Origin of the sequence: Pseudomonas sp. PsB (assembly GCF_043658375.1) — a bacterium.
In the GTDB taxonomy this organism is placed as follows: Bacteria; Pseudomonadota; Gammaproteobacteria; order Pseudomonadales; family Pseudomonadaceae; genus Aquipseudomonas; species Aquipseudomonas putida_Z.
In genome coordinates, this window is record NZ_JBIGLU010000007.1 from 55,666 (window position 1) to 170,375 (window position 114,710).

Below are 114,710 nucleotides of genomic sequence, written 5' to 3' on the forward strand. Positions count from 1 at the left end.
TCAGCCCATTTGGCGAGACCGGAGGCTTCTGCTTGCTTACGAAACCCTTTACCTAAAGATTTGCGATCCCCTGTTGACATCTTGTGCCAGGTAGCTTGGTCAATAACGTCATCAAGGGTGAACTCCTGATTGGCAGGAAGCTCCCTCACCTTCCCGAGCGCGAGCTTAACCACCTCTTCCGGGTCAACGGACTGCACCTCCGGCGCCGGCTGCCCTAACGCTGATGCTAGAAGCGTGTTGATGAGTTCATCAGGGTTAGAATTAGCGGCCTTGCTTCGCTCAAGCAATGCCGCCAAGAGATCGTTTCTAAGCTCCAAGGTGATCATCATGAGTTTTCTCCTTTCCTCTGGTTTCCCTAGAGTGAAGATGACACGGAAGGCGCAGGCCGTCAAACCTTTTGTCATGAGAAAAAAGGTTTAAGGCCTGCACACCCTCTCAAGCGTATTCGTGGCTGGCGATCTCTACCAAACGCATCGCTCCCTACCATGCATCAGACGATGCTCGACCATAGCGAGCACTCTGTAAGCACAGATGGGTACAGTTGAGTTTTCGATCTGGATGCATGATCAGATCTGATTGCGCCCTATCAACTCAGATCATGAGCGAAGGCCTACTGCGCATCTCGATATGTTTCTCGCTTTCCTTCGGCAATCCAACGAATCCACGCCGTGAAAGGCTGTGGGCGAGACGTGAATCAAGAGCAGTTGGCGGGAATCGCACAAGTGGTTTCTTACCGGACAGAAGCTCATAGACTCCACCCAGTGGGGCCAGGATCGAGACAATCGTTGACCAATCAGCATTCAACTCCACTGCTTGGACAAGCATCTCCATACGCTCTTCAGGAGAGCGTGAAACGTCCCTGGCCATGGTGGCAACCACCTTCAAGCAGTTTCCTGGCAGAGTCACTCCTTCTCTGTTAGCACGGACGCAGACTGCTCCGAGCGTATCGCGTACTGCCTCATCTCCCTCAAGCTCACGCTGCACCACGCCGGCCCACATCTCGCAGATGTCCTTGATCGGGACTTCAGGAGCCTTCGCCAAGGCGCCGACGATGAAGGGATCCTGCCTCATCAGATCCACTGCACCTCTAGCCTCCGGCCAATGCTTACGGAGATATGCTAGTTCCAGATCAACCCCCTGATTGCCAAAGGCCTCATTGATCTCGACATCGAAAGGTACGAAATCAGCAGTTGCCAGGTACTCCCATCGCTCTCGCGTCATTACTGCGTCGACGATGGCTTCAGCCATTATCGAAGATCGAGCGAAAATCCGCTCAAGGGTACTTTCATCAATCAACTCAGATACGATGATTAGGGTTTGCAAACAATCAAGGTCATCTCGTGTGTCATCCCAGAGCTTCTGAGCCTCGACTGCGTTCCTTATCAAGAAATCGGCGAAAATCTCATTAATCACTTGTCTTTCAGCGACATCAGGGGACTCGCTTGGTTTCTCAGTAGGCCGGACGATCATATGGTCGTAATACTGCCAAGCGGCCGAGGCAACGGAAACTACTCGGTCATGTAGGAGCGCGCACTCCCAAATATTATCCGAGAATCCTTCCAAGTTATCCAGTTTGCAAGCTGTTCTACCAAAATACTCCTGCTGCAGGGTTGCCTCATCTCGAATCTGGGAAAGCAGATATCTCAATGATTCTTCATCTTCTTGGATAACACCCTCTTGATCGAGAAGTTCTCCAATGAAAGCATGTGGATCACCCTCGATTGCGATGTTCAATCCCACAAGATTCAGAGACCTCAGTCGAGCATACGACACATCTGCCTGCGTACCATCCAGCGTATCGCACAGTAATTTAATCATCGGCAAGGAGAGCTCTAAACAGTCCCATTCCACTAGCCGCCGCAATGTATCCTGGCCGACACCCACCTCAAGAGCCTTAAATCTCACAGGCTCGCGACGTAACCATGCCCAACCCGAAAACTTGCTACTCAGTTTTGGAATCAGGGCATCTACCACAGGAAGTTCCTGAATAATTTCAAGCAGCTGAGATCGCCCATCCGATTCCATCAACTGTTTCGGCACTAGGCTATCCAACAAGGCGCAAATCAGAGCTTGGCGAGCATTAACCTCCAGAAACTTTTCAGTCTCAAACAGTCGAAGATATAGATCAGGCTGAATGACGTGCACAGCTTGGATAAATTTGGAGAGAGCCTCACCCTCCAAAATAATCATCACTGCATCGGCCATCCTGGTCAAATGCTTCTCGCCCCCCCTCAAGATTACCTCAAGCTTTTGCGTTCGGACATCTGATAAGTCAGTGGGCACTGCCGTCAAGGAGAGTTCTGCAAGCAGAGCTGCGATGATTCCGCAACCGCCATCAAGGCAGTCATGATCCAACTTACCGATCACTTGAGTGGCATTAGCTACTGGCTCAGCGACATCGAGTAAAACACGACGTCGAAGTGCTAGAAGCAGGTTCTGATCTCCGCGAGTGAGGGAGCCTTCGTAGAAAAACCCAAGGTAATCACTATAATCAGTATCCAGGTAGTTGCTACGCAGTAAATATACGACCACATCCAGACCCGGCATCTGCTCAGCAATAGCCGCACCGTAGCTCCCGCGTGCTGCCTCCCGAAATGAAATAGTTTTTAGTTTAACGACCTCCCTCTCGAGGTCTCTTATAGCCTCATTTACTATTTTCATAGGGGTCAGGATTCTGGCTAGTCGCTTTTCATATGAAGCCCGCGCCAGTGCGTCTTGGGGTTTAACGACATGACCTTGAGGGTTGTGATGTGACCAACTGGAAAACCAAACACTTTGCCATTGCGTAGCATTACAAATTTTGGTGAAGGTTTCGTCCTGCAAAAACTCAGTGAGAGTGAATTTCTGATTACTGTCGACAACAATGTAGTTTGCGCCTTCAACACCGCTCGCCTTCAAAGCCTCATACCATACCCGGAGTCGTGCATCGATCAACTGCTCTCCCCCAAGGCTCACACGTTCAGCCCGTTCCTGCTTTAATGCCTCGATTTTTTTCAGAAATTGCTCAGCCTCAGCTTCCGCCCAAGCTGAGAGGCTTGTCAGAGCCGAATATACTTTCCCTTTTCGTTTAGCCAGCTCAGCAAATTCTTCAGGATGCAAATTTCGCATAACAACGATTGCGAACAGCTTGTTCTGGTCTAGCTCAATACCGCCACGGGATAGCAAATTCGCAAAAATATCGTACTCATTGACAATATTCTTAATCAAACGCATCTCATCGATGTAGTAGCAGACCGTTTCCACAAGAACAGGATCAAGCGTTCCGCCCAACTGACTGCCATTTACTTGACGCACCCTCATGTACTCGTTGAGCTTTTCTCGCGAGTTCTCGGAGTTAACAACTGGAATCACCGGGATGATCAGGTCGAAAAACTTCGTCTTGTCAGTTACCGTGAAAAGCTCATCTCGAATGGCATAGATGAAATGAACCGGGCGTTTAATCTCCGGAGAATTTCGAATCGTGAAATTGATCTCGCGAAGCCGGAAAAATATTTCTTGGGTACCGAAGCGGTCTAGATCCTCAATGACCACGACGCGGATATCGCTACGCTGGAAGCAGTAAATAATCTCGTCAACGTTTTTATGCAGAACGGAAGCATGATTTGTTGCTTCAAGCTTGCCGCCCTTGATGGTTAGACCATCGATGCTGAGCATTGACAGTAGCTGCATACTGCCATGCAGCAGGTACCAGATCACATAACCAACTGCGCCGACTGCGAGCCAGCCTGGTATCAGCATCAGGCCGGGAACGAGCCAATCGGGATCGATTTTCGGGAGTTTATCGATTGTCGGTACGTAGAGACGAAGGCCGCCTAGAACAAGGGCAATCATCGCTACGGTACGATGGTAAATCGTACGCTTACGCGCCTGAACGATCCGCTTGAGGCGTGTCTTCGGCAGCTGAGCAGCAGGTACGGTATAAAGCAATTGCTGAACAATCGTCTCTTCGATCCTGGGGATCAGGTCGCCAGACGATGCTGATTCCTTTGCAGGGTCGTCGGTTTGCCCGTTCTCTGGCTTAGGGTCTGAAGTCTGTTCAGCCCCGAACACCGGCAGGGGTGAAGGTGCATCCTTGCTGAACGTGGCCAACGAGACATATGCCGTCTTGAACTCAGGATGTCGCTCAAAGAATGTTTTGATGACGCTCGACTTGCCTGCGCCGTACCCACCAGTCAACGCGATGTTCAGAACCTCATCGCTGTTCAACGCCGCCAGCAGCTCCCGCTCGTAATCCTGGAACAGCTCCTTCTCGAGTAACACGGGGGTAAGCGGCTCGAAGGTGCCCGAAGGCACATAGGGCTTCATCAGAGAGTGAAAGATCTGAAGGCCCACGTCCCACGCTACCGCGATAGCAATGCAGTGGTTGGTGATGCGGTCTTTGAGTCCGTTGAGCATCGAAAATCCCGTCGACCCATCCATGTACCGGATACATAGAAATGGCTATAGAAGCAGATCACGCCGACACTGCCGGCGCGAGTTCAAGTGATGGCTATATGCTACACCCAAAGGCTGAGAGCAAACTCATGGGGGCTGGTCATAGCCCTATTTGATTCTGTAAGCGAGCAACCCTGAGGGCTCGTGGAAGCTTCTCGACCGGCAGCCGCTCGAGCAATCCATCCACCAAGTGCTGCGCATGCCTGGAGTAGAGGGTTATCCCGTCGCTCGAAGACTGACGATAGGGAACCAGTCCTCCAGCAATGATCTGGGCAATTTTCAGGATATTCAGCAACTCTTCGCCTACGACCTCAGCTTTGATGTGCTCAACCGTCTTTCTCGGAGGTATGCCAGCTCCGCGCCACAATTCGACGACAACCTGATGAAGTCCTTCCGGCCCAAAGTGATCTAGGGCGATCCTCCACAGGAGCACCTCATACGAAACGTTGATGCGATTGCCGGTCATGTAATGCGAGTCACCAGCATCGAGGTCTTCCCTGTGAAATTTTTCGGTGTTCAACGGTAAACCATCGAGTTGATTGGATACCGTTAAGCTGCCTCAAATTCTACGCGGAACTGCTCTAAATCTGGATCCGTAGACCTGCGTGAAGGGGCTGAAAGGCGGGACAAAGCGCGAGTGTCGCGCCCTGTCCCCCTGATGCTTAGATCACCTACTGGGTATGGCAGACGTTGGAACACGTCCGGCAGCCATTCGACTGCGGGTAGGTGTTACGCGCCTGGCGCACAGCAGTCACACAGGTCGTGTGGTAACCGAGGTCAAGGCGGTTGTGAGGGGCAGGTAGGAAGATGCACGTACTGGTGTGCACTTCATGGTCACCATTGGCCTGCTTGTTCCGGTTCACGAAATACTGGGCCATATCAGTTGCCTCGCTCTTTGTTCGATTGAGAAAGCACCGACCCCGCAAGGGCTTTGGTGGTGGCGTTGTACTTGTCGCTTTCCAGAACCCGGCTGGCTTTGGTCTCCATCTCGGCACTGGTTTGCTTACCAGTGGATGCCTGCGACATAGCCGAGCCGGCCAATTCCTTCTGGATCGCAGAGGAACTGCCACTGCGAAGGACTTCGGAAGCCAAGGTGGCTACAGTGGAAGAGGTTTGCTTCGTATTTTTCGGCACGATGAAGTGCTCCTGTTTCTACGTCGGATTAAATAGGCAGGAGCAACCCTTGAGCGGAAAACCGGGCTGGATGGTTGACAGCCAGAGTCGGTTTTTCTCTAATGCGCGTCCCACCAATGTCCGCATTGGGTCAGGGAAGGCGGATATGCGTGCTCGGCGACCAAACTTTGCACGCATACCCGCTGCCTTTCTGAATCCGCAGCGCATCCGTCAAAAACACAATATATGGGGTTCCTGACGGGACGAGATACAAGATAATGGGGCATTTTTGACAATGCAAGACGCCCCCTTGTGGATAACTTGTGCGCAAACTGTTTGTTGGATCCATTTTTTTCCTGTATGGATGCACAGGCCTTCAAAACCGGGGCTTTCAGCCTTCCCCGCTTGTAATATTCTGAAACACTTCCACGAATAGACCCCTTCAAAGCCCCAACAGGCGGCGTGTTGGCGATCATCTATGGCGCCAAATTGACGCCAAACCTCTGCTCATCTAGCGATACTCTTCACCTATTTTTCACGAGTGCTGAGTGAGACTCTGCCATACCCCATGTGTGATAGATGCTCAATTGCCCGCCTAGCAGCGGGCTTTCTTTTGTCCGTAAATTGCCCCGTCTAGCCCCCTCCCCCGAGCTATTGCCCACCTCAATGGGCAGCCCAGCGTCCTACATGGACACCTTTCTAAGCCTCACGCTTCCACTCCAATAGCTACTCAAATGCAGTGTGGGATAGGCCCTCGAGCCATGGGATAACGCCGGCAAAGGCGCGCAGATATGTCCTCATGCCGGGCTCCTCAGCGCCACCAGATGAGAACTCCACATCCTGGCCACAGCGACTACAAAATCACTGCAACTGTAATAAATTAATCATTGACTATGTACTATTTTGCCATTAATCTCTGCCTACACCTTCTGAACAGGCGGACATGATGAGCACCTATTGGCGTAACCAGTTCGAGAAAAACTTCGTTTCACCCGAGGAGAAGATCGACCTGGACGAGATTCTCCAGGAAGCCCACGACGTCTATTGGGGGGCGCTGGGTGCCTCACTGATTAAATATCATGGAGAAATCGACCCCACCCATTTGGCGACTCTCGATCAGATTTACCAAGGTGAGATCCCTGTTCAGGCGGCAGCTAGAGACTGCTATGACTACGCAATCAATGGTCGGCTGAAACTCGCCACGAATGGTGCAGAGCAAACCCGAATGAACGACAGCTGGGGACGTTTGGCCACGCTTGTGCTGTCTGCCAGACCCGACATCGAAGTCTTCTGGCCAAGCATCCGCGACCGTCAAATGACTTTACCCAGGGGGCTCGAAAAAATTTTGTTCCACGCTCTGATTCGGGTACGCCTAGACCTCGATACCCACCCGGCATTTCAAGATGACGAGGCGCTGCCCATGTTCTTGTCGGGGGAAGATCAAAGCGGATATCTGACCCTCAAGGAAATTGCAGTGTTGGGGCAAATGACCGAGCGAGCAGTACGCAATGCGGCTCAACCCACCGCAGCTGACCAGCTTCAAACACGTAAAGAACAGAATCAGACGGTGGTCGACTCGAACGAGGCGTTGCGCTGGCTGAAAGGGCGCCGGGGCTTCATCGCCACCCGCGCTGACTAACCCGACTGCCAATCACCATAGGACACGATCATGAGCCTCGAACAATTCAGCACGCTGCTCTCCGCCACTGCCTACGACTTTACCAACAGCCTGCCGGCGGAGCTGTTGCTAACATCTGAGGGCAACCTGCAAACATTCTATGCACCATTCGACCACATCAATACCGGCGCCCGTATCGTGCTATGCGGCATCACCCCAGGGTTGCAACAAGCCAGCCGCGCCCTAAATGAGGCGTGCAAACAACTTCGTCAAGGCGCCTCCATCGAGCAGGCCAGGGAAGCTGCCAAGGCAACCGCCAGCTTTGCTGGGCCTATGCGAAACAACCTGGTCAACATGCTTGATCACGTAGGTGTGCACACGCTGCTTGGCGTCGACAGCTGCGCTCGGCTCTTCGATACGCACCGTCATCTGGTGCACTACACCTCGGCGTTGCGCTATCCAGTTTTTGTAGACGGTCAGAACTACAGCGGCAGCCCAGCCATGCTCAGTCGCTCCAGCTTGCGGCGCCAGGTTGAAACCCACTTGGCGGAAGAGATCAGAGTCTTGGGCCCGCAATGTTTGTACGTACCGCTCGGGCCGAAGGTGGCGGAGGTCTTCCAGCATTTGCAGGCCAAAGGCCTGTTGAAAGCCGAACAAATTCTTGATGGGCTCCCTCACCCATCTGGCGCTAACGCAGAGCGCATCAGCTATTTCCTCGGCAGAAAACCCCGAGATGAGCTGTCGACTCAAACCAATCCGACAGTGTTGGACAGCGCCAAATCCAAGATCTTGGACAAGCTGGCAAAGCTCCATGGGCTGGAGCGCTTTTAATAGGAAGGTTGGGTTCCACGTTCTTTAGATCTTAGTCACCGCCTGGGGTGGGGCGGCAATTCCCCCCTCTCTCTTGCTGGGCTTTCCCAGTTAGTGCTAAGCAGTACAGCGGCTCTGGTCTTCAGTAGCCGCTTTTTTCTGCCCGTTGAGCTACTGGACAAGCTGGGCATACGCTGTAGTATTACGCCTAATTCAGGGCGCCCGCCTCAGTTGCAACGACTAAATAAGGCATGTTTCACCCCTACACCTCTGCTTCCAACCTCTGAGTTGATGCGGGAAATCGTTGCCGTTGTTTCAGAAACAATCGTCCTTGCACTCAATTGCCGAGGTTTCCCATGGCTACTTTCCTTTCTACTCCGATTCATAAGGCCCATACCCAAGCTAAACGCCTTGGTCTCGATCCACTCTCCAAATCCCAGCTGCTCGAGGTTGCCGCTTCGCTATTTGGATACGAAACGTACCGTGTGCTTGCTGATCGTGCCGACTCTCTTCGAGAGACGCTCGCTCGTAACGATGTTGGTGTTTTCCTAGACGAGTATGCGGCTAAACATAGAACTGTCTCTCTCCTGCATGCGAACGGGCTTCCAACTACCTCCGCTCGGCGTTACGTGGAGTTGATGGTCGACTGTATCCGCCAGTCGATAACCGCACCGGTCTTCATGAACGAAGGCTCGTTTTTTGACGAACACCTGGATCCCTACCTTGAGCCTTTCTTCCTTGAGCAGCTTTCCGAAAATGACGAAATGCTTGCTGTGCATGCAAAGGTCAACGTCCTGTGCGAATTCGTAGAGTGCATCGAGACGTATAGCATCACTGACATCTGGAAGTCCCGCGAGAAGTGGCTTGTGGACTGCATGGTCGAAATCTTGCCGAGGGGGAAAGATGGTAAGCCGTACGGTGGCGGCGAGTACCTTCTCTCCCAGGCACAGGTTGCTTATGCCAAGATTGACCGTGCCGTTGTGTCCGTACGGCCGGATTTTGCTCCAGCGAACGCACAAGCGAAGCGTTTCCACGCAGGGATGGGTGGTGAGCATATTCGTTAACCTGATGCCGGAATACGCTTCACGCGTTGCCTCTACAAAACCACCTGGCCTATAAGCCAAATAAAAAGCCCGCTTAACAGCGGGCTTTTTACCGGTGCGGAAGCATGACCTTGAGTCGGTACCTCAACCCCGCTTCTTGATAAGATCCAGCAGCAGCTGGCCCTCTGGCATTGCCGACATTGCGCGACAGCACCACATTCTTCTGCAGGTTTTTTTTGATCTCCGACGCCGAGATCGGCTTGGGCAGAACCTCAAAGCCTTCCAGACGCTGGAAGTGACATTCATCCAGGAAGCCGCCGTGGATACGTGTTTCTGTCACGCCAGTGCCTTTGCCGTAAGCGACGATCCCCTTGCCGTTCTCGTACAAGAAGACGATGTCGCCCGCTTGGATGCAATCAATGTTGAGCTTCCAAGGATGGTAAAAAGCTGCCGCGCAGCCCTCGTTGAACATTCGCTTGTGATCCAATACAGAGTGGCGCTTGTTCGTATTCAGGATGTGGAATTTCGAAGCGGGCAGCGCATCCATCTCTGCGGTTGCCTCCGCCACATCGTCGAGCTTCATTGCGTTCTTGGCGGCTTCAACGCCTTTCTCGAGCAGCTTTAGCATCGTTTCTTGACGGCTGAGATCTAGCCGGTCGGCCAGGCCTTCGATGAACGAGTAGAGCTCTTTCGGCATACGAAGGGTGGCGGAAGCCTGATCGCCTTTGGCCTTCACAGAGCTTCGATGAGAGAGATGATGTCAGTCGAAGGGTGGTGCTCCTTTAGATTTATGCGCCCAGGTTAGGAAGCCAAATTCTGCTGCAAAAAAAATTTGCTCATCTACTCTTACAGTGTTCTGTACGCTGTAGAGATGAGACCAAAGCGAGTAGCAATGGATCAAACCTCTGGTATTTACGGATATTTAATATACCTTAAGCCGGAGAGTAGATATGGACGATCTTATTATAGGCGACAATCAGCAGATTGACCTTTCGCCAGGCATTCACAAGTTTGCAATGCTTCAATTTGGAAAAACTCTTCTATACGTTTCTCTTCAACAGTATCTATTTTAGTCAAGAAGCTAGTTTCTTCTGAAGGTTCTAGCATTGAGTATGTAACTGCATCATCGTCGCCTGACGACACAACCTTTACACTAAATGCTATTGATGCTAGTGGTGTAACTGGGCTTAGATTTATAGGTGATGGATTCTCCCAGGTTGGGTTTAAGGAAGGGGATAGAGGCCGCGACGGGAGCAAAGGTAGCGATGCCGGTGGATCGTCAACGGCATACCCTTTTGGCAGCGATTCTACAGGTGGCGGAAGCGCCCCACCCCCGGCGTCAGGGCCATCAGGGAAAAATGCGGCATCATTTCTAGTTTATCTACCATTCCTAAACCCTGGGTCAAAGTTATACTTTTCAGCACTTGGAGGTAATGGGGGGCGTGGTCAAGATGGTGGTAACGGTGGTAAGGGGGGAGAAGGAAACTCTCTAAAGGGCCCCAGTCGTGGGGGAAATGGAGCAACTGGCGGAACAGGCGGAAATGGCGGAAATGCTGGCAAAGTAAATCTATTTCTCGTAATTCCCGCTGATAAAGAAGTTGATAAGGATAGCGTGATAGCATCAGTTAACATTAAAACTGATGTAGCAGGTGGAAATCCAGGGCTAGGTGGTGAAGGTGGTTGGAAAGGAGCTCCGGGAGGCTCTAAGTGGGAAACTCTTATGCCTAGTGGTCAGCCGGGGGATAAGGGGGACAGAGGATACCCTGGCTCACCGGGCAAAGACGCCAGGACAGACCCAGGTGCGAGCTGGGTTGATATAGATGTTATGGATTTTGAAACGTATAAAGCCTTATTGGCTCAACAAACGTTTAGACTTGTTGAGCCATATAAAGAGTTGCTAGGTAACGAAGCGCTCCCAATGCAGACGTTTGAAATAGCTAGCTTTACACGCGAGCAAGTTCTGTGGAGTCAGTGTGAAAACATTGACGTGCTTGGGGCAAGCAAGAAAATCTGCGCATATCTGATAAGGCACAATCTTAGTTTGTTAGTTAGGATTGATGTAGATGGCAATACATATGACATAACTGTGGCCAATTTGAAGATGAAAATTTATGAGTTGCCGGGCGGCTTCTATGTCCAGTTAGGCATTGATAGAATCGCACTGGACTCTGAGAACAAACCCAATCAAATTTGCATGGTGCTCGAGGTTTGCTCCGATCTAAACTGTATGAAAGTCATGGATGAATGTATTAACTTTTAACTCATAAGGGAGCTTCGGCTCCCTTATTTCAACGCAGAAGTTATTTACAGTAGACTGTCCAGAGCTCGTCGACGCGCGTTGTGAAGCTCTGGCTCATCATCTCTCGTCGCATGCCCCACGACGGATCAATCGGGACGCTGGCCAGCCGCATCGTCCCCCTGCCCCACCTGCCGTTCACCGCATCGAGCACCCCCATGAGCTTCTCACTCGCCACCGGCTGAGCAGCCGCGAACAGGTCACCCGTGATTTCGCTCGGCTGGCAGAGGTCAAGCAGCAGCACCTCCGCCTTGCTGTAGCGGAAACCCTCCCGGAACACCCGCTCAACGCCCTCCTGCGCTGCCTTTGTCAGCAAACGCGTATCGTCGGTTGGATATGGCAGCTCGACGAGGATTCCGTTGGCATACATCGCCTCATTTGGATTGAACTGGCCCGTGCGGATACTCACTCGTAGGCTTTTGCAAAGCGACTGCTGAGCGCGAAGTTTCTCCGCAGCCCTGGACGTATAGGTGGCCACCGCCTCCTTGATAGGAGCCAGTTCAGTCAGCCGGGTACCGAACATACGGCTGCTGCAAATTTCCTGCTTGGGTGGATCAGGCTCGTCCAGCTCGAGGCATGTGGTACCGCCAAGCTCGCGCACAGTCTTCTCTAGTACCACGCTGAACTGCTTCCGGAGCGACCAGGCATCTGCATGGGCCAGCTCCCACGCGGTGCGGATATTCATTGCCGCCAGGTGGGCAGAAAGGCGGCGGCCAATGCCCCAAACGTCGCCGGCATCGCATTTCTTGAGCACCCAGTTGCGCTTCACTTCATCGCGCAGATCTACAACGCCACCGGTATGGCTCTGCCATTTTTTGGCAGCATGATTGGCTAGCTTTGCCAAGGTCTTCGTCGAGGCAATACCGACGCCGACTGGGATGCCCGTGCGCCGGTATACCTCGGCTCGAATCTGCCGGCCCAAACGCTCGAGATCTCCTGGCACCCCCGTGAGCTCTGCAAAGGCCTCGTCGATACTGTAAACCTCCGCTGCCGGCACCATGGACTCGATTACAGTCATGACGCGCTCACTCATGTCGCCGTAAAGCTGATAGTTCGACGAGCACGCGACGATGCCATGCTTACGGAGCTTGTCCTTGATCTGGAAGTACGGCTCACCCATCTTCACGAAAGGCTTGGCATCCGCTGAGCGAGCGATTACACAGCCATCGTTGTTGCTCAAAACGACGACGGGCTTGCTGCGGATATCCAGGCGAAAAACGCGCTCACAGCTGGCGTAGAAGGAATTGCAGTCGATGAGGGCGAAGACTCGCTCAGGCTTTGTCATGACTGCGCACGCTAAAGGTGACAACACCCCATACCTGAAGCTCTTCACCCTCCAGTAAATACCTTGATGGGTAGCGCGGATTCTCCGATTTAAGCACCACTTGACTACCGTCACGGGCAAGGCGTTTGCAGAGCGGTTCGCAGTTCACTGCGGCGATGACAATGTGGCCTGGCTCAGCCTCGATGGAGCGATCCACGATCACGAGGTCGCCCGGGTAGATGCCGGCACCGATCATCGAGTCGCCCTCAACACGCACCAGGTAAATGTGCGGGGCGCGGACGTCGAGCAGCTCATCCAAGGAAATGCGTTTCTCCAGATGATCCGCTGCTGGCGAGGGGAAGCCCGCAGGGACATGAAATAAGAATAGCGGGAGCTTCACTCCGCTTGGTTCAAGGGGGCCGAGGATGGTGACCATGCCGAAAACACCTATACTGTATATTCGTACAGTAAAGCGTTTTCACCGGATTTGGTCAATCTAGAGCAGAGCAGATTAGATGGCCGGCACCTCAATCTCCTTTGGCAAGGGAGGGCCGTCGCCCATAGCGAACGCTTGGTTTAGTATCAAGTCAGTCGCGTTGCGCCCACTGCCCACGCGCTACGCTTAGTCAGGCTCAACGAAAAAGATACGCAATTAGGACGGAGGGCGGGCTGTATGCGGTTGTCGACATTCATCACTCAGCACATGGACACCATCCTCCAGGCCTGGGAGGACTTTGCTCGTACCGTTGAGTTACCTCGCGAACCGCTCAGTGACAAAGGCTTGAGAAATCATGCTGCCTTTATCCTGCAAGCCGTCGCTCGCGATATGGATACGCCGCAAAGCTTGCAGCAGGAGATCGACAAATCTCAGGGCTTAGGCCCATCTGTTGTGGAAGAAAGCGCTGCTGAGACACATGCTGCACTTCGCTTTCTGGATGGATTCACCCTCGATCAGATGGTGTCCGAATACAGAGCCCTCAGATCTAGCGTGCTAAGACTTTGGCTTTCACAGGGAGCCTCACTCGATCAAGCGGATCGAGTACCCGAAATCATCCGTTTCAACGAAGCTATCGACCAGGCGCTCGTCGAGTCCATCGCATCCTATGGCAAGGCTGTCGATACCACACGCAAAATGGTGCTGGGGGTACTGGGTCACGATCTTCGATCACCACTAACGGCCATTAAAATGGGAGCGGCCCTGCTTACCAAAGCGAAGCAGTGGGGAGAGCGTGAACAGAGCTTGGCGGTGCAGATCGACACCAGTGCCGAGCGCGCCAATCAGTTGGTAAATGATCTGCTGGATCTCGCCAGATGTAACCTAGGCCTAGGCATCACGGTACAACGTCAGGATATCGATCTGACTTCGTTGTGTGCCAGGGTGATACAAGAGGTCTGCTTCGCCCATCCACAGGTTAACGTCGTTTTCGAACGTACCGATGCACTGGCGGCGAGCGTCGATCCGCTACGCATGAGTCAGGTGATATCCAATCTGATGGTAAATGCCATACGACACGGGGATGTTGAGCGACCAATCCGAGTAGGTGCAACCTGCGTTGAGAACATGGCCGTAATTGAGGTACATAACTGGGGAAAACCAATCTCTGCCGAGCAGATCACTTACCTGTTTGATCCTGAAGCACGCCTGACACGCGCAAGTCGTGCTGGCGGTGAGCAGAGCCAAGGTTTAGGGCTAGGTTTGTTCATAGCCAAGGAAATCACAGCCAGCCATGCCGGCACCATTCATGTTGTATCTAGTCCTGAGCAAGGCACGACTTTTAGGGTGAGTTTTCCGAGACAGCCAACGACATAAGCCCTCCCACTTTAACAAGCGAAAGCTTGCTCTTTGACTTTGGAGAGAAACCTTAAGGTTAGCTGGGTCGAAAGCCGTCGCTTGCCTGCGCTGCCGGGAGACTGGCCCAGAAAAACTATTTTGGTGACTAACGAAAAAAAGCCCGCGCTTTGGGCACGGGCCGCTCAGAGAGCAAGACCCGCCCTGATCAGTTATCCAGTTCGTCTTTGATAATCTTGCCGTCGTGCGGATCAACCTGGAATTCGTATTGCTTGCCATCACCCTTGATCCCCTCGCCTTCCCAATGACCATCGTCGGCTTCGATCTTGGTAATCTGGGTGTAGCCTGCGCCTTTCAAGGTGGCCTCAGCCTGATCCTTGTTCACCTTCCAATCAGCACCGGGCGTATCAGCCCATGCCGAAGTAGCCCCCATAGCACCAACTAATGCCAGGCCAGTGAACACTCGAGTCATCGCTTTCATCGCTAACATCCTTTTTTATGACAGTTAACGATCTGACCCGAACGCTGATCTTGACGTTCAGTTTGTGTTGAAAGCCGACACTGATTGCGGGCGCCCATCATGGTGAACGAGCTCTTGGAGGTCTCGTGAAAGCAAAGCAGCGGCTGTGGGCTTCAGCATGGTTGAGCTCAAGTCCTCCCAACAAGCCCACTTACAGGCGACGATGCCTCTGCCAAGCACGACGCTGCAACTGTCAGGTAGATCAGTCGCAAAAATGTGGTGAAGAACGTTGCCCACCTCGACGGTGCCCACAGCTTTTAAGCCTGAGCAATGAAGCGCGAGAGCCTTCCAAAGCTCGCGAGCAGCGGCAACGATTGGCGCCTCACCGGGCGCAAGCACGCCGCTTGGAAACTTCCATTTAGCACCCTTCCTGCGGACAAGTAGAACCTTGTCGTTTCGTGAGCAGATGATCGTGGCCTTAGCTCTGGGCGGGTGATGCTTGGCGACGCTCATGAGGGATCGCACCTGAAGAATGCGCGACATCCTGAACGCAGGGGCGGGCTTCCGTATGCTGATGACACCAACGTTCGGAAACGAGTTCAGGTCATCCGTCGGCGCTCGGAAATGGGGGTTAGAGATCATAGTGCTCGGTGTCACTACGAATCTTCAGCCATGGCCTACACACCTAGATCCAGCTCCTTCAAAGCCCAACTCGCGCCCGATATAGCTTGAGTCACCTTCTGTACAGGTTGATCCGCTCGCGCCGAATTGGTTGTTGCGACGGGCACATTCGTAATCCGCCTCGGCACGAGTAGGGAAATTCAAAACCAACCTGGTTTTGCTGTGGTTATCGTAGAGGTCGAAGCCTGCCCCAGAAGCATTGGGAACTCCGATGCGGCGAGGAAAAATCTCCTTTTCCGTGGGTACAGCGGGAACCACGACAAAGCGCATCTGCATGATCATCCCTCATCTAGCATGACCTAAGTATTAGTCTCCTTGTGCAGAAACCTCAAGACTACTCATGCTGCATGGCTGAGTTCACCGGCAAGCATCCACTGGAGCCGCCGCGCTTGTGGAATTAGGACAGGCACGGCTCATGGGCAATGATCATGCGTATGAAAGCTATTGGGGCAGTTCCAGCCTGGATGGCACCTGAAAATCACGAGAGTCATGTTTGAGCATGCACTGGAATGTCCTGAAATGATTGAGAACACCGACCTAGACGAAACGGACTAAGCTCGCTTGAAGGAGAGGTAATCAGGAGGCAAGGATGCGACATCCAGGAACAGTATTTTGGGCAGGGGCTGATCCAGCCCTGCAGCACCATTCCCACGAGGAAGAGCTAGATGACGGAGCCAAACTCGATATTCAGGTTCGGCTCTCCCGCGCTGGGAACACTCAGTTGTTTATAGGGATCTATGAACGCTCGGGCTTGGCAAGGATTGAGGAAGCCTATGCAAAACGCCCCGGTGAATCGATGACTCGAGCCATGGCGTGGGGTGCTCGCCGGGGTCGTGCGCTGGCTCCATCCATCTTGGAGCCAAAGCAGCACATGGGTTAGGAGGACAAGGCATTGGTTGATCAGCTGGCCCACTTGGACGCTAAGATCGCGTTCCTAGATCAGGTAGCTGCCGAGCTGGAGCGCCAGGTTGGGCCCAGCCCTGTGACTCGCACTCTGGTCATCGCCTGGCTCACCGAGTGGGTGAAGAAGTCGGGCGGATTGAAACCCGATTTGCCTCACCTACCTCAGTCTCTCAAAGCGGAATATGCCGCCTGGACTCATCAAGCCGTGGATCGCTGAGAAAATTGCGCCCCACGGCTTCCAGCAGTGTGTTCAAGCAAGCCGTTGCGAAGGCTGGTTTCGCTCGGTAGCAAGGCACCTCGCACGGCCAACACCCCAGGCCAGAGCCCTGGTCATTGACTCTCCTGGGCGTGTGTCGAAGGCCTCCTCATGCAGCGCCATACCGCTAAAGGCATACACGCCTATGAACATTTGCGTGCTGCCCGTTCGCGATAACCGCACTTGGATATCCATCGTCGTACCGTCGTCCAGCGTCTCATCGTGAGTTCGGTGATGAAGCGTCGGATCTGACCATTTCCAGAAAATGTCACCGCGTATGCGCATGCCGCCCTCCTACGACTTTAGTCTTATGCCAGGGTGTCTGTACCATAGCGCAACTGAGCGGCAACGCATCCCCGCCGAGCGGAAAAGTCGTAGCAAGATGTCGAGATGTGACGTATGCGATGTCAATGCCTTCAGCAAAACTCGGTATGACCAAGAATCTTAAAAGCTTTCCGAAGATTGCTCCTCAACGCCGACCGGCACCATTACCCCATAGCCAAGAGCGTGGCATGAGATTGGAGACGAGCTCGATCTAACACCACCTGCCTTCCGCGTTTCCTCATCAAAAATTTCGCTGGTTGCTCTTTGACGACGCTTCCGTCCTGGGCACGGGGCAGCTTGACTTCCCGCCCCCGACCTGCGCATGGACGGAGATCCGCCTGGCACAGAGTGTGTCAAAGGCACAATGTAACAATTCACGGACGACACGGCGTTCTTTGGCTGAGCCTTCGTCAGCCGCTGCCGCCAGGCAGGCCGCTACGAGTACCTCTGCCACCAATTGCTCGGCTTGTTCAACATTCTGACGCTGCATAACAAATCCTTGCCCTGAAACACGGCTAGTCCTTACGCCGCTTCACGCTTTCATGCCGCTACGTTGCATCACCACAGCGGCTCATGAGCCCCTCGATTGGAGTTCTCTGGCGGAAGCTGGTTCACCTTGAGTGTGCCTACGAAGCGAACTGAATTTTCTGAGTAACCGCGATGTCGTAGTGATGGCGTGCTGCTACGTCTCGCTGAAATTCAGCAGATAGACCTGGATGTCTCTCCCTTCCAGCAGCCGCTCTCCCGAGTATGAGTAATGACAGAGCTGCACCCCGTCGCAAAAAAAGACCATCATGCCGTCCTCATCGTTGAGGACGAACCCTTGATTCGAGAGCTTTTGACCCTCTATCTGGAAGATTGGGGTGCCGTTGTCACAGCGGTGGCTACCGCTGATGCCGGTAAGTTGGAGTTAATGAAACAAGACTGGGCGTTGCTGCTCACGGACGTGCAAACGCCGGGCTTGCTGAATGGAGTCGACCTCGCCTGGATCGCTAGCCAGCTAAATCCTGAGATTCGCCTCATCGTAATGAGTGGCTACTACGACTTCGTAGCTCGCGCTCTCCCTGACAATGCGCTGTTCTTGCCTAAGCCCTGGCCGGTGACCAAGCTCCAGGAAGTAATTTTTGACCAGCTATCAAAACTAGCAACGGCTGAGCCGGGGGACGTATTCAATCGCCTGGTTTCTAAAGTTTGAAGCGGACATGGATACAGCTTTTACGATCTGACCGATCCACCTCAACCGCCGCGCTGCCGTAGCCGGAATAGCTTTTGACCAAGCGCATGCCGAGGCCCGTGCCCGTCGGCTTAGGGTAATTATCAGGGAATCCATCGCCCTCATCCCTGACGGTGAGTAAGGCATGGTCGCCGGCATGCTTGACGATCACCTCGATGGCGCCCTTGCCGTACTTGAGGGCATTGGTGATCAGTTCAGAAATGACCAATCCCAAGGGCGCCATTCTTTCTGGGGGTAAGACGAAATCGTCAGCCTCCAGCACAATTTTCCGGTCGGCCAAGGCTCTGCCCAGATCCCCCAGAAGCGCATTGAGGTAATCACGAGCACGTAGATCCTGGTCTTCAGCAGCTTGATACAGCCGCTCGTGAACCGTTGCAATGGTCACCACTCGGCCTGCGGCGGTTTCAAGTTGCAATTTGACCGCTGCATCAGGTGTGAGATTGGCCTGTAGCAACAGCAGCGTGTTTACCAGGTGAAGACTGTTCTTGACGCGATGGTGGATCTCTTCGAGATAGAGGTCGCTTCGGTTTTGCTTGCTATTCTGGGCCTCGATGAGCGACAGCAATTGAGCTTCATATTGATGACGCTCGGTGATATCTCGCGATACGGCAATCATTCGCTCGACCTTGCCGTCCGCTCCGAGGATCGGCGCCACCGTCACGTCCCACCATTTTGGATCATCTGCAGAGATAGGGTGATATGCCTCGAATCGAGCGGTTTCCCCGCCGCTTACCTTTCCCATAGCCTCGCAGACGAATGAGCGAGACTCCTCGGGCCACAAGTCTTGCCACCTCCGGCCTTTTACATCCGCCAGCTGGGTAGCCAGGAAGAGTAGCCCGGTTTCGTTCATGAACTCGATCTCGCCGCTTGAAGTCAGGATCTCGACCCAGTCTGGACTCGCGTTCAGAAGTGTTTCCGAATACGGATCGGGAAGAGGGATATCTGCTCCCGCAGATATTCGCTCAAGGGCCATGGAAATGACGTTCGAGATACCCTCCAAAAATACGAGATCGCTCTCTACAAAATCCTCCCCGTCACTGCTATCGGCTTCGAGAACGCCAAAGGGGCTAAGTACGCCCCGGATCGGGACGTTGATAGCCCTTTCGATTCCGTATTTCTTCAGCAGCTCAGGTGTTCGGAACCGGTGCTCCATGCCCAGATGGTTCGAGAGCACTGGCCTGTAGGTTGCCAATGCATAGCCTGCCGGGCTTGCTTCATCGGCACCCACGGTAGCCTGACCGATGTCAGAAGCGTCCCAGCCCACACCGTGTGACAAGATGAAGCCTTCCCCCTCCTCAGCCGGCTGCAGCACCTTGGCGAAGCGAGTGCTCATCCCTTCAGCGACGACTTCACAGGCATGGGTCAACAACACATCCAGGTCAGTCACTTTCAAGGACATCACGCCGAACTCCACCACCAGTTCATGTTGGCGGTGCAGGCGAATGTGGGTCTTCTTCAAGGCCGCTCGTATGGTTTCGTCAGCTGGCAGCTGCTGCATAGTCTTCCCTTCAGATTGACGGTATACGCCCCGAAAACCGGGCAGAGCGTGAAGGCGGTTCGCTTGACGCCCTCCTACGATAGCCGCTAATGCCATGCGACGCTTGGCGCACCACTCATCGCTTCGGAGCAACGTCGTATGGCCGAGACGCCCTAACGCATACCAGAGGCGAGCTAACGACGCATGACCAAAACCATTTTGATCGTAGAAGACGACGAACTACTCAGAGACCTCACCGCAGAGAGTCTCTCGTCACTTTACGCGGTAACCATTACGTCCACGGCAAATGCTGACGAGGCGCTTCACCACCTTTCGCATGAAGAAACCCCTGCATTGGTAATGAGCGATATCCACATGCCTGGCAGCATGGACGGATTAGGTCTGGCGCACGTTATTTGGCGCAGGTGGCCTACCCTACCCGTGATTTTGACGTCAGGACACGCAATCATCGATACCCATTTACTTCCGGTGAGGGCGGCATTCCTGCCCAAACCGTGGGGGATTACTGATCTGGCCTCGCTGATTAACAAGCTGGTAACCCTGCCCGCCATCGAGGCTTAAGCAAACCATTGGGGGCGCAGATGCCTAATCACTCACTCGCCTGTATCTACGGAAGCAACGCTGAGTGCCTTACATATTGCGTCTGCTAGCTGATCAATCGACCATGGCTTGAACAGGTAGATCACAGGCGGGGTCACCTGCGACGCGTCCAGTTGATAGCCCGAGGTCAGAATCGCTGGCAGCCCAGGCCACCTCTCATGGGCCATGGAGATGAATTCCATTCCCTGAATGCTTCCAGGTACGCCGTGATCCACAACGATCAGCGAGCATTCATCTTTAAGGCTCAACATGCTGATCAAGGCATCTTCGGCGTTATCGAATGCAGCGCAGGCGGCGCCCAATTCGCTAAGAATTTCCACCAGCAAGGTTCGAAGCGTCGGATCGTCTTCTATGACGATCACTGTCTTCCCTGACAGCGACAAACCCTTGATGTCGAGCCTCATCAGCTACTCCAGTCCATAGTCCAATCACCGAGTGTTTCACTCATGTGTCCGCACGTCGATGGGGGCTATAGGCCACCCTCTGCTCAGCGGCCTACCAACGTCGTCAAATGGGCCCGACCTTCGCGCAGGAATATCTCCACCGTCTTAGGGCCTATACCTTCAAACTCCATTAGCCAGCGTTTAAAACCCTCAATGCCTGTGGCTCCCGGCAGTGCCTCAAGTTGGGCAGCCAATTCCACCTCAACCTTGTTGGCAAGGGCGTGCAACCGTCGGGCGGTGGATTCGTCGTATCGTGTATACCCGGCCTGACCGAGTAACCTGACAAGTACCGAATGAGAGATTTGGACAAGCTTCTGCGGCGTATCCAGGCTTTGCTCATGGACGAGGATTCGGTATGCCTTTACAGCCACGGTTGAGCGGATGGGCTTGCCCATGAGAAAACTGGCCAGCAACCATCTGAACAGGCCAAGGTCATCCGCGACCTCTATGCCGAGGTCACGGGCAGTTATGTCCTTCAACCTTTGCTACGACGCGGGTCATCTGAGCGGGGGTAGGTACGCTCCTCCTCGATGGTGCCGTCGGCCTTGTGGATTTTCACCGAGGCGGTTTTGCCCTCGAAGAACTCAGACAATGAGCTCACCAGTTCCTGCTTGGTGGTACTGCGTTTCGAAGCCCGTTCAGCTCCAGCCTTCTTGAGCTCCCAACCTTCTGCAGTCGGGCTTACGTGGTAGTTGTCCATCGTTCTACTCCTTCTGTTTCATGCCGATCCGCTGTCTCATCTCTGACGTGATGAGCTGCTTCGTACTGGCCAGTTCCGCCCAAGGATCATCACCGCCGAGCTCATCCAGACGCTCCTGGAGGTTGGTGATGTTCCACCTCGCTGCGGACTTGAGCTCGGCGACCTCCTCTCGGTAAATCGGGACAGATACAGGTAGCCCTTCACGAGCCCTGGCCGCATAGACATTGACCGTCGTAGCGCCTTTAGCGTTTCGCAAATAGTCGATGAAGATTTTGCCGATGCGATTTTTCGGGCCGAGCACAGCCGAAAACCGATCTGGAATGAGCTTGGCGATGTATTTCACCACCGCCTGGCTGAACGACTTCACCTCTTCCCATGAAGCCTTCGGAGTAAGCGGCACCATGATGTGGATACCCTTCCCTCCGCTGGTCTTCAGGAAGGACTGCAGGCCTAGTTCATCCAGCACCACCAGGGTGAGTTGTGTGGCCTCGACCATCGCCTTCCAAGGCAAGGCAGGATCTGGGTCGAGATCGAGGACGAAGCGATCAGGCTGATCAATGCGAGCGGTTGTGCCGTTCCAGGAGTGCAGCTCAATGGTGCTCATCTGCACCGCCCCGACCAGAGCTTCGACGCTGTTGATCACCATGCCGGCTTTGCCTGCCTCAGCCTTCGGCACGGTCGTGATGTTGGGTATCGCTAGGCGATCAGCATTCTTCTGGAAGAACAGCTCACCTGTGATGCCTTCAGGCGCTCGCACGAGCGCAATGGGACGATCTTTCAGGTGCGGCAAGAGCCAAGGTGAGACCTGGGCATAGTATTCGGCCAGCTCACGCTTTGTGAGGCCGCTGCTGGGATCGATGACGCGCTCGGGGTGCGTGATCTTAACCTTACTGCTTGTTGGTTTGGTCGCCTCCGCTTTGGCGGATGTCGCTTTTTTCGGCGCGGGCGCCGGCTTCTCTTCCGTGATGTCCTTAGCGGGCTTGTCAGTGCGGATGCCATGGAAGACGGCATGTCGCACCACACCATCCGAGGTGATCTCAGCAAACATGACCTCAGCCAGGAGCTCAGGCTTCAACCAATGGATGCCCTTGGCGTCGACACCCTTTGGCGGATTCGCCACCGGCACCTTTTTCTGCTCCAAAGGCAGCAGCTTCTTCAAGATGGTGGCGAGGGTCGACTCGGTGAATCCAGTGCCGACCTTGCCGGCGTACCGAAGCTCTCCGCTGTCCTTATTAGTCAGGGCCAGCACCAATGCTCCAAAGCCACTGCGAGCACCTTTCGGATCGGTGAAGCCAACGATCACGAATTCCTGGCGATGTTTGCACTTGAGCTTAATCCACGAATCGCTGCGCCTTGATACATAGGGGCTACCCGAGCGTTTCCCAATCAGTCCCTCCATCTTCATCTGGCAGGCGCTGTTCATGAGCGCATCGACGTCCTCGGTAAAGTCGTCCGAGAATCGAAGCAAGGGATGTTCATTGCTTTCCATCACCTGTTTGAGAGCGGCTCGCCGCTGCTCCACAGGCACCAGGCGCAGGTCGGCGCCGTTGAGATACGGAAGGTCGAACAGGTAGTAGATGATGCCCTGGCTCTTGCCCGCGTCGAACGCGTTCTGCAGCAGCTGGAAATCGGGTACGCCATCAGCGTTCGGGACGACAATCTCACCATCGAGCCAGGCGCTTTCCAAACCGAGCTGCTTGATTGCTGCGGCCTGCTTCGGCAGCTTGTCAGTCCAGTCATGTCCATTTCGAGTGAACAGGCGCACTTCGTCACCCTCGACTCGGCAGAGCATGCGATAGCCATCGAACTTGATTTCGAAGCGCCACTCACTGCCCTGCGGACTCGACTCGACGAGCGTGGCCAACTGCGGTGCCAGCTTCTCAGGGAGGTCTGCCGGTACTGCATGAGCCGTTCGGAGCGGCTCGGCTTTATCTGGTGACTCACTCGGAGTTGAGGATTTAGGCTTGCCTCGTTTCTTGGGAATGACGGTTCGGTCGCTGAGCACGCTGTTCGGCTGCTCCGACACGACATCGTAATCAGCGATCGGTCTGGCCGACTCGTCTTGGTGTTTGATGAGAAACCACTGCTCCTGCTTGCCTTCGATATTGGTTCGAACCAGATTCCACAGGCCTGATAGCTTCTCGCCCTGCAGTTCGAACTTGAGTCGGCCTTTGCGGTAGGCCTCGTCCGGATCACCTTGAGGGATCCAGATCCCACGATCCCACACGATTACCTCCCCGGCGCCGTAATGCCCTTTAGGGATGGTGCCTTCGAAGCTTGCATAATCGAGCGGGTGGTCTTCAACGTGAACCGAAAGACGCTTCACCTTCGGATCGAAGCAGGGCCCTTTCGGTATGGCCCAGCTCTTGAGCGTGCCGTTGAGCTCAAGTCGGAAATCGTAGTGGAGCCTGGTGGCGTCGTGCTTTTGTACGCAAAACTGCAGGGCCTGGGGTTCGGTGCGTTTGCCTCGCCTTGCTGGCTTCGATGAGCCTGACGGCTCCGGCGAAGCGGCGAAGTCGCGCATTTGATTGTACTTCTCTAAGCCCTGAACCTTGTCCGAACCACCTGCGACTTGGCTCGCTTGGCCGCTAAGCTTTTCCACCAGCGCCTCGAGCGAAATACCACGCTGCTTAGCCTCAGCCTCCAGCGTCTGCAAAACCAAAGTATCTCGCAGCTCCTGCAAGGACTCACCGGCCTCCAGAGCATTCGCCTCTGACAACATTTGTAGCTGCTCAACCGCTTCCGGATGGTCGACGCTAAAAGCTAGGAAAGCCAAGGTGATGTCATCCATGGAACGATCCTCCAAGTAGCAGCACCTTGAGTCTAGTAGCTGAATTCCCCTTTGATTTATCAGCTATCTTGGCGGTTCAGCGGCTGAAGAAACTTCTCTAGGGGAGGGTGACGGTTATCAATTGCCTTTGGTAGATGGTGATCTTGCTTCACCTGTTGTCGATCACAAAAATGGCAAATCAGCCAAAATCTCGCCATCTATGTCGAGGGGAGGAACGATTTGATAGCACTTCGATTCAGATAGGTAGCTAACAATAACCATCGTGGATTATCTGCATGAAGCATTTATTTTTCGGCACCCTTCTCACTATGGCCGCCTTTGCTACCTCCGCCGCTGAGCTATCAGGCTCCTTGGGCGCAACCAGTCAAGGTGGTCTCACCGCCAGAGTCGGGTTGGGAGTCGAGTGGGAGAAAAGCTGGCTTCGATCTGATACCGGCAGGCTGACAGGATACTGGGATGCCGGATACACCTATTGGGAAGCTGGCGATGCGGCAGGCAGCGCCCACTCGCTGTCCTTCTCTCCAGTGTTCGTTTACGAGTTCGCCGGAGGGGAAATCAAACCCTTCATCGAGGCAGGCATTGGGCTCGCGTTTTTCTCCAATACAAAGGTCGGCGATCAGAACCTTGGCTCAGCCTTCAACTTTGAAGACCGGATCGGGGTAGGTTTGAAAATTGGTGATAAGCAGCGAGTAGGGATAAGGGCGGTTCATTACTCCAACGCAGGCATCAAGCAGCCGAACGATGGCATCGAGTCATTCGCCTTGTTCTACAGCCATCAGATTTGATGTCGCAGGGCTGGTACTCCTGGCTAAATAGCGCATCATGGGATGCCTAGTCGTCGAGGCGAGATAGTGAATAAGCACAGCTAAATGAGCCTACGTTGTTCATGCCCACGGGGCGAAGCGAAAAAAATGCCCCGGCAGTACCTCACCGGGGCCAAGTTCCATATGCAACCTTTAATGGCTCCGTGCCGTTTCCAGCTCGGCTCGCAGCGAATCCACTGCCGCGACGATCACTCGCGCTGTGGATAGCACTTTCGCGCCTGCAGGACTGAGCAGCGTTCGCCGTGATGCACTAACGAACAACTCGACGCCCAGTTCTGCCTCCAGCGCGTTCAGATGCTTGGTGACAGCCGGCTGACCAATGCCGAGCTGTGCCGCAGCGGCGCTCACTGTTCCCAGGTCAACAGTCGCCAGAAAGCTTTCCAGCTTGGTGACGTTCATGTGTTTCACCAGGCCTACAGGTCGAGCACGAGAAGCTTGGACTTCGCACGCGAAACGCACGCCGTCAGACAGCTACCTTTTTCGGAGTCGTCGAGGATGTAGTCCTGATGGTCGACTTCTCCTTCCAGATAACGAATCTTGCAGGTGCCACACAGCCCCGACTGGCATGAAGTCTCGACTGGGTAACCCGCATCCTGGAGCACCTGCGCGAGATTCTCGTGGGCCTGGACGACGATCTCTTCGCCAGTGCTGGCTATGCGAGCGACGAACGAACCATTGCTCTGCTCCGCGCTTGCCGGCTCAGGTGCTTTCACGGGTGCCTTGAAGTGCTCAAAGTGAACTGTGCCAGCAGGCCAATGAGCAGCGGCTTCCTTGCACGCGTTCATGAAGCCTGCAGGCCCGCAGTAATACACGTGGCAACCTTCGGGGGCGTCTTTCAGGAATGACTGTAGGTCGAAGCTCTTGGAGGGATCCCCGCCATCGAAATGAAGGACGACCTTTCCTTCCCCGATCAGCTCTTCCATCTCCTCTGAAAACGCAGCGAATTCGGGGCCTTTGCAACAGTAGTGGAGCTCATACTCCTGCTTCGCCGACTCCAGTGCATGCATCATCGATTTCATGGGCGTGACGCCGATGCCACCGGCCAAGAGGATGGACTTGCGAGCTTCCTTGCTCAGCATGAAGTTGTTACGCGGCACACTGACCCTCACCGTTTCGCCGACATGCAGCTGATGAACCGCGATGGAGCCGCCAGTCCCTCGCTCATCACGCAGTACACCAATGACGTAGCGATGAGGCTCGGCGGGCGAATTGCTCAGCGAATATTGCCTGACCATTCCGTTGGGCAGATGGATGTCGATGTGTGAGCCGGCTGTAAATGGTGGCAGCGCACCACCATTCGGATCAACGAGCTCGTATGAGTTGATCCCCTGGGCTTCGCGGGTAACGCGACGGATCAACAGTTCCAGCAACGCTGGGTTGGGATTTGCTAAAGATGTCATCGTCATCACCTCTCACCAAGGCACGGGAGCCCCAGGTAGCCCAGGGCCCGCGCTTTTTTCTTATTGTTCTTTGAAGCTCTGTTCCAACTGCTCGAACCGTGCCGTGACGAAATCCGCACGCTCCTTGCCCTTGAGCTTGTCAGCTTCGGTGAGGATGGCCACTGCCTCCCTGGCAAGCTTGCGGCGGTTGATAACCTCTTGCTCCGGAGTCGCGGCTCTGGGCATGTTGAACACGTTGCCGGTGCAGTAGCTATTCGGCTCTCCGCCCATATCACGCAGCCACTGGGCGAAACCAGCTGCCGCAGCTTGCGGGTTGGTGCCACGGATGCCATCGCGCAGCATTTTGCGGAAGGCATACAGGCCGGCGTCGAACTTGGTCGGGTTCTCCAGCGAGTGCACCGCGATTGGACGTTGGCTGATGATGGCCTCGTAGTCTCCTGGAGCGTACTGAGCTTCCTTGTAGTTGTGACGTTCACGGTGGTTGGACGGAATCGGTGGAATGTCTTCGAGCTTGTATTTGCCGAAGCGCTCTGGACGACGCATGGCCACTTGGCCTTCCAAGAAATCGATGGTCTCGTACCCGACCATGCTCTTGTCACCGACGCCACGGGTGTCGATGCCTGGGCCCATGACGCGCCAACCAATCATCTTGGAGTTTTCGTCATCCACAGGAACAGTCCAGCGGACGATGTGGAAGCGGCTGAACAGCTTCTTCGCCGAACCGTCTTCCGACGTGTAGGCATGCAGGCTGAGGTTCGGCAATACCTGATGCTGAATCCGCAGGAACATGCGGTCGTCGTTCACGCGACGAGCGCCCGCACAGGCCAGACTACGACCCTGGTGAACCGGGATGAATTGCATGTCCGGAGCGACTTCCATCGAGGCGGCGCCGACTTCGTCGAAAGTGGTGCCCTGGAACTGACCGCCCACCACGTTTTTCGCAGAGTGCAGGGCCGTGGGGTGGAAGTTGTCAGCCGCGTTGTCCTGCACCTGCAGCCAGTTGCAGTGCTGGAAGTTGCTGTATGGAACCAGCTCGTCGCCTTCCATCACAGTGAAATTCTGCTCCCATTCTGGGAACGGTGGCTCTTCATCAGGCGGGCCCATGTAGGCGAACACCAACCCGTGACGCTCGAACGCCTTATAGGCACCCTGGCGGATAGAGCAGGCATATTTCTCGCCTTCCTTTTCCTCGCCGGCAGGGAACGGGACATGGAGGCAGGCACCATCCACATCGAAGACCATACCGTGATAGCAGCACTTGATGCCCTTCTCCTGAATAGCACCGTACTCCAGCGAAGCACCACGGTGGCAGCAGTGGGCATGCAGCACACCTACTTGGCCGCTACCGTCGCGAAATGCCACCAACTCTTCGCCCATGATCTTCAGGAAGCGAGGCGTATCGGTGAGCTCCAACGACATGCAGACCGGGTGCCAGAAGCGACGCAGGTACTCGCCAGCTGGCGTGCCGGGGCCGGTTTCGGTCAGCTCTGGGTCATGGTTTGGAGTGTTGTTGGTGTAGTAGCCACCGTAAGCGATCAGCTTCTTGGGAACGGCAGCGCCGTTGCCGCCTGCACCACGTTGATCATCATGCTTATCGAATTTCTCAGTCATTTTCATTGCCTCAGGCTTATTGTTAGATACGGGATACGGTATTCGTACTCTGTATACATATTGTTCGAACGCAATGTTGCTACGGGTACTGCTTGTGTTCCTTGGGGTATCAGTTGATGGATTTGTCGACCAGAGCGCCTGCCTGGATCCACGGCATCATGCCGCGCAGGCGCTCACCGACCACTTCGATCTGGTGACGTTGCAGCAGGCTACGCCGGGCAGTGAGCGTGGGATTGCCTGCCTTGTTTTCCAGGATGAAGTCCTTGGCGTATTCGCCATTTTGAATACTGGTGAGCAGCTCACGCATTCTGTCCTTGGTCTCAGCCGGCACGATCCTCGGCCCGCTGATGTACTCGCCGAATTCGGCGTTGTTGGAGATGCTGTAGTTCATGTTGCCGATGCCGCCTTCATAGATCAGGTCGACGATCAGCTTGAGTTCGTGCAGGCATTCGAAGTAGGCGAGCTCAGGCGAATAGCCGCCTTCCACCAATGTTTCGAAACCGAGCTTGATCAACTCGACGGTGCCACCGCAGAGCACGGCTTGCTCACCAAAGAGGTCAGTCTCGGTCTCCTCGCGGAAGTTGGTTTCGATGATGCCGGCCTTGCCGCAACCAATGGCAGAGGCGTAGGCCAGGGCCAGTTCGACTGCATGGCCGGAGGTGTTCTGCTCCACGGCGATCAGTGCCGGGACACCATGGCCTGCTTGATAAGTCGAACGCACGGTGTGACCGGGCGCTTTAGGCGCGATCATGATCACATCAAGGTCGGCGCGAGGCTTTACCTGACCGTAGTGAATGTTGAAACCGTGGGCGAAGGCCAGGGTGGCGTTGCGGCGCAGATGCGGCTCGACGTCGCTGCGGTAGACATCCGCGATCAGCTCATCAGGAATCAGCATCATGACCAGGTCTGCCTGGGCAACGGCCTCAGCAACAGTGCTCACCGCGAGACCGGCATTCAGCGCCTTCTTCGACGACGCCGAACCCTGACGCAAACCGACGATGACATCAATGCCACTGTCACGGAGGTTCTGGGCGTGAGCATGCCCCTGAGCGCCATAGCCGATGATCGCCACGCAGAGCCCCTGCAGCAGGCTCAAATCAGCATCTTTATCGTAGAACAGCTTCATGTCAGTCAGACCTTCTTGTTTTTGTGTTCGGGATTTCGTGCTCTGTACTCTGTATACAGAGTTCACAGTCTTGACCTACACTGAACGGGAGTCAAGGAAAATTTGAATGACACGGGAGAAAGTGGACAATGCAGCTTTCAGTGGGGGAAGCCGATCTTCGGCGAGGTCAATCAATGACAAGCACGCTCAAGCGTATCCAGTCGCGCACGGACTACGTGGATGAGGTTTACAAGGCTCTGCTCGATGCCATCAGCGACGGCTCGCTGGCACCCGGCGCACGCCTGACGCAGGAAGAAATCGCCGAGCAGATGAACATCTCCCGGTCACCTGTGCTGCAGGCGCTGAGGTTGCTCAAGAAGGATGGCCTTGTTCAGGATGCGCCGGGGCGAGGCCTGCTGGTGACCCCGTTGACGACGGACTCGATTCGTAACCTCTACCTGATTCGAGGAGCCCTGGATAACCTCGCGGCAAAAATGGCCGCAGAGCAGAAATTCCAGATGGATCCTGCGTTGATCAAAAGAGGCCGCAAAGCCTCGCAGGGCAAAGATATCAAGGCAATGATTGATGCTGACATGGCATTTCATACGGCAATTTACGAAGCCTCTGGCAATCCGCTGATAGCTCAAAGCGCCCAGGTCTACTGGGTACACTTGCGCCGCGCAATGGGGGCTGTGCTGCAGTCATCAGAGCAGCGTGAGGCGATCTGGAACGAGCATGAAGCGATAGCGAAAGCAATTGCTGCCGGAGATGTGGTAGCCGCAGGCGAACTAACCGACGTGCACACAACCCATGCTAGAAAAAACCTGCTTGAGCGCCTCAGCCATCTACTAATGACATGACTGCAAAGGTGCCCGAGCTCTCGGGCACCAAAGTAGGTTTTCTACTGAGGTGTCTATAGGGGTTCGGTTACTGAGCGGTAGCTCAATACTCGGCCCTTGTCGGCTTCAGCCATTCCTACCTGCTTTACTCGATAGCAATCGCTCCGTCTGCATAAGCTGTGCCCACACACCGGATCCGTTGTGGAATGGTCTCCCATCAATGGGGAATCCAACGCCTGCTTATTTACAAAATGAGTCCCTAAAACTGATGATCTTGGCCTTCCATCTTTAATGGCACTGGGCTATCGTCTATGGCAACCTAAATCCATGAGTTGCAAAGGGATTGACCATGCGTTTGAGTAAGGTACGAGTTCAGAATTATCGAAGTATTATCGATACCGGCGAATTTGAGATCGAACGGTTAAAAACGATTTTGGTTGGCCCAAACGAAGCAGGTAAAACTGCAATTCTACAAGCGATCCAGCAAATCAACGCACCAGAGGGTGTTAAAGGATTTAATCCACTTCGCGACTATCCAAGAGCAAACTACACACAGATCAGTCGAGGCGAGCTAAGCGCCGAAGATATCGAAGTAGTAAAAGCGACCTTTGTACTGGAAAAGGCCGAGCTAGATCACGCCCCCGAAAAAATCAAAGGACAGCCACTCAGCTACACTTTCACAAGGTATTTGGACAATAGCTGGCGGCACAGTTTAATTGGAGTCGCCACCCCCTATTTGAAAGACATCAAGAATGACCTGCTCCGACTCGCTGCTCATCTGGATCGGGATATTGCAGAGGGCTCGTCTAAGGCCCGAACAGAAGCACTCAACAAATTGATCAATAACGTGTCTCAGTTCAGATACTTATGGTCTGTGGCTGAGACCTTGAAGCCGTGGCTTGACGAAATGCTACCCTACGTAGATGAGGAGAACGAAAAAGAGGTTGCCCGTTGGGAAAGCATCGTCACCGCCTTGGATGATGATGTAGAGATCAACAAATTCCGCTTACACCTCCACAAAAACCGCCCAGTTTTTGTGCTTTACAGCAACTACTTCCGCGTTAAACCGATCATCCACCTGGGAAACCTAGCTAAACGGTTGGAAACCAATAACCTAGATGACGAAGCCTATGACTACGGTAATGTCTGCTTGCTAAAGCTACTTGGATTCACAGCCCAAGAGCTCTCTGACCTCGGCAAAGCATCTGACCCCAGCCATACCACTACTGACCTTGAAAATTACCGGGCAAAACTTGATCAGCGGGGGTATGAACTGAATGCCGCGAGCGTAGAACTGACCCAGCAAATCGTTAAGGTGTGGAATCCTGATGACACAAAAGCCGAGGCCAGTAGACTTAAGCTGAGTGCAGATGGCCAGTACCTGAAGGTTGTAGTAGAGGACAATATCGGAGTAGAGGTGGAGCTCGACCAACGTTCCGAGGGCTTCCAATGGCTGGTCTCGTTCTTCATCGTATTCTTTGCGGAAGCGAAGGGTAAACACAAGAACACCGTCCTACTCCTGGACGAGCCTGGGGTGAGCCTTCATGCGCTGAAACAGAGAGAATTTAGAAAAACCATTTCGTTGCTCGCCGATGAAAACCAGACGATATACTCAACTCACTCCCCGTTCCTGGTTGGCCCGGACGAACTCGACTTAGTAAGAGTGGTAGAGCTGACAGATAGAACTGTAGGTACCCAGGTTCACACAACTGTTTCCTCCAGCGACCCTGCAGCCTTGCTGCCGCTCCAAGAAGCGCTAGGTTATGACTTAGCTCAAAGTCTTTTTGCTAGCCAAAGGAACCTAATTCTTGAAGGGCTCACAGATTACTGGTACGTCGAAGCGATTGCCAATCTGCTCAAGGAGGGAGGAAAAGCGGCTCTGCACGACAAAATTTCGCTAGTGCCAGCTAATACCGCGAGCAAGATTGTATACTTCGCAACCATCCTTACCTCACATAACCTTAAGGTGGCGGCGCTGCTCGATTCGGACAATGCGGGGGATCAGGCTGCCCGTCAGGAAACGTTGGTGCATCGCCTTGGCAGTAAAAGAATTCTCCGAACGTCAGACTACACAGTACCCAAGATCGAACATGCAGAGATCGAGGACTTATTGCGAGAGACATTGGCAGCGGTCGCTAAAACCGATCTCAATTGGGACATCGACAGTGCCTTGGCTAAAGCCTCCGACAAACCCATCATTGACGTTTTCCAGAGAACAATCGGCAAGGACTTTTCCAAATACAAGCTGGCAAAAGCCTTCCTCAAATGGTCGCGCGACCACTCTGTATCTGATCTGGCACCACATGAGATCGAAGGCTGTACAAACCTCATAAACGCTATCAACGCTGCGCTCAAATAACCACGGCAAACGAAGGGCGCCCGTCGACCGGGTGCCCTTGGCAAGTAGTTATCGATTGACGATGGACTTCGGCATGATGAGGCAGATGAACGCCGCGAAGATCAACGAGCCTGCGATGCAGTACAGCGCCAGGTCAGTGGATGAGGTGACATCTTTCACCCAACCAATCATGTAGGGGCTGATGAAGCCTGCTAGGTTACCGACCGAGTTGATCATGGCGATACCCGCCGCAGCCGCAGCCCCACCCAAAAATGCGGGAGGCAGGCACCAGAACTGGCAAAGTCCGGTCATGATTCCCATGGTAGCCAACGACAGGAAGACAAGCGAAACCGTAGGGTTGCCCGACGTCAGGGTGCTGAGCACCAGTCCTGTCGCACCGAGCACTGCCGGCACGGCGGCATGCCAACGACGCTCCTTGCTGCGGTCAGCGCTACGACCGGTGAAGATCATCGCTGCGGTAGCGAACGCATAAGGGATGGTGGTGAGCAGCGACACCGTGGAGGCTTCCTGGATGCCCGAGCTTTTGATCAGCGATGGCAGCCAGAAGCTGACACCGTACAGCCCCATCATGAAGCCGAAGTAGCCTGAGCTCAGTACCCATACTCGCTTGTTGCGGAATGCGCCGAACACCGAGTGAACTTCCTTCGTCCCACCCTCTTTCTCCAAGTTACGCTTCAGCGTTTCTTTCTCGCTCGCAGACAGCCACTTGGCATCGTCGATCTTGTCCTGCAGATAGAACAGCACGACGACACCTGCAATGATCGATGGCAACGCCTCCAGGAAGAACAACCATTGCCAGGCGGAGTGGCCCATCCAACCATGCGTGGAAGCCATGATCCATCCAGACAGAGGGCCGCCAATGACGCCTGCCATCGGTATGCCGGTCATGAACATTGCGGTGATCTTGCCCCTGCGGGAAGGCGGGAACCAGTAGGTCAGGTACAAAATGATGCCGGGGAAGAAGCCAGCTTCTGCTAGCCCGAGCAGGAAGCGCAACACGTAAAACTGCGTCGGCGTTTGAACGAAGATCATGCTGGCCGAAAGGATGCCCCAGCTGATCATGATCCGGGCGATCCAGCGTCTCGCACCTACCCGGTGCAGAATGATGTTGCTCGGAACTTCAAAGATGAAATAACCAAGAAAGAATATCCCGGCACCCAGACCATAAATTGTTTCACTGAACTTCAACTCATCTAACATTTGAAGTTTAGCGAAGCCAATATTCACTCGATCAAGGTAGGCAAACACATAGCAGATAAAGAGAAACGGAATAAGTCGCAAGGCCACACGGGTATACAATTGGGATTCAGCTGCTGAATCCTGGACGGCATAGGGTGCCTCTAGAGTATTAGACATGATGCCAATCTCCGAATGATTTTGTAGTTGTAGGCGTCGAATCGTGCAGCAGCGCCTTTCCAGGTTCGGCGCTGCTGCAGAGAGGGTCAGGAGAACATGTCCGGCTGTTCTGCCACGAGTTGGTCGTAGATGGGTTGGAAATGGAGCCAGCCAATGAAAGGGCTGCCCACGTTTTCACGGCTGTAACGGCAGCGCTCAGGCGATACCAGCTTCGGCGTGATGCCGCTGGCTTCGATCAGCAGTTGCTGCTGGCAGCACCGCTCCAGCGCAATGAACCAGAATGCGGCTTCGTCGATGCTATGCCGGCTGGCGGTGAGCAGGCCGTGGTTCTGGTGAATGGCCGCACGCACATCCTTGAAGTATTCGCTGACCGACTTGCCGGCCTTGGCCTCGACTGCAACGGCGCCGGCCTCTGCAGTGATGACGACGTGGTCTTCAAAGAAAACTGCCGCATCCTGGGTGATAGGCGGGAGTGGTCGCCCGGTTGCGGCCCACGCCCCACCATAGATCGTATGGGCATGGCACATGGCGACGATGTCGGGATGCGCTTCGTGAACGGCGGCGTGCAGAACGAAGCCGGCCCGGTTGATCGCGTAGGTGCCCTGTACCACTTTACCCTCGTGATCCGCGAGGATCAGATTGGACAGCTTGACCTGGGAGAAGTGGACGGCCATCGGGTTCGTCCAGTACAGCTCCGGGAATTCCGGGTCGCGTACTGTCAGGTGACCAGCGAAACCGTAATCGAGACTGTGTTTCGCGAATGCACGGCAGGCTGCAACGAGATGTTTCTTACGATACTGCCGCTCTTCTTCGTAACTTTTAAAGTCAGGAATTTCCGGAAAGATCAGACCCTGCTGTTCAGGTTGATAAACCGAAATGCGGCGCTTTCCGTTAGATGCTGGTTCAATCCGCAGCAAGGGATCCATAGTGCCAACCTCATCTTTTATTGTTTTTGGAGACCCATAGTTGACTTTAGGCGTATGGATTGACAAACGAAGGCTTTTCACCCAAGGTTGAATTAAATTTAGCCTAACCTAATAATAATGAGAAAGATTCCTAACTTCGCCGCAATCAAAGCATTTGAAGCTGCTGCGCGCCTGGAAAGCTTCGTTGCCGCCGCCGATGAGCTCCATCTATCCGCCTCGGCAGTTAGCCACCAGGTCAGAAAGCTGGAGGCCACTCTGGGCATGGAGCTGTTCAAACGTCAGCCTCGCTCGGTGGAGTTGACGATCCAGGGGCGGGCGCTTGCCCAGCGCTTGACCGTCGCGCTCGACGGCCTGGAGTCTGCACTTTCTATGTGGATGCCGAGCGCCGAGCAACTGCACCTGGCCGTTCATTGCTCGCCAAGCTTTGCTTCCAAATGGCTTTCACCACGCCTCGCTCGCCTCGTCAGTGAACCCAATCCGCTTCATATCCGCCTCACTTCCAGCGCCACGCCGCCTGAGCTCACCCGACACGAGGAGATCGACATTGCGATCACCTACGGGGCGCCGATCCAGCGGGTGGGCGTGATTGCCGAACCTCTGGGGTTGGAGACTATCGCCCCCATGAGCTCGAAGCAGTTCTTCGACGCTTCCCAGACGCTCGAACCGCACCTGCTTAAGCCTGGCTCACTTATCGACTCCCAACTGAGCCCAGTGCGCTGGAGCGACTGGTTCCGCCATGAAGGGATTGCCGAACGCGCAGACTTGGGCGGTTTGTCGTTCGACCGTGCCGCGCTCGTCCTCTCCGCCGCAGCGGATGGGCTGGGTATTGCCCTGGAGTCCACCCGTCTGGCAGAGACAGAGTTGCGCCAAGGCTCTCTGGTCGTACTGAATGGACATCAGCCTCCCTTGCAGCGGGAGATGCATTTCCTCTGCTACCGTGGCTCGATGAAAGGGAGCCGCAAGATTGAGCGGTTCAAGGAATGGATCATGAACCAGATCCATGAAGCTTGATGCTCGCCCTTCACCGCTCCACTGTCAGCAGCAACGGCTAACCCTAGGCCCCTGCAATACCCGTATTCATCCAGATCATCAGCCCGGTTAGGGTAGCCAGGGAACCCAAGGTGGAGATCAGGATGGTGCGGGAGATAAGCCCTGCCTCCCGACGATAGAATTCAGCCAGCATGAAGGGCCCAGTACCGGTGGGCAAGGCGCTGAGCAACAGCGCGGAATTGGCCCACATCGACTGCAGCGCGAAGACTTTGAACGCCAGGAACCAGGTCAGTAGCGGCTGTCCCACGAGCTTGATGGTGACCAGCGGCCAAGGGTTGCTCTTCCCTCCAGTCGACTTGACCGTTTTCTGGCCCAAGAACAGGCCAAGCGAAACGAGAGCACAAGGCGTGGTAGCCGTAGCGAGCATGTCGAGGAAGCTCGTGACTGGGTGAGCCAGCGGAATACCTGTCATTGCCCAGACAGCCCCAGCGATGGGCGCAATCACCAGAGGGTTCTTGGACAGCGCCTTCACTACGACCCCTACTGCTCTGCCGAGATGCCGCTCTTCCTGCAAGCCGATTTCGATGCAGATCACCGCAATGGCGAAGAGCAGGCACACAACGATGATAGTCGAAATGAGCGCCGGTTGAAGACCTGGATGGCCGAAGACAATCGCACACAGCGGAATGCCGATGTAGCCAGTGTTCGCATAGCCAGCGCTCAAGCCGTCGATGCTTGAAGTGGCAAGGCTGTGGCCGGTACTCAACCGCCAAATCAAAGTAGCGACGAAAATGGCCAGCGTGCCGGCTCCGAAGGAAATGATGAAGCCAGGCTGCCAGATTTCAGCCCACGACGCGGTCGCGGTCACCTTGAATAGCAGCGCGGGTAGGCAGAGCCATACCACCATCTTGTTGATCTCGGAGGCGGCCTGGTCTCCGAGTCGGTTGGTCTTGCGGCAGATGAAGCCTGCGAGGATGAGGGCAAAGATCGGCAAAACGATTGCAAGGACGGTGTACATGACTTCCACGTTTGGAGGGGATTTTAGGCCTGCATAGATTAAAATCGCCGACCAATGCAGTCCAATGACTATGAAGTATCAGATCGATACCTCTGGAGCATCAATGATCGAACATCGCCACTTACGCTACTTTCTTGCCTTGGCCGACCACCTGCACTACGGCAAAGCATCAGCGCAGGTAAACGTAGCGCAGCCCTCGCTGAGTCGGCAGATTGCTGATCTTGAATCTCAGCTAGGCTGCCGGCTGTTCGCTCGCACCTCCCGGTCGGTGGAGCTCACCGCAGCAGGTTCCGAGTTTCAACGAAGCGCGCAACTGGTCATACAGGCTATGGACTCGGCGATTCGCTCCACTCAAGCTGTCGCTCGGGGCGAGAAGGGGGAGTTGCGTATCGCATTTACGTCCATGATCGCCTGGTCTGGCCTACCCAAGATGATCAAGTCCTACGCTGTTAACGCTCCCGGTGTGAACCTTGAACTGAGCGAGCTGATACCTGGCGCCTTGATGAAAGCTGTCGAGACCGGAGAGTGCGATATTGGCCTGACCTTCAAAGCCACGGTTCAGCCACCGTATCAATATCGGGAATTGCAGCGTGAGTCCCTGAGTATCGCGGTGCCGGGAGATCATCCGCTGGCACGCAAAAAGTCGGTAACAGTCCAAGACCTCATTGATGAGCCCTTCATCTTGAGCCCTCGCGACACCGCCTCCGCCCTGCACGACACAATCTTCAAACTATGTCGAGACAGTGGATTCGAACCTCGCGTGCGGATGTACACCCAGCTGCAAGGGACGATAGTCAATCTGGTTGGTGAAGGTCTCGGCGTCTCGATCATTCCGACGTCCATGTCGAAATCGAATCCAGACTCGGTTCGGTTCATTCCAATTACCAACGCACCCGAGATCACTTTGGGGATGGTCTGGAACATGGAGAACTCCAACCCATGCCTCTCCGCCTTCATTCAATCGGTCGGCACCCGCCTCGATCCGCCATGATCGCTCGGCGGGTATCGACATTTGTTTGCTAGCGATTCACCACCGATTTGGGCATCGCCAGGCAGACCACCGCAGCACACACCAGCGCAGCCGCGATGCAGTAGAGCGCGATGCTGGTAGAACCAGTGGTGTCTTTCACCCAGCCGATCAAGTAGGGGCTGATGAACCCCGCCAGGTTGCCAATGGAGTTGATCATCGCGATTCCTGCCGCCGCCGCTACACCGCCTAGGAATGCAGGCGGATAGCACCAGAACTGGCTCATAGCAGTCATCACACCCATGGCACCCACCGAGAGAAATGCCACCGTCAACATGGGGTTTTGCTCTGTAGTGGTGGCGAGCACCAACCCCAAGCCGCCGATCACCGCAGGCACCGCCGCATGCCAGCGACGCTCTAGTACATTATCCGAATGCCGCCCGGTCATGACCATGGCAATCGTCGCCAGGGCATACGGGATAGTGGTTAGCAGTGAGACTTCCGCCGCACTCTGAATACCCGAGTTCTTGATCAGCGACGGTAGCCAGAAGGTGATGCCGTTCAGGCCCATCATCACGCCGAAGTAACCTGCACTCAGCAGCCACACCTTGGGGTTGGTGAAGGCGCTGAAAGCAGAGTGTCCATGGTGCGACTGGTCTTCTCCCTGAAGATTACGCTTTAGGACGGCTTTCTCTTCCGTGGTGAGCCACTTGGCATCGTCCGGATTGTCACGCAGGTAGAAGAGGACGACGAAGCCGGCAATGATCGAAGGTATTGCTTCGAGGGCGAACAGCCACTGCCAGGCTGAATAGCCATGCCACCCGTGAGTGGTCGACATGATCCACCCCGAGAGTGGCCCGCCAAGGACACCCGCCATGGGGATGCCAGTGAGGAACATCGCAGTGATTTTCCCGCGCCGGGAAGACGGGAACCAGTAGGTCAGGTAAAGGATGATACCGGGGAAGAATCCGGCCTCAGCAACCCCCAGCAGGAATCTCAGCATGTAGAACATGGCGGGCGTTTGTACGAACACCATACAGGCTGACAGTACACCCCAGCTGACCATGATGCGGGCGATCCAACGACGAGCGCCGATCTTGTGCAGCATCATGTTGCTCGGCACTTCAAAGATGAAGTAACCGAAGAAGAAGATCCCGGCCCCAAGGCCGTACACAGTCTCGCTGAACTTGAGTTCGTCAAGCATCTGCAACTTGGCAAAGCCGACGTTCACCCGATCCAGGTAAGCGAACACGTAGCAAAGAAAGAGGAAGGGGATCAGTCGAAGGGTTAAGCGCGCGTACAGCTTTGACTCGTCCGGAATGGAACTCGAATCGGGGACGCAGGCAGCATCAAGAGCATTAGGCATCTGCCTATCTCCAGTCATTGTTATTGTGCGGTAAGGAATAGGCGCCGCCCGGACGGACAGCGCCAGAGGGCGTTACGAGAACATGTCAGGCTGCTCAGCCGCAATCTTGTCGTACAGCGCCTGGAAGTGCAGCCAGCCAATGAAGGGGCTGCCCACGTTTTCACGGCTGTAGCGGCAACGCTCTGGCGAGACCAGTTTCGGTGTGATGCCAGAGGCTTCGATCAGCAACTGCTGCTGGCAGCAACGCTCCAGGGCAATGAACCAGAATGCGGCTTCATCGATGCTGTGACGGCTCGCGGTCAGCAGGCCGTGGTTTTGGTGAATAGCAGCGCGCACGTCCTTGAAGTAATCGCAGACGGCGTTACCGGCCTTGGTCTCCACCGCAACGGCACCAGCCTCTGCTGTGATGACGACGTGGTCTTCAAAGAACACGGCAGCATCTTGGGTGATCGGCAGCAGCGGACGCCCGGTGGATGCCCATGCGCCACCATAGATGGTGTGAGCGTGGCACATCGCAACGATGTCCGGGTGCGCTTCGTGAACGGCAGCGTGCAACACGAAACCGGCACGGTTGATGGCGTAGTCACCCTGAACTACTTTGCCCTTGTGGTCGGCCAGGATCAGGTTGGACATCTTGACCTGTGAGAAGTGAACGGCCATCGGGTTCGTCCAGTACAGCTCAGGAAACTCTGGATCACGGACGGTCAGGTGACCGGCAAAGCCGTAATCGAGGCTGTGCTCAGCGAATGCGCGGCACGCTGCCACCAAGTGCTTCTTGCGGTACTGACGCTCTTCTTCGAAGTTCTTGAACTCAGGGATCTCGGGGAAGATGAGCCCTTCCTGTTCAGGCTGATAAATCGAAATGCGCTTCTTACCGCCTGCGGTTGGGTCAAGTTTGAGTACCGATTCCACGATTACCACCTCTGGTTATTGTTTGGGGTGACGTCATGGTCTCGATCTGGCGTGGGGGTGACAAACGATCCGTTTTCAAGCAAGGCTCAATAAAATTCAGTCTTGGCTGTTTGGCATCTACGGCATGAAGCTGGCGTTACGAAAGCTCTCGAGGGCCTGATCGCAATTCAGCCCTTGAAACGCAAAATGCCCTGGAGCGAGTAAACGCCAGGGCACATTGCACTGATGTTGCGATGCAGCGTCGGAAGGGTGTCAGGCGTTTTGCATAGATCTGACTTTGTCAGTGGTAATGAGCTCACCACCGATGCCCCACTCACCGCTCTTCACTTCTTCAAAGATGACCCAGGTCACACCACGCATTTTCTCGCCTTCAACCGAGACCATGGCGTCGGTGATCTTGCTGATGATCTCTGCCTTCTGCTCTGCAGAGAAAACACCTTCGATGCCTTTCACAGTTACCAATGGCATAACCGTACTCCTTCAGTTATTGGGTTATTGCGATGATCAACACGCCTGATTAAGCCTGGTAAGGCGCGTAGTCCGTGTAGCCTCTTGCCCCGATCACACCGTAGAACGTGGAATGATCGCTGGGGGCCAGAGGCCAGCCGTTTTGCATCCGCTCCACCAGATCGGGGTTGGCGATGTAGGAGGTGCCGAAGGCGATCAGATCGTGATTGCCGTTCTGCAGCTCCGCTTCTGCCAGCTCAGCGGTGAAGCCACCTGCGCCAATGACCGTGCCCTTATAGAGCGAGCGGAACTGCTTGTAGAAACCATCCGGGAATGGAACCGCGTCCAGTGTTGGCTGGTAGTTCAGATGGACGAAGGCCAATTCGCGCTCGTTCAATTCGGCAGCAACACTGTTCCAGGTTGCTTCCTCTTCCGGGTACGGGCGAAGGTCATACAGGCGCCCAAACGGCGAGATACGAACACCGACACGGAAGCTGCCAATGGCATCAGCAATCGCGTCGACCGTTTCCAGCAAGAAGCGCTGTCGGTTTTGAATCGAGCCGCCGTACTCATCGGTACGCGTGTTGATTTGGCTGCTCAGGAACTGGTCGAACAGGAATGCGTTAGCCGCCATCAGCTCCACACCATCGAAGCCCGCATCCACCGCTCGCAGTGCGGCGGCAACGAAGTCTTCGGTCACGCGGTGGATCTCATCCACAGTTAAAGCACGCGGGACACTCGGTGCGACCGGGCCAGCCACACCGGGTGCAGTCCAGGCGTAAACCGTAGTACCCACAGCAGGCTCGGCACTTGCCGAAACAGGCGCTGCGTTGCCAGGCTGCAGCGATTCGTGAGACATCCGGCCTACATGCCACAGCTGGGCGAAGATCTTGCCGCCTTTAGCATGAACGGCATCAGTTACCTCGCGCCAAGCGCGGGTCTGCTCGTCGGTGTAAATGCCGGGGGTGTACAGGTAACCGCGCCCCTCGTCGGAGATCGGCAGGCCTTCAGTGATAATTAGGCCCGCCGAGGCCCGCTGCGCGTAATACAGAGCGGTCAGCTCGGACGGCACATTGTCTTCCGTCCGGGTACGGGTCATTGGGGCCATCACAACGCGGTTGGCGAGTTTGAGGCCTTCCAGGTCGTAAGGAGTAAACAGCTTTTTCATGATCTACCTCTGCAAACGACTTCGTGAATCAGGCGGCTGGTTGGCCGGCGATAACTTCCAGCTTGGGCACCATGCGGATGGCCTTCGAGAAGTTGGCGAGGTTCACGGAAGTCTTGGTGACAATGCGGTGTAGCTCTTCCACTTTTTCTGCAGGTGCATCGGTGTGGATGCGCACCACGTAGCTCATCTCGTCGAAGCCTGGGTTGACGCTCTCGTCCAGGCCCAGGAAGCCACGCAGATCCAGCTCACCACTGGTTTCGATTTCCAGACTGTGGATAGTGATGCCCATGGCCGATGCGTTCACCACATAGCCAACTGAGAGGCAGGCGTTCAGGCCAGAGATGAGTAGCTCCTGCGGGTTGGGGGCAGAGTTGGTACCCAGCAGTTCCAGTGGCTCATCAGCCGCGATCTGGACGTTTCGTGGGTAGTCGGTGCCGCTCAGGTGGAAGCGGTCAATGGTCGCCACGGTGCGGGTCTGATGTTCCCACTTGGTGTTGATTTTGAAGCGTGCGTGACGCTTGGCTGGATCTTCAGCGACGCCCTGTGCAAAGGCTTGCAGAGCAGCGACATCGATACCGTTGAGATGCTTGTCCATTTTCAGTTCCTCTCAAAATCGTGGATAAAAAATTAGAATTAAAAAACAGGTGAAGGCGATGGCCTGGTCAGCTCTCGCAACCAGAAATCGAGCAACTTGCTCCACTCACGCTTTCTCCATCGTTCGAAAGATCCTCAACAGCTGATTTCAGCACCTTAGAAAACACCTCAACCTCTTGGGCCCCTGAGAGATAGCGGTTGCCATTGACAACGAACAATGGGATGCCAGTGCCAAGCCCCTTAACGGTTGCTTCATCGCTGAGAATCGCTGCTTCCGAAGAATCGATTCCAAAGAGGTCAGCAGCACCAACTTCAGCTGCAAGATCTTTAAGTGTTCGCTCATCGAAAATGTCGCGCCCCTCTGTAGTTCCAGCTGCGTAGAGTCGCTCTACATATTTCGCCTGTAGCGTCGGACTCGAAATGGCTTTCACGTACTGATGCGCCGCACTGGTGTCCCCGAAACGCATCACATCGAAGCGGTAGTCCAAGCCCTCAAGAGAGGCGACTTCCTGAATAGCTTCCATGAAGACCTGTGCACGAGCCTGGCTACCTGTCTTCAGCACCAGTGCCTTCTCGAATGCGATGGGCTGCATGCCTTTGGCCAAGCGGAAGGCCCTGGGTACAACTTCAACCTCTACGTCGCTCGGAAGAGCGCCGATTGCCTGCTCCAACCGCTTCTTTGCTATCCAGCACCAGGGACAGACAAAGTCGGAATAGACTTCAACCGTGATCTTTTTCATAACTTTCCTCTGCACCTCTGCTGTCACAAAGAACGGCCTGGGCTATCAGCTACGATCCATGGCATCCAGCACGTGGGTGCTGTAAACAACCGCCGCGCCGGCATTCAGATTCACCGCTACTCCAAGTGCCTCAGCCACTTCCTCGGTCGTGATGCCAAGCTTCTTGGCTTCCGCTGCATGGAACGCGATGCAGCCGTCACAGCGAGTCGTTACTGCCACCGCCAGTGCGATCAGCTCGCGAGTCTTCGCGTCCAGGTGATTGGTTTTGTTACCGGCGTTACCGAGCATTGCCACACCCCGCAGGGTGTCAGGCGAATGTGCGCCGAACTCCTTCAGGCGGGCGCTGACGTCGGTGATGGTTTGTTCCCAATTTGGCATGCTAGACATAGTTACCACCCTACTGGTTGATAGGTAAGACATTTCAAAAAAAGGCCGACACGTGACCCGTTTCGGCCCTGTTCTCAAGCAGAGATCAATACTCTGCAACCATCCGAATGACTGACTTATTCACGTGATCATCCTCGTTGGTAGCCCAATTAATGAAGCTTGAGCCTTCAAGGATGCTCAGCAGCAAATACGACTTTTCTCTGGCGCCACGACCTTTGCTAACCTCTCCCGAGGTAATTCCTTGATCCATGACCTTGGTCAACCAGGACAATTGCACGTCGAAGAAACGGCGCGTTTGTCGTTGAAGCCCATCAGGCAAAGCCGCCATTTCTGCAGCCAATGCGCCACACAGAGGCAGCAGCCCACCTTCGGTGCTTGCATGGAACAACACAAAGAACGCATGAAGCCTGTCCAATGCAGTGGGGTGATTGATTTCGATGCGTTCGAACTCAGCCTCCACCCGCGATACGTACTCTTCGACGATTGCAATCCCCAGGTCTTCCTTGGTGGGGAAGTGGTAGTGGATGCTCGCCTTTCGAATACCAACCGCATCGGCAAGATCCGCATAGCTAAATGCCGCGTAACCTTTGGTACGCATCAGCCCTTCAGCGGTTTGAATTAACGCGTCCCGTGTTGCCAGTGCCATAAAATCTCCTGCCAAAATCGCTCGACCAGAAAAGCGATTCCGGCCACTGCACGCTATGTTACTTGCCTTGCTTACGACCGGCCATGACCCCGCCGTCAACATCCCAGACCGCGCCGGTTACCCAAGACGCCTTGTCCGACAGCAGGAAGACGATTGAGTCAGCCACATCACGTGGTGTGCCATTGCGACCCAGCGGGTGGAAATTGTTGAAATCCTTCAGGGCACCGTCCAGCTGATCACCAGGGATGAAGCGTTCGAAGATCTTGGTTTCCACGATACCGGGGCTTACCGAGTTGACGCGGATACCATGCTCTGCCAACTCTGCACCCGCGTGGCGAGTGAGAGTGTCCAGGCCGATCTTGGCCATCGAGTAAGCCGATGCGGGTACGCCTTCAACAGCCTGCCGAGCAGCCGCAGCCGTTACGTTAACGATAGAGCCTGGCTTCTTCTGCGCGACCAACTCCGCAGCCACATGACGGGTCAGGAAGAAAATGGCGCGGTTGAGGTTGAGGAAGTTGTCGTAGTCCTCCAACGAGTGCTCAACGAAGGCCTTGGGGTAATAGATGCCGGCGGAGTTGACCATCAGATCAATATCCTTGTGCTCGGCAGCCAACTTCTCGATCAACCCCTTCACGCTGGCGAAGTCGGTGAGGTCAGCCGAATAGGCAACGACCTTACTCTCACCTACCAGGGCTGCCAGCTCTTTACGGGCCGCTTCGGCCTTCTCGGCACGGTTACCCACGATCACGACTGAGCCGCCTTGTTCCGCCACCATACGTGCGGTTTCAAGTCCGATGCCGCTCGTACCACCTACAACCAGAAGCTTGCGACCTTTGAACTGCATGAGTAATACCTCCTCGGTTTGTCTATCTACTGGTAGGTAGATTAGGCCTGTGTGATTTGAGTGTCAAGCTACCGCCTGTCGTGATCGGCCAGAGGGAGTGGATGACACCGCGAGGGGGCGCTAGCCCGGGCGGATCAGAAACCGGTACAACTCAAGGAAGCTAGACCAGCCAATGACCAGCACGAAGACACCGTTCATTTGATCGTTCTTGGATTGCCCAAGCCAGGTCGAGACGGAAACAAAAAAACCGCCAACAGGCGGTTTTTTAAATGGTGTAGCTCGGGGTCTCCGACTCCCCGCGACGGGGTTTGATTTGTCGCTGAAGAGGTCTTTTCCTCAGAGAGGCTTTGGTGTCGGACACATACATGATGAGGCTACCTATCGTGTACTCATTGCGTCAAGGCGCAATGTTTACTGACGCCAGGACTCGACGGTTTCAGCGCCATGCTCGGTTTTCCATGCCTTCAGAATTGCATGATTACCACCCTTGGTCTGAACCACTTCACCACTGTGCGGGTTTTTATAGATCTTCAGCTCGCGGGGCTTACGGCTGCTCTTTTCCTGGACGGCTGGGGCCGGAGTACGTGCAGAGGCCTTGGGATCAAGAATGCTGATCACGTCGCGCAAGCTGAAGCCATACTCCCCGAGAAGAGCACGCAGCTTCTCCTCAAACTCCATCTCGGCTTTGATGGCGTCATCACCCTTCATAGCTTCGAGTTCAGCCAGTTGCTGAGCGAGTTTTTGCTCTAGACGACGAAATTCAGCGAGACGGGACATGGGGCGTTTTCCGTAGGAGGCTAATGATCTAGCAAGGTTACAGAATCGGCTGAAGAAAGTCATAGCAATCTCAAGTCGCCTAAGCCCTATGATCCGATGGAGCGGCCCGCCCTTCAGTGACTAGGGTTGTAACGCTAATTCTGGAATGTAACAGCGCCAACGTTACATTCCCAAAACCACGTTACAAGCCCTATAACCATTGGGTTTTCGACCAAATTGCAAGCGGAGCGCGCCGGCCAGGGATGGCCGAAAGGCGGGAGGATCAACGCCCGGAGGGCTAAGCCCGGCAGTAGCAGGGCTTGGTTCACGAGAGCCGTCCGCGACAGCGGCCCGCCCAAGGATCAGCGGTGCAATTTGCTGAAACGCTCTACAAGCAACGAGGGTGCAATTGACTTCCACGTATCAAGCACTGAAGTCTTGTGAAATAGGTAAATACCGCAACCCACGAAGAACCCTCCTGTCAAAATTCCTATGACTGAGGCTCCGCCATTTATAAAATCCCATTGCTGCGGAGTCGAGCGACCGCTAATCAAAAAATCCGATCCGAAAACCAGGGCAATCCAACTTAAAACAAACGCCACAGCAGCCCAGATCGCAGCAATTACCCAGAAGTGCAGCTGCACTTTATATCTCATGCTGGCCACACGGAGGAGCCGTCCGCTCGTGGTCTTCGCTGCAAGGACGATTGCAGTATTTTTGACCTTATTTTTTGAGTTCTGCACGAGAGCATAGAACTCAACATGTGACCCTTTTTCCAGATCTTCATAGATCTGAATCGGGACTTTAACATTGGGAATTAATATCCCATCAATTTTCATGATGACCTGCACGAAACCCGTGAGATGCTCGAAAACTCGTATGTCCTCTAGGCAGCCAGCAAATTTCAGATATTCAAACTTTATAAACACTTGCAGCTCCTTGCTCAATTGCTGAATGACAGGCAGGGGAAAGCCTTGAGCACAAGTCAACGTGCTCAGACTCGATCTAAATCAGTGCAGCTGTGTATTGGGGAAGTGGTCTCCGACCAAGCGGCAGAAATCCCTCAGGCTCCGGCTCCCACCATCACGGCGAAAAGTTGCCACGACGTATTTCGAGTTCATGGTCGTGATCACCCAAAACTTACCTTCCTTCTTGATAGCCACGATGTCGGAGGTCTGGATCAAGTGCCCATCGGCGAATCGGCCATGAGGCCCTTGCCGCACATGCCCGAAGACGACGCCAACGGCACTGAGTCGATGAATGTGGACATTCACCAGAAACGCAGTGATCTCGCCGTCATACCCCTGGCCCACAGCCCGAGCGATCCGCAGCAGATCGAAATCGCTGTAGCGCTTAACGTGGAAGTCGACCTCTACCGTGTTGTCCTCTGTCATGCCTACGCCCTCCGGGGCTCCGCTGCAGCACTGGCCTGAGCCATACCACGTCGATACAGCTCTTTGACGCCGTTCAGGGAGTCCGCACCGAGACCAGGCTCATGCGTATCGACGTACACAGCACCACCCTCCACTTCCAGAACACAGACGACCACACCAGCCTGGTTGTGTCCCATCGAGAGCGACGTGAGCTTCTCCATCTTCCAACCGGCATCCTTGTTCATCCAGCTCGGGGTAACGGCTTGGACTTCCCGCACAACTAGGCTCTCATCTTGAGCCAACAGCAACTCAACGAGCCGGGCCTCATCGTTGAGCATCTCCTCATAATTCCTGAATTGGCCTTCATGGAGACGCTGAACGCTCACGTGGTACCAGTGGGTAGCGAGAGCTCGGGAAACGCCATGCCAATGAATCAGCCCGTCGCCGAACATGCCTGGAATGCCGGCCATGTCAGCTAGGTGTGAACGGAACATATCTTGATCTCTGAAACAGTCGAGTCGTCACGAGCAGGGCTCGTGACACCTAGAAGATTGAGAAGATGCCTTGCAGGGTGGACGACTTACGATACCCCGGCCCCTTCAGAACGTAGATCGTGTTCCTTGTCCCGAAGAGATAGCCATCCTTGAAGGTCTGAGCAATTGTTGACCTAACCCAGTCTCCCGGCTCGAAACGCCGCTGTTCATCGTGAACAACCTTGTGGGCAAACAGGAACATGGGCTGGCAGCCAGCCGCAGCTACCTTGGCCAGCTCATCCTCCGTGAGGATCGCATCCAAGATCACCCACTTCTCGACAACGCAAAGAGGCATCCACTTGTAGTGTTCTCGAGCAGCAAGGAGCGCGCCCTCCAGAGTTAGCTCGGAACCGATTAGATCGATTCCCCCCTCACCCAGCAGCCCATCGTTGAGTGGGCTTTCCATCAAGCACAACCTCGCATTTCATTTCCCATAAATTGCAGGCCAGAGGCCTTACCGCCAAAATGATGAATATATTCCTTTGTCTGGCGGTAAGCAAACGCGGCATACCTCTTAGCTTTTGGGGATTTGTAATGTCGCTCCGCCAATCTTTTGCGGCAGTGCTCCAAATGCTGCGTCAGCGTAAGGGCGTCACGCAGCACTCCATGGCTACCCAACTGGATCAAACGACCGTCAGCAAGGTGGAGAGTGGGAAGCACTCAGTGACCTTGGATGTAAGCCACAAATTGGCTGCAGCGCTTGATCTTGAACTTACCGCCCTGGTTGCTCTGACGGTTTCTCGCGACAGTAATCGCACGCCTCGGGAAGTCCTTCTCGCCTCACTGGCCGAGATCGAAGCCCTCGAATTGGCTGATGCTCACCATCCCTCGGAGCCTGACAACAAGGTTCCGCTCAACGTTCTGTCAGCCCGAGAGAAATGGCAGGCGGTACAGGAGCTTAAGGCAAAAGGGTTTACCCAAGGTGAGGCTGCGAGACAGCTCGGGATGCCTGAGTCGACGTTGCGTCGGTTATGGCATCAGAAGCAGGAGAGTTGAAAGCGGTCAGATGGATGGAGCAGTAACCGGTGCCGCCAGGGTGGCTAGCCGGCCTGTGTAGTGGTCAACTCATCCCGGACACGGTTTTGAGTTTTTCTTCAGCTTTCGCTGGAGCCAGTGCATCGTTGAACTGATGCGGCCGGATCCAGTTGTAGTGGCCCATCAGGTATTGGCCAATGTCTCGTTGAGCTTGCTGCCCGGTCAGGTAGGCCGTGGTCGGTATCCACTCTGATTTCAAGCTGCGAAATACTCGCTCCATCGGTGCATTATCCAACAGTTGCCTCGGCGGCTCATGCTCTGGCGCATGCGGTAGCGCCACAGTCTCTGGCGGAACTGACGGCTGCCATATTGCGATCCCTGGTCAGAGTGGAACAGGAGTCCTAGAGGCTTTCCATGTTGTTCGTAGGCGACGTCCAGCGCTTTGACCACCAAGTCTCCATCCGGCTTTTCTGATAAGGCCCAGCCAACCACTCTGCGTGCATAGAGATCCAGGACAACTGCAAGATAGTGCCATTTGCCCTGTGCCCAGACGTAAGTGATGTCTCCACACCAGACCTGATTTGGAGCTTCGACATCAAACGCTCTACCGCCCGAAGGCCCCTAAAACGGAATGTCCTTATCGAACCCCAGTTGGTCGCTTTCAGGCATGGGAGCAATCGGCACACGTGCTGGGGCCGTAACGGCACTGCTGGCCGGTAGCGGGGCAGGCTCGAGAACGACTAAGGGCAGGTCAGCAGCAACTGCAGTAATAGCGATAGTGGCCCCATTTTCCCCAGCCTTTGTCTGCGCCTGCTGCTCTTCCGGCTCTTCCGGCTCTTCCGGCTCTTCCGGCTCTTCCGGATCCAGATCGACATAAGCATCGCCCATCATCATTTTGTAGTGCGCGTCATGCTTAGCAGCCTTAAATATTTTGAAGAAAATCTTCAGGTAGCTTTCCGCCATAGAGTCGCTGATAGCCACATACAGCTCATCCGGAGCGTAATGCGACCCGTCATTCACCCAGCTCATTAGAGACTGGCACTGCGTTTTTTCGATACCTTCAAACTCGTCAACCAAATGGTACGTATCGACACCACCCAAGATTTTGAAGTAATTCTCCAAAATCCGGCGCATGGTGTTCTGCAGCGTAAGCACTGGCAAAGGCGTTCTCTTCAGCTCCGCCCAGAGCAACTGGTAAGAGGTTCTGATGGGATTACTCGGGTGAAATTCAATCACTGAGTGCTCGTTGGGCTTGCGCACGATCCAGAACGTCTCGTCACCGAGGGACTGATCGGGCTTACGACGCTGATCGTAAGTAACCTCTTTATGGAAATGTATATTATGGGTAAGTACCAAAACCTGCTTAATATGACTACCACGCTTTCTGACTTCAACGAATAGCTCTTTTATCAGGCTACTCACGATAAACAGCACATCACTATCAAGGCTAGAAACAGGGTCATCAATGACCACGACTCGATCACTGGTGATACCCGAGGTCGTAACGCTCCCTCTCAGCAGGTGGTAGAAGTAGAGGAATGTCACGAAGGTCTTCTCACCCTCGCTCAGGGTTTGCTTTGCATCTTTCCCATCTGCTCGAATCAGCCTATACGAATTACCTACGCAGGCAGGATCGAGTGAAAATCCTCGGAAGCCGAAATTCCTAAGAATTTTGTTGATGGCAGTCACTGTCGGCTTCACGCTTGTGAGATCGGTCTCAATCTTATCGATTTCGACATCTACAGCATCAATGCTAGCCGAAGCCCTATCCCGACTCGATGCAATCCCGGCGATAGCCTTCTGCAATGTGTCTTTCCCAGAGAAATAATCAGACAAAGTATTCTTGAGCTCAACGCCTAAAATATACTTCCATACTTCGCCAGTGAGTTTGCTCTGCTCAGCAGTGAAGCTAGCAACGAGGCGATTGTGCTCAGCGATCTTCGCATTCGCAGCGCTAATAAGCCCGGATATACCAGCTTGAATATCCACTACCCCCTCAAGAACAACCTCAGCGCTTGGACTGTCCAGCTTACTGTCCATTCGCCCTTTATTAACGAGAACGACAGCTTCCAGCGCCTGAATCTCAGGGCCAAGCTTGTCCTTATCCAGTTCAGCGCAATCCAAAGCCAGCAGAGCACGCGCTTGGCTTAATAGATCCTCTGAAATCTGGTAATAATTTTCGCGCATAGCAGACACTGCCTTTGAATCTGCCTCAAAGGTTTCATCAAAGTATTCGGCAAGCTCCTTCTCGAAGTCATGGGGCAGATCCTGCTGACAGAACGGACACTGGTCGTCCGTATGCCCCAGAAATTTCACACCCTGTCTGACCCAGTCGCTATTACCCAACCGCTGAATGATGCCTGATATACTTACGTCATCTTTACCTATCACCTTCTTAGAGAGAACTGGGTTTGCCTCGAATGCGGTCAGTCTCGATAAATCCAAAATGGGAACAGGCGCTATTCTCGAAGGCTCATCACCGTATAGAACTGCCGCTCTAGCTTGGAGATCCGCCAAGTCCACCAGGGCGGATTTGTTACTCGCATGCTCATGAAGAACCTTTGCCTTGAACGCCTCCTTGTTATTTCTAAGACCAATGAATGCCCCTTTGAAATGCTCATCATGCTTTACCTTCTGCTCCCAGCATCGGCCTACCAACTTTGTTTCCAAAGAGGCTAGTTCAGCATTTTTACCGGGTTTTCCATTTTCACCATCAAGAGAAATAATTGACTTAGTCTTCAACTGCTCGTGACGCTTTCTTTCATCTTTGAGGTCTTTGAGTCGATCAAGCTGATCCTTCTCTGCCTTGCCTAGCGTAAATACTCCCTGAAACTCTTTGGAATCTGTGAAGTTGGCGGCAATGAAGTCGTTATTGTAGATCATTGCTGGCACCGGCGTATTTCTGAGCCAAGTGATGCTGGAATCTGCTGAGATGCCAGGCTTATCAATGAGCCGGCTGATTGTAGTCTTGCCAGCCCCATTCGCCCCATAAATGAAGTTGACCGGCTTGAGGTTGATTACTTCGGGCTTCACGGCGCTATAGGTGGCGATGTTGGACAGGCTAATCGACTCGATCATGACAGGGCATCCCAGCACGCAGGGCGCTGAGGCGGCCCCTGCTCAGTGAAAATCTAGAGGGTATAGGCGATGCAATACCTGCCTAACCGTTGGCTGATCGCGTAATGGCGATTGGCCGCATAAGCGTAGACGGCATGCCAATTTATGCAAAAGCAGGCATCCCAGGACGTCGCTTCGGGGATGGGGGCGTCGGGGCTGGGTGGCTTTGAGGGGATTTTGGGCGGGGGATGGGGGGGACAGAGAAGAATGTAAACCATGGACTCTGAATTTGGGCCACGGTTTACAAGATTTCTTGACGCGCGGTTTCGTAACGAATGAGGCGGCTTTGCAGCTCAGTAATGCCGGGGCCGAAGGGCATTGAGGGTTACGTTTACACACCTCCACCAAAAGTGGAGCAGGATGACGAACCGTTTATCTTGCTGCTGCTCCACGCGGGGCGCTCCAACTTGCATCAGTTACAAAGGCCGGAATTGTACCCCAGCTCAACGCTTGGCGCGCACCTCATCGACCCCACGGTTGGCCAACTGGTCGGCGCGTTCGTTGCCGGGGTGGCCGATATGCCCGCGTACCCACTTCCAGGTCACCTTGTGACGGTTGACCTGCTCATCCAGCTGCTGCCACAGGTCGGCGTTCTTCACCGGCTCCTTGGCCGCGGTTTTCCAGCCGCGCTTCTTCCAGTTGGTCATCCATTCGTTGATGCCCTTCATCACGTACTGCGAGTCGGTGGTCAGCACCACTTCGCATTCGCGCTTCAGCGCCATCAAGCCCTGGATCGCGGCCATCAGCTCCATGCGGTTGTTGGTGGTTTCGCGTTCGCCGCCCCACAGTTCCTTCTCGACGCCCTTGTAGATCATAAGGACGCCCCAGCCGCCAGGGCCAGGGTTGCCCTTGCAGGCACCATCGGTAAACATCTCGACGCTTTCGCTCATGTACCACTCATGTTCAGTGCTTTTCAGTATCCGGGTTGGCCGCCGCGCGGTTGACCTTGGCCAGTGGCAGCGGCAGCAGCTTGCCCATCGGCTCGCGACGCTCCTGGCGCAACGGCCGCAGGCCCACCACCATCTTGCGCGCTACCAGCAGGTACACCCCGCCACCGGAGCCCTGCCAGCCGCCGGCCACCCGTTCCCAGCCCGCCAGGCGCTGCTGCCAGGCCGGTGAGGCAAGCGGCGGACGATAGCACCCGAAGCGGCGTTTCTCCAGCGCGAAGCCCAGCAGGTTGAGCCAGTCGCCCACCCGTGACGGCGAGATGCAACGGGCCTTGCGCAAGGCGCCGTGGCTGAAGAAATGGCGCATGCCCCAGCTGCTCCAGGGGTTGATCCCGACGATCAGCAGGTGCCCGCCAGGGCGCACCGCGCTGGCCGCCTCGCGCAGCAGACCGTGGGGCGAAAGGCAGAAATCCAGGCCATGCTGCAGCACCACCACGTCGGCGGCGTGCTCGCTCAGCGGCCAGGCCTGCTCCTCGCAGACAATCTCCACCCCCGGCAGCGGTGCACCGAGGCGCACGTTGCGCTGCACCTGGGGCGCGCTGGGCGGTGGCTCGGCGCAGGGCCCGTAGTGCACAAGGTAACCCCCGAAGAAGCGCCCGAGCTCTTCTTCCAGCAGTTTTTCCTCCTCCTTGAGCATCAGTTGGCCGAGTGGGCCGTTGAACCACTCACGGGCCAGGCTGATCAGCTTGACCCAGTCCGGGTCGGCCTGGGCAAAGGCTTGGTCGGTCATTGCGCTCTCCCTCGAAGGTTCTCGCACCGCGCCATCGCGGATAAGATGCCTTCATGTGCCACGCTAGGCGAATCGGATCCGCACCATGATACAGATCGATGCTCTCCCCGCTTTCTCCGACAACTACATCTGGTTGTTACAGGATACTGCCAAATGCCGCTGCGCGGTGGTCGATCCGGGTGACGCCGGCCCAGTGGAACGCTGGCTGTCGGCCAACCCCGGCTGGGTACTGAGCGACATCCTGGTCACCCACCACCACAACGACCACGTCGGCGGCGTGGAACGGCTCAAGCAACTGACCGGCGCGCGGGTCTGCGGCCCGGCCCACGAGCGCATCCCCTGCCGTGACCTGGCGCTGGACGAAGGTGACCAGGTGACCGTGCTTGGCGTGACCTTCCAGGTGCTGGCCGTGCCCGGCCATACCCTGGGGCATATCGCCCTGTTCAGCGACCAGCCGGCAACACCGGTGCTGTTCAGTGGCGACACGCTGTTCGCCGCCGGTTGCGGGCGCATGTTCGAAGGCACCCCCGAACAGATGCAGCCAGCCCTCGCCCGCCTGGCAGCCCTGCCAGAGCAGACCGAGGTGTACTGTGCCCACGAATACACCCTGAGCAACCTGCGTTTCGCCAAGGCGGTGGAACCCGAGAACCCGCACGTTCAGCAGCGGTTCGAGGACGTTACCCGTTTGCGTGCCGAAAATCGCATCACATTGCCATCAACGATCGGTCTGGAGCGCCTGACCAACCCCTTCCTGCGCACCTCTGAAACATTAGTTAAACAAAAAGCAGACGAATGGAAGGGACATTCAAACCCCTCGCATGTCGCTGTTTTTGCTGCCTTGAGGTCTTGGAAGGACACCTTCTGATAACCTCAAGATATATCGCAAGCGATGGTCAAAGGTTGACCAGGCCCGGAGCGGTTTCTAGAATCGCCGAAATTTTTCGCCCGGAAACCTGTGTCAGCCGATGTCTTCCAGTAGCCGCAGAACCTCTCATTCCGTCACCCTGACGCGCCTGGCCCAAATCAGTGCGCTGGCCCTGGCCGCCACTTTGGTGGGCTGCCAGAGCACCCGTCAGCTCGACGAATCCGATAGCGTTCGCGCGCACAACTACCAGGCGCGGATCAAGCACAAGCCTTCACCGCTGCTGGTCAAGCCGGCCGAGCAGGCGCCGCAGGACGTATGGGAACGCATGCGCCAGGGCTTTGCCCTGCAGGACAACATCGACGTCAACCCGCGCATCGAGCAGCAGCGCCTGTGGTTCGCCAGCAACCCAAGCTACATCGAAAGCGCCGGCGAGCGTGGCAGCCTCTACCTGCACTACATCGTCGAGCGCCTCGAAGAACGTGATATGCCACTGGAGCTGGCCCTGCTGCCAGCCATCGAGAGCGCCTACAACCCGATGGCCTATTCGCGCGCCCATGCCGCGGGCATGTGGCAGTTCATTCCTTCCACCGGCCGCCACTTCAACCTGCGCCAGACCAACTTCTACGATGGCCGTCGCGACGTGACCGCCTCGACCAACGCCGCGCTCGACTACCTCAGCCGCCTGCACGACATGTTCAACGGCGACTGGCTGCTGGCCCTGGCTGCCTACAATGCCGGCGAAGGCACGGTCAGCCGCGCCATCGAGCGCAACGAACGGCTCGGCCTGCCCACCGACTACTGGAACCTGCCGCTGCCGCAGGAAACCCGCGACTACGTGCCCAAGCTGCTGGCCCTGTCGCAGGTGGTACTCACGCCGGAAGCCTATGGCGTGAACCTGAACCCGATCGCCAACGAACCCTACTTCGAGGCGGTGGCCATCAACGACCGCCTCGACCTGTCGCGGGTAGCGGCCTTCGCCAACATCGACGAAGACGAGCTGATCCAGCTCAACCCGGCATTCAAGAAGCGCATGACCGTGGATGGCCCGCAGCAGCTGCTGGTACCCACCGCCAAGGCGCAGCTGCTGAGCGACAGCCTGTCCAACCTCAAGCCCGAGCAACTGGTCAGCCTGCAGCCGAACAAGGCGGTGTTCGCCCGCGCCGTGGCCGAAGCCAAGGCCCCGGTGGCGGCGCGCAGCTACCGTGTCAAGCGCGGCGACAACCTGGGCGCCATCGCCAAGGCCAACCGTGTTTCGGTCAAGGACATCAAGCGCTGGAACCGTCTCTCCGGCAACAGCGTGCGCGCTGGCCAGGTCCTGGCCCTGCGCGGTGGCAGCGCGCCAAGCGCTGCTGGCAATCGGGTAGCCGCCTCCGGGCAGCGCTCCACGCAGTACAAGGTACGCAAGGGCGATTCGCTGTACCTGGTGGCCAAGCGCTTCAACGTGGAAATGAAGCACCTCAAACGCTGGAACCCGCGCAGCGGCCATGCCCTGAAGCCAGGCCAGACCCTCACCGTCTACCTCTCGCATTGATCCCCGCCTGCCGCATTGACGCGGTGGCTGTAGGAGCGGCCTTGTGTCGCGATCGGGCTGCGCAGCAGCCCCAGATTATTGAAGGTGATGCCGATATCGCTGGGGCTGCTACGCAGCCCGATCGCGACACAAGGCCGCTCCTACAGCTACCGCGTCATTCCCATTGGACAGAAGCAGGCACGCCCGCCAACCCCACCTTCAAAACCTCTCTTTTTCCAACCCCACCAAGCTGTTACTGTACCCCGATCAAAGCCCAACGCCTCTGGATCGGATGCCGACTTGATACGTCCCCTCCTGCTGTCACTCAGCCTGGCCTTGAGCTTTCCCGCAGCCGCGACGGTGAGCGAAAGCCACGGATACGCGCAGTTCGGCACGCTCAAGTACCCAGCCACATTCACCCATTTCGACTGGGTCAACCCGCAAGCGCCCAAGGGCGGCACCTTGCGGGCCATGGCTTTCGGTACCTTCGACACCCTCAACCCCTACACCTTCAAGGGGTCGAGCCCGATTACCACGCCCAATTTCCAGCAATACGGCATCAGCGAGCTGAACGAGCCGCTGATGGTCGGCACCGGCCAGTACGACCCCTCCGGCGACGAGCCGACCTCCAGCTACGGCCTGATCGCCCGCTCGGTGGAGTACAGCGAGGACCGCAGCTGGGTAGTGTTCAACCTGCGCCCGGAAGCCCACTGGCATGACGGCAAGCCGATCACCTCGGCAGACGTGGCCTTCTCCTTCCGCACGCTGCTCAAGGATGGCCACCCGATCTACCGCACCAACCTGCAGGAAGTGCAGCGGGTTGACATCCTCGGCCCGCTGCGCATCCGCTTCGTGTTCAAGCGCGCCGGCAACCCGCTGCTGATCCTGCGCCTGGGCGAAATGCCGGTGCTGCCCAAGCACTACTGGCAAAAGCGCGACTTCAAGGCCACCACCTTCGAGCCCCCGCTGGGCAGCGGCCCCTACCGCATCACCCAGGTCCAGCCTGGGCGCCGGCTGGTGTTCGAACGGGTGAAGAACTACTGGGGCAAGGACCTGGCGGTAAACCGTGGCAAATACAACTTCAACCGCGTGGAATACGAGTTCTACCGTGACGCCACGGTCGCGTTCGAAGCGTTCAAGGCCGGCGAGTTCGACATCTATATCGAGCACCAGGCGAAGAACTGGGCCAACGGCTACAACTTCCCGGCCGTGCGCCGGGGCGAGGTGATCAAGGCGCAGATCCCGCACCGCATCCCCACGCAAACCCAGGGCCTGTTCATGAACAGCCGCCGGGCCACCTTCAGTGACCCACGGGTACGCCAGGCGCTGGGGCTGATGCTCGACTTCGAGTGGACCAACCGCGCCCTGTTCAGCGGCGCCTACCGCCGCTCGACCAGCTACTACCCCAACAGCGAGTTCGCCGCCACCGGCCTGCCTACCGGCAAGGAATGGCTGCTGCTGGCGCCGTTCCGTGACCAGTTGCCGGCCGCCTTGTTCAGCGAACCCTACAAGGTCAGCCAGACCGATGGCCGCGGCATCAGCCGCCAGACCCTGCGCCAGGCCCTCGGCCTGCTCGCCGAGGCCGGCTGGAAGCTGAACGGCCAGCGCCTGGTCGATAGCAAGGGCCAGCAGCTGCGCATGGAGCTGCTGCTGGTAAACCCCAACCTTGAACGCATCCTGCAACCGTATGTCGAAAACCTGGCCAGCATCGGCATCGATGCGCGCTTGCGTACCGTGGACCGCGCCCAGTACAAACAACGCCTGGACCAGTTCGATTTCGACATGATTCTGATGACCCTGAACCAGACCCTGAGCCCGGGCCTCGAACAGTGGCTGTACTTCCACTCCAGCCAGGCAACCACCAAGGGCAGCAAGAACTATGCTGGGGTCAAGGACCCGGTGGTCGACCATCTGCTCGACACCCTGCTCGCCGCCCGTACCCGCGATGACCAGGTCGCCGCCGCCCGCGCCCTGGACCGCGTGCTCTCATGGCAGTACTACATGATCCCCAACTGGTACCTCGACAATCATCGCCTGGCCTACCGCAACCGGTTCGCCTTCGTCACCACGCCGCCCTACACCCTTGGGCTGAACAGCTGGTGGATCAAGACTTCGGAGAAAGCCCAATGACGCCAACGCACCGACTGCGCCGGCTGGCCGGCAGCCTGTTGCTTGCCTGCCTGAGCCTTCCCGCCCTGGCCGCACCGCAACATGCGCTCACCCTGTACGACGAGCCACCCAAGTACCCCGCCGACTTCAAGCACTTCGCCTACGTCAACCCTGACGCACCCAAGGGTGGCACCTTCCGCCAGTCCAGCTTCGGCGGTTTCGACAGCCTCAACCCGTTCATCAACAAGGGCGTGCCGGCCGAGAACATCGGCAGCATCTACGACACCCTGATGCGCCAGAGCCAGGACGAGCCGTTCACCGAGTACGGCCTGGTGGCCGGCAAGATCGAGAAGGCCCCGGACAACAGCTGGGTGCGCTTCTACCTGCGCCCCGAGGCTCGCTTCCACGACGGCCACCCGATGCGCGCCGACGACGTCGTGTTCACCTTCAATGCCCTGATCAAGGACGGCGCGCCGCTGTACCGCCAGTACTATGCCGACGTCGCCGAAGTGGTCGCCGAAGACCCGTTGACGGTGCTGTTCACCTTCAAGCACAAGAACAACCGCGAGCTGCCGCTGATTCTCGGCCAGCTGCCGGTACTGCCCAAGCACTGGTACGAAAGCCGCGAGTTCAACCGCGGCAACCTGGAAATCCCGCTGGGCAGCGGCCCGTACAAGGTCGCCGAGGTCAAGGCCGGGCGCTCGGTGCGCTACGAGCGGGTCAAGGACTACTGGGCCAAGGACCTGCCGATCAACCGCGGCTTCTACAACTTCGACGTCATGACCTTCGACTCCTACCGCGACACCACCGTCGCCCTGGAAGCACTCAAGGCTGGTGCGTTCGACTATGCGCTGGAAGTCAGCGCGAAGAACTGGGCCACCGCCTACAACGTACCCGCCGTGCGCGATGGCCGCCTGATCAAGGAAGAATTGCCCAACGGCAACCCCACCGGCATGCAGGGCTTCATCTTCAACATCCGCCGCCCGGTGTTCCAGGACGTGCGCGTGCGCCAGGCGCTGAGCCTGCTGCTGGACTACGAGTGGACCAACAAGCAGCTGTTCAACGGCGCCTACACCCGCACCGGCAGCTACTTCGAAAACTCGGAAATGGCCGCCCGCGGCCTGCCCGGCCCCAACGAGCTGAAAATCCTCGAACCATTGCGTGGCAAGGTCCCCGAGCAGGTATTCAGCGAAGCCTTCCGCAACCCGGTCAGTGACGGCAGCGGCATGATCCGCGAACAGCAGCGCCAGGCCTACAAGCTGCTGCAGGAAGCCGGCTGGAAAATCGTCGACGACAAGATGGTCGACGCCCAGGGCAAGCCGGTGAGCATCGAGTTCCTGCTGGCACAGACCGAGTTCGAACGCATCCTGCTGCCGTTCAAGCGCAACCTCGCCGACCTCGGCATCGACCTGAACATCCGCCGGGTCGACGTGTCCCAGTACATCACCCGCCTGCGCTCGCGCGACTACGACATGATCGTCGGTGGCTACCCGCAGTCCAACTCGCCGGGCAACGAGCAGCGCGAGTTCTGGTCCAGTGCCGCCGCCGACAACCCCGGCAGCCGCAACTTCATCGGCCTGCGCGACCCGGCCATCGACCAGCTGGTGGAACAGCTGATCAATGCCGATTCGCGGCAGAGCCTGATCGACCACTGCCGGGCCCTCGACCGCGTACTGCTGTGGGGCTACTACGTGATCCCCAACTGGCACATCAAGACCTGGCGCGTGGCCTACTGGAACCACATCGGCCACCCGGACGTCTCGCCCAAGTACGACATCGGCATCGACACCTGGTGGATCAAGCCCGGCGTAACCCCGGCCGTCAGCGAAACCACTGCGGACGAGGCCGAATAACATGCTGGCCTACATCCTGCGCCGCCTGCTGCTGATCATCCCGACCCTGTTCGGCATCCTGATCATCAACTTCATCATCGTCCAGGCCGCCCCCGGCGGCCCGGTCGAGCAGATGATCGCCAAGCTCGAAGGTTTCGAAGGCGCCACCAGCCGCATTGCCGGTGGCGGTGCCGAAGTGTCCGTGGCCGGCTCCAACTACCGGGGCGCCCAGGGCCTGGACCCGGCACTGATCGCCGAGATCGAACGCATGTACGGCTTCGACAAGTCGCCGCCCGAGCGCCTGTGGATCATGATCAAGAACTACGCCCGGCTGGACTTCGGCGACAGCTTCTTCCGCGATGCCAAAGTCATCGACCTGATCATCGAGAAGATGCCGGTGTCGATTTCGCTGGGGCTGTGGAGCACGCTGATCATGTACCTGGTGTCGATCCCGCTGGGCATTGCCAAGGCCGTGCGCCACGGCAGCCATTTCGACGTGTGGACCAGTTCGGCGATCATCGTCGGCTACGCCATCCCGGCGTTCCTGTTCGCCATCCTGCTGATCGTGCTGTTCGCCGGCGGCAGCTACTTCGACTGGTTCCCACTGCGCGGCCTTACCTCCAACAACTTCGACGAGCTGAGCACCACCGGCAAGGTGCTGGACTACTTCTGGCACCTGGTGCTGCCGATCACCGCGCTGGTCATCGGCAACTTCGCCACCATGACCTTGCTGACCAAGAACAGCTTCCTCGACGAGATCAACAAGCAATACGTGGTCACCGCCAAGGCCAAGGGCCTGAGCCGGCCACGGGTGCTGTACGGCCATGTGTTCCGCAACGCCATGCTGCTGGTGATTGCCGGTTTCCCTTCGGCGTTCATCGGCATCTTCTTCACCGGTTCCTTGCTGATCGAGGTGATCTTCAGCCTCGACGGCCTCGGCCTGATGAGTTTCGAGGCAGCCATCAACCGCGACTACCCGGTGGTCTTCGGCACCCTGTTCATCTTCACCCTGCTGGGGCTGGTGGTGAAACTGATCGGCGACCTGACCTACACCCTGGTCGATCCACGCATCGACTTCGCCAGCCGGGAGCACTGACATGGCCTTGTCCCCCCTCAACCGCCGGCGCTTCGAGCGCTTCAAGGCCAACCGCCGTGGCTGGTGGTCGCTGTGGCTGTTCCTGATCCTGTTCGGCCTGAGCCTGGGCGCCGAGCTGATCGCCAACGACAAGCCGATTGCCGTGCGCTACGACGGCGCATGGTACTTCCCGGCGTTCAAGCGCTACCCGGAAACCACCTTTGGCGGCGAATTCCCGCTGGAAGCCAACTACAAGAGCCCGTACATCCGCGAACTGCTAGAGAAGAAAGACAGCTTCGTGCTGTGGGCACCGATCCCGTTCAGCTACCAGAGCATCAACTACGACCTGCGCGTACCCGCCCCGGCCCCACCGTCGGCGGACAACTGGCTGGGTACCGACGACCAGGGCCGCGATGTGCTGGCACGGGTGATCTACGGCTTCCGCATTTCCGTGCTGTTCGCCCTGACCCTGACCCTGCTCAGTTCCATCGTCGGTGTGATCGCCGGCGCCTTGCAGGGCTTCTATGGCGGCTGGGTCGACCTGGCCGGGCAACGCTTCCTGGAAGTCTGGTCGGGCTTGCCGGTGCTGTACCTGCTGATCATCCTCGCCAGCTTCGTGCAGCCCAACTTCTGGTGGTTGCTGGGCATCATGCTGCTGTTCTCGTGGATGAGCCTGGTGGACGTGGTGCGCGCCGAGTTCCTGCGCGGGCGCAACCTGGAATACGTGCGCGCTGCTCGCGCGTTGGGGATGCGCAACGGCGCGATCATGTACCGGCACATCCTGCCGAACGCCATGATCTCGACCATGACCTTCATGCCGTTCATTCTCACCGGCGCCATCGGCACCCTCACCGCCCTGGACTTCCTCGGCTTCGGCTTGCCGCCGGGCGCACCATCGCTGGGCGAACTGGTGGCCCAGGGCAAGTCCAACCTGCAGGCCCCATGGCTGGGCATCAGCGCCTTCGCCGTGCTGGCGCTGATGCTGAGCCTGCTGGTGTTCATCGGCGAATCCGCCCGCGATGCCTTCGACCCGAGGAAGTGACATGAGTGAACAGAACCTGATCGAAGTGCGCGACCTGGCGGTGGAGTTCGTCACCGGTGACCAGGCCCACCGCGTTGTGAACGGCATCAGCTTCGACATCCGCAAGGGTGAGACGCTGGCACTGGTGGGCGAGAGTGGCTCGGGCAAATCGGTTACCGCGCACTCGCTCCTGCGCCTGCTGCCCTACCCCCTGGCCCACCACCCCAGCGGCAGCATCCGCTACGAGGGCAAGGACCTGCTGCAGCAGAACGAGAAGACCATGCAGCGCATTCGCGGCAACCGCATTGCAATGATCTTCCAGGAGCCGATGACCTCGCTGAACCCGTTGCACTGCATCGAGAAGCAGATCAACGAAATCCTCCTGCTGCACAAGGGCCTGACCGGCAAGGAAGCAACCGCGCGCACCCTGGAACTGCTGGAGATGGTCGGCATTCCCGAGCCACGCAAGCGCCTGAAGGCCCTGCCCCATGAGCTGTCGGGCGGGCAGCGCCAGCGGGTGATGATCGCCATGGCCCTGGCCAACGAGCCGGAACTGCTGATTGCGGACGAGCCGACCACGGCGCTGGACGTGACCGTGCAGTTGAAGATTCTCGAACTGCTCAAGGAACTGCAGGCGCGTCTGGGCATGGCCCTGCTGCTGATCAGCCATGACCTGAACCTGGTGCGGCGCATCGCCCACCGTGTGTGCGTGATGCAGCACGGGCAGATTGTCGAGCAGGCCGAATGCGCCAGGTTGTTCAGCGCCCCGCAGCACCACTACACGCAGATGCTGATCAATGCCGAGCCCAGCGGGCTGCCGGCGCACAACCCGGTGGGCGCGCCATTGCTGGAGGTGGATGACCTCAAGGTGTGGTTCCCGATCAAGAAGGGGCTGCTGCGGCGCACGGTCGACCATGTGAAGGCGGTTGACGGGGTCAACTTCAGCTTGCCGCAAGGGCAGACGCTGGGGATTGTCGGCGAGTCCGGGTCGGGCAAGTCGACTTTGGGTTTGGCGATCTTGCGGCTGATCTCCAGCCAGGGCGGCATTCGCTTTCATGGGCAGGACCTGGAAGGGCTGAACCAGAAGGCCGTGCGCCCGTTGCGCCGGGAAATGCAGGTGGTGTTCCAGGACCCGTTCGGCAGCCTGAGCCCGCGCATGTGCGTGGAGGACATTGTCGGCGAAGGGTTGCGCATCCACCGCATCGGCACGGCGCAGGAACAGGAAGCGGCGATTATTGCGGCCCTGGAGGAAGTGGGGCTGGACCCACGCACGCGGCATCGCTATCCGCATGAGTTTTCCGGTGGGCAGCGCCAGCGCATTGCCATTGCCCGGGCGTTGGTATTGAAGCCGGCGCTGATCCTGCTGGATGAACCTACGTCGGCGCTGGACCGCACGGTGCAGCGGCAAGTGGTGGAATTGCTGCGCAATCTGCAGCAGAAATACAACCTGACCTACCTGTTCATCAGCCATGACCTGGCGGTGGTCAAGGCGTTGAGCCACCAGTTGATGGTGATCAAGCATGGGCATGTGGTGGAACAAGGGGATGCACAGGCGATCTTCCATGCGCCGCAGCATCCATATACCCGGCAGTTGCTGGAGGCGGCGTTCTTGGAAGTGGATGCGGCTAGTTAACTTTTAGGGGCTGCTGCGCAGCCCATCGCCGGCAAGCCAGCTCCCACCCCGACCGCGCCGGCTTCAAGCCATGCGCTATCCCTGGACTGCCACCGAAAAGTTGGACAGTTTTAGCCAGGGCCGGCCCTTTCGCGGGCACGCCCGCTCCCACAGGGCCACCACAGGCTTCAAGACTTGCGCAGTACCTGTGGGAGCGGGCGTGCCCGCGAAGAGGCCGGTCCAGGTAGTCGAGAATTTTCAGGGGATTCAAAATGACCACGGAATACACCCAATTCACTGTCGAGAAGCCGATGATGATCTGGGCTGCCCACTACCTGAGTGCGATAGCCAAGGCGCTGATGGATCCGACGCCAGCAGGCCTAGGCTGATGCAGCTCAGAGCCGGCCCAACAACTCCTGCCGCTCGCGCCAGATCTCCTGTACAAAGGGGTCGGTCACCCCATACAGCCCATGCCCCCGACGCATGATCAGGTTAGCGGCCAGCAGTTCGTTGGCAACCGGCTGTATCTCTTCGACACGCACTTCACGCCCCACAGACTTCGAATACTCGGCCGCCGCTTCGTTGGAGAACACCCCACGCGCATCGCCTTCGACCGATGCGATCCGGGCAAAAATCGCCTCAGCCAGGACGCCCAGCTCCTCTACTTTCATCAGTTCCAGGTCAGCAGCCGCCGACCGCAGCGTTGATGCGATTACCGGCAGCACCTCATCCGGCCCCATCCCGGACGCAGGTGAGTGAACCAACTGCCGAAGTGCACGAATGAACTCCTCGGGCCTGCTGCCCAGCGTTTTGAATGCCTGTGCCGCGACATCCAGCGACGGCAAGTTGCCCAGGCCATCTTTTGCGAGCCGCTTGAGCCAGAATTCGACATAGTCCCTGTCCAGCACCGGATACGGCACGTTTGTGGCACCGGCAAAAGCCTGGTTACGCCGCGCGGTCAACTCGTTGACCATCGCCCGGTGAGAGCCGGTACCGATGAACAGGAAGTGCCCCGGCGTGTTCGGGCGCGGATTGATGGCATCGCGCGCAGCCTTGAGCGCCAGCATCATCTGCTGGCCGTCCTCGGTTGTGATTGCCTGCTGCACCTCGTCGACGACCAGCACAACGTCAGTCCTGGCCTGGTCCACAACCTCGGTCAGCGCTTCCGCAAGTGTGACACCGCCCTCTGTGCCCAAGGTTTCCAGGTTAAAGCCAAACTTCAGCCCAGCCACTTCGACCTCCGCGCCACGCAGGGCCTTGAGTTTCTGCAAGAAAGCCGAGGTAGGTTTCTGAAGATCAGCAAGGGCTTTACGCACTGCGGCGAGGACCAGCACGACCGGGCTGGTCTGGGTATCACTCCAGAGGTCGACATAGATCACCAATGCACCCATTTCCTCCAGGGCAGGGATCAAGTCGTTCTTTAAAAAGGTGGTTTTGCCAGTCCTGCGCAGCCCGGAGAAAAACAGCCCTGATCTCAAGCCGATATCCAGGGCGGACGGTTTCAACAGCTGCCTGGCCATGTCGGCAGCCAGTTCACGGCGCGGGAAGATGTCGATCATGGCTTTATCCGAAATTATTGAATACCAATAATTATTGGCAGAGAATAATTTAATGTAAAGGCGTACAGGCAGGTCGGTTCGAAAGCCATCATCAAATTTTCTGACAACAATCGTCTTCCATCATCAGCCAGATCGGGCATAAATTCTCCACCGTCAACCCCAGCAGCAACGGTAGAGCCCCATGTCCAGCCCACAACACCAGCCCGCCTCCCCTGCCCTGACCACGCTGATCCAGCGCTCCGGCCTGCCCAGCCCTGCACTCGGCGAAGCCCAGGCACATGCCGTGCTGCAAACGCACTACGGCATTGCCGGCAACCTGACGGCACTGGGTAGCCAACAGGACCTGAACTTCCGTGTAGACGCACCACAAGGCCGTTTCGTGCTCAAGGCCTGCCACGGCAGCTACGCCCAGGTGGAGCTCGAGGCCCAGCACGCGGCCCTGGCCTACCTGCGCGAACAGGGCTTGCCTGTGCCCGCCGTGCGCCCGGCCAACGATGGCCAGATGCTGCTGGCGCTGGAAATAGATGGGCAACCGCTGCGCATGCGCCTGCTCGACTACATCGACGGCCAGCCACTGACCCGCCTCAAGCACATGGAACCACGCCTGATGGCCGAACTCGGCGGGCTCTGCGCGCGGCTGGACAAGGCCTTGGCCACTTTCGACCACCCGGGCCTGGCGCGCACCCTGCAATGGGACCCGCAACATGCCCAGGCACTGATCCAGCACCTGCTGCCCGTGCTGGGCAACGCCGAGCAACGCGCCCGCATCGAGCAGGCCACCCAGCTGGCCGCCGAGCACCTGGCGCCGCTGGTCGACCAGCTGCCAAGCCAGGCCGTGCACCTGGACATCACCGACGACAACGCCGTCTGGGCCCGCGATGGCGAGCGCCAGTGGCAGCTGCAAGGGGTGATCGATTTCGGTGACCTGTTGCGCACCTGGCGCATCGCCGACCTGTCGGTGACCTGCGCGGCGCTGCTGCACCATGCCGAGGGCGACCCGCTGCGCATCCTGCCGGCCGTGCGTGCCTACCAGGCGCTCAACCCTCTGAGCGAAGCCGAACTGCGGGCCCTGTGGCCACTGGTGCTCAACCGCGCCGCCGTGCTGGTGCTGAGCAGCGAGCAACAGCTCGCCGTCGACCCCGGCAACCAGTACACCCGCGACAACATCGCCCATGAATGGGAAATCTTCGACACTGCCACCGCCGTACCCTTCGCATTGATGGAAGCGGCCATCCTGCAGGCTGCGGAGCTGCACCCAGCCACGCCGGACCTGAGCGGCTGCGTACCCCTGCTCCCGGAACTGGATGGGCAGGTTGTGACGCGCATCGACCTGGGCGTGCTCAGCGAGCATTGCGAGGCGGGCAACTGGGAGCAACCAGGCTTCGACCAGCACCTGCTGACCACGCAACCGGCCCCGGCCTGCAGTCTGCATGGGCAATATCGCCTGTCGCAAACCCATATCGACCGCCCCGAAGAGCCCGCCACCTGTGCCCTGGGCGTCGAGCTGCATGTACCCAACGGCAGCCTGGTGCAAGCGCCAGATGCCGGCACCTGGCAGCGCCATGGCGACGGCCGTGGCTGTCTGCGCAGCGCGCACTGGGCGTTGTGGCTGCAAGGCCTGGAAGACGCGCCTGCAGATGGCCAGGCCGTGGAAAAAGGCCAGCCGCTGGGCAGCAGTTGTGGCTTCCTCAGCGTGCAGCTGTGCCTGGATAGCGGCCTCCAGCCGCCGTTCTTCGCCACCCCATCCCAGGCGGCCGCCTGGCTGGCCCTGTGCCCGTCACCAGCTGCGTTGCTGGGCTTCGACTGCAATGCCGAGCCGCTGCCCGACCCACAGGCCCTGTTGGCCCGCCGCGATGCCAGCTTTGCCCGCTCGCAGAAGCACTACTACGCGCAACCGCCTCACATCGAACGCGGCTGGCGCAACTACCTGATCGACATGCAGGGCCGCTCGTACCTGGACATGCTCAACAACGTCGCAGTGCTGGGCCACGGCCACCCACGCATGGTCGCCGAGTCGGCACGGCAGTGGTCGCTGCTGAATACCAACTCGCGCTTCCACTACGCGGCCATCACCGAGTTCTCCGAACGCCTGCTGGAGTTGGCACCCGAAGGCTTCGACCGGGTGTTCATGGTCAACAGCGGCACCGAAGCCAACGACCTCGCGATTCGCCTGGCCTGGGCCTACAGCGGCGGGCGCGACCTGCTCAGCGTGCTGGAGGCCTACCACGGCTGGTCGGTGGCCACCGATGCCATTTCCACTTCCATCGCCGACAACCCGCAGGCCCTGGAAACCCGCCCGGACTGGGTGCACCCGGTCGAGGCGCCGAACACCTTCCGCGGCCGCTTCCGTGGCGCCGACAGCGCCACCGACTACCTGCGCGACGTCGACGCCAAGCTGGCCGACCTCGACGCCCGTGGCCGCCAGTTGGCGGGCATCATCTGCGAGCCGGTGTACGGCAATGCCGGTGGTATTTCGTTGCCGGCCGGTTACCTGCGCGAAGCCTATGCCAAGGTCCGCGCCCGGGGCGGCGTGTGCATCGCCGACGAAGTGCAGGTCGGCTATGGCCGCCTGGGCGAGTACTTCTGGGGCTTCGAGGAACAGGGCGTGGTGCCCGACATCATCACCATGGCCAAGGGCATGGGCAACGGCCAGCCACTGGGCGTAGTCATCACCCGCCGCGAGATCGCCGAAGCGCTGGAGGCCGAGGGCTACTTCTTCTCCTCGGCCGGCGGCAGCCCGGTCAGTTGCCGCATCGGCATGGCGGTGCTGGATGTGATGCAGGAAGAAGGCCTGTGGGACAACGCCCGCGACACCGGGCGCTATTTCAAGGCGCGCCTGCAGGCACTGGTGGACAAGCATCCGCTGGCTGGCGCGGCACATGGTTCGGGCTTCTACCTGGGGCTGGAACTGGTGCGCGACCGCGCAACGCTGGAACCGGCAACCGAGGAAACCATGGCCCTGTGCAACCGCCTGCGTGACCTGGGCATCTTCATGCAGCCGACCGGTGATTACCTGAACATCCTCAAGATCAAGCCGCCGATGTGCACCACCCGGGCGAGCGTGGACTACTTTGTCGACAGCATTGATCGGGTGCTGGGTGAAGGGCTGTAGGTGCTTGGCTTTGGTTTTTCAGCGCCTGTGAGATCGAGCGCCGCCCGCGCGGCGCTTCGCAGCACAAGGCTGCTCCTACATTTGTTTCGGGCCAATAAATCCTGAGGCGAGGGCGCGCGGCCCCTTGGTGTCCACCTCGATATCGTGTCGGGCAAACAAGGCGGTCGCGTGCACTGGTACAAGCATTACTGGCCCGAAACAAATGTAGGAGCAGCCTTGTGCTGCGAAGCGCCGCGCGGGCGGCGCTCGATCTCACAGGCGCTGACAATCCCCCGCCGAACCGCTCGGCACCCTGGTGCATTCTCAAACAAAAGCCCCATAATTTTCTTCCACAACGCTTCCTCGTCATCAGGTTTACTGACAATGGCCTTTACCAGCGACTCCCTGGCAATCTTCCTCGCGGTGCTGGAGGCAGGCTCATTCTCTGCCGCCGCGCGCAAGCTGGGGCGTGTGCCTTCGGCCGTGAGCATGGCCATCGCCCAACTGGAGGCGGAGCTGGACCTGGTGCTGTTCGACCGGGCCACGCGCAAAGCCTTGCCCACCAGCGCCGCCCTGGCCCTGGAACCCCAGGCCAGGCAGGTAATCTGCCAGCTCAACCTGCTCGACGCCCAGGCCCTGCAACTGCACAAGGGCCTGGAAAAGCGCCTGACCATCGCCATGGCCCCCGAACTGCAGACCGGCCGCTGGAGCCAGCCGCTGGGAACCCTCGCCCAGGAATTTCCCAGCCTGGAAATCGAAGTGCGCTCAGCCACCCAGGCAGAAGCCATCCGCCTGCTGCATGACGGCAGCGTGCAACTGGCACTGGTCTTCGAACGGCCTGGCATCGACGAGCGCGAGTCATTCCTGGAGGCCGGCAGCCAATTGCTGGTGGCTGTCGCCTCCCCCCGCCATCCAGCCGGGCAGAACAACGGCATGCCGTTGCCGGAAGAGGCGTTCGCCGAACAGCGGCAAATCATCGTGGCTTCGGGCAAGGCCACCGGGTCGGACCCGCGCATGGTGCTGTCCCGGCGCATCTGGCTGACCGACAGCTACCTGGCCACGCTGGACCTGGTGCAATCGGGGCTCGGTTGGGCCTACCTGCCGCAGCCGTTGGTCGAGCCATTGATTGCTTCGGGCGCGCTGGCGGAGGTGCGCTTCGACAACATGGCCAGCCGGTTGCGCTTGTGGGTGGACATCATCTGGGTCAAGTCGCGCCCGTTGGGCCTGGGCGCCCGGCGTTACCTTGACGTGATGCGCCAATGCTTTGAAACAGAATCCCCGAGGTCCTGAGCGATACGACTGCCTCGTCCGAAAGCGAAAAATCCTACAACTGGTTAGGAAGCCAATAACTACCTGCGGCATTGATTCCCCGTTAGGTTTCTGCTCGCCATCAAGAAGAAAAGGAACTTCTCATGTCGAGCCAGTCCGCGCAGGGCTACGTGCAGTCGGTCGAGCACTTCGCCAACCAGCAGCGCCAACCAGAAGAGACCCTCTACCTTTTACTGGACCCATTCGCCGGCTGCCCGCCTGAGCACCCGCTGGCCATCGCTGCTCTCAGCGAAGCGCTGGGTAGTGATGCCGTAACGCGCGTCGACTGCAGCGGGCTGGTGCAGGATCCTGAGTGCTGGCCAGCTCTGGTGCGGCTCGCCAAACCCGGCGATGCGCCCACAGCCCTTGCCCCATTAAGCGCGACCTGCGCCGCTCGTGAATCGGCAGCTACCTGGCACTACGTGTGTGGCTGGCTGACCAGCGATCAACCCGTCGACCTCATCGCCCAGCACATCAGCCAGCAGTGTCAGGTGCTGCACCAACCAGAACCGCACGGTATCACCGCCTGGTTCGAACCCGTGCGGCTGGCGCTGCTGCGCGCAACCCTGAAAAACGCAGGCGAAGTCCTCGGGCCCATTCGCAGCTGGCTACATCCCGATGGTTGAGGCAGTTGCGAGGTATTCGAGCGCGAACCCATGGCTGGCGAACTGGCCGTCTCCGAGGCCGTAAGGGCGACCCAGCACGTCGCACCACAGATCATTCAACTGCTCGGCGCCTGGCATCGCCTGAGTGCCGTGCAGCATCCCCATGGACTATGGCACTTCGCAGGTTCCTCAGGCTTGCCGGAAAACGCCCCCACCCATGCCATGAACCTGATCCTCAAGGCGTTCAAGCAGGGCCTGCGCGACCGCGCCGATATCCAGTGCATGAGCCTGCACATGCTCATGATCCACCCACTGCTCCTTCAGCACCCGACCATCCAGCACGAGGTAGAAAAGGCAGCGGCCGGCGAGCAGCGCCTGGCGGACCGCTTCGCCAGCTACGACGACTGCACCTGGTCGCACATCGTCGCCGGCCTGCCGAAGGCAAGGAGTTACTCATGAGCATCAGCAAAGCCATCCACATCGCCATGCAGGAAGAGATCCCCAACACCTACGGCACCTGTAATGCCTGCGAACGCTCCGGCCTGCCAATTCTGCTGCTGCGCGAGGCCTACGCCCCGCGCCCGGATACAGGGCGCCCCTATCGCCTGGCAGACGATAGCGAAATCATCTTCCACCCGATGCACACCGACCAGTTGCGCCTCCTGCGACAGGGTTATGTCTACGTATTGCTCGACCAGGAAATCTGGCAGGCCTACGAGGTAGCGGCGGAAGGTACCTTGCAGCGCTTTCCGGTATCGCAGATGCCCTTCGGGCCACCTAGGTCGTTACCCAAGGTATGCGCCACCGAAGGCCACGATGTGATCGCCTCGTTCATCAACATCGATACCCTGCTCTACCGCAAGGCCTGGATCGCCTTCGCCAACGACCCCTGGCCCCGTGCGGTGCTCGACCGCTATCGGCAAGGCATCGCCGACAGTGACCCGGGCGCCCTCGCCCGCTTCGTCGAAGTGGACCTGAACACCGCACGCAACGACCCTGCCAGCCTCGGCATCGCCATGACCGACAGCTTCCGCTTCGGCCTGGAACAGGTGCTGGAGTTCTCTACCTTTTCTTCTGCCAGGTTTACCAGCGCTCATGGCTTTTACAGCCGCCTGGGCCGCTGGCATGAAACCCGCACGCATGTGCGCAATGTCATCCAGCAGGAACAACTGCCCAATGGCCTGCTGGCGCTGACGCTGCCCGACCCGGTCGGCATGGTCATGGAGCTCAACGCGCAACGCACTGGCTGGGTGCAAGCCCTGCAGGAATGGCGGGCGCAGCCGCAGCGGCACTTCGAATACTTCACTTCGCAAGCACTACTGGGCATCCGCGAATTGCACGCTGCCATGGCGGCCGTGCAGGGTGCCGAGGACGCGCAGCGGGAAGCCCGGCAGGTCGAGCAATGGAACGACAGCCCGATCGCGGCCAAGGCATATCTGCCACCGGTGGACATCGACGCGCAGGCCGAACGCAACACCGCGCGCAAGCAGCAGGACGCCCGCGAGCGGCTGGAAGAGCGTTACGACGAACGCGCCCGCGCGGCGTTCCAGGCCGATTACGACCGCGAACTGAAAAACTGGCAGTCGATGATCGACCAGGTTGGCGATCTGTATGCGCGGCACTATGCCAAGCGGGCGTTTCAGCAGATCGGCTACTACGACTATGACGCGACCTCCCCTGTTTCGGTGGAGTACTTCATCCAGATGATGGCCGCCTGCCTGGCCGGCGGGCCCACTGAAACCCTGCCGCAGGAGGGTCAGCCGCTCGGGATCACCCAGCATATCTGGCAGCAGCTGCTGGAAGACGACCGCAGCCTGCTTTACCAGGCACTGCTGGCCAAGAACCAGAAGCTGATGCAGCAGGTGGCCAGCGCGCTGTCCGGGGACGACTTCGGCAAGGTGTACGACATCATCAAGGGCATCGCCGGTACCGCCGACGGCCAGCTGTTGATGATCAAGCCGATACAGGATGCCGTTGGCCAGTTGCTGGCCGCAACCAACAGCGCAGGGAATGCGCTCAGCCAGCACCTGAGTGAACGGACCAAGACCCTGATCGGCCATGTGCATCGCTCGGCGTTTGCCCTGTTTGCGGGGCAGCAGGTAACGCCGCTGCGGGTGTCGCTGACAGTGGGCGAATACATCAGCCTGCTCAATGAAGCCCTGGAGGCGCGGACCGATGCGTTTCTGCAGCAGGTAGACAAGCAGTTCCGTGACCCACTGGGCCGCAAGGTGCGGGCCATGGTGCTGAGTGGCGCGATCAATATTGCGGCAGCGGGTAACCGTAGCCAGATGATCGAAGTGATGCTCTGGACGCTCGAAAGCGCCGAGAGCCTGCAGGCGCGGTTGGTGCAGTTGCGCGAGGGTGCAGCCGGCGGCGTCGGGGCGCTGGTACGCAATGTCGTGATTGGTGCGGGTACGCTGCGTGCGCAGGTTACGGGTGGTTTGAAGATCAGCTCTACGGCCGCGCAAAGCGTGGCAAGCGATGCGATGCGCAGCCTGCGGGATGCTGCAGCGAGTAGCGGAAGCGTCGGGCTGCTATTTGCCTTGGGCAGCATGTGGTTCCATCAGGACAGCCTGGGCAAGAACTATCGAGCGTTGCAAGAGACGCATCAGGACAACCCGGAGGCGCTTGCGGCGATCTGGTCTTCCTCCCTGGGTTTGTTGGGGGCGAGTGTGGAGGCGGCAGGACTGGCTGTTGCAGTCATACGCCCGAAGATACCGTGGCCCGGAACAGTGACGACAACGTCTTTGGGAACCGGTATTGCTCGATACGGCGCCGGCATTGCGGGAATAGCTGGAATGATGGATGGGGCACAGTACCTGTTCGCCAGCCTGCGTACTCATAAGCGCGGAGATTTAACGTCCGCAGATGGATACAGGACTGCGGGCATAATGGCTGGCGCTTCCGCCATTGCAGGTGTACTTGGAGCTTTCGGCCCCGCCACATTATTTGGCCCAATCGGTATAGCTATCATTCTAGGACTGGCCGCCTATGCAATAGCTTCCGAGGCAAAGCAAAACGAATCCTCTCCAACAGAGCTTTGGGCTCGTCAAAGCAGATGGGGATTATCTGAAGACAACCGTCTCTGGACCGAAGCGAAGCATCTTGACACTGCAATTGGTGCTTTGAATGCGGCAGCAATTGGCGTTCAAGCCGAGATTTCCATAAGAACCCAACTCACCAATCATACGAACATGCAGACTTCCGAACCAAAAGGGATGATCATCGGCAACGAACCTGCAATACCCGCAGAATACACACTTAATTATTACTTCCTCTTGCCTAAATACGCCGAGGGTACATCTCGCCATGAGTGGCATTTAAGCATTCATCGTACTGGCGCTCAAAGAGAAATCATTACCGTATCGGGTGACAGTACTCCGACTAACCAATTGCAGATCAGCCTACCAAAGGGGAAAGGAATATTCGGCCACATTGACAACCCACAGCCTTTGGTGCGTTTCAACAACAAGAACAGTACGTTGACCATACAGGGAGCTCTGCCTTTACTGATAGATCATCACATCAACGCCATTGAACTTAGCCTGCGTTACTGGCCAGACAAGCAGGACGAACTTGGGCATGCCCATGTAACAATAACAGAAAACTACATGCACAGCTTGGAGCCCCTGACAAAATGGCCCGACCCATATTAAATCCTGCCTGCCCGGGCTGGAAGGAAGACCTCCCCGACCCTTACACAGTCAACTCAACAGAAAAATATATGGGCAATCAAATACCTAACCATCAGTGCATGACTTACTTAGAGATTCCGCGACAAAGTGTATCCTCACGAGGGGTGATTTCAGCCTTTGCCTTCCTCTTGTGCATATTTTTCGCCTTTAGCCTTTACATGATGACACTTACGCTCGATCCCCGAAATTTTAAATCGCTGCTGCTCTCAATATCTGAAGTCTTCCTGGTTAGCTGGCTGGTTACTATAGGCCTTCGCATGGATATTTCTCCACCTCGCGACGAACCCATCAGGTTCAACCGTGCGCGCCAGAAAATCTACGCCTACAACTTCAAACGCCAATGGTGGAACCCCTTCGACAAAGGCAAGGTCGTGCCGGTCAGTTACGACTGGTCCCAAGTCCGCGCCGAGCGCTGGTCACAAACCGGCGCCCTGCCAAACGGTGGGGTCATTTTCAAATGGGGTGTCATGCTGTCCATCGTCGCGCCGGGCACGAACAATGTCATCGACCGTTTTCACCTGAGTACGATGGGTGCCGACCAGCATGCCTGGGCCTACATCTGCACCTACATGCAGGAAGGCCCCTCAGCCCTGCCACCACCCGGCCCACCCAAGGATCACAACGATGTGCTCTGGTGTGAGTTCGCCCTGCGCCTGGCACCCAGAGTAGAGTGGCCAGCGGAAATGGATCTGGAGTCGAGAACCGCCTCCTGAGCTTGCTGTCTTGCGCTGCTTGCTCTGGCCCCATCGCCGGCATGCCAGCTCTCATAGAACTGCACATGACTCATTGAATTAGCAGGGACTCTGTGGGAGCGGCTTCAGCCGCGAACACCGGCGCAGCCGGTGCCATGCACCGCGTTGGATTCTTCGCGGCTAAAGCCGCTCCCACAGGGTACGCGGGCCGCTTGCGAATTCAGTTTTCTACGCGACAACGCAGCCCAAAGGGCTGGGCAATCTCTCTTGGACTGCACATGACTCATTGAATTAGCAGGGACCCTGTGGGAGCGGGGTTACATGGTCGGCGCCACCAACCTGTATCCCACCCCTGGCTCGGTGATGATGAACCGCGGCGCCGTGGGGTCATCGCCCAGCTTCTGCCGCAGATGCCCGACCACGATCCGCAGGTAATGGGTGTCATCCACATGGGTAGGCCCCCAGATATCCTTGAGCAGTTGCTGCTGGGTAATCACCCGCCCCGGGTGCCCGGCCAGTTGCGCCAGCAGCGCATACTCCTTGCGGGTCAGCGCCACTTCCACGCCATCCAGGGTCACCCGGCGAAAGGCAAAGTCCACCATCAGCGGCCCAAAACTGGCCGCCACTTCCGAGCCACCGGCCTGCGGCACCTGGCGCAGCAAGGCGCGCACCCGCGCCAGAAACTCCTGGATGCCGAACGGCTTGGTCACATAGTCGTTGGCGCCGCCATCCAGCGCATCGACCTTCTGCACTTCGCTGGCGCGCACCGACAACACCAGCACCGGCACCGCGCTCCATTCGCGCAGGTCACGCAGCACCTGCTGGCCGTCCATGTCCGGAAGGCCCAGGTCAAGCACCACCAGGTCCGGCTTGCCCAAGGCCGCCTGGGCCAGCCCTTCCGCGCCGGTGGCGGCCTCGAGCACCTTGTAGCCTTGCGAGGCCAGGCTTATGCGCAGGAACTTGCGGATCTGCGGTTCATCGTCGATGACCAGAAGGGTGGCGGACTGACTCATGGGGTTTCGCTTTCGGTTTCAGGTTGAGGGGGCAGCGGCAAGCATAAAGTGATGCTGGTGCCCTGGCCATCGATGCCTTCGCCCACCAGGATATGGCCGCCATGGGCGCCGATCATGCCCTGGCAGATCGCCAGGCCCAGGCCGGTGCCCTGCCCGCCGCGGTCACCGCGAGCGGCGGTGTAGAACATGTCGAAGATCTTCTCGCGATCATCCACGGGAATGCCGGGGCCCTGGTCGCTGACGGCAAAGCACAACAGGGCATCCTGCACCGACACCTGCAGCTCCAGCCGGCCATTGGCTGGCGAGAAGCGCGCGGCATTTTCCAGCACGTTGACCAGCGCCTGCTCGATCAACGCCGCATGCACGAACAGCAACGGCAGCTCGGCCGGCACATCGGTGTGTACCCGCAGCGGCGCCAGCACCGCGCGCAGGCGGTTGAGCGCGCTGCCGACGATGTCGGCCGGGGCCACCCAATCGCGGGCCAGCTTGAGGCCGCCGTGGCCCAGGCGGGTCATGTCGAGCAGGTTCTGGATGTAGCGGTCGAGGCGTTCGGCCTCGTTGCGGGTGCCCTCCAGCAGTTCGCGGCGGTCGGCGGTGGGGATCGCCTCGCCCAGCGCCAGCAGGCTGTCGATGCTGCCGCGCATGGCGGTCAGCGGGGTGCGCAAGTCATGGGAAACGGACGCGAGCAAGGCGCTGCGCAGTTGCTCGGTTTCACCATGCAGGCGCGCGGCCTCCAGCTGTTCGGCCAGGCGCGCGCGGGTCAGGGCCTGGGCCAGTGGCTGACCAAGGGCAGTGAGCAGGCGCCGGCGCGGGTCGCTGAGCGGCTGGCCGGAACGTGGGCGCACCCCGAGCAATGCCAGGGGCTGTTCATCCACCGCCAGCGGCCACCACCACCAGCGGCCATTGGGCAGGGTGTCGCTGCCATGACCGGCGGCCTGGCCGTGCTGCCAGGCCCATTCTGCGGCGGCGCGTTCGTTATCGCTGAAGGCATGGGCTTCGCCGCTGGCCACCTGTAAATGGCCTTCGACATTGCGCTCCAGCAGGCACACCTGCATGTCCTGCCAGCCATCCAGGTGCTGGCCGGCGGCGTTGAACACCGCCTGGCGGTCGGTGGCCACGGTCAGCCGGCGCGACAGGTCGAGCAACTGGCTGGTCTGCGCCTGGGTCTCGCGCAGCGCCTGCAACTGGCGGCGCTGACGGGCAGCCAGGTTGCCGGTGAGTGCAGCCATCAACAGGAAGAACACCAGGGTCAGCACGTCTTCTTCGCGCTGGATCCTGAACGACAGGTTGGGCGGGATGAACAGGAAGTCGTAGGTCAGGAACGACAGCACCGCGCAGGCCAGCGCAGGCCCCAGGCTGCTGCGCACCGCCACCAGCAACACCGCGGCCAAAAACACCAGCGAGATGTTGGGCAGGGCCAGCACACTCGACACCGCCCAGGCCAGGCCCGCGGCCATGACCGTTGCCAGCAGCGCCAGCAGGTAATGGCGCCAGACCCACACCCGCCGCACCGCCGAACGCGGCGCTTGCGGCTGCGCGTCGCGGTCCAGCACGTTGATTTCCAGGCCGTGGCTTTCGCGCAGCAGCCGCGCGGCCACACCGGCACCGAACAGGCGCCGGCGCAGGCGGTCGCGGGACTGCCCGACCAGCACCAGGCTGGCCCGCCGTTCGGCGGCATGCTGGATCAGCGTGCGCACCACTTCGCCGGCACGCAGCAGTACCACCTCCCCGCCCAGGCGTTCGGCCAGTTGCTGGGCAGCTTGCAGGCGCTGGCGCGCGGTTTCGTCGCGCAGGCGGCCGTTGTCCACGTGCACCAGGCTCCAGGGCAGGTGACGGCGTTGCGCCACGCGGCTGGCATGGCGCACCAAACGTTCCGCCTGGTCGTCGCCATCCACGCCCACCAGCAAGCGCCCACGCAAGGCCGGGGCTTCCTGGCCGCGTTGGCGATAACCGTGGGCCAGGTCGGCATCCACCTGGGCAGCGGCGGTCTGCATGGCCAGTTCGCGCAGGGCGGTAAGGTTGGTTTGCGAGAAGAACGCATCGATGGCGGCCCGCGCCTGCTCGGGCACGTACACCTTGCCTTCGCGCAAGCGTTCGAGCAGCTCCCGGGGTGGCAGGTCGATCAGCACCAGCTCGAAGGCTTCCTGCAGTACCCAGTCCGGCAGGGTTTCGCGCACTTGCACGCCGGTAATGTCGCGGACCTTGTCGTTGAGGCTTTCCAGGTGCTGGACGTTGACCGTGGTGTACACATCGATGCCGGCGGCCAGCAGTTCCTGTACGTCCTGCCAGCGTTTGGCGTGGCGGCTGCCGGGCGCATTGGTGTGGGCCAGTTCGTCGACCAGCACCAGGGCCGGCGCGGTCTTGAGCAGGCCGTCCAGGTCCATTTCCTCGAGGGTGACGCCGCGGTACTGGCTGCGCAGCAGGGGTTGCTGCTGAAGGCCTGCGAGCAATACCTCGGTTTCTGCACGGCCATGGGTTTCGACCACACCGGCCAGCACTTGCACGCCCTGGCGTTGCTGGGCGTGGGCGGCCTGGAGCATGGCGAAGGTCTTGCCGACGCCGGGGGCGGCGCCAAGGAACACCTTCAACCGCCCCCGGCCGCTTCGCGGGAGGGTAGCCAACAGCGCGTCTGCGCGGGCGGAGTCACTCATCTTTCATCCTTTGCTATTTCCAGCAAGCAGCAAATCCAGGGACCAACACCGTACCTGTGGGAGCGGGTTCACCCGCGAATGCAGTAGTAGCGCCACCGACGCATTCGCGGGTGAACCCGCTCCCACAGGGTCCCTGCTAGCCCCTCAAGTCATCTATCAATGGCTGAGGTTTTCCAAGGCCTGGTTCAAGGCCAGCACATTGACCACCGGCGGGCCGATCAATGGGTGGAGGGTGGCCTCTTCCAGCAAGCCTTGCAAGCGCTCCACCGGCAACTGCCGTGCCGCCGCCAGCCGCGGGATCTGGTAGGCCACGGCCTCCGGTGGCAGGTGCGGGTCGAGGCCGCTGCCCGAGGTGGTGAGCAGCGCCTGGGGCACCGGCCCCTGCTGCGCCTGGTACAACGCAGCCGCATCGCCCTTGACCCGCTCGGCCAGCGCCGGGTTGCTCGGCGACAGGTTGCTGGCGCTGCTGGCCACGGTGGCGTAGGCGCCTGCCGATGGCCGCGCGTGGAACCAGCCATCGCCCTGGAAGTCCTGGGCAATCAGCGCCGAACCGCGCACCTGGCCCCGGTCATCGCGCACCAGGCTGCCATTGGCCTGGCTGGGGAAAAACACCTGGGCAATACCGGTCACCGCCAGCGGATACAGCGCGCCGGTCACCAGGGTCATCAACAGGGCCAGGCTCAATGCCGGGCGTACATAAGCATTCATGGTGGCCTCCTCAGACCAGGTGCAGGGCATTGAGCAGCAGGTCGATCAGCTTGATCCCGGCAAACGGCACGACAATGCCGCCCAGCCCATAGATCAGCAGGTTGCGCCGCAGCAGGTGCGCCGCACTGGCCGCCTGCACCCGCACGCCGCGCAGCGCCAGCGGGATCAGCACGATGATGATCAGCGCGTTGAACACGATGGCCGACAGAATCGCACTCTGCGGGCTGGCCAGGTGCATCAGGTTGAGCACGCCCAGTTGCGGGTAGATGGCGGCGAACAGCGCCGGCAGGATGGCGAAGTACTTGGCCACATCGTTGGCGATGGAGAAGGTGGTCAACGCGCCGCGGGTCACCAGCAGCTCCTTGCCGACCTGCACCACATCCAGCAACTTGGTCGGGTCGCTGTCCAGGTCGACCATGTTGGCCGCCTCGCGCGCGGCCTGGGTGCCGTCGTTCATGGCCATGCCCACGTCTGCCTGGGCCAGTGCCGGGGCGTCGTTGGCGCCGTCGCCGCACATGGCCACCAGGCGGCCGTCGTTCTGCTCCTGGCGGATGCGCGCCAGCTTCTTCTCTGGCGTGGCCTCGGCCAGCACGTCATCCACGCCGGCCTCGGCAGCGATGGCAGCAGCGGTCAGCGGGTTGTCGCCGGTCACCATCACCGTGCGGATGCCCAGCTTGCGCAGCTCGGCAAAGCGCTCGCGGATGCCGGGCTTGACCACGTCCTTGAGGTGGATCACGCCGAGCAGGCGCTTGTCGATGCACACCAGCAACGGTGTGCCGCCGCTCTGGGCAATGCGCTCCACTTCACGGGCCAGCGCCAGGGGCATTTCCAGGCGTTGCATGCCAACGAATGCCAGCACGGCGTCGACGGCGCCCTTGCGGTAGCGGTGCTGCTGCAAGTCGATACCCGACAGGCGCGTCTCGGCGCTGAACGCCACCGCCTCGAACTGCCCGGCGGCCGGTTCGACGAAGTCATGCAACTGGCGCAGGTACTCGACGATCGACTTGCCCTCGGCGGTGTCGTCCGCCAGCGAGGCCAGCAAGGCGCCCTCCCCCAGCTCGCGGGCGGTGATGCCCGGTGCCGCGTGCAGCGCACTGCAGCGGCGGTTGCCGAAGGTAATGGTGCCAGTCTTGTCGAGCATCAGCGTATGCACGTCACCGGCCGCCTCCACCGCCCGGCCCGAGCGGGCGATGACGTTCAGCCGCACCAGCCGGTCCATGCCGGCAATGCCGATGGCCGACAGCAGGCCGCCAATGGTGGTGGGGATCAGCGTTACCAGCAATGCGGCGAGAAAGATCAGCGGCAGGCTGCCACCGACAAAGTGGGCGAACGGCTGCAGGGTCACCACCACGATCAGGAAGATCAGGGTCAGGCCGATCAGCAGGATGTCGAGGGCGATCTCGTTCGGGGTCTTCTGCCGCTTGGCGCCTTCGACCAGGGCAATCATGCGGTCGAGGGTCGATTCGCCCGGGTTGCTGGTGATGCGGATCAACAACCAGTCGGAGACCAGCCGGGTATTGCCGGTCACCGCCGAGCGGTCGCCGCCGGACTCGCGGATCACCGGCGCGGACTCGCCGGTAATGGCGGCCTCGTTGACCGCAGCGATACCTTCGAGCACCTCGCCGTCACCGGGGATCATTTCGCCGGCCACCACGCGCACCACATCGTCCTTGCGCAGCGCGCTGGCCGCGACGGTCTCGTAGCTGCCATCGCGCTTGCGACGCTGGGCGGTCAGGCCCTGGCTACCGGCCTTGAGGCTGTCGGCGCGGGCCTTGCCACGGCCTTCGGCAAGGGCCTCGGCGAAGTTGGCGAACAGCACGGTGAACCACAGCCACAGGGCGATCTGCACGGCAACGCCGGTGCTCACGCCACTGCCGGGGGCGAAGCACAAGACGGTGGTCAGCACAGCGGTCAGGGCGACTACCAGCATCACCGGCGAGCGCTTGAGCTGGCGCGGGTCGAGCTTGACGAATGCCTGCACCAGCGCCGGGCGCCACAACGCGGCGAAGCGGGTCTGGTCCTTGGCACTGTGCCGAGCTTGTACTTCAGGAATGGGCATGTTCATGGTCGGTCCTCAAAAACCCAGGCTCAAGTGTTCGGCGATCGGCCCAAGGGCCAGGGTCGGCAGGAAGGTCAGGCCACCGACCAGCAGGATGGTGACCAGCAGCAGGCCGGTGAACAGCGGGCCATGGGTGGGGAAGCTGTTCAGCCCCTGGGGCGCGCTTTTCTTCGCCGCCAGGCAGCCGGCCAGCGCCAGCACCGGCAGGATGTAGCCGAAGCGGCCGACAAGCATGGCCAGGCCGATCATCAGGTTGTGGAACACCGTGTTGGCACCGAAGCCGGCAAAGGCCGAGCCGTTGTTGGCCGTGCCCGAGGTGTAGGCATACAGCAGCTGGCTGAAGCCATGCGCGCCCGGGTTGCTGACCGCACCCGCCGGGCCTGGCAGGCTGGCGGCGATGGCGCCGAGCACCAGCACGCCGACCGGCATCACCAGCAGGGTCGCCACCAGCAACTGCACCTCGCGGGCCTGCAGCTTCTTGCCCAGGTATTCCGGGGTGCGGCCGATCATCAGCCCGGCCAGGAACACCGCGATCAGCACGAACAGCAGCATGCCGTACAGCCCTGCACCAACGCCGCCAAAGATCACCTCACCGACCATCATGTTGACCATCGCCACCATGCCGGTCAGCGGGTTGAGGCTGTCGTGCATGGCATTGACCGAACCGTTGGAGGCAGAGGTGGTAGTCACTGTCCACAGCACCGAACCGGTGGTGCCGAAGCGGCTTTCCTTGCCCTCCATGGGGGCGCTTTGCTGTACCTGCGCGCCCTCGAGGGCCGGGTTGGGCTGGTACTCGGACCACAACGCCGTGCTGCCCCCGATCAGGAACAAGGCAAGCATGCAGGCGAGGATGGCGCGGCTCTGGCGCAGGTCCTTCACGTAGTGGCCAAAGGTGAACACCAGCGCCACCGGAATGAGGATGATCGAAGCCACCTCGAACAGGTTGCTCCAGGCCGTGGGGTTTTCGAACGGGTGCGCCGAGTTGACCCCGAAGAAGCCACCGCCATTGGTGCCCAGCTGCTTGATGGCGATCTGGCTGGCGGCCGGGCCCAGCGGGATGGTCTGCTCGGTGCCTTGCAGGGTGACCGCGTGGGCGTAGTCGGCCAAGGTTTGCGGTACGCCCTGCCATACCAGCAGCAACGCCAGCAGCAGGCACAGCGGCAGCAGGCCGTAGAGGGTGGCGCGGGTCATGTCGACCCAGAAGTTGCCCAGCGTCGTGGCGCTGCGCCGGGCGATGCCGCGGCACAGGGCGACCAGCACGGCCAGGCCGGTGGCGGCGCTGACGAAGTTCTGCACGGTCAGGCCGAGCATCTGGCTCAGGTAGCTGACCGACGCCTCACCACTGTAGGCCTGCCAGTTGGTGTTGGTGACGAAGCTGACCGCGGTGTTGAACGCCAGCGACCATTCCTGGCCTGGCAGATGCTGCGGGTTGAATGGCAGGTAGCCCTGCAACAGCAGCACGGCGAACAACAGCAGGAACCCGGCCAGGTTGAAGGCCAGCAGGGCCAGGGTGTACTGCTGCCAGTTCTGTTCCTGGCTGGCGCGCACGCCTGCCAGCCGGTAGCAGGCTTGCTCGACCGGGCCCAGCAGGGGCGACAGCCAGGTGCGCTGGCCTTCCATGACCTTGAAGTAGAACCGCCCGAGCCAGGGTGCCGGCAGCAGCACGATGGCGAAAAATGCCAACAGCAAGGCGAAGTCGTAACTGTGCATGGCCGCTCCCTAGCTGCGATCGGCGCGCAGCAGCGCCACCAGCAGATAAAACGCCAATGCCACTGCCAGCAGCAGTGACAGCCCGTCGAGCATGTTCATGTGTGGTTCTCCCCGTTGTGCGGCTTGGGCCGCTTTGGGGAAATTGTCCGAGCGAGGGGCGTAAAGGGGCGAGATTGGGGGGTGGGGATGGGAATAAAGAAGGTGTAAAGATCGGGGGTTGAGGTTGCCTGAACCGGCCTCTTCGCGGGTAAACCCGCTCCCACAGGGGCCGCACTACTCTCCCGGGCTGCGGAGATCCTTGTGGGAGCGGGTTCACCCGCGAAGAGGCCAGTACAGGTTTACTGCTGAGGCGGCTGCGGGACGGCGTTGCGGCTCCAGTCCAGCAGCAGGCTGTAGCCGACCGCCAGCAAGGTCGGCCCGATGAACAGGCCAATGAAGCCAAAGGCGATCAAACCGCCGAATACCCCCAGCAGCACGATCACCAGCGGCAGGTTGCCGCCACGGCTGATCAGGTACGGTTTGAGCACGTTGTCCACGCCACTGATGATGAAGGTACCCCAAACCCCGAGGAACACCGCCATGCCGTATTCGCCCTTCCATACCAGCCAGCCCGTGGCCGGGATCCAGGCCAGTGGCGGGCCCATGGGGATCAGGCTGAGCATGAAGGTCACCAGCCCCAGCACGATGGCCCCGGGCACACCGGCAATCAGGAAGCCGATCAACGCCAGCACGCCCTGCGCGGCGGCCGTACCGATCACCCCGTTGACCACCCGCTGCACCGTACCGGCCACCAGCTCCAGGTAGTACTCGGCACGGTCGCCCATCAGGCGGTGCAGCAAGCGCAGGACGAACGCCGCCAAGCGCGGGCCGTCGCGATAGAAGAAGAACACGAATACCAGGCTGAGGGTCAGCTCCAGCACGCCGCTGCCGATCTGCGCGCTGCGCGCCAGCAACCAGTTGCCCACCTGCCCCAGGTGCGGCTTGACCGAGGCCAGCAAGGCCGCGCCCTGCTGGTCCAGCGATTGCCACCAGCTGACCAGGCGCTCGCCAACCAACGGGATGCCACCCAGCCACGCCGGAGCATCGGGCAGGCCGTCCACCTGCACGTCACGCACGAACGCCGTCGCATCGCGAATGTGGTCGGCCAGGTTGAACCCCAGCCACACCAGCGGCAGCGCCACGATCAGGATCCAGGCAGTGGTCAGCAGGCTGGCCGCCAGGGTTTCGCGCCCGCCCAGCGCACGCGTCAGCAAGCGCATCAACGGCCAGCTGGCAAAGGCCAGGATGGCCCCCCACAACAGCGCTGAAATGAAAGGTGCCATTACCCACAGGCCGGCACCCAGCAGCGCCAGCAGCAGAATCTGGACCAGCAAGCGGTCATTGTTAGCCATGGTGGTGCCCGTTCAACGGATCAGTTCAAGGTGCAGGCCGTCGGTAGGCGCGCTACCGACTTCGAGGCGGCCATTGCGCACCCCCGCCTTGACCAAGGCCTCGCGCCAGGCTTCAGCCTGGGCGCCACTGAGGCTGGCACGCAGGGTGCTGTCGAGGTTCAGGCTGCGGGCCAACAGGTTCGCCCAGGCGTCTTGCGGTGCGGCCAGGTCAGGGTAGTCGAGCTTGCCGGTGTCGCGCATTTCGCGCAGCACCGTGGCGGCGGTCGGCAGCAGTTCGCCCAGCGGGCTGCCGGCGACGAACTCTTCCACGTGCAGGTAGGCGCGGCGGTTGCCGCGGGTGACGCTGTACAGCGCGACCAGGGTATCGGCCTGCTCCGCCGAGCGGCGCAGCAGGATGAACGCCTGCTGCTCGTCGCCGCCGTTGAGGCGGGCATTGGCGAACACATCATTGGCCCACAGGCTGGCCTCGCCGCAATCGCGGCCCTGGCACCAGAACAGCGGGTAGCCGCCGTCGCGCTGCAGTGCTTCGCGAGCGCTGGTGAAGGCTTCGCGGGCGGTACGCTCGACCGGCAGTTCGTAGGTTACCGAGCTGACCTGGCCACGGCTTTCGACCTTGTCCTCGACCCGCAGGCGGCCGCTGATCTTGCGCAGCGGGCCCATGGGGTAGACACGCTCCTGCTCCACGGCCGGGCGCTGGTCGACCACCTTGGCGTCCACCGGTACCGGCAGGCTGCCGGCCCACAAAACGGGGCTGGCGAACACCAGGCAGGCAGCGATGGCATTACGGATGGCAACAGGCGCGCTCATTGGCGAGCCAGGCGGCGCTCAGCGCCGAGGTGAAGCTCCAGGATGTCTGGCAGTTGCATGGTTGTCTCCCTGTTCAACCCGCCAAGCCTCGACACTTGTCCGGTGCAAGTCAAGCAAAGCCAAAGAAGCGATTGAAACAGTCTGCGACAAGGGCCGCGCCCTGCTCATCGTTCAGGTGCAGGTGATGGCCACCGGGCAGCATCACCTGCTCGAAGGGTAGCTGCTCCAGCAACCCTGTGTGGCGCGCCAGCATGCCGTCGGCAGCCACCACAAGGCGCGCCGGGCAACTCACCCGGTGCACGTAGGCCATGGCCTGGGCCTCGCTCAGGCGCACTGGCGAAGGCAGGGTCAGGCGGCTGTCGCTGCGCCAGCTGTAACCGCCGGGCACCGGCATCAGGCCACGCTGGGCCAGCAGCTCGGCTGCCTCGCGGCTGACCGCGACCATGCCTTTCATGCGCGCCTGCACGCCCTGCTCCAGTGTGGTGTACACCGACTTGCGCTTGCCATCCAGGCGCAACTGGGCCTGCAGTGCCATGCCCAACCGCTCGCCGGCGTCCTGCTCGGCGCCGGTCGGCGGGATGACGCCGTCAATCAGGGCCAGATGGCTGACCCGCTCCGGCAGCGCGCCAGCCAGTTGCACGGAAATGATTGCCCCCAGCGAATGGCCCAGCAGGGCGAAACGTTGCCAACCCAGCTGCTCGGCCACCCGCAGCACGTCATGGGCGTAGTCGGCCAGGGCATAGCCGGCGCCGAGCGGCCGGTGCTCGGAGTAACCATGCCCGGCCAGGTCCAGGGCGACGATGCGCAGGCCTTTCAGCTGCGGCGCCAGGCGGGCGAAGCTGTTGGCGTTGTCCAGCCAGCCATGCAGGGCGATTACCGGCAGCCCGTCCTCGGGGCCGAACAGGTGCGCCGCCAGTTCGATATGGCCCAGGCTCAGGCGGATTTCCTCGACCTGCGCGCTCATGCCTGGCTCCAGCGGTCGAACAGGCCCTTGATCAGGCTGGCGGTGTCGGTTGGTCGCTCCAGCGGGAACATGTGCCCACCCGGCACGCTGTGGTATTCGCCCCTGGGCATGCCGCGCACAGCCAGTGTGTGGTGGCGGCGAATGACGTTGCTGCGCTCGCCGCGGACCATGGCCAGCGGCACCTGCAATTGCCGCGCGGGCGCAGGGCTGGTATGCGGGATGCTGCGGTAGATGCTGATTTCCGTGGCCGGGTCGAAGCGCAACTGCAGCCCCTGCTCCATCGCCTGCAGGCCGTGCTCTATGTAGGCATCGAGGCATTCGGGATCGAAATGGCGGAACAGTGACTTGCCGGCGAAATAGTCCCGGGCACTGTCGCGGTCATTGAAGGTTTCGCGGCGCCCCAGGGTGCGGCCAGCCGGGGTGATACGGTCAATGAAGCCGAAGCGCTTGGCGGTGCGCAGCAGCCACTGGTCGGCGCGGGTGAGCACCGGCGAGTCGAGCATCACCACGCCGCGGTAGTACTCGGGGCAGCGCAAGGCTGCGTGCAGGTGCAACACCCCGCCCAGCGAATGGCCGACGCCCCATACCGGCTGGCCCTGCCGGGCCAGGTGGTGCAGCAGTTCATCGACCAGGCTCTGCCAGTTGTCGTCCACCGGAAAGCGCGGATCGTGCCCGTGCTGGGCCAGGTGCTGCACCTGGTAGTCCGGTGCCAGGGCGGCGAACAGCTTGCCGTAGGTGGCCGAGGGGAAACCGTTGGCATGGGCGAAGAAGATCTGCTGCGACATGGCGCCGGGTCCGGATGGGGGATGATGGCCCATTGTCGGTATCGCGGGGCAGTTCGGCAACGTCCGGAAAGGTCATCGGCGAGGGCTATCAGGTCAGGCTTGCGGGCGCCGGCACCGCCTTCAAGCCATGCATAGGGCCTGTAGGAGCAGCCTTGCGCTGCGAAGAGGCCATTACTGCCGGAGAAGAGCTTTTGCCCTGCCGGCCTCTTCGCAGCACAAGGCTGCTCCTACAAGAGACTGAGGTAGCCTGAGCAATGTTGTGCTCAGGCCGGCGAGTTGATCGCCTGAAGGGTCATCAACCCAGCCAGCGGCCAGTCCCCTTCCAGCTCCGCCAGGCTTGCAGTGCTCATGCCTGCCGGTTGCTGCTGGTGGCCATGCTGCAACGCCCCGACCAGGGTACCCACCAGCGGCTGGTGGCTGACCAGCAGCACATGCTCCAGGCCCAGGCGCTCGATTTCGCCGATAACCTGCTGCACATCACTGTCAGGCGTCAGCCAGGGCACGGTGCGCACCGGCTCGGCGAAGCCCAGGGTGTCATGCACCAGGGCGGCCGTTTGCTGGGCGCGTACGTAAGGGCTGGCGATGATCGCCTGCAGCGGCTGGCCCAGCAGGCGGGCGGCGCTGTGCAGCACCTGCTCGCGACCATGGGCGGTCAGCCGGCGCTCGGCATCGCTGTTGGCCCGCGGCTCCGCTTCACCGTGGCGCAGCACCCACAGCTTCACAGCTTGGGCTCCTCGTCACGCACCGGGTGCGGGGCCGGGGCCACCGCGTGCGGCGCCTCGCCTTCCGGGGCACGCGGTGCAGGCCAGTCGGCGAATGGCCAGGGCTTCTGGTCGCTGTGGAAGCTGCCGAAGCGGCCGATCTGCGCCAGGTACTGGCTCAGGCTGTCGCCGAAGTTCATCAGGCTGGCGCTGGGGGCGCCGTACACCAGGCGGTAGATCAGTTGTACCAGCACCAGGCCACCGAGCAGCAGCTCGGCCAGCTGCCAGACCACCAGGAACACCACCATCCACAAGACCCGCAGGATGATCGACTCGCGCTGGGCGCGTTCGGGCGTATCGTTCATGTGTTGCTCCTTGCTGTTGTCAGAGCCGCTGAAGGCTCAGTTGAAACCGCTGATGGAAATGAAATCGACATCGGTCTTCGGCTCGGCACGCATCAGGTGCTCGATCACCTGGTTCAGCGTGCGGCCTTCGAACAGGATGGCATGCAGGCCAGCCACCAGCGGCATGTACACCTGCACTTCCTGCGCCTTGGCCTTGAGCACCTTGAGGGTGTTGACGCCTTCGGCCACTTCGCCCAGACGGTTGACCGCCTGCTCCAGGCTCAGGCCCTGGCCCAGCGCGTGGCCGACCTGGTAGTTGCGGCTCTTGGGCGAGGAGCAGGTGACGATCAGGTCACCGACACCGGCCAGGCCGAGGAAGGTCATGGGGTTGGCGCCCTGGCTGACAGCGAAGCGGGTCATCTCGGCCAGGGCGCGGGTAATCAGCATGCTCTTGGTGTTCTCGCCCATGCCCAGGGCCACCGCCATGCCGGCGATGATGGCGTAGACGTTCTTCAGCGCCCCGCCCAGCTCGACGCCAAAGCGGTCGGCACTGGCGTAGACGCGGAAGGTACGCCCATGCAGCACGGCCTGCACCTGCTGGCACAGTTTTTCGTCCTCGCTGGCAACCACCGTGGCGGTCAGCGCATGTTCGGCGATTTCCCGAGCCAGGTTGGGGCCGGACAGCACGCCGATGCGCGCCTCGGGGGCGATTTCTTCGAGGATCTGGCTCATCAGCTTGAAGCTTTGCGCTTCGATGCCCTTGGTCAGGCTGACCAGGCCCTTGCCGCGCAGCAGCTCGGCATGCGGGGCCAGCACGCTGCGCAAGGCGCTCGATGGCAGGGCGACGAAAATCAGCTCGCTGGCCTGCAGGGTGGCCAGCAGGTCGCTGACCGGCTCGACGCCGTCGTGCAGGCGGATGCCCTTGAGGTAGCGCGGATTCTCGCGATTGACGCGCATGGCCTCGGCCTGTTCCGGGTCGCGCATCCATTGGCGCACCGGCACACCGTTTTCTGCCAGCAGGTTCGCCACGGCGGTGCCGAAGCTGCCGCCTCCCAGAACTGCAACAGGTTGCTGTTCAGTCATATCCAATCCGTTAAAGCCAAAAGTTAAGTGGCGACCCGGCCATTATACGGCTCGCCTGCTACAGAACCAGTGTCAGTACCGGCCCTTTCGCGGGCACGCCCGCTCCCACAGGGATAGCGCAGTCCTTCAGAGCGGCTGTGGCAGCGGGCGTGCCCGCGAAAGGGCCCGACAGGTAGAGCAGATCACTGGCAAAACCCCCACGGTCGGTTACCATGCCTGTTTCAATCCTGAAACAAGGCCGCTTTGTGTTCCCTGGCACGCCCCCGTACCCGCGCCTGCTCATACTGACTGCCCTGCTCGGTGGCCCGGCCGTGGCCGATGACCTGTTCATCGACAACACGGACCTGCCGCAGGTTCTGACCGCCACGCGCCTGAAACAATCCCCCGCCGCAGTCCCGGGCAGCATGACCGTGCTCGACAGCGAGCTGATCCGCGCCAGCGGTGCCCGCGACATTCCCGAGCTGCTGCGCCTGGTGCCGGGCATGATGGTGGGCTACAACGCCGGCAACCAACCCACGGTCAACTACCACGGCAGCAACGTCAACGATGCCCGGCGCATGCAGGTGCTGATCGATGGCCGTTCGGTGTACCGCGCCGGCCTGGCCACGGTGGACTGGAGCGACATCCCCCTGGCCATGGAGGATATCGAGCGCATCGAGGTGTTCCGCGGCCCCAACACGGTCAGCTACGGCGCCAATGCGCTGATGGCGGTGGTCAACATCCTTACCCGCAACCCTGCCGACAGCCATGGCACGCGGCTGAAGATGACCCGCGGCCAGGACGGCATCAACGATTTCTACGCCAGCCACGGCTTCGGCTGGGATGGCGGCGACCTGCGCCTGTCGCTGTCCGGCCAGCAGGACGATGGCTTCGACGAGAACCAGTTCGGCCAGGACTACCGCGACAGCCGCCGGCTGACCCGCTTCAATATCAACGCCAGCCACAGCCTGGCACACGACCAGACCCTGGAATGGCAACTGGCGGCGAAGGAAGGCAGCAACCAGCGGCCTTATACCTATCAGCCGGTGTTCGCCAAATACGAAGCCGGTAACAACGCTGACGTCAATGCCAAGGACTACGCCGGCTCATTGCGCTGGACCAAGGACTTCAGCTCCGAGCACAGCCTGTATATCCAGGGCTCTGCCCAGCATTTCGACCGCCAGCAGGTGTGGCGTGCCTGTGACGCCTTGCAGTCGTTCAGCCCGGAATTGACCCAGCTCTGGCAAATGAACCCTGACTTCGCCGAAAAAGTGGCGCGCGGCATTGCTACCGGCGCACCACTTTCGACCAACGATCCCGTCATGAAAGCGCTTCTGGAGAAGGTCCAGCAGCAATGGGCGAACGGTGGCAAGCAGCAGGTTTGCGGCGACGTCGACCAGAGCACCCGCGAAACCCGCTACGACCTGGAAATCCAGGACACCCTGAGCCTGACCGACAGCCTGCGCCTGCTCAGCGGCATGAACTACCGCTATGATCGTGCCGACTCGCAGACCTACTTCAACGGCAGCATCGACGACCAGACCTGGCGCCTGTTCGGCCAGCTGGAGTGGCGCGCCGACGAGCACTGGATCCTGCAGGGCGGTGCCATGTTCGAGGACTCGCGCCTGTCCGGCAGCTCGCTGACCCCACGCGTGGCGGTCAATTACCTGATCACCCCGCGCCATGGCCTGCGTGCGGTGTATTCCGAGGCAGTGCGCTCGCCAGACATGTTCGAGAACAACATCAACTGGAGCTACACGGTCAAGAACCTGACCCCCAACGCTTTCGGACTGCAAAACGGCGAATACTTCGTCAAGACCCGTGGCCCGGGCGACCTCGACCAGGAACGCATGCGCTCGCGCGAGCTGGGCTACAACGGCTACTTCAGCGACATCGACCTGAACATGGATGTGAAGCTGTTCTACGACGAGATCACCGGAATGATCAGCGAGCCCCTGAAGAACAACCAGTACATCGCCAGCAACGCCAACAAGGCCCGTTTCAGCGGCAGCGAGGCGCAACTGGACTGGCGCCCGACCCTGCGCGACCGCCTGCGCCTTACCTACGCCTACGTGGATGCCTGGGCCAGCAACCCCGCCGACCGCCGCCTCAGCGCGCGCAACAGCGGCTCGGCCGGGTGGATGCGCGAGTGGGGCGACGGCTGGTCCAGTGCGCTGTTCTACTACGGCGACGATGCGCTCAACCAGTACCGCTACGAGCGCCTGGACCTGCGCCTGGCCAAGCGCTTCCGGGTGCATGGCAGCAACCTGGAGCTGGCGGCGCTGTGGCAACAGCGCCTGGACGATGAGCCGACCACGGCAATCCAGAACCGCTACGACAGCCGCCACCGCCTGAGCGTCAGCGCGGAGCTGGAGTTCTGATGGCCCTGCTGCTGCGCCTGTTGCTGTTGTGCCTGTGGCCGATGGGGCCGCTGTCCGCCAGCGAAATCGTGTTGGTAGGCGCGGAAGACCAGCCCGGCATTCGCAGTTTCGTCGCTGCGCTGGAAAGCCGCCGGCCGCACGATCACGTGCATTTCCAGACCACCGCTGACCTGCCACGCCCGGGCAAGCTCAAGGCTGACCAGCGCCTGATCTTGCTGGACAACGCCGCACTGGAATGGCGCCTTGGGGAAACCGCCGGCCCGCCGGCCCTGGCCATGAGGGTCAGCCGGGTACAGGCTGAACAGCGCCTGGGAAAGTCGCGGCCCGCGTTCCTCACGTTGCTGTGGAGCGACCCGCCGCTGGGCCGGCAGCTGCGCCTGGCGCGCTACCTGCTGCCGCAGGCCCAGCGCATTGGTGTGCTGTACGGTGAGCACAGCAGCTTTCTGCTCGAAGAGCTGCGCCATGCCGCCCGCGCGCTGGGCCTGGAGATTATTGCCCAGGACTGGCCCGACCCGCGCGACAGCCGCCCTCTGCAACATTTGTTGGCCAACAGTGACGTGCTGCTGGGCCTGGACGACGCCGACCTGTTCAACTCCAAGACTGCGAAGAACCTGCTGTTGAGCAGCTATGGCCGGCAGATGGCGCTGATCGGCCCGAACGCCGGGTTCGTCCGCGCCGGCGCCCTGGCCAGCACCTTCAGTGACCAGGACGATTGGCTGGCGGTACTCGACCAGTTGCTCGACCAGCCACCGGCGCGCTGGCCGCGCAGCCTGTACCCGGTACGCTTCGGCGTCAGCGGCAACCAGCAGGTGGCGCGCGCCCTGGGCCTTGAACCGATCGATCCGAACGCCGCCGCCAAGGCCCTGGCCGAAGGAGAACCCACCCCATGAGCAAGCGCCTGAGCTGGGACATCCACACCCGCACCCAGATCATCAGCCTCGGCCCTGCCCTGCTGCTGACCTTGCTGCTGATCAGCTTCTTCACCTTCGTGCGTATCCAGGACCTGCGCCAGGAACTGAACCACACCGGGCAACTGATCGCCAACCAGCTGGCGCCAGCCTCGGAATACGGGGTGATCTCGGGCAACAACGAAGTGCTCGAGGGCCTGATGCGCGCCACGCTCAGCATCCCCCACGTGCGCTTCCTCGAGGTGCAGGACAGCCGCAACCACATCCTGGTGTACGTGGAGCAGTCCGACGAAAGCGCCAACCGCGCGCAACGTGTCGAAGTGTTCCAGGCGCCCATCCGCCTGCAGCAGATCCGCCTGGACAGCGACTTCCTGCAACAGGGCAAGGCCACCACCCCGGCCATCGGCGACGATTACCTGGGCCGGGTCATCGTCGGCATGTCCGATGACGCCTTCAGCCAGCGCCAGCAGGAAATCGTGATCAAGGCCGGTATCCTCGCGCTGTTCGCCCTGCTGTTCACCTTCCTGCTGGCGCGCCGCCTGGCCCTGAGCCTGGCCAAGCCGATCAGCGACATGGGCCATGCGGTCAAGGCCATCCAGCAGGGCGAGTACCACACCCTGTTGCCGGTGGTCGATGACAGCGAACTGGGCCACCTGGCGCACCACATCAACAACCTGGCCCACGCCCTGGAGCAGGCCAGCAATGAACAGAAGCAGGCCATTGCCGAACTGATCCAGGCCCGCGAGGAGGCCGAACAGGCCAACCGCGCCAAATCGGACTTCCTGGCGATGATGAGCCACGAGCTGCGCACACCGATGAATGGCGTGCTGGGCATGCTGCAGTTGCTGGAAACCACCCAGCTGAACAGCGAACAGGCCGAGTACACCGCGGTGGCAAGCGAATCCACCGGGCACCTGCTCAAGGTCATCAACGACATCCTCGACTTCTCGCGCATCGAACGCGCCGCGCTGCAACTGGAACACATCGACTTCAACCTGGGCGAGCTGATCACCAGCAGCGTCCAGTCGTTCCAGCACAGCGCCCAGCAGCGCGGCCTTGCCCTGCACCTGCAACTGCCGGCGGGTATCGAGCAGCTGCAGGTGAACGGTGACCCCACGCGCATCCGCCAGATCCTGCTGAACCTGGTCGGCAATGCGCTGAAATTCACCGAACGCGGCCAGGTACAGGTCGAGGCGCACTGGCAGGTGCTCGACCGCCAGCTGATCTGGCTGACCTGCAGCGTGCGCGACACCGGTATCGGCATCGACAACGAGCGCCTGGAAATGATGTTCGTCGCCTTCCAGCAGGCCGACAGCTCGATTTCCCGCCGCTATGGCGGCACCGGGCTGGGGCTGTCGATTGCCCGCACCCTGGCCGAACGCATGGGCGGCAAGCTCCGCGGCGAAAGCCGTGAAGGCCTGGGCTCGACCTTTACCCTGGAGATGCCACTGGCCCTGGCCAGCCCTGCCCCGGTATCGCTGACGCTGCCAAGCGCTGCGCCGCCGGCGGTGGCCGACAATGATCAGGTGCTGCTGGTAGAGGACAATCCGGTCAACCAAAGTGTCATCGAGGCCATGCTGCGTAGCCTGGGGCTGGCGGTATGCACGGCCGAGGACGGCCTGGAGGCGGTCGAACGGGTCAGCCGGCAGCGTTTTGCCGCCGTGCTGATGGACTGCCGCCTGCCGCACCTGGACGGCTATGAAGCCACCCGGCGTATCCGCCAACTGCCCAACGGCGCCAGGCTACCGATCATCGCCCTGACCGCCAACGCCTTGCAGGGCGACCGCGAGCGTTGCATGGCAGCCGGCATGGACGACTACCTGAGCAAACCCTTGCGCCGCACCGAACTGCAGCGTGTGCTGCAGCGCTGGCTACCTGGTCAGACAACCGCGACTGGCGATAAATGCTAAAGTGCGGCAGTCTTAAACACTGGACAGGACCTTCATCGGACCTGAAAATAGACGTTTCAGTGCACACCTGTACTTCTTTCACCGGGTGCACTGTGACTTTCACCACAACGCAATAGTCTACCTGTAGGCTGCCGTCTCGGACGCGATGCGTATCGGGCCGGCCGGGAAGATTCATCCCCTGCCGCAGGGGGTTATTGAGGAGCTCGCATGACCAAACAACACGCCTTTACTCGGGAAGACCTGCTGCGCTGCAGTCGCGGTGAGCTGTTCGGCCCAGGTAATGCGCAACTGCCCGCGCCGAACATGCTGATGGTCGATCGCATCACCCATATCAGCGAAGAAGGCGGCAAGTACGGCAAAGGTGAATTGGTCGCCGAGCTGGATATCAATCCGGACCTGTGGTTCTTCGCCTGCCACTTCGAAGGCGACCCGGTAATGCCGGGCTGCCTGGGCCTCGACGCCATGTGGCAGCTGGTAGGTTTCTTCCTCGGCTGGCAGGGCCTGCCGGGCCGCGGTCGCGCCCTGGGTTCGGGCGAGGTGAAGTTCTTTGGCCAGGTACTGCCGGAAGCCAAGAAAGTCACTTACAACATTCACATCAAGCGCGTCCTGAAGGGCAAGCTGAACATGGCCATCGCCGATGGCTCGGTCAGCGTCGACGGCCGCGAGATCTACACTGCCGAAGGCCTGCGGGTCGGCGTGTTCACCTCCACTGACAATTTCTAAGGGTTATTCGCATGCGCCGCGTCGTTATCACTGGTCTGGGCATCGTATCGTGCCTGGGCAATGACAAAGCTACCGTCACCGAAAACCTGCGCAACAGCCGTCCGGGTATCCGTTACAACCCGGAATACAAGGAAATGGGGCTGCGTAGCCAGGTTTCCGGGTCCATCGACCTCAACCTCGAAGAACTGATCGACCGCAAGGTCTACCGCTTCGTCGGCCACGCTGCTGCCTACGCCTACCTGGCGATGCAGGACGCGATCAAGGACGCCGGCCTGACCGAAGAGCAGGTTTCCAACCCGCGTACCGGCCTGGTGGCTGGCTCCGGCGGCGCCTCGACCCTGAACCAGATGGAAGCACTGGACACCCTGCGCGAGAAAGGCGTCAAGCGCGTCGGCCCGTACCGCGTTACCCGCACCATGGGCAGCACCGTTTCGGCGTGCCTGGCCACCCCGTTCAAGATCAAGGGCATCAACTACTCGATCTCGTCGGCCTGCGCCACTTCGGCACACTGCATCGGCACCGCCCTGGAGCAGATCCAGTGGGGCAAGCAGGACATCGTCTTCGCCGGTGGCGGTGAAGAAGAGCACTGGAGCCAGTCGTTCCTGTTCGATGCCATGGGCGCCCTGTCGACCAAGCGCAACGAAACCCCGGAGCAGGCCTCGCGCGCCTACGACGCCGACCGTGATGGCTTCGTCATCGCTGGCGGTGGCGGCATGGTGGTGGTCGAGGAGCTGGAACACGCCCTGGCCCGTGGCGCCAAGATCTACGCGGAAATCGTCGGCTACGGCGCCACTTCCGACGGCTACGACATGGTTGCCCCGAGCGGCGAAGGTGCCATCCGCTGCATGCAGCAGGCGCTGTCGACCGTCGACACCCCGATCGACTACCTGAACACCCACGGCACCTCGACCCCGGTCGGTGACGTTGCCGAGATCAAGGGCGTTCGCGCCGTGTTCGGCGACAAGGCACCGAAGATCAGCTCGACCAAGAGCCTGTCGGGCCACTCGCTGGGCGCTGCCGGCGTACACGAGGCGATCTACTGCCTGCTGATGATGGAAAACAACTTCATCGCCGGCTCCGCCAACATCGACGTGCTGGACCCGGAGGTCGCCGACCTGCCGATCCTGCGCAAGACCGAAGAAAACGCCAAGATCGACACGGTCATGAGCAACAGCTTCGGCTTCGGCGGCACCAACGCCACCCTGGTGCTCAAGCGCTGGGAAGGCAAGTAAGACGCTGCTGCGGTAAACGAAAACGCCCCGACTGGTTCGGGGCGTTTTCATTTGTATCGTCTGTACCGGCCCTTTCGCGGGTAAACCCGCTCCCACAGGGACCGCGCTGCTCTTGAAACTGGCGCTGTACCTGTGGGAGCGGGTTTACCCGCGAAAGGGCCGGCACAGGCGAGATACTATTGCTTAGGCAACACAGCCAGAAAATTCTCCCTGGCCACCTTGTTGGCAACTTGTTCCGGCAATGCATCCAGAAACGGCCTGAACCCATGCATCTGCTCCCCAAGGCTACCAAACTGCCCCACCACATCCGAACCCAGCATGAACCGCTCCGGGAACCTTTCGACCAGTGCCAACCACTCCTTGCGCGGCACACCCCGGTCATCCAGCAGATAAGGCTCCAGCACGCTCCACGACAAATCGACATACAGATTCGGGTAATCCTCCAGTAACCGCGTCAGCACCGGCAGCAGAAAGTCCATCTGCGTCTGGTGCCGGTGAATCTCCATGCTGCTGCCGGCGTGCGCCCAGATAAACCGCGTGTGCGGGTGATTGCGCAGCGGCTCTTCGATCTCCGCCAGGTACAGCGGGTTGCGCTCGCGCTTGGAGGTGATGTTGGAATGCAGCAGCACCGGCAGGTCGCGCTCGGCCGCCAGGTGGTAGATACGCGTCATGGCTTCGTTGTTGGCGCGCGGCGTGTCACCGCTGGTCAGTGCCGTCAGGTCATCGTGGCGGGTGAACACCTCGCCAATGCCCTGCCACAGCCCCGGATACAGATCGAGCATGCGCTCGATATGGCTGGCGGCGTTCTTGTCCACCGGATTGAAGCCGGCCAGGAACGGATGAAAGCGCTTGCGCTGTTCGTCGGGCAATTGCTGCAACGCCGCGGCCACGTAGGTGTCGGTGGCGCTGTACCAGTAGGCTTCGGCGTCATCCCCAGCGTAATAGCGCGGGCGCTTGGGCTCGTCTTCGTGCCACTTCTTGGCCACCGGCACGCCGGAAATCATCGACTGCTCGATACCGGCGGCATCCATGGCCTTGATCAGCGCGGGCATGCCTTCGCTTTCCTGGAAGAAGTCGACGTAGTGCAGGTGGGCATCACTGTAGCGGTAGTCGCGCGCCTGCGCCGCTTGGCACAGCCAGGTGGATAACAGCACGCAGGCCAGCGCTCTGACGATCATGATGAAGCTTCCTTTTCCGGGTACCACACCTCTAGACCGGCCAGCCAACGAGACGGTTCAGCCGCAGCGGGCAAACCGCTATGCTTGGGGCATTTCCACCTTGCCTGGAGCCTTCCCATGAGCAGCCCCCTGGTCATCCGCCCACGTGCCGAATCGGTCGAGGGCCAGCCGATCCTGCGCCCGCTGCCGTCGGCCCAGTGCCGCAGCGTCGGCCCGTTCGTGTTTTTCGACCACATGCTCGAAACAGACTATGCCCCGGGGCATGGCATGGACATCCGCCAGCACCCGCATATCGGCCTGTCGACCCTTACCTACCTGTTCGAAGGGGCAATCCTGCACAAGGACAGCCTCGGTTCGGCACAGCGGGTGCTGCCGGGCGACGTCAGCTGGATGACCGCAGGCAGCGGCGTGGCCCATGTCGAGCGCACGCCTGAAGATGCCCTGGCCCATGGCTCACGCCTGCACGGGCTGCAGGTATGGCTGGCGTCGCCACGCGAACATGAACAAGGCCCGGCAAGCTACAGCCACCACCCGGCGGCAAGCCTGCCGGTCAGCGACAGCCTGGGGGTGCGCATCTGCATGATTGCCGGCAGCGGGTTCTGCCTGGAGTCGCCGGTGCCGGTGCTCTCCCCTACCCTTTACGCGCATGTGCAGATGCAGCCGGCGACTACCCTGCAGGTGCCGAATGAGCATGCGCAACGGGCGCTATACGTACTGGATGGCGAATTGCTGATGAACGATGAGGAGGTGGAGGCGTGCAGCCTGGTGGTGCTGCCGGAGAGCGAAGAGGTGACACTGTATGCGGAAGGTGAGTGCCAGCTGGTGCTGATTGGTGGCGCGCCTCTGGATGGGCCGCGGCGGATGAACTGGAACTTTGTCGCCAGTGATGTGGAACTGATCGAACAGGCCCGGGCCAAGTGGGCTGCGGGGGATTGGCCGGTGGTGCCGGGGGAAACCTCGAGGATCGAATTGCCTAGGTGATTTTGGGGCCGCTCTGCGGCCCATTCGCGGCACAAGGCCGCTCCTACAGGGAATCGCGTAACTCATGGCTTGCGCGACCTTTGTAGGAGCGGCCTTGTGCCGCGAATGGGCTGCAAAGCAGCCCCGTGCAATCTCAGCGCTGGAACACTTCGGTCAGCAGGTTATGCATCGAGCGGAACGCCCGCTCCGAGGTACGCCGGTCATACTGCATCTTGCCCGGCACATTGGCACTCGGGTCGGTAAACGAGTGCACCGCGCCGCCATAGCTGAGCAATTGCCAGTCAACCTTGGCCGCGTTCATCTCCTCCTCGAACGCCGGCAACTGCTCCTTCGGCACCAGTGGGTCGGAAGCGCCGTGCAGCACCAGCACCGAACCCTTGATGCGCTTGGCATCTTCCGGGTTCGGCGTGTCCAACGTGCCATGGAACGACACCGCCGCACGCAAATCGGCGCCAGTACGGGCCAGCTCCAGTGCACAGCAGCCACCAAAGCAGAAACCAAACGTGCCGACCTTGCCCGGCTCCAGCAGCGCCTTCGACTGCCCCACCAGTTGCGCCAGGGCTTCCTGCATGCGCTTGCGCAGCTCGCCACGGTCGTTCTTCAACGGCATCATCGCCGCGCCGGCCTCGTCGGCGTTGGACGGACGCACCGATTGCCCGTACAGGTCGGCAATCAGCACCACATAGCCCTTCTCGGCCACCTCCTTGGCGATGCGCTCGGCACCTTCGCCGATACCCATCCAGTTCGGCGCCATCACCAGGCCTGGCCGCCCCAGCGCGCCCGGCTCGTAGACCAGGCGGCTTTCATACGCCTTGCCGGACAGGTGATAGACCAGCGATTCGACGATTACTTTGCTCATCAAGCACTCCTTTGGCACTCGTCATCAATATGCTCGCCATGAAAAAAGCCCGCCGAAGCGGGCTTTCCTATGCATCAACTCAAGCAGACAGCTCGACCAGCAGCTTGTTCAGGCGACGAACGTAAGCCGCCGGGTCCTTCAAGCTGTCACCGGCCGCCAGGGCCGCCTGATCGAACAAGATGTGCGACAGCTCGGCGAAGCGGTCTTCGCTCTGCTCGTTGTCCAGTTTCTCGATCAGCGGGTGGGTCGGGTTGAACTCGAAGATCGGCTTGGACTCCGGCACCTTCTGCCCGCTGGCTTCGAGGATCTGGCGCATCTGCAGGCCCAGGTCCTGTTCACCGATGGCCAGGATCGCCGGCGAGTCGGTCAGGCGGTGCGACACGCGCACTTCGGCCACGCTGTCACCCAGCGCGCCCTTCAGGCGCTCGACCAGGCCTTCCTTGTCCTTGGCGACTTCTTCCTGGGCCTTCTTGTCTTCTTCCGAATCCAGCTTGCCCAGGTCCAGGTCGCCACGGGCGACGTCGACGAAGGCCTTGCCGTCGAACTCGTTGAGGTAGCTCATCAGCCACTCGTCGATACGGTCGGTCAGCAGCAGCACTTCGATGCCTTTCTTGCGGAAGACTTCCAGGTGCGGGCTGTTCTTGACCTGCGCGTACGACTCGCCGGTGAGGTAGTAGATCTTGTCCTGGCCTTCCTTGGCGCGTGCCAGGTAGTCGGCCAGGGCGACGCTCTGCTCGCCGCTGTCGTCCTGGGTGGAAGCGAAGCGCAGCAGGCCGGCGATCTTTTCCTTGTTGGCGAAGTCTTCGGCCGGGCCTTCCTTCAGCACCTGGCCGAAGTTCTTCCAGAAGCCCTTGTACTGCTCGGGCTCGTTCTTCGCCAGCTTCTCCAGCATGTCCAGCACGCGCTTGGTCAGCGCGGTCTTCATCGAGTCGATGATCGGGTCTTTCTGCAGGATTTCACGCGACACGTTCAGCGACAGGTCGTTGGAATCGACCACACCCTTGATGAAGCGCAGGTACAGCGGCAGGAACGACTCCGCCTGGTCCATGATGAACACGCGCTGCACGTACAGCTTCAGGCCGCGTGGCGCTTCGCGCTGGTACAGGTCGAACGGCGCGCGGGCCGGCACGTACAGCAGCGAGTTGTATTCGAGCTTGCCTTCGACCTTGTTGTGGCTCCAGGCCAGCGGGTTTTCGAAGTCATGGCCGATGTGCTTGTAGAACTCCTGGTACTCCTCGTCCTTGATCTCGGTACGCGGACGGGTCCACAGGGCGCTGGCACGGTTGACGGTTTCCCACTCTTCGGCCGGCTGTTCTTCACCTTCGGCGGCAGCTTGCTCTTTCGGCAGCTGGATCGGCATGGCGATGTGGTCGGAGTACTTCTTCACCACGTTGCGCAGGCGCCAGCCATCGGCGAACTCCTGTTCGTCCTTCTTCAGGTGCAGGACGATGCGGGTACCGCGCTGTGGCTTGTCGATGGTGGCGACTTCGAACTCGCCCTCGCCTTTCGACGACCAGTGCACGCCTTCGGCGGCCGGCTGGCCGGCACGGCGGCTGTACACATCGACCTTGTCGGCAACGATGAACGCGGAGTAGAAGCCCACACCGAACTGACCGATCAGGTGCGAGTCCTTCTTCTGGTCACCGGTGAGGTTCTTCATGAAGTCGGCGGTGCCGGACTTGGCGATGGTACCCAGGTGGGCGATGACGTCTTCGCGGCTCATGCCGATGCCGTTGTCCTCGAGGGTCACGGTACCGGCGTCCTTGTCGAAGCTCAGGCGAATCTTCAGGTCGGCGTCGCCTTCGAACAGCTCTGGCTTGGCCAGGGCCTCGAAACGCAGCTTGTCGGCGGCGTCGGAGGCGTTGGAGATCAATTCACGCAGGAAGATCTCCTTGTTCGAATACAAGGAATGGATCATGAGGTGCAGCAGCTGCTTTACCTCGGTCTGGAAGCCCAGCGTTTCTTTTTGAGTCTCCACACTCATGGTCTTCAAAACTCCGATCTGATGGCAGTTGACGCCTCGCGGCCAGGTTGGCCTGCGTTAGCGGCGGATGTCATGCAGATGGGGGCTGCCCGGATGATTTCAAGGGCTTTTCCGGTTCGATCTTGAAATGCGCGCGAGCCGTAGCGATCGGCGACTGCCTGTCACCCTGCCAGGCGGTGATGGCCACATTGGTCACCCGCCGGCCCTGGCGCCACAGTTGGCACTGGGCGTAGGTATCGCGAAAGTGCCCGGCGCGCAGGTAATCGATGGAAAAGTCGATGATCTTCGGAATGCTCGCGCTCTCGCTGAAGATCAGCAGGTACAGCGCTGCCGACAGCTCCATGAAGCCCGCGATCACCCCGCCGTGGATGGCCGGCAGCAGCGGGTTGCCGATGTTGTCCTGGCTGGCCGGCAGGCGGAACAGCAGGTCATCGCCCTCGCGCTCGCATTCGATGCCGATCAGGCCGGCATAGGGGATCAGTGCCAGCAAAGGCCGATAGTCTCCCACTGCGTGGGCGGCGTTGAGCTGTTGACGAACCTCGTGCGGAATCATGCCCCGCCCTCCTTCAGGCTGTTGCCGAAACGGATGCCACCCTTGATCTCCTGGCCCAGGCGCATGAACGTGCCCACCACCTGGCAGATCGGCTGGGCGGGGTCGTCCTGGTAGGCCGTGCCACGGGTGAAGATCACATCGCGGGTGACCCGGTAGCACTGGGCATGGCCGTAGATGTCCTTGCCGGCCTCTGCCGGGTGCATGTAGTCGATGCGCAGGTCCAGTGTCGGACACACCTCGAAGCGCGGCAGCACGCACAATGTGGCCATGCCGCAGGTGGTGTCCATCAGCGTGGTCAGCGCGCCGCCATGCACGGCGCCGGTCTGCGGGTTGCCGACGATCGCCGGTGACCAGGGCAGCACCAGGGTCATGCCATCGGCATTGGTTTGCGCCACGCGCATTTGCAACAACTGACAATGTTTCAGGGCCGAGAGAAAACGCTCGGCCATGGCCATCAAGGTTGAATCGCTCATTGGCTGTTTCCCTGCGCATTGCCGCAGCGGCATAAAATCGTTAAAAAGTCTATATAGAACGGGGCGTTATATATGTGTAATCTTCGCGGAACTTATTCCGCGTAGTTGCACTCGAAGGAACAAGTCACTTATTCCACCAAGGAGAAACACCCCCATGCGTAAACCTTTTGCTTTTGCTCTGATGCTGGCCGCTGCCATGGGCCTGGCCGCTTGCGATAAAGCGAGCGAAGACAAAGCCCAGGACGCACAGCAACACGCCGAGCAAGCCCAGGAAAAAGCGGGCGAAGCTCAGGATAAAATGAACGAGGCTGCCAAGGAAAACGCCGAAGCCGCCAAAGATCAGGCCGAAGCCGAGCAGAAGGCCGCCGAAGAAGCCGCTCCGGCTACTCCGGCTCCGGAAGCCGCTCCAGCTACCCCAGCTGCTCCAGCCGAACCTGCCAAGCAGTAATCGGCTAAAACAAGAAAACCCGACATTGTCGGGTTTTTTTGTGCCTGAAACTTATGGATTAAACGTTTCAGGTTCCAGAAACGGTGTTTTCCTTGGGGGGTTCGATCGAAACACTTTCGGTAGGTGTGAACACCATCACATCCAACACATCCGAATGGAACTCGCGGCGGTACAGAATCAGCACTACCCCGACACTCATGACCATGAACAACCATGGGCTGATGAACCAGCTCAACATGGCCATGCCGAAGTAATAGGAACGCAGGCCCAGGTTGAACTGGTTGGCGGCAAGCGACAGCACCCGCGCCGCCCGCGAGGCGAATGCCTTGCGTTCAAGTTCATTGACCAGCCGTTCACCAATCATCGGCGCCGAACCCACCAGCACTGCGGCGAAGTTGTATTGGCGCATGCACCAGCTGAAGGTGAAAAAGGCATAGACGAAGACCATGGCCAGGCACAGCAGCTTGATCTCCGACATGCCCTGGGACGTCTGCTGCACCAGCGGCAGGTCGGCCAGCAGCGACAGCGCCCGGTCGGAGGCCCCAAGCACGGTGAGGATACCGGCAAGGATGATCAGGGTGCTGGAGGCGAAGAACGAGGCGTTGCGCTCGAGATTGCCGATCACGCTGGCATCGGCAATGCGGTTGTCGCGCAGCAGCATGCGGCGCATCCAGTCTTCGCGGTACAGGTGCAGCACGCTGGCCAGGCACGCGGTGTCGCGGCCCTTCCAGATGGCATAACGGGTGTAACCGCCCCAGCACAGGGCGAACCAGGCGATGGCCAACAGGTTGTTGAAGTTGCTTTGGATGAAGTTCATGCAGGGTTCCCGGGAGGGCCAGATACCTGAAGGATAGGGACCGGATTTCGACGCTGGCAAGCGGCAAAAGGCACACCTGAACAGTGAAACCAGACGCGATCGGTTGTAGGAGCGGCCTTGTGTCGCGATGGGCTGCGAAGCAGCCCCGGCAATACATGCTGCGAAGCTGAAATCATGGGGGCGCTTCGCACCCCATCGCGACACAAGGCCGCTCCTACAACTGATCGCGTCAGCCGAGAAACTTGTGCCAGGTGGCCGAACATGCAAACAAAAAGCCCCGCATCCTTTCGGATGCGGGGCTTTTGAGTTTCCACCCTTGGCGAGCACCCTTTGGCTTGTGGCCGGTGCCGCCCTCAGGCTTCGACTATCAGGCCAGCGCTTCGCGCGGCTTGCCGAGCATGCGGTCGCAGGCCACGGCGCCAACCAGGGTCACCACCGAAGGCACCAGCCAGGCCAGGCCCTGGTCGCTCAACGGCAGGTGGGCCATGAAGTCCGGCAGCACGTGGGCAATGCCGCTGCCTTTGATCGCATCGACCATGCCGAACAGCAGCGACACCAGCATCACTGGCGCCAGGATGCGGGTTGGCGAGTTCCACAGGTCCTTCACGAAGCTGAGCCCGACCACCACGATGCACGGTGGGTAGATCGCGGTGAGCACCGGGATCGAGAACATGATCAGCTTGGTCAGGCCGAGGTTGGAGATCAGCAGCGAGAAGCCCGCCAGGATCACCACCAGGGCGCGGTACGACAGCGGCAGCATCTGGCTGAAGTACTCGGCGCAGGCGCAGGTCAGGCCAACCGCGGTCACCAGGCAAGCCAGCGCGATCAGCACAGCGAGGAAGCCGCTGCCCAGCGAACCGAAGGTGTGCTGCACATAGGCATGCAGTACCGCCGCGCCGTTGGTGGCGTCAGCTGCGATATCGTGGCTGGTTGCACCCAGGCGGAACAGGCTGATGTACACCAGGGCCAGGCCGACACCGGCGATCAGGCCGGCGATGATGGCATAGCGGGTGATCAGCTTCGGCGACTCGACACCGCGCGAGCGGATGGCGTTGACGATGACGATACCGAACACCAGGGCACCCAGGGTGTCCATGGTCAGGTAACCATCGGAGAAGCCCTTGGAGAACGCTGCGGCGGCATAGGCCGGCTGCGCGTCACCAATGGTGCCGGCAGGCAGCGCGAAGGCGGCGATGCCCAGCACCGCCAGGGCGATGATCTTCAACGGCGCCAGGAAGCGGCCCACGGTGTCGAGCAGCTTGCCTGGGTACATGGACACGGCCAGTACCACGAGGAAGTACACCAGGCTGTAGATGAACAGCGCCAACGGGCTTTCACCGGTCAGCGGCGCAACACCCACTTCGAACGATACGGTCGCGGTGCGCGGGGTGGCGAACAGCGGGCCAACCGACAGATAGCACACGGCCGCCAGCAGGCCACCGAAGAACTTGCCGATCGGGCTGCTCAGGGCATCCATGCCGCCGCCGACCTTGGCCAGGGCGACCACGGTGATGACCGGCAGGCCCACGGCGGTAACCAGGAAGCCCAAGGCCGCCATCCATACGTGCGGGCCAGACTGCAGACCGACGATAGGCGGGAAGATGATGTTGCCAGCGCCCACGAAAAGCGCAAACGTCATAAAGCCAAGCGCCAGGATATCCTGGCCTTTGAGAACTTTCATTTAAGGTAGTACCACACTGCTGAAATCGGGATTCGAGAGGGGATTTCCCTTTGGATGAGGGGAAATGCTGCCCGGCTTGATAGGCCAGACCCGTTTAGCGTGTCGTTCCCTTTTGGGGTACGGGCACAGAGTGAACGCGTAATGTAACTGTTTTGTCAGTCAAACGCACTGGCACAGTGCTGCTTGTCCGATGTGCGTACATGTTTGTCGTCTGTGCGACCGAGGACAGCGAGAATTATCCTCGGATTGAAACATTCGTCTGCGTGAAAATTCCTATCAAACTCATCGAAAAATCCATGTTGCCTGTACCGGCCTCTTCGCGGGCTTGCCCGCTCCCACAGGGGATCACCACAGGCCCGGAATGTGGAGATCTCCTGTGGGAGCGGGCAAGCCCGCGAAGAGGCCGGCACAGGAATACCCACCCCCCAGAAACGACAAAGGCCACCCGAAGGTGGCCTCTGTGCGCGTGGGGGGTGTAGCAGTATTACTTTTTGACTTCCCAGCCAGTCAGCTCGGCCAGGGCCTTGCCGATGTCAGCCAGGGAACGCACGGTCTTCACACCAGCGTCCTGCAGGGCGGCGAACTTCTCGTCCGCAGTGCCCTTGCCGCCGGAGATGATGGCGCCAGCGTGGCCCATGCGCTTGCCCGCAGGTGCGGTAACACCAGCGATGTAGGAAACGACAGGCTTGGTGACGTTGGCCTTGATGTAGGCCGCAGCTTCTTCTTCAGCCGAACCGCCGATCTCGCCGATCATGACGATCGCTTCGGTCTTCGGGTCTTCCTGGAACAGCTTCAGGATGTCGATGAAGTTGGAGCCCGGGATCGGGTCACCGCCGATGCCGACGCAGGTCGACTGGCCGAAGCCGGCGTCGGTGGTCTGCTTCACAGCTTCGTAGGTCAGGGTGCCGGAACGCGAAACGATACCGACCTTGCCTGGCAGGTGGATGTGGCCTGGCATGATGCCGATCTTGCACTCGCCCGGGGTGATGACACCTGGGCAGTTAGGGCCGATCAGGGTCACGCCCAGCTCGTCGCACTTGACCTTGGCATCCAGCATGTCCAGGGTAGGAATGCCTTCGGTGATGCACACGATCAGCTTGATGCCGCCGAAGGCAGCTTCCAGGATCGAGTCCTTGCAGAAAGGAGCCGGAACGTAGATGACCGAAGCGTCAGCGCCGGTAGCTTCCACAGCTTCTTTCACAGTGTTGAACACTGGCAGGCCCAGGTGGGTGGTGCCACCCTTGCCTGGGGTTACGCCGCCGACCATCTTGGTGCCGTAAGCGATGGCCTGTTCGGAGTGGAAAGTACCCTGCGAGCCGGTGAAGCCCTGGCAGATGACTTTGGTGTCTTTATTGATCAGGACGCTCATTACTTGCCCTCCGCAGCTTTGACAACTTGTTGAGCAGCGTCGGTCAGGCTGGTTGCCGCAATGATGTTCAAACCGCTTTCTGCCAGTACTTTAGCGCCCAGTTCGGCGTTGTTGCCTTCAAGGCGAACGACAACCGGAACTTTCACGCCGACTTCTTTCACTGCACCGATGATGCCTTCGGCAATCATGTCGCAGCGAACGATGCCGCCGAAGATGTTGACCAGAACGGCCGCGACATTGCTGTCGGACAGAATGATCTTGAACGCTTCGGTAACGCGCTCTTTGGTAGCACCACCGCCAACGTCGAGGAAGTTGGCCGGCTTGCCGCCGTGCAGGTTGACGATGTCCATGGTACCCATGGCCAGGCCGGCACCGTTGACCATGCAGCCGATGTTGCCTTCGAGGGCAACGTAGTTCAGTTCGAACTTGGCAGCGTGGGCTTCACGGGCGTCGTCCTGCGACGGGTCGTGGAAGGTTTTCAGCTTAGGCTGACGGTACATGGCGTTGGCGTCGATGTTGATCTTGGCATCGAGGCAGTGCAGGTCGCCGTCGGCCTTGATCACCAGCGGGTTCACTTCCAGCAGGGCCAGGTCGTGATCCTTGAACAGCTTGGCCAGACCAACGAAGATCTTGGCGAACTGTTGAACTTGCTTGCCTTCCAGACCCAGCTGGAATGCCAGCTCGCGCCCCTGGAACGGCTGAGCGCCGACCAGCGGGTCGATGGTGGCCTTGAGGATCTTCTCAGGCGTTTCGTGAGCGACTTTCTCGATGTCCACGCCACCTTCGGTGGAAGCCATGAACACGATACGGCGGCTCGAACGATCGACTACAGCGCCCAGATACAGCTCTTTGGCGATGTCAGTGCAGGATTCGACCAGAATCTTGGAGACGGGTTGACCGTTGGCATCGGTCTGGTAGGTAACCAGATTCTTGCCCAACCACTGTGCAGCGAACGCCTTGGCGTCTTCTTTGCTGCGAACCAGCTTGACGCCGCCCGCTTTACCGCGACCACCCGCGTGAACCTGGGCTTTTACCACCCACTCGTTCCCGCCGATCTTGTCGCAGGCTTCTGCAGCTTGCTCAGGGGTATCGACAGCGAAACCCTTGGAAACTGGCAGGCCGTATTCAGCGAACAGCTGCTTACCCTGATACTCGTGAAGATTCATGCTTTTTACCGTCTTCGTTAGGTACTGCGCTTCGGCGCTGCGCCATCACTGGCGCCGCACCACCTGTGACCGTTGACCCCGGGTTTTCCCGTGTGATCCGGTCCGGCGGACTTTCCGCGGTGAGTCATGCACGCAAGACTCACGACGGGCAGCCCGCCGTGGTTTCTTATAATTAACGCTTCTTACGGTTGGCCACGTGAATGGCGCCGCCATTCACTGCCAGCGCTGCTTCATGCAACGCTTCGGACAGGGTCGGATGGCTGAAGACCATCATGCCCAGATCCTCGGCACTGGTGCCGAATTCCATTGCGATTGCGCCCTGCTGCACCAGTTCGGCAGCCGATGGGCCAATCACGTGTACACCCAGGACGCGGTCGGTCTTGGCATCGGCGATGACCTTGACGAAACCACCGGTGTCGTTGGCAGCCATCGCACGGCCGCTGGCCGCGAACGGGAAGGTGCCCACGTTAACCTCAACGCCCTCGGCCTTCAAGGCCTGTTCGGTCTTGCCGACCCACGCGATTTCCGGGTGGGTGTAGATGACCGACGGGATCAGGTCGTAGTTCATCTGGGCCTTGTGGCCCTTGATGCGCTCAACCACCATGATGCCCTCTTCCGAGGCCTTGTGGGCCAGCATCATGCCGCGTACCACGTCACCGATGGCATACACGCCCGGCACGCTGGTAGCGCAGTAGTCGTCGACGAAGATGTAGCCACGCTCGTCGATGGTCACGCCGCTGTCGGCGGCCAGCAGATCAGTGGTCACCGGGCGACGGCCGACCGCGACGATCAGCTTGTCGAAGGTGATCTTCTGCTCGCCGTTGGCGTCGGTGTAGGTCACTTCGACTTCGTTGCCGTTGACTTTCGAGCCGGTGACGCGCGCGCCCAGCTTGATGTCCAGGCCTTGCTTGGTCAGGGTCTTCTGGGCTTCTTTCGACACGGCGGTGTCGGCAGCCATCAGGAAGGTGTCCAGGGCTTCCAGGACGGTGACTTCAGCACCCAGGCGCGCCCATACCGAGCCCAGCTCCAGGCCGATCACGCCAGCACCGATAACGCCCAGGCGCTTCGGCACGGCCTGGAATTCCAGGGCGCCGGTGGAGTCGACGATGACGTTCTGGTCGACCGGAGCCGGCGGAATGTCGATCGGGCGCGAGCCGGAAGCCAGGATCACGTTCTCGGCTTCGATGACTTCGGTGGTGCCGTCAGCCTTGGTGACTTCGACTTTCTTGCCGGCCAGCAGCTTGCCGTGGCCCTGGATCGAAGTAACGCCGTTGGCCTTGAACAGGGTGGCAACGCCACCGGTCAGGTTCTTGACGATGCCAGCCTTGCGGCCAACCATCGCGGCGACGTCCATCTTCACTTCACCAGTGGAGATACCGTGGACGTTGAAGCTCTCTTTGGCTTCCTTGTACTTCCAGGAGCTGTCCAGCAGCGCCTTGGAAGGAATGCAACCTACGTTCAGGCAGGTGCCGCCCAGGGCCAGCTTGCCCTCGGCGTCGGTGTACTTCTCGATACAGGCAGTCTTCAGACCAAGTTGTGCGGCCTTGATGGCAGCCACATAGCCGCCAGGACCTGCACCAATCACCACTACGTCGAATTTCTGGGTCATAAAAGATTCCTTATCAGCTACAAGCTACAAGCCGCGGACCGCGCGGCATGGCTTCCTGCGAAGCCAGGGCCGGCACGGTACGCAGCCAGAGGGTTAGATGTCCAGCAGCAGGCGAGACGGATCTTCCAGCAGGTTCTTGATGGTGACCAGGAAGGTTACCGCTTCCTTGCCGTCGATCAGGCGGTGATCGTACGACAGCGCCAGGTACATCATCGGGCGAATCACCACCTGGCCATTGATGGCCATAGGGCGCTGGATGATGTTGTGCATACCGAGAATGGCGGCCTGCGGCGGGTTGACGATCGGGGTCGACATCATCGAACCGAAGGTACCACCGTTGGTGATGGTGAAGGTGCCGCCGGTCATCTCTTCGATGGCCAGCTTGCCGTCACGGGCCTTCTTGCCGAAGGTGGCGATGCCGTTCTCGATTTCCGCCAGGCTCATCGACTCGGCGTTACGCAGTACCGGTACCACCAGGCCACGGTCGCTGGACACGGCAACGCCGACGTCGGCGTAGCCGTGGTAGACGATGTCGTTGCCGTCGATCGAGGCGTTGACAGCCGGGAAGCGCTTCAGGGCTTCGGTGGCGGCCTTGACGAAGAACGACATGAAGCCCAGGCGTACGCCATTGTGGGTCTTCTCGAACAGGTCCTTGTACTTCGAACGCAGGGCCATGACTTCGGTCATGTCGACTTCGTTGAAGGTGGTCAGCATGGCCATGCTCGACTGGGCTTCGACCAGACGCTCGGCGATCTTGGCGCGCAGGCGGGTCATCGGCACGCGCTTCTCGGTGCGGTCGCCAGCGGCAACGACAACCGGGGCAGCAGCGGCAGCGGCGGCAGGCTTGGCAGCAGCAGCAGGCGCCGACTTCTTGTTGGCGACGGCAGCGACGACGTCTTCCTTGGTGATGCGACCACCTTTGCCGGTGCCGGCAACGGTAGCCAGGTCGATGCCGTTCTCTTCAGCCAGCTTGCGCGCGGCCGGGGCGGCAACCGGGTCTTCTTCGCCAGCGTCGGCAGCAGCGGCAGCCGGGGCAGCAGCGGCCGGGGCAGCAGCTGGTGCAGCAGCGGCAGCACCGCCTTCAACGATCGAACCCAGTACTTCGTCGGACAGGACGGTGTCGCCCTCGCCCTTGACGATGGCGCCCAGCACGCCGTCGGCGGTGGCCAGTACTTCCAGGACGACCTTGTCGGTCTCGATGTCGACGATCAGCTCGTCACGCTTGACGGCATCGCCCGGCTGCTTGTGCCAGGTGGCAACGGTGCCATCGGCAACCGATTCCGGGAAGGTTGGGGCTTTGATCTCGATAGCCATTATCTGTGTTTCCTTAAATTCGGTTTCAGGTGCGCGAAGGCATTAAACAGTGAAGGCGTCTTGCAGCAGTTTTTCCTGCTGTTCGGCGTGCTTCGATGCGTAACCACAGGCTGGCGCGGCGGAAGCGTCGCGGCCGGCGTATTCCAGGACCAGTGCCTTGTTGTGGCGGCCCAGGATACGGCGCATGTGGTGCTGGCTGCTGTACCAGGCGCCCTGGTTCATCGGCTCTTCCTGACACCAGACCGCATGCTTGAGGTTGGTGTAAGGCGCCAGGATTTCGACCAGGTCGTCCTCAGGGAACGGATACAGCTGCTCGATACGCACGATGGCGATGTCTTCGCGGCCTTCGGCACGGCGTTTTTCCAGCAGGTCGTAGTAAACCTTGCCGCCGCACAGGACCAGGCGTTCGACCTTGGCCGGATCGAGGCTGTCGATTTCCGGGATCACGGTCTGGAACGAGCCTTCTGCCAGGTCTTCCAGGGTCGAGATGGCCAGCTTGTGGCGCAGCAGCGACTTCGGCGTCAGCACGATCAGCGGCTTGCGCAGCGGACGGATGACCTGGCGACGCAGCAGGTGGTAGATCTGGGCCGGGGTGGTCGGTACGCAGACCTGGATGTTGTGTTCGGCGCACAGCTGCAGGTAACGCTCCAGGCGCGCGGAGGAGTGCTCCGGGCCCTGCCCTTCATAACCGTGTGGCAGCAGCATGGTCAGACCGCACAGACGGCCCCACTTGTGCTCGCCGCTGGTGATGAACTGGTCGATCACCACTTGCGCACCGTTGGCGAAGTCACCGAACTGGGCTTCCCAGATCACCAGCGCGTTCGGCGTGGTGGTCGAGTAGCCGTATTCGAAGGCCAGTACCGCTTCTTCCGACAGGAAGGAGTCGTACAGTTCGAACTGAGGCTGGCCCGGGAACAGGTTCTTCAGCGGTACGTAGGTGCTGGCGTCCTTCTGGTTGTGCAGCACCGCGTGACGGTGCGAGAAGGTGCCACGGCCGATGTCCTGGCCGGTCATGCGGATCGGGTGACCTTCGAACTGCAGGGTGGCGTAGGCCATGGTCTCTGCATAACCCCAGTTGATCGGCAAGCCACCGGCCTGCATCTTCTGACGGTCTTCGTAGATCTTGGCGACCTGGCGCTGGACGACGAAACCTTCCGGGATCTCCAGCAGCTTGGCCGACAGTTCCTGCAGGGTCTTGAGGTCGAAGCGGGTGTCGTGACGCGCGGTCCAGGCATGGCCCAGGTACGGACGCCAGTCGACGAACAGCTCGCGGTTCGGCTCCTTGACCAGGCTCTTCACCACGTGCAGGCCGTTGTCCAGCGCGTTGCGGTACTCGTCGATCTTGGCCTGGGCGCGCTCGGAGTCGATGCGGCCGGCCTGGATCAGCGCCTCAGCGTACAGTTCACGCGTGGTGCGCTGCTTGCTGATCTGCTGGTACATCAAAGGCTGGGTGCCGTTCGGCTCGTCGGCCTCGTTGTGGCCGCGGCGGCGGTAGCAGACCAGGTCGATGACCACGTCACGCTTGAACTGCATGCGGTAGTCGATGGCCAGCTGGGTCACGAACAGCACGGCTTCCGGGTCGTCCCCGTTCACGTGCAGGATCGGCGCCTGGATCATCTTGGCAACGTCGGTGGCGTACTCGGTGGAGCGCGCGTCCAGCGGGTTGCTGATGGTGAAACCAACCTGGTTGTTGATCACGATGTGCACGGTACCGCCGGTCTTGAAACCGCGGGTCTGCGACATCTGGAAGGTTTCCATGACCACGCCCTGGCCGGCGAATGCTGCGTCGCCGTGGATCGAGATCGGCAGTACCTTGTCGCCAACGGTGTCGTTGCGGCGGTCCTGACGGGCGCGCACCGAACCCTCGACCACTGGCGAGACGATTTCCAGGTGGGACGGGTTAAACGCCATGGCCAGGTGCACTTCGCCACCCGGGGTCATCACGTTCGAGGAGAAGCCCTGGTGATACTTCACGTCACCGGAGCCCAGCTCGTTCATCTTCTTGCCTTCGAACTCGTCGAACAGCTCGCGCGGGTTCTTGCCGAAGGTGTTGACCAGAACGTTCAGGCGGCCACGGTGGGCCATGCCGATCACGACTTCCTTGGTGCCGTAGGAACCGGAACGCTGGATCATCTCGTCCAGCATCGGGATCAGGCTTTCGCCGCCCTCGAGGCCGAAACGCTTGGTGCCCGGGTACTTGGTGCCCAGGTATTTCTCAAGGCCTTCACCGGCGGTCACGCGCTCGAGCAGGTGGGCCTGCACGTCAGCGGAAAACTCCGGACGGCCGCGCACGCTTTCCAGGCGCTGCTGGAACCAGCTGCGCTGCTCGGAATCGACGATGTGGGTGAACTCGGCGCCAATGGTGCGACAATATGTCTTCTGGAGCGCCTCGAAGATCTCGCGTAGGCTCGCCTCCTCTTTGCCGATGAACAGGTCGCCGGCACGGAAGGTCGTATCAAGATCGGCATTGGTCAAGCCGTAGTGATTGATCGACAGGTCTACGGGCGCAGGACGCTGCCACAACCCCAACGGGTCGAGCTTGGCAGCCTGATGGCCGCGCATACGATAGGCCTGGATCAGTCGCAGAACTTCAACCTGCTTCTTCTCGTGTTCACTGCTCACGCTCCCGGCGGATACCGGTTGGGCGCGGCGCTGGTTCTTTGCCAGCAGTACGAAATGGTCGCGGATTGTCGAGTGCGATACATCGGTAGCGGTGCTGCCGTCGGCGGGCAACTTCTGGAAGTAGGTGCGCCACTCTTCTGGCACAGCGTTAGGGTCGTGCAGGTAGAGCTCATAAAGCTCTTCCACATATGCAGCGTTACCACCTGAAAGGTGGGCGCTTTCCCACATGCGCTGCATCACGCTTTCTTGCATGCTTGGTCACCCTCGGTTAGGGGACTGATCGGCGAGAGCCACAGCAAACCTGGAAAAGTCCGAATACAGCGACTGAACCACGCCACTTGGATCCTGCTGATTTTCCGGGTACCAGCCCGGAAAGCCCCTGCTGGTCTCATATCTTCATAGGTAATGAACGCGGGCTTTGTGGGCCCTTGTTCGGGTTTTACCTCAGTGCGGGCTCACCACCCGCACCTCGGCTTACTGCAGGTACAACTCTTTGTATCAGGTGCCGCTTTGCAGCAGCATGTTACGTACGTGGCCGATTGCCTTGGTCGGGTTCAGACCTTTCGGGCAAACGTTGACGCAGTTCATGATCCCGCGGCAGCGGAACACGCTGAACGGGTCATCCAGGGACGCCAGGCGCTCCTGGGTCTTGGTGTCACGGCTGTCGGCCAGGAAGCGATAGGCCTGCAGCAGTGCGGCCGGGCCCAGGAACTTGTCCGGGTTCCACCAGAACGACGGGCAGGAAGTCGAGCAGCAAGCGCACAGGATGCACTCGTACAGGCCGTCCAGCTTGTCGCGGTCTTCCGGCGACTGCAGGCGCTCGATGGCCGGCGCAGGAGTGTCGTTCTGCAGGAACGGCTTCACCTTCTCGTACTGCTTGTAGAAGATGCTCATGTCGACGACCAGGTCACGAATGACCGGCAGGCCCGGCAGCGGGCGCAGAACCAGCTTGTTGCCCTTCACCACCGCCGACAGCGGGGTGATGCAGGCCAGGCCGTTCTTGCCGTTCATGTTCATGCCGTCGGAACCGCAAACGCCTTCACGGCAGGAGCGACGGTACGAGAAACCTTCGTCCTTTTCCTTGATCAGCGCCAATACATCGAGAACCATCAGGTCCTTGCCGCCGGTATCGACGTCGAACGACTCCATTTTGGGCGCCGAGTCGGTGTCCGGGTTGTAACGATAAACTTCGACTTTCAACATAGCAGCCACCCTTAGTAAGTCCGGACTTTTGGTTCGAAGGCTGGAACAGTCTTCGGCGCAAAGTTGACGCCGCGCTTGGCAACGCGCTTCTCACCCGGGTAGTACAGGGTGTGGCACAGCCAGTTTTCGTCGTCACGGTCTTCGAAGTCTTCACGGGCGTGGGCGCCGCGGGACTCTTTACGGGCTTCGGCCGCGATGGCGGTAGCTTCGGCGACTTCCAGCAGGTTCTGCAGCTCCAGCGCTTCGATACGCGCGGTGTTGAAGGCCTGGGACTTGTCGTTGATCTTGACGTTGGCAATACGGTCACGCAGGCCGGCCAGCTGCTCGATACCCTTCTGCATGTATTCGCCAGTACGGAATACACCGAAGTAGTTCTGCATGCAGCTCTGCAGCTCGCGCTTGAGGCTGGCAACGTCTTCGCCAGCGGTACGCTCGTTGAGCTTGTTCAGGCGGTTCAGGGCAACATCGATATCGGTGTCGCTGGCGTCGCGGTATTCCACGCCGTCGGACAGCGATTTTTCCAGGTGCAGGCCAGCGGCACGACCGAATACCACCAGGTCGAGCAGCGAGTTGCCGCCCAGGCGGTTGGCACCGTGGACCGATACGCACGCCACTTCACCCACTGCGAACAGACCCGGGATGATTTGGTCCTTGCCTTCGGCGTCCATGGTGATGGCCTGGCCATGAATATTGGTGGCAACGCCGCCCATCATGTAGTGGCAGGTCGGTACGACCGGAACCGGCGCGACGACTGGGTCGACGTGGGCGAAGGTCTTGGACAGCTCGCAGATACCTGGCAGGCGGCTGTGCAGCACTTCCTCGCCCAGGTGGTCCAGCTTCAGCAGCACGTGGTCCTTGTTCGGGCCCACGCCGTTGCCGGCGATGATTTCCTTGACCATGGAACGGGCAACCACGTCGCGGCCGGCCAGGTCTTTCGCGTTCG

General features: G+C 59.5%; 102 protein-coding genes and 2 pseudogenes (2 of these 104 only partly in view). 34 read left to right on the forward strand and 70 right to left on the reverse strand.

The features are described from left to right. The 4 genes from ACGLHT_RS11750 to ACGLHT_RS11765 form a co-directional block, all read right to left on the reverse strand. On the reverse strand, positions 1-329 hold the 5' portion of the coding sequence (locus ACGLHT_RS11750) for a DUF1413 domain-containing protein (RefSeq protein ID WP_274079475.1). It extends 43 nt beyond the left edge of the window; the window shows 329 of its 372 coding nt (coding positions 1-329); the start codon lies at positions 327-329; its stop codon lies off the left edge, out of view. A gap of 262 nt (positions 330-591) precedes the next feature. Next, on the reverse strand, positions 592-4,395 hold the full coding sequence (locus tag ACGLHT_RS11755; RefSeq protein ID WP_274079476.1) for a hypothetical protein: 3,804 nt from the start codon (positions 4,393-4,395) through the stop codon (positions 592-594). A gap of 139 nt (positions 4,396-4,534) precedes the next feature. Beyond that, positions 4,535-4,954 (reverse strand): hypothetical protein, encoded by a 420-nt coding sequence (locus ACGLHT_RS11760; protein WP_087535216.1) that lies wholly within the window; start codon positions 4,952-4,954, stop codon positions 4,535-4,537. Positions 4,955-5,313: 359 nt separating this feature from the next. Next, positions 5,314-5,568 carry a hypothetical protein gene (locus ACGLHT_RS11765; RefSeq protein WP_023128610.1) on the reverse strand — a complete coding sequence of 85 codons (255 nt, stop codon included), beginning with the start codon at positions 5,566-5,568 and terminating at the stop codon, positions 5,314-5,316. A 925-nt stretch (positions 5,569-6,493) separates the two neighbouring features. Here ACGLHT_RS11765 and ACGLHT_RS11770 point away from each other — a divergent pair. From ACGLHT_RS11770 to ACGLHT_RS11780, 3 genes are all read left to right on the forward strand, one after another. Continuing rightward, positions 6,494-7,186, forward strand: a complete 693-nt coding sequence (locus ACGLHT_RS11770; RefSeq protein WP_087535214.1) for a hypothetical protein — start codon at positions 6,494-6,496, stop codon at positions 7,184-7,186. 30 nt (positions 7,187-7,216) lie between these two features. Beyond that, positions 7,217-7,996 carry a hypothetical protein gene (locus tag ACGLHT_RS11775; RefSeq protein WP_087535213.1) on the forward strand — a complete coding sequence of 260 codons (780 nt, stop codon included), beginning with the start codon at positions 7,217-7,219 and terminating at the stop codon, positions 7,994-7,996. Between the two features lie 335 nt (positions 7,997-8,331). Continuing rightward, positions 8,332-9,039: a hypothetical protein gene (locus ACGLHT_RS11780; protein ID WP_087535212.1), complete on the forward strand. Its 708-nt coding sequence runs from the start codon at positions 8,332-8,334 to the stop codon at positions 9,037-9,039. Between the two features lie 88 nt (positions 9,040-9,127). Here ACGLHT_RS11780 and ACGLHT_RS11785 read toward each other — a convergent pair whose 3' ends face one another. Beyond that, on the reverse strand, positions 9,128-9,754 hold the full coding sequence (locus ACGLHT_RS11785) for a hypothetical protein (RefSeq protein WP_254913469.1): 627 nt from the start codon (positions 9,752-9,754) through the stop codon (positions 9,128-9,130). Between the two features lie 571 nt (positions 9,755-10,325). Continuing rightward, complete coding sequence (locus ACGLHT_RS11790; RefSeq protein ID WP_087535211.1) at positions 10,326-10,640, reverse strand: hypothetical protein; 315 nt, start codon at positions 10,638-10,640, stop codon at positions 10,326-10,328. On the opposite strand from ACGLHT_RS11790, the gene ACGLHT_RS11795 reads away from it, so the two are divergent. Beyond that, a complete protein-coding gene (locus ACGLHT_RS11795; protein ID WP_274079477.1) occupies positions 10,631-11,278 on the forward strand; it encodes a collagen-like protein in 648 nt (215 codons plus the stop codon). The genes ACGLHT_RS11790 and ACGLHT_RS11795 overlap by 10 nt on opposite strands. A gap of 40 nt (positions 11,279-11,318) precedes the next feature. Here the strand turns inward: ACGLHT_RS11795 and umuC are convergent, their stop codons facing one another. Both umuC and ACGLHT_RS11805 read right to left on the reverse strand, forming a co-directional pair. Next, positions 11,319-12,599 (reverse strand): translesion error-prone DNA polymerase V subunit UmuC, encoded by a 1,281-nt coding sequence (gene umuC, locus ACGLHT_RS11800; RefSeq protein ID WP_274079478.1) that lies wholly within the window; start codon positions 12,597-12,599, stop codon positions 11,319-11,321. Then, entirely contained in the window at positions 12,586-13,014 is a 429-nt protein-coding gene (locus tag ACGLHT_RS11805) for a LexA family transcriptional regulator (protein ID WP_087534946.1), read from the reverse strand. The genes umuC and ACGLHT_RS11805 overlap by 14 nt, the downstream gene beginning before the upstream one ends. 267 nt (positions 13,015-13,281) lie before the next feature. Between ACGLHT_RS11805 and ACGLHT_RS11810 the strand changes: the two genes are divergently transcribed. Next, positions 13,282-14,388, forward strand: a complete 1,107-nt coding sequence (locus ACGLHT_RS11810; protein ID WP_337993871.1) for a HAMP domain-containing sensor histidine kinase — start codon at positions 13,282-13,284, stop codon at positions 14,386-14,388. A 187-nt stretch (positions 14,389-14,575) separates the two neighbouring features. Here ACGLHT_RS11810 and ACGLHT_RS11815 read toward each other — a convergent pair whose 3' ends face one another. The 3 genes and pseudogenes from ACGLHT_RS11815 to ACGLHT_RS11825 form a co-directional block, all read right to left on the reverse strand. Next, complete coding sequence (locus tag ACGLHT_RS11815; protein WP_087534944.1) at positions 14,576-14,848, reverse strand: PepSY domain-containing protein; 273 nt, start codon at positions 14,846-14,848, stop codon at positions 14,576-14,578. A gap of 57 nt (positions 14,849-14,905) precedes the next feature. After that, positions 14,906-15,340 carry an NUDIX domain-containing protein gene (locus tag ACGLHT_RS11820; protein WP_087534949.1) on the reverse strand — a complete coding sequence of 145 codons (435 nt, stop codon included), beginning with the start codon at positions 15,338-15,340 and terminating at the stop codon, positions 14,906-14,908. A 234-nt stretch (positions 15,341-15,574) separates the two neighbouring features. After that, positions 15,575-15,790 (reverse strand): annotated as a pseudogene (locus tag ACGLHT_RS11825) (hypothetical protein); the annotation flags it as partial. Positions 15,791-16,097: 307 nt separating this feature from the next. Here ACGLHT_RS11825 and ACGLHT_RS11830 point away from each other — a divergent pair. Further along, positions 16,098-16,388 carry a hypothetical protein gene (locus ACGLHT_RS11830; RefSeq protein WP_274079480.1) on the forward strand — a complete coding sequence of 97 codons (291 nt, stop codon included), beginning with the start codon at positions 16,098-16,100 and terminating at the stop codon, positions 16,386-16,388. Between the two features lie 273 nt (positions 16,389-16,661). Here ACGLHT_RS11830 and ACGLHT_RS11835 read toward each other — a convergent pair whose 3' ends face one another. After that, positions 16,662-16,952 carry a hypothetical protein gene (locus tag ACGLHT_RS11835; protein ID WP_087534941.1) on the reverse strand — a complete coding sequence of 97 codons (291 nt, stop codon included), beginning with the start codon at positions 16,950-16,952 and terminating at the stop codon, positions 16,662-16,664. Between the two features lie 796 nt (positions 16,953-17,748). On the opposite strand from ACGLHT_RS11835, the gene ACGLHT_RS11840 reads away from it, so the two are divergent. After that, complete coding sequence (locus ACGLHT_RS11840; protein WP_087534939.1) at positions 17,749-18,186, forward strand: response regulator; 438 nt, start codon at positions 17,749-17,751, stop codon at positions 18,184-18,186. On the opposite strand, the gene ACGLHT_RS11845 is transcribed toward ACGLHT_RS11840, so the two are convergent. Next, positions 18,176-19,723, reverse strand: coding sequence for a sensor histidine kinase (locus tag ACGLHT_RS11845; protein WP_087534938.1), 1,548 nt, complete (start codon positions 19,721-19,723; stop codon positions 18,176-18,178). The two genes, ACGLHT_RS11840 and ACGLHT_RS11845, sit on opposite strands and share 11 nt — an antisense overlap. A gap of 183 nt (positions 19,724-19,906) precedes the next feature. Between ACGLHT_RS11845 and ACGLHT_RS11850 the strand changes: the two genes are divergently transcribed. Then, entirely contained in the window at positions 19,907-20,284 is a 378-nt protein-coding gene (locus ACGLHT_RS11850) for a response regulator (protein WP_024652013.1), read from the forward strand. Between the two features lie 32 nt (positions 20,285-20,316). Here ACGLHT_RS11850 and ACGLHT_RS11855 read toward each other — a convergent pair whose 3' ends face one another. The 4 genes from ACGLHT_RS11855 to ligD all read right to left on the reverse strand — a co-directional run bounded on the left by ACGLHT_RS11855 (position 20,317) and on the right by ligD (position 24,257). Then, the gene (locus tag ACGLHT_RS11855; RefSeq protein ID WP_024652014.1) at positions 20,317-20,727 is read right to left on the reverse strand and encodes a response regulator; all 411 of its coding nucleotides are present in this window, start codon (positions 20,725-20,727) and stop codon (positions 20,317-20,319) included. Between the two features lie 83 nt (positions 20,728-20,810). Then, positions 20,811-21,245, reverse strand: a complete 435-nt coding sequence (locus tag ACGLHT_RS11860) for a DNA methylase (RefSeq protein ID WP_087534937.1) — start codon at positions 21,243-21,245, stop codon at positions 20,811-20,813. Further along, complete coding sequence (locus ACGLHT_RS11865) at positions 21,242-21,466, reverse strand: DUF2188 domain-containing protein (protein ID WP_009681432.1); 225 nt, start codon at positions 21,464-21,466, stop codon at positions 21,242-21,244. Before ACGLHT_RS11865 ends, ACGLHT_RS11860 begins: the two co-directional genes overlap by 4 nt. A 4-nt stretch (positions 21,467-21,470) precedes the next feature. Further along, positions 21,471-24,257 carry a DNA ligase D gene (ligD, locus tag ACGLHT_RS11870; RefSeq protein ID WP_087534936.1) on the reverse strand — a complete coding sequence of 929 codons (2,787 nt, stop codon included), beginning with the start codon at positions 24,255-24,257 and terminating at the stop codon, positions 21,471-21,473. A 275-nt stretch (positions 24,258-24,532) separates the two neighbouring features. On the opposite strand from ligD, the gene ACGLHT_RS11875 reads away from it, so the two are divergent. Further along, positions 24,533-25,042 (forward strand): acyloxyacyl hydrolase, encoded by a 510-nt coding sequence (locus tag ACGLHT_RS11875; protein WP_009681434.1) that lies wholly within the window; start codon positions 24,533-24,535, stop codon positions 25,040-25,042. A 171-nt stretch (positions 25,043-25,213) separates the two neighbouring features. On the opposite strand, the gene ACGLHT_RS11880 is transcribed toward ACGLHT_RS11875, so the two are convergent. From ACGLHT_RS11880 to ilvC, 4 genes are all read right to left on the reverse strand, one after another. Further along, the gene (locus tag ACGLHT_RS11880) at positions 25,214-25,480 is read right to left on the reverse strand and encodes a LysR family transcriptional regulator (protein WP_021783614.1); all 267 of its coding nucleotides are present in this window, start codon (positions 25,478-25,480) and stop codon (positions 25,214-25,216) included. 14 nt (positions 25,481-25,494) lie between these two features. Then, positions 25,495-26,487, reverse strand: a complete 993-nt coding sequence (locus ACGLHT_RS11885) for a PDR/VanB family oxidoreductase (protein WP_009681436.1) — start codon at positions 26,485-26,487, stop codon at positions 25,495-25,497. Positions 26,488-26,541: 54 nt separating this feature from the next. Continuing rightward, positions 26,542-28,092, reverse strand: a complete 1,551-nt coding sequence (locus tag ACGLHT_RS11890; protein ID WP_009681437.1) for a Rieske 2Fe-2S domain-containing protein — start codon at positions 28,090-28,092, stop codon at positions 26,542-26,544. 109 nt (positions 28,093-28,201) lie between these two features. Then, complete coding sequence (gene ilvC, locus ACGLHT_RS11895) at positions 28,202-29,218, reverse strand: ketol-acid reductoisomerase (RefSeq protein WP_274079481.1); 1,017 nt, start codon at positions 29,216-29,218, stop codon at positions 28,202-28,204. Between the two features lie 173 nt (positions 29,219-29,391). Between ilvC and ACGLHT_RS11900 the strand changes: the two genes are divergently transcribed. Together ACGLHT_RS11900 and ACGLHT_RS11905 are read left to right on the forward strand one after the other, a co-directional pair. Further along, positions 29,392-30,057, forward strand: a complete 666-nt coding sequence (locus ACGLHT_RS11900) for a GntR family transcriptional regulator (protein WP_031322396.1) — start codon at positions 29,392-29,394, stop codon at positions 30,055-30,057. 328 nt (positions 30,058-30,385) lie between these two features. After that, on the forward strand, positions 30,386-32,395 hold the full coding sequence (locus ACGLHT_RS11905; protein WP_046784303.1) for an AAA family ATPase: 2,010 nt from the start codon (positions 30,386-30,388) through the stop codon (positions 32,393-32,395). A gap of 48 nt (positions 32,396-32,443) precedes the next feature. On the opposite strand, the gene ACGLHT_RS11910 is transcribed toward ACGLHT_RS11905, so the two are convergent. Next, a complete protein-coding gene (locus ACGLHT_RS11910) occupies positions 32,444-33,751 on the reverse strand; it encodes an MFS transporter (protein WP_031322394.1) in 1,308 nt (435 codons plus the stop codon). Positions 33,752-33,837: 86 nt separating this feature from the next. Further along, positions 33,838-34,677: a class II aldolase/adducin family protein gene (locus tag ACGLHT_RS11915; RefSeq protein ID WP_046784304.1), complete on the reverse strand. Its 840-nt coding sequence runs from the start codon at positions 34,675-34,677 to the stop codon at positions 33,838-33,840. Positions 34,678-34,794: 117 nt separating this feature from the next. Here ACGLHT_RS11915 and ACGLHT_RS11920 point away from each other — a divergent pair, with 117 nt between their 5' ends. Continuing rightward, the gene (locus ACGLHT_RS11920; protein WP_021783607.1) at positions 34,795-35,688 is read left to right on the forward strand and encodes a LysR substrate-binding domain-containing protein; all 894 of its coding nucleotides are present in this window, start codon (positions 34,795-34,797) and stop codon (positions 35,686-35,688) included. Between the two features lie 43 nt (positions 35,689-35,731). On the opposite strand, the gene ACGLHT_RS11925 is transcribed toward ACGLHT_RS11920, so the two are convergent. Further along, a complete protein-coding gene (locus ACGLHT_RS11925; protein ID WP_236197601.1) occupies positions 35,732-36,685 on the reverse strand; it encodes an AEC family transporter in 954 nt (317 codons plus the stop codon). Between the two features lie 103 nt (positions 36,686-36,788). Here ACGLHT_RS11925 and ACGLHT_RS11930 point away from each other — a divergent pair, with 103 nt between their 5' ends. Next, the gene (locus ACGLHT_RS11930; RefSeq protein WP_087534931.1) at positions 36,789-37,676 is read left to right on the forward strand and encodes a LysR substrate-binding domain-containing protein; all 888 of its coding nucleotides are present in this window, start codon (positions 36,789-36,791) and stop codon (positions 37,674-37,676) included. 28 nt (positions 37,677-37,704) lie between these two features. On the opposite strand, the gene ACGLHT_RS11935 is transcribed toward ACGLHT_RS11930, so the two are convergent. The 14 genes from ACGLHT_RS11935 to ACGLHT_RS12000 form a co-directional block, all read right to left on the reverse strand. Next, positions 37,705-39,018 carry an MFS transporter gene (locus ACGLHT_RS11935; RefSeq protein WP_087534930.1) on the reverse strand — a complete coding sequence of 438 codons (1,314 nt, stop codon included), beginning with the start codon at positions 39,016-39,018 and terminating at the stop codon, positions 37,705-37,707. Positions 39,019-39,090: 72 nt separating this feature from the next. After that, entirely contained in the window at positions 39,091-39,930 is an 840-nt protein-coding gene (locus tag ACGLHT_RS11940) for a class II aldolase/adducin family protein (RefSeq protein WP_009681448.1), read from the reverse strand. Positions 39,931-40,182: 252 nt separating this feature from the next. Beyond that, positions 40,183-40,398 carry a 4-oxalocrotonate tautomerase family protein gene (locus ACGLHT_RS11945; protein ID WP_046784309.1) on the reverse strand — a complete coding sequence of 72 codons (216 nt, stop codon included), beginning with the start codon at positions 40,396-40,398 and terminating at the stop codon, positions 40,183-40,185. 49 nt (positions 40,399-40,447) lie between these two features. Next, positions 40,448-41,545: an alkene reductase gene (locus ACGLHT_RS11950; protein WP_080952048.1), complete on the reverse strand. Its 1,098-nt coding sequence runs from the start codon at positions 41,543-41,545 to the stop codon at positions 40,448-40,450. Positions 41,546-41,573: 28 nt separating this feature from the next. Next, a complete protein-coding gene (locus ACGLHT_RS11955; RefSeq protein ID WP_046784311.1) occupies positions 41,574-42,140 on the reverse strand; it encodes an OsmC family protein in 567 nt (188 codons plus the stop codon). Positions 42,141-42,207: 67 nt separating this feature from the next. Beyond that, entirely contained in the window at positions 42,208-42,879 is a 672-nt protein-coding gene (locus tag ACGLHT_RS11960) for a DsbA family oxidoreductase (protein ID WP_274079482.1), read from the reverse strand. Between the two features lie 45 nt (positions 42,880-42,924). Further along, positions 42,925-43,257: a carboxymuconolactone decarboxylase family protein gene (locus tag ACGLHT_RS11965; protein ID WP_009681453.1), complete on the reverse strand. Its 333-nt coding sequence runs from the start codon at positions 43,255-43,257 to the stop codon at positions 42,925-42,927. 94 nt (positions 43,258-43,351) lie between these two features. Next, positions 43,352-43,912, reverse strand: a complete 561-nt coding sequence (locus ACGLHT_RS11970) for a TetR/AcrR family transcriptional regulator (RefSeq protein ID WP_046784313.1) — start codon at positions 43,910-43,912, stop codon at positions 43,352-43,354. 58 nt (positions 43,913-43,970) lie between these two features. Further along, the gene (locus ACGLHT_RS11975) at positions 43,971-44,756 is read right to left on the reverse strand and encodes an SDR family NAD(P)-dependent oxidoreductase (protein ID WP_046784314.1); all 786 of its coding nucleotides are present in this window, start codon (positions 44,754-44,756) and stop codon (positions 43,971-43,973) included. 411 nt (positions 44,757-45,167) lie between these two features. Then, complete coding sequence (locus ACGLHT_RS11980) at positions 45,168-45,533, reverse strand: histone-like nucleoid-structuring protein, MvaT/MvaU family (protein ID WP_087534928.1); 366 nt, start codon at positions 45,531-45,533, stop codon at positions 45,168-45,170. Positions 45,534-45,874: 341 nt separating this feature from the next. Further along, positions 45,875-46,441 (reverse strand): hypothetical protein, encoded by a 567-nt coding sequence (locus tag ACGLHT_RS11985; protein WP_223255076.1) that lies wholly within the window; start codon positions 46,439-46,441, stop codon positions 45,875-45,877. A gap of 81 nt (positions 46,442-46,522) precedes the next feature. After that, positions 46,523-46,906 (reverse strand): hypothetical protein, encoded by a 384-nt coding sequence (locus ACGLHT_RS11990; protein WP_087534926.1) that lies wholly within the window; start codon positions 46,904-46,906, stop codon positions 46,523-46,525. Between the two features lie 2 nt (positions 46,907-46,908). Beyond that, positions 46,909-47,379: a hypothetical protein gene (locus ACGLHT_RS11995; RefSeq protein WP_087534925.1), complete on the reverse strand. Its 471-nt coding sequence runs from the start codon at positions 47,377-47,379 to the stop codon at positions 46,909-46,911. Positions 47,380-47,428: 49 nt separating this feature from the next. Further along, positions 47,429-47,824: a DUF6957 family protein gene (locus tag ACGLHT_RS12000; RefSeq protein ID WP_087534924.1), complete on the reverse strand. Its 396-nt coding sequence runs from the start codon at positions 47,822-47,824 to the stop codon at positions 47,429-47,431. Between the two features lie 128 nt (positions 47,825-47,952). Between ACGLHT_RS12000 and ACGLHT_RS12005 the strand changes: the two genes are divergently transcribed. Further along, the gene (locus ACGLHT_RS12005) at positions 47,953-48,414 is read left to right on the forward strand and encodes a helix-turn-helix domain-containing protein (RefSeq protein ID WP_274079483.1); all 462 of its coding nucleotides are present in this window, start codon (positions 47,953-47,955) and stop codon (positions 48,412-48,414) included. 64 nt (positions 48,415-48,478) lie between these two features. Here the strand turns inward: ACGLHT_RS12005 and ACGLHT_RS12010 are convergent. From ACGLHT_RS12010 to ACGLHT_RS12025, 4 genes and pseudogenes are all read right to left on the reverse strand, one after another. Beyond that, a pseudogene (locus ACGLHT_RS12010) lies at positions 48,479-48,999 on the reverse strand (IS3 family transposase); the annotation flags it as partial. A gap of 15 nt (positions 49,000-49,014) precedes the next feature. Further along, positions 49,015-51,471 (reverse strand): AAA family ATPase, encoded by a 2,457-nt coding sequence (locus tag ACGLHT_RS12015; RefSeq protein WP_274079484.1) that lies wholly within the window; start codon positions 51,469-51,471, stop codon positions 49,015-49,017. 482 nt (positions 51,472-51,953) lie between these two features. After that, on the reverse strand, positions 51,954-52,400 hold the full coding sequence (gene rnhA / locus ACGLHT_RS12020) for a ribonuclease HI (protein WP_003261021.1): 447 nt from the start codon (positions 52,398-52,400) through the stop codon (positions 51,954-51,956). A 13-nt stretch (positions 52,401-52,413) separates the two neighbouring features. Next, entirely contained in the window at positions 52,414-53,187 is a 774-nt protein-coding gene (locus ACGLHT_RS12025; protein WP_085664609.1) for a class I SAM-dependent methyltransferase, read from the reverse strand. A gap of 85 nt (positions 53,188-53,272) precedes the next feature. Between ACGLHT_RS12025 and gloB the strand changes: the two genes are divergently transcribed. The 7 genes from gloB to ACGLHT_RS12060 all read left to right on the forward strand — a co-directional run bounded on the left by gloB (position 53,273) and on the right by ACGLHT_RS12060 (position 63,232). Beyond that, the gene (gene gloB, locus ACGLHT_RS12030) at positions 53,273-54,052 is read left to right on the forward strand and encodes a hydroxyacylglutathione hydrolase (RefSeq protein ID WP_274120723.1); all 780 of its coding nucleotides are present in this window, start codon (positions 53,273-53,275) and stop codon (positions 54,050-54,052) included. A gap of 100 nt (positions 54,053-54,152) precedes the next feature. Beyond that, positions 54,153-55,583 (forward strand): lytic transglycosylase domain-containing protein, encoded by a 1,431-nt coding sequence (locus ACGLHT_RS12035; protein ID WP_274120722.1) that lies wholly within the window; start codon positions 54,153-54,155, stop codon positions 55,581-55,583. A 279-nt stretch (positions 55,584-55,862) separates the two neighbouring features. Continuing rightward, positions 55,863-57,692: an extracellular solute-binding protein gene (locus ACGLHT_RS12040; protein WP_274120721.1), complete on the forward strand. Its 1,830-nt coding sequence runs from the start codon at positions 55,863-55,865 to the stop codon at positions 57,690-57,692. Next, entirely contained in the window at positions 57,689-59,524 is a 1,836-nt protein-coding gene (locus ACGLHT_RS12045) for an extracellular solute-binding protein (RefSeq protein WP_274120720.1), read from the forward strand. The genes ACGLHT_RS12040 and ACGLHT_RS12045 overlap by 4 nt, the downstream gene beginning before the upstream one ends. Position 59,525: 1 nt before the next feature. Continuing rightward, positions 59,526-60,599 carry a microcin C ABC transporter permease YejB gene (locus tag ACGLHT_RS12050; RefSeq protein WP_009686399.1) on the forward strand — a complete coding sequence of 358 codons (1,074 nt, stop codon included), beginning with the start codon at positions 59,526-59,528 and terminating at the stop codon, positions 60,597-60,599. Position 60,600: 1 nt separating this feature from the next. After that, positions 60,601-61,620: an ABC transporter permease gene (locus tag ACGLHT_RS12055; protein ID WP_063912689.1), complete on the forward strand. Its 1,020-nt coding sequence runs from the start codon at positions 60,601-60,603 to the stop codon at positions 61,618-61,620. 1 nt (position 61,621) lies between these two features. Continuing rightward, positions 61,622-63,232, forward strand: a complete 1,611-nt coding sequence (locus ACGLHT_RS12060) for an ABC transporter ATP-binding protein (protein WP_137164445.1) — start codon at positions 61,622-61,624, stop codon at positions 63,230-63,232. Between the two features lie 374 nt (positions 63,233-63,606). Here ACGLHT_RS12060 and ACGLHT_RS12065 read toward each other — a convergent pair whose 3' ends face one another. Further along, a complete protein-coding gene (locus ACGLHT_RS12065; protein WP_023661223.1) occupies positions 63,607-64,770 on the reverse strand; it encodes an ATP-binding protein in 1,164 nt (387 codons plus the stop codon). Positions 64,771-64,951: 181 nt separating this feature from the next. On the opposite strand from ACGLHT_RS12065, the gene ACGLHT_RS12070 reads away from it, so the two are divergent. From ACGLHT_RS12070 to ACGLHT_RS12095, 6 genes are all read left to right on the forward strand, one after another. Beyond that, the gene (locus ACGLHT_RS12070; RefSeq protein ID WP_137164446.1) at positions 64,952-67,882 is read left to right on the forward strand and encodes an aminotransferase; all 2,931 of its coding nucleotides are present in this window, start codon (positions 64,952-64,954) and stop codon (positions 67,880-67,882) included. A gap of 363 nt (positions 67,883-68,245) precedes the next feature. Further along, positions 68,246-69,151, forward strand: a complete 906-nt coding sequence (locus ACGLHT_RS12075) for a LysR family transcriptional regulator (RefSeq protein ID WP_137164447.1) — start codon at positions 68,246-68,248, stop codon at positions 69,149-69,151. Positions 69,152-69,273: 122 nt separating this feature from the next. Then, positions 69,274-69,795, forward strand: a complete 522-nt coding sequence (locus ACGLHT_RS12080) for a hypothetical protein (protein WP_274120718.1) — start codon at positions 69,274-69,276, stop codon at positions 69,793-69,795. A gap of 30 nt (positions 69,796-69,825) precedes the next feature. Next, positions 69,826-70,233 (forward strand): hypothetical protein, encoded by a 408-nt coding sequence (locus tag ACGLHT_RS12085; protein WP_274120717.1) that lies wholly within the window; start codon positions 69,826-69,828, stop codon positions 70,231-70,233. Further along, entirely contained in the window at positions 70,230-73,430 is a 3,201-nt protein-coding gene (locus ACGLHT_RS12090; protein WP_394519360.1) for a T6SS effector BTH_I2691 family protein, read from the forward strand. The genes ACGLHT_RS12085 and ACGLHT_RS12090 overlap by 4 nt, the downstream gene beginning before the upstream one ends. After that, positions 73,412-74,182, forward strand: coding sequence for a DUF6708 domain-containing protein (locus ACGLHT_RS12095; RefSeq protein WP_274120816.1), 771 nt, complete (start codon positions 73,412-73,414; stop codon positions 74,180-74,182). Before ACGLHT_RS12090 ends, ACGLHT_RS12095 begins: the two co-directional genes overlap by 19 nt. A gap of 296 nt (positions 74,183-74,478) precedes the next feature. Here ACGLHT_RS12095 and ACGLHT_RS12100 read toward each other — a convergent pair whose 3' ends face one another. From ACGLHT_RS12100 to ACGLHT_RS12160, 13 genes are all read right to left on the reverse strand, one after another. Continuing rightward, on the reverse strand, positions 74,479-75,174 hold the full coding sequence (locus ACGLHT_RS12100) for a response regulator (protein ID WP_013973414.1): 696 nt from the start codon (positions 75,172-75,174) through the stop codon (positions 74,479-74,481). Further along, positions 75,171-77,825: a sensor histidine kinase KdpD gene (locus tag ACGLHT_RS12105; protein ID WP_274120815.1), complete on the reverse strand. Its 2,655-nt coding sequence runs from the start codon at positions 77,823-77,825 to the stop codon at positions 75,171-75,173. Before ACGLHT_RS12105 ends, ACGLHT_RS12100 begins: the two co-directional genes overlap by 4 nt. A 156-nt stretch (positions 77,826-77,981) precedes the next feature. Then, on the reverse strand, positions 77,982-78,533 hold the full coding sequence (gene kdpC, locus ACGLHT_RS12110; protein ID WP_274120814.1) for a potassium-transporting ATPase subunit KdpC: 552 nt from the start codon (positions 78,531-78,533) through the stop codon (positions 77,982-77,984). Between the two features lie 10 nt (positions 78,534-78,543). Beyond that, on the reverse strand, positions 78,544-80,598 hold the full coding sequence (kdpB, locus tag ACGLHT_RS12115; RefSeq protein WP_085705168.1) for a potassium-transporting ATPase subunit KdpB: 2,055 nt from the start codon (positions 80,596-80,598) through the stop codon (positions 78,544-78,546). Between the two features lie 9 nt (positions 80,599-80,607). Beyond that, entirely contained in the window at positions 80,608-82,302 is a 1,695-nt protein-coding gene (kdpA, locus tag ACGLHT_RS12120; protein WP_274120813.1) for a potassium-transporting ATPase subunit KdpA, read from the reverse strand. A gap of 9 nt (positions 82,303-82,311) precedes the next feature. Next, positions 82,312-82,401: a K(+)-transporting ATPase subunit F gene (kdpF, locus tag ACGLHT_RS12125; protein WP_003251485.1), complete on the reverse strand. Its 90-nt coding sequence runs from the start codon at positions 82,399-82,401 to the stop codon at positions 82,312-82,314. A gap of 239 nt (positions 82,402-82,640) precedes the next feature. Beyond that, a complete protein-coding gene (locus ACGLHT_RS12130; protein WP_274078355.1) occupies positions 82,641-83,693 on the reverse strand; it encodes an AI-2E family transporter in 1,053 nt (350 codons plus the stop codon). 12 nt (positions 83,694-83,705) lie between these two features. Continuing rightward, positions 83,706-84,500, reverse strand: a complete 795-nt coding sequence (locus ACGLHT_RS12135; RefSeq protein ID WP_137164454.1) for a DUF4892 domain-containing protein — start codon at positions 84,498-84,500, stop codon at positions 83,706-83,708. Between the two features lie 109 nt (positions 84,501-84,609). Further along, complete coding sequence (locus tag ACGLHT_RS12140; protein WP_137164455.1) at positions 84,610-85,464, reverse strand: alpha/beta hydrolase; 855 nt, start codon at positions 85,462-85,464, stop codon at positions 84,610-84,612. Further along, complete coding sequence (locus ACGLHT_RS12145; protein WP_039613084.1) at positions 85,461-86,249, reverse strand: alpha/beta fold hydrolase; 789 nt, start codon at positions 86,247-86,249, stop codon at positions 85,461-85,463. The genes ACGLHT_RS12140 and ACGLHT_RS12145 overlap by 4 nt, the downstream gene beginning before the upstream one ends. Positions 86,250-86,512: 263 nt before the next feature. Next, positions 86,513-86,971: a phosphohistidine phosphatase SixA gene (sixA, locus tag ACGLHT_RS12150; protein WP_274078357.1), complete on the reverse strand. Its 459-nt coding sequence runs from the start codon at positions 86,969-86,971 to the stop codon at positions 86,513-86,515. Further along, entirely contained in the window at positions 86,968-87,315 is a 348-nt protein-coding gene (locus ACGLHT_RS12155; protein WP_025339957.1) for a DUF4389 domain-containing protein, read from the reverse strand. The genes sixA and ACGLHT_RS12155 overlap by 4 nt, the downstream gene beginning before the upstream one ends. Before the next feature lie 36 nt (positions 87,316-87,351). Next, complete coding sequence (locus ACGLHT_RS12160) at positions 87,352-88,377, reverse strand: NAD(P)H-dependent glycerol-3-phosphate dehydrogenase (protein WP_025339958.1); 1,026 nt, start codon at positions 88,375-88,377, stop codon at positions 87,352-87,354. A 212-nt stretch (positions 88,378-88,589) separates the two neighbouring features. Here ACGLHT_RS12160 and ACGLHT_RS12165 point away from each other — a divergent pair, with 212 nt between their 5' ends. The 5 genes from ACGLHT_RS12165 to fabB all read left to right on the forward strand — a co-directional run bounded on the left by ACGLHT_RS12165 (position 88,590) and on the right by fabB (position 95,510). Then, on the forward strand, positions 88,590-90,737 hold the full coding sequence (locus ACGLHT_RS12165) for a TonB-dependent siderophore receptor (RefSeq protein WP_274120812.1): 2,148 nt from the start codon (positions 88,590-88,592) through the stop codon (positions 90,735-90,737). After that, positions 90,737-91,627, forward strand: a complete 891-nt coding sequence (locus tag ACGLHT_RS12170; protein WP_085592764.1) for an ABC transporter substrate-binding protein — start codon at positions 90,737-90,739, stop codon at positions 91,625-91,627. Before ACGLHT_RS12165 ends, ACGLHT_RS12170 begins: the two co-directional genes overlap by 1 nt. Continuing rightward, on the forward strand, positions 91,624-93,555 hold the full coding sequence (locus ACGLHT_RS12175) for an ATP-binding protein (protein ID WP_274120811.1): 1,932 nt from the start codon (positions 91,624-91,626) through the stop codon (positions 93,553-93,555). The genes ACGLHT_RS12170 and ACGLHT_RS12175 overlap by 4 nt, the downstream gene beginning before the upstream one ends. A gap of 207 nt (positions 93,556-93,762) precedes the next feature. Continuing rightward, positions 93,763-94,278, forward strand: coding sequence for a 3-hydroxyacyl-[acyl-carrier-protein] dehydratase FabA (gene fabA, locus ACGLHT_RS12180; protein ID WP_003251509.1), 516 nt, complete (start codon positions 93,763-93,765; stop codon positions 94,276-94,278). An 11-nt stretch (positions 94,279-94,289) separates the two neighbouring features. After that, complete coding sequence (gene fabB, locus ACGLHT_RS12185) at positions 94,290-95,510, forward strand: beta-ketoacyl-ACP synthase I (RefSeq protein WP_274120810.1); 1,221 nt, start codon at positions 94,290-94,292, stop codon at positions 95,508-95,510. 176 nt (positions 95,511-95,686) lie between these two features. On the opposite strand, the gene ACGLHT_RS12190 is transcribed toward fabB, so the two are convergent. Beyond that, complete coding sequence (locus ACGLHT_RS12190) at positions 95,687-96,688, reverse strand: amidohydrolase family protein (RefSeq protein WP_137164458.1); 1,002 nt, start codon at positions 96,686-96,688, stop codon at positions 95,687-95,689. Between the two features lie 117 nt (positions 96,689-96,805). Between ACGLHT_RS12190 and ACGLHT_RS12195 the strand changes: the two genes are divergently transcribed. Beyond that, positions 96,806-97,669, forward strand: a complete 864-nt coding sequence (locus tag ACGLHT_RS12195) for a pirin family protein (protein ID WP_274120808.1) — start codon at positions 96,806-96,808, stop codon at positions 97,667-97,669. 133 nt (positions 97,670-97,802) lie between these two features. On the opposite strand, the gene ACGLHT_RS12200 is transcribed toward ACGLHT_RS12195, so the two are convergent. The 4 genes from ACGLHT_RS12200 to ACGLHT_RS12215 all read right to left on the reverse strand — a co-directional run bounded on the left by ACGLHT_RS12200 (position 97,803) and on the right by ACGLHT_RS12215 (position 101,538). Next, the gene (locus ACGLHT_RS12200; RefSeq protein ID WP_085614439.1) at positions 97,803-98,528 is read right to left on the reverse strand and encodes a dienelactone hydrolase family protein; all 726 of its coding nucleotides are present in this window, start codon (positions 98,526-98,528) and stop codon (positions 97,803-97,805) included. A gap of 79 nt (positions 98,529-98,607) precedes the next feature. Next, positions 98,608-100,512, reverse strand: coding sequence for a molecular chaperone HtpG (gene htpG / locus ACGLHT_RS12205; protein ID WP_025339964.1), 1,905 nt, complete (start codon positions 100,510-100,512; stop codon positions 98,608-98,610). A 70-nt stretch (positions 100,513-100,582) separates the two neighbouring features. Next, on the reverse strand, positions 100,583-101,065 hold the full coding sequence (locus ACGLHT_RS12210; RefSeq protein ID WP_025339965.1) for a PaaI family thioesterase: 483 nt from the start codon (positions 101,063-101,065) through the stop codon (positions 100,583-100,585). After that, positions 101,062-101,538 (reverse strand): PaaI family thioesterase, encoded by a 477-nt coding sequence (locus tag ACGLHT_RS12215; protein ID WP_075045842.1) that lies wholly within the window; start codon positions 101,536-101,538, stop codon positions 101,062-101,064. The genes ACGLHT_RS12210 and ACGLHT_RS12215 overlap by 4 nt, the downstream gene beginning before the upstream one ends. Positions 101,539-101,692: 154 nt before the next feature. Between ACGLHT_RS12215 and ACGLHT_RS12220 the strand changes: the two genes are divergently transcribed. Continuing rightward, on the forward strand, positions 101,693-101,986 hold the full coding sequence (locus tag ACGLHT_RS12220) for a hypothetical protein (RefSeq protein WP_015271093.1): 294 nt from the start codon (positions 101,693-101,695) through the stop codon (positions 101,984-101,986). A 67-nt stretch (positions 101,987-102,053) separates the two neighbouring features. Here ACGLHT_RS12220 and ACGLHT_RS12225 read toward each other — a convergent pair whose 3' ends face one another. The 9 genes from ACGLHT_RS12225 to sdhA form a co-directional block, all read right to left on the reverse strand. Further along, positions 102,054-102,803, reverse strand: coding sequence for a DUF599 domain-containing protein (locus ACGLHT_RS12225; RefSeq protein ID WP_274120807.1), 750 nt, complete (start codon positions 102,801-102,803; stop codon positions 102,054-102,056). Positions 102,804-103,170: 367 nt separating this feature from the next. After that, positions 103,171-104,484 (reverse strand): branched-chain amino acid transport system II carrier protein, encoded by a 1,314-nt coding sequence (gene brnQ, locus ACGLHT_RS12230; protein WP_075045845.1) that lies wholly within the window; start codon positions 104,482-104,484, stop codon positions 103,171-103,173. A 484-nt stretch (positions 104,485-104,968) separates the two neighbouring features. Next, positions 104,969-105,853 (reverse strand): succinate--CoA ligase subunit alpha, encoded by an 885-nt coding sequence (sucD, locus tag ACGLHT_RS12235; protein ID WP_004376004.1) that lies wholly within the window; start codon positions 105,851-105,853, stop codon positions 104,969-104,971. Continuing rightward, complete coding sequence (sucC, locus tag ACGLHT_RS12240) at positions 105,853-107,019, reverse strand: ADP-forming succinate--CoA ligase subunit beta (protein WP_003254205.1); 1,167 nt, start codon at positions 107,017-107,019, stop codon at positions 105,853-105,855. Before sucC ends, sucD begins: the two co-directional genes overlap by 1 nt. A 172-nt stretch (positions 107,020-107,191) precedes the next feature. Then, on the reverse strand, positions 107,192-108,628 hold the full coding sequence (lpdA, locus tag ACGLHT_RS12245; protein ID WP_013973439.1) for a dihydrolipoyl dehydrogenase: 1,437 nt from the start codon (positions 108,626-108,628) through the stop codon (positions 107,192-107,194). Positions 108,629-108,721: 93 nt separating this feature from the next. After that, a complete protein-coding gene (gene odhB / locus ACGLHT_RS12250) occupies positions 108,722-109,942 on the reverse strand; it encodes a 2-oxoglutarate dehydrogenase complex dihydrolipoyllysine-residue succinyltransferase (protein WP_025339969.1) in 1,221 nt (406 codons plus the stop codon). 42 nt (positions 109,943-109,984) lie between these two features. Beyond that, positions 109,985-112,816 (reverse strand): 2-oxoglutarate dehydrogenase E1 component, encoded by a 2,832-nt coding sequence (locus ACGLHT_RS12255; protein ID WP_025339970.1) that lies wholly within the window; start codon positions 112,814-112,816, stop codon positions 109,985-109,987. Between the two features lie 246 nt (positions 112,817-113,062). Then, positions 113,063-113,767: a succinate dehydrogenase iron-sulfur subunit gene (locus tag ACGLHT_RS12260; protein ID WP_016711649.1), complete on the reverse strand. Its 705-nt coding sequence runs from the start codon at positions 113,765-113,767 to the stop codon at positions 113,063-113,065. Positions 113,768-113,778: 11 nt separating this feature from the next. Beyond that, on the reverse strand, positions 113,779-114,710 hold the 3' portion of the coding sequence (gene sdhA, locus ACGLHT_RS12265; RefSeq protein WP_025339971.1) for a succinate dehydrogenase flavoprotein subunit. Its footprint extends 841 nt past the window's final position; 932 of the gene's 1,773 nt are visible here — the last part of the coding sequence; the start codon falls outside the window, past its right edge; its stop codon occupies positions 113,779-113,781.

Excerpts from the sequence above, each read along its gene's own strand:
- ACGLHT_RS11970 (WP_046784313.1), bottom strand. The coding sequence starts at position 43,912 with ATGGCACTGGCAACACGGGACGCGTTAATTCAAACCGCTGAAGGGCTG.
- ACGLHT_RS12175 (WP_274120811.1), top strand. The coding sequence starts at position 91,624 with ATGAGCAAGCGCCTGAGCTGGGACATCCACACCCGCACCCAGATCATC.
- ACGLHT_RS11840 (WP_087534939.1), top strand. The coding sequence starts at position 17,749 with ATGACAGAGCTGCACCCCGTCGCAAAAAAAGACCATCATGCCGTCCTC.
- ACGLHT_RS11775 (WP_087535213.1), top strand. The coding sequence starts at position 7,217 with ATGAGCCTCGAACAATTCAGCACGCTGCTCTCCGCCACTGCCTACGAC.
- ACGLHT_RS11920 (WP_021783607.1), top strand. The coding sequence starts at position 34,795 with ATGAGAAAGATTCCTAACTTCGCCGCAATCAAAGCATTTGAAGCTGCT.
- ACGLHT_RS11755 (WP_274079476.1), bottom strand. The coding sequence starts at position 4,395 with ATGCTCAACGGACTCAAAGACCGCATCACCAACCACTGCATTGCTATC.
- ACGLHT_RS11780 (WP_087535212.1), top strand. The coding sequence starts at position 8,332 with ATGGCTACTTTCCTTTCTACTCCGATTCATAAGGCCCATACCCAAGCT.
- ACGLHT_RS11820 (WP_087534949.1), bottom strand. The coding sequence starts at position 15,340 with ATGAGCGTCGCCAAGCATCACCCGCCCAGAGCTAAGGCCACGATCATC.
- ACGLHT_RS12015 (WP_274079484.1), bottom strand. The coding sequence starts at position 51,471 with ATGATCGAGTCGATTAGCCTGTCCAACATCGCCACCTATAGCGCCGTG.
- ACGLHT_RS12155 (WP_025339957.1), bottom strand. The coding sequence starts at position 87,315 with ATGAACGATACGCCCGAACGCGCCCAGCGCGAGTCGATCATCCTGCGG.
- ACGLHT_RS11850 (WP_024652013.1), top strand. The coding sequence starts at position 19,907 with ATGACCAAAACCATTTTGATCGTAGAAGACGACGAACTACTCAGAGAC.
- ACGLHT_RS12055 (WP_063912689.1), top strand. The coding sequence starts at position 60,601 with ATGGCCTTGTCCCCCCTCAACCGCCGGCGCTTCGAGCGCTTCAAGGCC.
- ACGLHT_RS11890 (WP_009681437.1), bottom strand. The coding sequence starts at position 28,092 with ATGACTGAGAAATTCGATAAGCATGATGATCAACGTGGTGCAGGCGGC.
- ACGLHT_RS12145 (WP_039613084.1), bottom strand. The coding sequence starts at position 86,249 with ATGTCGCAGCAGATCTTCTTCGCCCATGCCAACGGTTTCCCCTCGGCC.
- ACGLHT_RS11990 (WP_087534926.1), bottom strand. The coding sequence starts at position 46,906 with ATGACAGAGGACAACACGGTAGAGGTCGACTTCCACGTTAAGCGCTAC.
- ACGLHT_RS12025 (WP_085664609.1), bottom strand. The coding sequence starts at position 53,187 with ATGACCGACCAAGCCTTTGCCCAGGCCGACCCGGACTGGGTCAAGCTG.
- ACGLHT_RS11770 (WP_087535214.1), top strand. The coding sequence starts at position 6,494 with ATGAGCACCTATTGGCGTAACCAGTTCGAGAAAAACTTCGTTTCACCC.
- ACGLHT_RS12085 (WP_274120717.1), top strand. The coding sequence starts at position 69,826 with ATGGCTGGCGAACTGGCCGTCTCCGAGGCCGTAAGGGCGACCCAGCAC.
- ACGLHT_RS11880 (WP_021783614.1), bottom strand. The coding sequence starts at position 25,480 with ATGAACGTCACCAAGCTGGAAAGCTTTCTGGCGACTGTTGACCTGGGA.
- odhB (WP_025339969.1), bottom strand. The coding sequence starts at position 109,942 with ATGGCTATCGAGATCAAAGCCCCAACCTTCCCGGAATCGGTTGCCGAT.
- ACGLHT_RS11960 (WP_274079482.1), bottom strand. The coding sequence starts at position 42,879 with ATGAAAAAGATCACGGTTGAAGTCTATTCCGACTTTGTCTGTCCCTGG.
- ACGLHT_RS11910 (WP_031322394.1), bottom strand. The coding sequence starts at position 33,751 with ATGTCTAATACTCTAGAGGCACCCTATGCCGTCCAGGATTCAGCAGCT.
- ACGLHT_RS11995 (WP_087534925.1), bottom strand. The coding sequence starts at position 47,379 with ATGTTCCGTTCACACCTAGCTGACATGGCCGGCATTCCAGGCATGTTC.
- ACGLHT_RS12005 (WP_274079483.1), top strand. The coding sequence starts at position 47,953 with ATGTCGCTCCGCCAATCTTTTGCGGCAGTGCTCCAAATGCTGCGTCAG.
- ACGLHT_RS12195 (WP_274120808.1), top strand. The coding sequence starts at position 96,806 with ATGAGCAGCCCCCTGGTCATCCGCCCACGTGCCGAATCGGTCGAGGGC.
- kdpF (WP_003251485.1), bottom strand. The coding sequence starts at position 82,401 with ATGAACATGCTCGACGGGCTGTCACTGCTGCTGGCAGTGGCATTGGCG.
- htpG (WP_025339964.1), bottom strand. The coding sequence starts at position 100,512 with ATGAGTGTGGAGACTCAAAAAGAAACGCTGGGCTTCCAGACCGAGGTA.
- ACGLHT_RS11965 (WP_009681453.1), bottom strand. The coding sequence starts at position 43,257 with ATGCCAAATTGGGAACAAACCATCACCGACGTCAGCGCCCGCCTGAAG.
- ACGLHT_RS11815 (WP_087534944.1), bottom strand. The coding sequence starts at position 14,848 with ATGAAAGCGATGACTCGAGTGTTCACTGGCCTGGCATTAGTTGGTGCT.
- ACGLHT_RS12065 (WP_023661223.1), bottom strand. The coding sequence starts at position 64,770 with ATGATCGACATCTTCCCGCGCCGTGAACTGGCTGCCGACATGGCCAGG.
- ACGLHT_RS11975 (WP_046784314.1), bottom strand. The coding sequence starts at position 44,756 with ATGCAGTTCAAAGGTCGCAAGCTTCTGGTTGTAGGTGGTACGAGCGGC.
- ACGLHT_RS12200 (WP_085614439.1), bottom strand. The coding sequence starts at position 98,528 with ATGAGCAAAGTAATCGTCGAATCGCTGGTCTATCACCTGTCCGGCAAG.
- sucC (WP_003254205.1), bottom strand. The coding sequence starts at position 107,019 with ATGAATCTTCACGAGTATCAGGGTAAGCAGCTGTTCGCTGAATACGGC.
- ACGLHT_RS12140 (WP_137164455.1), bottom strand. The coding sequence starts at position 85,464 with ATGAGCGCGCAGGTCGAGGAAATCCGCCTGAGCCTGGGCCATATCGAA.
- kdpB (WP_085705168.1), bottom strand. The coding sequence starts at position 80,598 with ATGAACATGCCCATTCCTGAAGTACAAGCTCGGCACAGTGCCAAGGAC.
- ACGLHT_RS11835 (WP_087534941.1), bottom strand. The coding sequence starts at position 16,952 with ATGCGCATACGCGGTGACATTTTCTGGAAATGGTCAGATCCGACGCTT.
- ACGLHT_RS11905 (WP_046784303.1), top strand. The coding sequence starts at position 30,386 with ATGCGTTTGAGTAAGGTACGAGTTCAGAATTATCGAAGTATTATCGAT.
- fabA (WP_003251509.1), top strand. The coding sequence starts at position 93,763 with ATGACCAAACAACACGCCTTTACTCGGGAAGACCTGCTGCGCTGCAGT.
- fabB (WP_274120810.1), top strand. The coding sequence starts at position 94,290 with ATGCGCCGCGTCGTTATCACTGGTCTGGGCATCGTATCGTGCCTGGGC.
- ACGLHT_RS11950 (WP_080952048.1), bottom strand. The coding sequence starts at position 41,545 with ATGAAAAAGCTGTTTACTCCTTACGACCTGGAAGGCCTCAAACTCGCC.
- kdpA (WP_274120813.1), bottom strand. The coding sequence starts at position 82,302 with ATGCACAGTTACGACTTCGCCTTGCTGTTGGCATTTTTCGCCATCGTG.
- rnhA (WP_003261021.1), bottom strand. The coding sequence starts at position 52,400 with ATGAGCGAAAGCGTCGAGATGTTTACCGATGGTGCCTGCAAGGGCAAC.
- ACGLHT_RS11790 (WP_087535211.1), bottom strand. The coding sequence starts at position 10,640 with ATGCTATCACGCTATCCTTATCAACTTCTTTATCAGCGGGAATTACGA.
- ACGLHT_RS12220 (WP_015271093.1), top strand. The coding sequence starts at position 101,693 with ATGCGTAAACCTTTTGCTTTTGCTCTGATGCTGGCCGCTGCCATGGGC.
- ilvC (WP_274079481.1), bottom strand. The coding sequence starts at position 29,218 with ATGAAGCTGTTCTACGATAAAGATGCTGATTTGAGCCTGCTGCAGGGG.
- ACGLHT_RS12130 (WP_274078355.1), bottom strand. The coding sequence starts at position 83,693 with ATGGCTAACAATGACCGCTTGCTGGTCCAGATTCTGCTGCTGGCGCTG.
- ACGLHT_RS12060 (WP_137164445.1), top strand. The coding sequence starts at position 61,622 with ATGAGTGAACAGAACCTGATCGAAGTGCGCGACCTGGCGGTGGAGTTC.
- ACGLHT_RS12190 (WP_137164458.1), bottom strand. The coding sequence starts at position 96,688 with ATGATCGTCAGAGCGCTGGCCTGCGTGCTGTTATCCACCTGGCTGTGC.
- ACGLHT_RS11885 (WP_009681436.1), bottom strand. The coding sequence starts at position 26,487 with ATGACGATGACATCTTTAGCAAATCCCAACCCAGCGTTGCTGGAACTG.
- ACGLHT_RS12210 (WP_025339965.1), bottom strand. The coding sequence starts at position 101,065 with ATGATTCCGCACGAGGTTCGTCAACAGCTCAACGCCGCCCACGCAGTG.
- ACGLHT_RS12070 (WP_137164446.1), top strand. The coding sequence starts at position 64,952 with ATGTCCAGCCCACAACACCAGCCCGCCTCCCCTGCCCTGACCACGCTG.
- ACGLHT_RS12100 (WP_013973414.1), bottom strand. The coding sequence starts at position 75,174 with ATGAGTCAGTCCGCCACCCTTCTGGTCATCGACGATGAACCGCAGATC.
- ACGLHT_RS11900 (WP_031322396.1), top strand. The coding sequence starts at position 29,392 with ATGACAAGCACGCTCAAGCGTATCCAGTCGCGCACGGACTACGTGGAT.
- ACGLHT_RS11930 (WP_087534931.1), top strand. The coding sequence starts at position 36,789 with ATGATCGAACATCGCCACTTACGCTACTTTCTTGCCTTGGCCGACCAC.
- ACGLHT_RS12000 (WP_087534924.1), bottom strand. The coding sequence starts at position 47,824 with ATGGAAAGCCCACTCAACGATGGGCTGCTGGGTGAGGGGGGAATCGAT.
- ACGLHT_RS12170 (WP_085592764.1), top strand. The coding sequence starts at position 90,737 with ATGGCCCTGCTGCTGCGCCTGTTGCTGTTGTGCCTGTGGCCGATGGGG.
- ACGLHT_RS12050 (WP_009686399.1), top strand. The coding sequence starts at position 59,526 with ATGCTGGCCTACATCCTGCGCCGCCTGCTGCTGATCATCCCGACCCTG.
- ACGLHT_RS11915 (WP_046784304.1), bottom strand. The coding sequence starts at position 34,677 with ATGGATCCCTTGCTGCGGATTGAACCAGCATCTAACGGAAAGCGCCGC.
- ACGLHT_RS11865 (WP_009681432.1), bottom strand. The coding sequence starts at position 21,466 with ATGGACAACTACCACGTAAGCCCGACTGCAGAAGGTTGGGAGCTCAAG.
- ligD (WP_087534936.1), bottom strand. The coding sequence starts at position 24,257 with ATGGATGACATCACCTTGGCTTTCCTAGCTTTTAGCGTCGACCATCCG.
- ACGLHT_RS11845 (WP_087534938.1), bottom strand. The coding sequence starts at position 19,723 with ATGCAGCAGCTGCCAGCTGACGAAACCATACGAGCGGCCTTGAAGAAG.
- sucD (WP_004376004.1), bottom strand. The coding sequence starts at position 105,853 with ATGAGCGTCCTGATCAATAAAGACACCAAAGTCATCTGCCAGGGCTTC.
- kdpC (WP_274120814.1), bottom strand. The coding sequence starts at position 78,533 with ATGAATGCTTATGTACGCCCGGCATTGAGCCTGGCCCTGTTGATGACC.
- ACGLHT_RS11980 (WP_087534928.1), bottom strand. The coding sequence starts at position 45,533 with ATGTCCCGTCTCGCTGAATTTCGTCGTCTAGAGCAAAAACTCGCTCAG.
- ACGLHT_RS12255 (WP_025339970.1), bottom strand. The coding sequence starts at position 112,816 with ATGCAAGAAAGCGTGATGCAGCGCATGTGGGAAAGCGCCCACCTTTCA.
- ACGLHT_RS12095 (WP_274120816.1), top strand. The coding sequence starts at position 73,412 with ATGGCCCGACCCATATTAAATCCTGCCTGCCCGGGCTGGAAGGAAGAC.
- ACGLHT_RS11810 (WP_337993871.1), top strand. The coding sequence starts at position 13,282 with ATGGACACCATCCTCCAGGCCTGGGAGGACTTTGCTCGTACCGTTGAG.
- gloB (WP_274120723.1), top strand. The coding sequence starts at position 53,273 with ATGATACAGATCGATGCTCTCCCCGCTTTCTCCGACAACTACATCTGG.
- ACGLHT_RS12045 (WP_274120720.1), top strand. The coding sequence starts at position 57,689 with ATGACGCCAACGCACCGACTGCGCCGGCTGGCCGGCAGCCTGTTGCTT.
- ACGLHT_RS12080 (WP_274120718.1), top strand. The coding sequence starts at position 69,274 with ATGTCGAGCCAGTCCGCGCAGGGCTACGTGCAGTCGGTCGAGCACTTC.
- ACGLHT_RS11830 (WP_274079480.1), top strand. The coding sequence starts at position 16,098 with ATGCGACATCCAGGAACAGTATTTTGGGCAGGGGCTGATCCAGCCCTG.
- ACGLHT_RS11875 (WP_009681434.1), top strand. The coding sequence starts at position 24,533 with ATGAAGCATTTATTTTTCGGCACCCTTCTCACTATGGCCGCCTTTGCT.
- ACGLHT_RS12105 (WP_274120815.1), bottom strand. The coding sequence starts at position 77,825 with ATGAGTGACTCCGCCCGCGCAGACGCGCTGTTGGCTACCCTCCCGCGA.
- ACGLHT_RS11935 (WP_087534930.1), bottom strand. The coding sequence starts at position 39,018 with ATGCCTAATGCTCTTGATGCTGCCTGCGTCCCCGATTCGAGTTCCATT.
- ACGLHT_RS11855 (WP_024652014.1), bottom strand. The coding sequence starts at position 20,727 with ATGAGGCTCGACATCAAGGGTTTGTCGCTGTCAGGGAAGACAGTGATC.
- ACGLHT_RS12035 (WP_274120722.1), top strand. The coding sequence starts at position 54,153 with ATGTCTTCCAGTAGCCGCAGAACCTCTCATTCCGTCACCCTGACGCGC.
- ACGLHT_RS12160 (WP_025339958.1), bottom strand. The coding sequence starts at position 88,377 with ATGACTGAACAGCAACCTGTTGCAGTTCTGGGAGGCGGCAGCTTCGGC.
- ACGLHT_RS12135 (WP_137164454.1), bottom strand. The coding sequence starts at position 84,500 with ATGAGCGCGCCTGTTGCCATCCGTAATGCCATCGCTGCCTGCCTGGTG.
- ACGLHT_RS12165 (WP_274120812.1), top strand. The coding sequence starts at position 88,590 with ATGCCTGTTTCAATCCTGAAACAAGGCCGCTTTGTGTTCCCTGGCACG.
- ACGLHT_RS12260 (WP_016711649.1), bottom strand. The coding sequence starts at position 113,767 with ATGTTGAAAGTCGAAGTTTATCGTTACAACCCGGACACCGACTCGGCG.
- ACGLHT_RS12225 (WP_274120807.1), bottom strand. The coding sequence starts at position 102,803 with ATGAACTTCATCCAAAGCAACTTCAACAACCTGTTGGCCATCGCCTGG.
- umuC (WP_274079478.1), bottom strand. The coding sequence starts at position 12,599 with ATGACAAAGCCTGAGCGAGTCTTCGCCCTCATCGACTGCAATTCCTTC.
- ACGLHT_RS12090 (WP_394519360.1), top strand. The coding sequence starts at position 70,230 with ATGAGCATCAGCAAAGCCATCCACATCGCCATGCAGGAAGAGATCCCC.
- ACGLHT_RS11805 (WP_087534946.1), bottom strand. The coding sequence starts at position 13,014 with ATGGTCACCATCCTCGGCCCCCTTGAACCAAGCGGAGTGAAGCTCCCG.
- ACGLHT_RS11925 (WP_236197601.1), bottom strand. The coding sequence starts at position 36,685 with ATGTACACCGTCCTTGCAATCGTTTTGCCGATCTTTGCCCTCATCCTC.
- ACGLHT_RS11955 (WP_046784311.1), bottom strand. The coding sequence starts at position 42,140 with ATGGACAAGCATCTCAACGGTATCGATGTCGCTGCTCTGCAAGCCTTT.
- ACGLHT_RS12215 (WP_075045842.1), bottom strand. The coding sequence starts at position 101,538 with ATGAGCGATTCAACCTTGATGGCCATGGCCGAGCGTTTTCTCTCGGCC.
- ACGLHT_RS12075 (WP_137164447.1), top strand. The coding sequence starts at position 68,246 with ATGGCCTTTACCAGCGACTCCCTGGCAATCTTCCTCGCGGTGCTGGAG.
- lpdA (WP_013973439.1), bottom strand. The coding sequence starts at position 108,628 with ATGACCCAGAAATTCGACGTAGTGGTGATTGGTGCAGGTCCTGGCGGC.
- ACGLHT_RS11945 (WP_046784309.1), bottom strand. The coding sequence starts at position 40,398 with ATGCCATTGGTAACTGTGAAAGGCATCGAAGGTGTTTTCTCTGCAGAG.
- brnQ (WP_075045845.1), bottom strand. The coding sequence starts at position 104,484 with ATGAAAGTTCTCAAAGGCCAGGATATCCTGGCGCTTGGCTTTATGACG.